This is a genomic window from Microcoleus sp. AT8-A3, from assembly GCF_036705675.1.
Lineage (GTDB): Bacteria > Cyanobacteriota > Cyanobacteriia > Cyanobacteriales > Microcoleaceae > Microcoleus.
Genome location: NZ_JAUBVD010000001.1, coordinates 70,026 through 185,368, shown reverse-complemented (window position 1 = coordinate 185,368; position 115,343 = coordinate 70,026). Strand labels below are relative to the sequence as shown.

Annotated in this window: 95 protein-coding genes and 1 pseudogene (1 of these 96 only partly in view); 68 read left to right on the top strand and 28 right to left on the bottom strand. The window is 45.8% G+C overall.

The window, feature by feature from the left end; translation table 11 throughout:
- Positions 1 to 2,206 carry the 5' portion of an alpha-glucan family phosphorylase gene (glgP, locus tag QUB51_RS00780; RefSeq protein ID WP_333231336.1) on the bottom strand. The gene continues 353 nt to the left of window position 1, outside the view, so the window shows 2,206 of its 2,559 coding nt (coding positions 1-2,206); the start codon lies at positions 2,204 to 2,206; its stop codon lies off the left edge, out of view.
- Positions 2,207 to 2,594: 388 nt separating this feature from the next.
- Positions 2,595 to 5,942 carry an EAL domain-containing protein gene (locus QUB51_RS00775; protein WP_333259591.1) on the bottom strand — a complete coding sequence of 1,116 codons (3,348 nt, stop codon included), beginning with the start codon at positions 5,940 to 5,942 and terminating at the stop codon, positions 2,595 to 2,597.
- Between the two features lie 341 nt (positions 5,943 to 6,283).
- On the opposite strand from QUB51_RS00775, the gene QUB51_RS00770 reads away from it, so the two are divergent.
- From QUB51_RS00770 to QUB51_RS00750, 5 genes are all read left to right on the top strand, one after another.
- Complete coding sequence (locus QUB51_RS00770; RefSeq protein ID WP_333051476.1) at positions 6,284 to 6,862, top strand: hypothetical protein; 579 nt, start codon at positions 6,284 to 6,286, stop codon at positions 6,860 to 6,862.
- A gap of 480 nt (positions 6,863 to 7,342) precedes the next feature.
- Complete coding sequence (locus QUB51_RS00765) at positions 7,343 to 8,380, top strand: M28 family peptidase (protein WP_333231328.1); 1,038 nt, start codon at positions 7,343 to 7,345, stop codon at positions 8,378 to 8,380.
- A 275-nt stretch (positions 8,381 to 8,655) separates the two neighbouring features.
- Positions 8,656 to 10,536 (top strand): ABC-ATPase domain-containing protein, encoded by a 1,881-nt coding sequence (locus tag QUB51_RS00760; RefSeq protein ID WP_333209247.1) that lies wholly within the window; start codon positions 8,656 to 8,658, stop codon positions 10,534 to 10,536.
- Between the two features lie 77 nt (positions 10,537 to 10,613).
- Positions 10,614 to 12,974, top strand: a complete 2,361-nt coding sequence (locus tag QUB51_RS00755) for an FHA domain-containing protein (RefSeq protein WP_333259594.1) — start codon at positions 10,614 to 10,616, stop codon at positions 12,972 to 12,974.
- Positions 12,971 to 13,432, top strand: a complete 462-nt coding sequence (locus tag QUB51_RS00750) for an EVE domain-containing protein (RefSeq protein WP_333259596.1) — start codon at positions 12,971 to 12,973, stop codon at positions 13,430 to 13,432. Before QUB51_RS00755 ends, QUB51_RS00750 begins: the two co-directional genes overlap by 4 nt.
- 302 nt (positions 13,433 to 13,734) lie before the next feature.
- Here QUB51_RS00750 and QUB51_RS00745 read toward each other — a convergent pair whose 3' ends face one another.
- On the bottom strand, positions 13,735 to 14,775 hold the full coding sequence (locus QUB51_RS00745; protein ID WP_333259599.1) for a glucokinase: 1,041 nt from the start codon (positions 14,773 to 14,775) through the stop codon (positions 13,735 to 13,737).
- 35 nt (positions 14,776 to 14,810) lie between these two features.
- On the bottom strand, positions 14,811 to 16,871 hold the full coding sequence (locus QUB51_RS00740; RefSeq protein ID WP_333259603.1) for an amylo-alpha-1,6-glucosidase: 2,061 nt from the start codon (positions 16,869 to 16,871) through the stop codon (positions 14,811 to 14,813).
- A 317-nt stretch (positions 16,872 to 17,188) separates the two neighbouring features.
- On the opposite strand from QUB51_RS00740, the gene treZ reads away from it, so the two are divergent.
- The 11 genes from treZ to QUB51_RS00685 all read left to right on the top strand — a co-directional run bounded on the left by treZ (position 17,189) and on the right by QUB51_RS00685 (position 34,132).
- The gene (gene treZ, locus QUB51_RS00735) at positions 17,189 to 19,012 is read left to right on the top strand and encodes a malto-oligosyltrehalose trehalohydrolase (protein WP_333051493.1); all 1,824 of its coding nucleotides are present in this window, start codon (positions 17,189 to 17,191) and stop codon (positions 19,010 to 19,012) included.
- Between the two features lie 233 nt (positions 19,013 to 19,245).
- Positions 19,246 to 22,041, top strand: a complete 2,796-nt coding sequence (treY, locus tag QUB51_RS00730) for a malto-oligosyltrehalose synthase (RefSeq protein WP_333051832.1) — start codon at positions 19,246 to 19,248, stop codon at positions 22,039 to 22,041.
- Positions 22,042 to 22,184: 143 nt separating this feature from the next.
- Positions 22,185 to 22,418 carry a hypothetical protein gene (locus QUB51_RS00725; protein ID WP_333028250.1) on the top strand — a complete coding sequence of 78 codons (234 nt, stop codon included), beginning with the start codon at positions 22,185 to 22,187 and terminating at the stop codon, positions 22,416 to 22,418.
- A gap of 17 nt (positions 22,419 to 22,435) precedes the next feature.
- Positions 22,436 to 22,960, top strand: a complete 525-nt coding sequence (locus QUB51_RS00720; RefSeq protein ID WP_333051494.1) for a GNAT family N-acetyltransferase — start codon at positions 22,436 to 22,438, stop codon at positions 22,958 to 22,960.
- Positions 22,961 to 22,971: 11 nt separating this feature from the next.
- Positions 22,972 to 23,124 (top strand): hypothetical protein, encoded by a 153-nt coding sequence (locus QUB51_RS00715; RefSeq protein ID WP_333051495.1) that lies wholly within the window; start codon positions 22,972 to 22,974, stop codon positions 23,122 to 23,124.
- 257 nt (positions 23,125 to 23,381) lie between these two features.
- A complete protein-coding gene (dnaK, locus tag QUB51_RS00710) occupies positions 23,382 to 25,286 on the top strand; it encodes a molecular chaperone DnaK (RefSeq protein ID WP_333231312.1) in 1,905 nt (634 codons plus the stop codon).
- A 221-nt stretch (positions 25,287 to 25,507) separates the two neighbouring features.
- A complete protein-coding gene (locus QUB51_RS00705) occupies positions 25,508 to 26,020 on the top strand; it encodes a DUF4112 domain-containing protein (protein ID WP_333259606.1) in 513 nt (170 codons plus the stop codon).
- A 757-nt stretch (positions 26,021 to 26,777) separates the two neighbouring features.
- On the top strand, positions 26,778 to 27,386 hold the full coding sequence (locus QUB51_RS00700) for a PadR family transcriptional regulator (RefSeq protein ID WP_333051502.1): 609 nt from the start codon (positions 26,778 to 26,780) through the stop codon (positions 27,384 to 27,386).
- A 265-nt stretch (positions 27,387 to 27,651) separates the two neighbouring features.
- Positions 27,652 to 29,433, top strand: coding sequence for an efflux RND transporter periplasmic adaptor subunit (locus QUB51_RS00695; RefSeq protein WP_333209262.1), 1,782 nt, complete (start codon positions 27,652 to 27,654; stop codon positions 29,431 to 29,433).
- Positions 29,434 to 29,613: 180 nt separating this feature from the next.
- A complete protein-coding gene (locus QUB51_RS00690) occupies positions 29,614 to 32,817 on the top strand; it encodes an efflux RND transporter permease subunit (protein WP_333051505.1) in 3,204 nt (1,067 codons plus the stop codon).
- 286 nt (positions 32,818 to 33,103) lie between these two features.
- Positions 33,104 to 34,132 (top strand): hypothetical protein, encoded by a 1,029-nt coding sequence (locus QUB51_RS00685; RefSeq protein WP_333209264.1) that lies wholly within the window; start codon positions 33,104 to 33,106, stop codon positions 34,130 to 34,132.
- Between the two features lie 643 nt (positions 34,133 to 34,775).
- On the opposite strand, the gene QUB51_RS00680 is transcribed toward QUB51_RS00685, so the two are convergent.
- Positions 34,776 to 35,594 carry a carbohydrate ABC transporter permease gene (locus tag QUB51_RS00680; RefSeq protein ID WP_333051507.1) on the bottom strand — a complete coding sequence of 273 codons (819 nt, stop codon included), beginning with the start codon at positions 35,592 to 35,594 and terminating at the stop codon, positions 34,776 to 34,778.
- Between the two features lie 263 nt (positions 35,595 to 35,857).
- The gene (locus QUB51_RS00675; RefSeq protein ID WP_333051509.1) at positions 35,858 to 36,025 is read right to left on the bottom strand and encodes a hypothetical protein; all 168 of its coding nucleotides are present in this window, start codon (positions 36,023 to 36,025) and stop codon (positions 35,858 to 35,860) included.
- A gap of 64 nt (positions 36,026 to 36,089) precedes the next feature.
- Here QUB51_RS00675 and QUB51_RS00670 point away from each other — a divergent pair, with 64 nt between their 5' ends.
- From QUB51_RS00670 to rdgB, 8 genes are all read left to right on the top strand, one after another.
- Positions 36,090 to 36,782, top strand: coding sequence for an aldehyde oxygenase (deformylating) (locus QUB51_RS00670; RefSeq protein ID WP_333051511.1), 693 nt, complete (start codon positions 36,090 to 36,092; stop codon positions 36,780 to 36,782).
- Between the two features lie 149 nt (positions 36,783 to 36,931).
- Positions 36,932 to 37,957, top strand: a complete 1,026-nt coding sequence (locus QUB51_RS00665) for a long-chain acyl-[acyl-carrier-protein] reductase (protein WP_333051513.1) — start codon at positions 36,932 to 36,934, stop codon at positions 37,955 to 37,957.
- Positions 37,958 to 38,212: 255 nt separating this feature from the next.
- Entirely contained in the window at positions 38,213 to 39,193 is a 981-nt protein-coding gene (gene accA / locus QUB51_RS00660) for an acetyl-CoA carboxylase carboxyl transferase subunit alpha (protein WP_333051515.1), read from the top strand.
- A gap of 241 nt (positions 39,194 to 39,434) precedes the next feature.
- Positions 39,435 to 40,160, top strand: a complete 726-nt coding sequence (locus QUB51_RS00655; protein ID WP_333051517.1) for an SDR family oxidoreductase — start codon at positions 39,435 to 39,437, stop codon at positions 40,158 to 40,160.
- Positions 40,161 to 40,378: 218 nt separating this feature from the next.
- A complete protein-coding gene (gene folE, locus QUB51_RS00650) occupies positions 40,379 to 41,113 on the top strand; it encodes a GTP cyclohydrolase I FolE (RefSeq protein ID WP_333051519.1) in 735 nt (244 codons plus the stop codon).
- A gap of 205 nt (positions 41,114 to 41,318) precedes the next feature.
- The gene (locus QUB51_RS00645) at positions 41,319 to 42,746 is read left to right on the top strand and encodes a phosphoglucomutase/phosphomannomutase family protein (RefSeq protein WP_333231306.1); all 1,428 of its coding nucleotides are present in this window, start codon (positions 41,319 to 41,321) and stop codon (positions 42,744 to 42,746) included.
- Positions 42,747 to 42,904: 158 nt separating this feature from the next.
- Complete coding sequence (locus tag QUB51_RS00640; RefSeq protein WP_333231304.1) at positions 42,905 to 43,525, top strand: hypothetical protein; 621 nt, start codon at positions 42,905 to 42,907, stop codon at positions 43,523 to 43,525.
- A gap of 15 nt (positions 43,526 to 43,540) precedes the next feature.
- A complete protein-coding gene (rdgB, locus tag QUB51_RS00635) occupies positions 43,541 to 44,128 on the top strand; it encodes an RdgB/HAM1 family non-canonical purine NTP pyrophosphatase (protein WP_333051524.1) in 588 nt (195 codons plus the stop codon).
- Positions 44,129 to 44,268: 140 nt separating this feature from the next.
- Here the strand turns inward: rdgB and QUB51_RS00630 are convergent, their stop codons facing one another.
- Complete coding sequence (locus QUB51_RS00630) at positions 44,269 to 44,607, bottom strand: P-II family nitrogen regulator (RefSeq protein WP_006633346.1); 339 nt, start codon at positions 44,605 to 44,607, stop codon at positions 44,269 to 44,271.
- A gap of 350 nt (positions 44,608 to 44,957) precedes the next feature.
- Here QUB51_RS00630 and QUB51_RS00625 point away from each other — a divergent pair, with 350 nt between their 5' ends.
- The 8 genes and pseudogenes from QUB51_RS00625 to QUB51_RS00590 all read left to right on the top strand — a co-directional run bounded on the left by QUB51_RS00625 (position 44,958) and on the right by QUB51_RS00590 (position 53,240).
- Complete coding sequence (locus QUB51_RS00625; RefSeq protein ID WP_333051525.1) at positions 44,958 to 46,256, top strand: MFS transporter; 1,299 nt, start codon at positions 44,958 to 44,960, stop codon at positions 46,254 to 46,256.
- A gap of 353 nt (positions 46,257 to 46,609) precedes the next feature.
- Positions 46,610 to 46,783, top strand: a pseudogene (locus QUB51_RS00620) (RNA-guided endonuclease TnpB family protein); the annotation flags it as partial.
- 212 nt (positions 46,784 to 46,995) lie between these two features.
- Positions 46,996 to 48,831: a biosynthetic-type acetolactate synthase large subunit gene (ilvB, locus tag QUB51_RS00615; protein ID WP_333261151.1), complete on the top strand. Its 1,836-nt coding sequence runs from the start codon at positions 46,996 to 46,998 to the stop codon at positions 48,829 to 48,831.
- A 421-nt stretch (positions 48,832 to 49,252) separates the two neighbouring features.
- Positions 49,253 to 50,680, top strand: a complete 1,428-nt coding sequence (locus QUB51_RS00610) for a serine/threonine-protein kinase (protein WP_333261155.1) — start codon at positions 49,253 to 49,255, stop codon at positions 50,678 to 50,680.
- Between the two features lie 228 nt (positions 50,681 to 50,908).
- The gene (locus tag QUB51_RS00605) at positions 50,909 to 51,118 is read left to right on the top strand and encodes a type II toxin-antitoxin system HicB family antitoxin (protein ID WP_333051530.1); all 210 of its coding nucleotides are present in this window, start codon (positions 50,909 to 50,911) and stop codon (positions 51,116 to 51,118) included.
- Between the two features lie 206 nt (positions 51,119 to 51,324).
- Positions 51,325 to 52,593 carry an FGGY-family carbohydrate kinase gene (locus tag QUB51_RS00600; RefSeq protein ID WP_333261158.1) on the top strand — a complete coding sequence of 423 codons (1,269 nt, stop codon included), beginning with the start codon at positions 51,325 to 51,327 and terminating at the stop codon, positions 52,591 to 52,593.
- A 105-nt stretch (positions 52,594 to 52,698) separates the two neighbouring features.
- Positions 52,699 to 53,043, top strand: coding sequence for a hypothetical protein (locus QUB51_RS00595; protein WP_106146328.1), 345 nt, complete (start codon positions 52,699 to 52,701; stop codon positions 53,041 to 53,043).
- On the top strand, positions 53,040 to 53,240 hold the full coding sequence (locus QUB51_RS00590; protein ID WP_333051533.1) for a hypothetical protein: 201 nt from the start codon (positions 53,040 to 53,042) through the stop codon (positions 53,238 to 53,240). The genes QUB51_RS00595 and QUB51_RS00590 overlap by 4 nt, the downstream gene beginning before the upstream one ends.
- Before the next feature lie 355 nt (positions 53,241 to 53,595).
- On the opposite strand, the gene pcrA is transcribed toward QUB51_RS00590, so the two are convergent.
- Positions 53,596 to 55,944, bottom strand: coding sequence for a DNA helicase PcrA (pcrA, locus tag QUB51_RS00585; protein ID WP_333261162.1), 2,349 nt, complete (start codon positions 55,942 to 55,944; stop codon positions 53,596 to 53,598).
- Between the two features lie 209 nt (positions 55,945 to 56,153).
- The gene (locus QUB51_RS00580) at positions 56,154 to 56,537 is read right to left on the bottom strand and encodes a YkvA family protein (RefSeq protein WP_333051537.1); all 384 of its coding nucleotides are present in this window, start codon (positions 56,535 to 56,537) and stop codon (positions 56,154 to 56,156) included.
- A 118-nt stretch (positions 56,538 to 56,655) separates the two neighbouring features.
- Between QUB51_RS00580 and QUB51_RS00575 the strand changes: the two genes are divergently transcribed.
- Positions 56,656 to 57,396 carry an SIMPL domain-containing protein gene (locus QUB51_RS00575; protein WP_333051540.1) on the top strand — a complete coding sequence of 247 codons (741 nt, stop codon included), beginning with the start codon at positions 56,656 to 56,658 and terminating at the stop codon, positions 57,394 to 57,396.
- 295 nt (positions 57,397 to 57,691) lie between these two features.
- Here QUB51_RS00575 and QUB51_RS00570 read toward each other — a convergent pair whose 3' ends face one another.
- Positions 57,692 to 58,948, bottom strand: coding sequence for a hypothetical protein (locus QUB51_RS00570; RefSeq protein WP_333261166.1), 1,257 nt, complete (start codon positions 58,946 to 58,948; stop codon positions 57,692 to 57,694).
- 408 nt (positions 58,949 to 59,356) lie between these two features.
- Here QUB51_RS00570 and QUB51_RS00565 point away from each other — a divergent pair, with 408 nt between their 5' ends.
- The 3 genes from QUB51_RS00565 (at position 59,357) to QUB51_RS00555 (ending at position 60,417) form a co-directional block, all read left to right on the top strand.
- Positions 59,357 to 59,551, top strand: coding sequence for a hypothetical protein (locus tag QUB51_RS00565; protein WP_333209281.1), 195 nt, complete (start codon positions 59,357 to 59,359; stop codon positions 59,549 to 59,551).
- Positions 59,552 to 59,615: 64 nt separating this feature from the next.
- Positions 59,616 to 59,915 (top strand): DUF1778 domain-containing protein, encoded by a 300-nt coding sequence (locus QUB51_RS00560; protein ID WP_333051545.1) that lies wholly within the window; start codon positions 59,616 to 59,618, stop codon positions 59,913 to 59,915.
- On the top strand, positions 59,899 to 60,417 hold the full coding sequence (locus tag QUB51_RS00555) for a GNAT family N-acetyltransferase (RefSeq protein WP_333051548.1): 519 nt from the start codon (positions 59,899 to 59,901) through the stop codon (positions 60,415 to 60,417). Before QUB51_RS00560 ends, QUB51_RS00555 begins: the two co-directional genes overlap by 17 nt.
- On the opposite strand, the gene QUB51_RS00550 is transcribed toward QUB51_RS00555, so the two are convergent.
- The gene (locus QUB51_RS00550; RefSeq protein WP_333231292.1) at positions 60,407 to 60,532 is read right to left on the bottom strand and encodes a hypothetical protein; all 126 of its coding nucleotides are present in this window, start codon (positions 60,530 to 60,532) and stop codon (positions 60,407 to 60,409) included. The two genes, QUB51_RS00555 and QUB51_RS00550, sit on opposite strands and share 11 nt — an antisense overlap.
- An 81-nt stretch (positions 60,533 to 60,613) precedes the next feature.
- Here QUB51_RS00550 and QUB51_RS00545 point away from each other — a divergent pair, with 81 nt between their 5' ends.
- From QUB51_RS00545 to proB, 7 genes are all read left to right on the top strand, one after another.
- Positions 60,614 to 61,795, top strand: a complete 1,182-nt coding sequence (locus QUB51_RS00545; RefSeq protein ID WP_333051551.1) for a F420-0:Gamma-glutamyl ligase — start codon at positions 60,614 to 60,616, stop codon at positions 61,793 to 61,795.
- A gap of 191 nt (positions 61,796 to 61,986) precedes the next feature.
- On the top strand, positions 61,987 to 63,312 hold the full coding sequence (locus QUB51_RS00540) for a GNAT family N-acetyltransferase (protein ID WP_333051554.1): 1,326 nt from the start codon (positions 61,987 to 61,989) through the stop codon (positions 63,310 to 63,312).
- A 278-nt stretch (positions 63,313 to 63,590) separates the two neighbouring features.
- Positions 63,591 to 64,049, top strand: a complete 459-nt coding sequence (gene ruvX, locus QUB51_RS00535) for a Holliday junction resolvase RuvX (RefSeq protein WP_333261170.1) — start codon at positions 63,591 to 63,593, stop codon at positions 64,047 to 64,049.
- A gap of 313 nt (positions 64,050 to 64,362) precedes the next feature.
- Entirely contained in the window at positions 64,363 to 64,941 is a 579-nt protein-coding gene (locus tag QUB51_RS00530; RefSeq protein WP_333051560.1) for a DUF3727 domain-containing protein, read from the top strand.
- 247 nt (positions 64,942 to 65,188) lie between these two features.
- Positions 65,189 to 66,313 carry an endolytic transglycosylase MltG gene (gene mltG, locus QUB51_RS00525; RefSeq protein ID WP_333051563.1) on the top strand — a complete coding sequence of 375 codons (1,125 nt, stop codon included), beginning with the start codon at positions 65,189 to 65,191 and terminating at the stop codon, positions 66,311 to 66,313.
- Positions 66,314 to 66,462: 149 nt separating this feature from the next.
- The gene (locus QUB51_RS00520; protein ID WP_333051566.1) at positions 66,463 to 66,984 is read left to right on the top strand and encodes a YqeG family HAD IIIA-type phosphatase; all 522 of its coding nucleotides are present in this window, start codon (positions 66,463 to 66,465) and stop codon (positions 66,982 to 66,984) included.
- A gap of 241 nt (positions 66,985 to 67,225) precedes the next feature.
- The gene (gene proB / locus QUB51_RS00515; RefSeq protein ID WP_333051567.1) at positions 67,226 to 68,335 is read left to right on the top strand and encodes a glutamate 5-kinase; all 1,110 of its coding nucleotides are present in this window, start codon (positions 67,226 to 67,228) and stop codon (positions 68,333 to 68,335) included.
- 1 nt (position 68,336) lies between these two features.
- Here proB and QUB51_RS00510 read toward each other — a convergent pair whose 3' ends face one another.
- Complete coding sequence (locus QUB51_RS00510) at positions 68,337 to 69,095, bottom strand: hypothetical protein (protein ID WP_333051569.1); 759 nt, start codon at positions 69,093 to 69,095, stop codon at positions 68,337 to 68,339.
- A gap of 866 nt (positions 69,096 to 69,961) precedes the next feature.
- Between QUB51_RS00510 and ndk the strand changes: the two genes are divergently transcribed.
- Positions 69,962 to 70,411, top strand: coding sequence for a nucleoside-diphosphate kinase (ndk, locus tag QUB51_RS00505; protein WP_333051572.1), 450 nt, complete (start codon positions 69,962 to 69,964; stop codon positions 70,409 to 70,411).
- Between the two features lie 153 nt (positions 70,412 to 70,564).
- Here the strand turns inward: ndk and QUB51_RS00500 are convergent, their stop codons facing one another.
- Positions 70,565 to 71,311 (bottom strand): creatininase family protein, encoded by a 747-nt coding sequence (locus QUB51_RS00500; protein ID WP_333261174.1) that lies wholly within the window; start codon positions 71,309 to 71,311, stop codon positions 70,565 to 70,567.
- A 535-nt stretch (positions 71,312 to 71,846) separates the two neighbouring features.
- Here QUB51_RS00500 and QUB51_RS00495 point away from each other — a divergent pair.
- A complete protein-coding gene (locus tag QUB51_RS00495; protein ID WP_333051578.1) occupies positions 71,847 to 72,587 on the top strand; it encodes a response regulator transcription factor in 741 nt (246 codons plus the stop codon).
- A 379-nt stretch (positions 72,588 to 72,966) separates the two neighbouring features.
- Here QUB51_RS00495 and QUB51_RS00490 read toward each other — a convergent pair whose 3' ends face one another.
- From QUB51_RS00490 to QUB51_RS00480, 3 genes are all read right to left on the bottom strand, one after another.
- Complete coding sequence (locus QUB51_RS00490) at positions 72,967 to 73,722, bottom strand: 4'-phosphopantetheinyl transferase superfamily protein (protein WP_333231286.1); 756 nt, start codon at positions 73,720 to 73,722, stop codon at positions 72,967 to 72,969.
- A 193-nt stretch (positions 73,723 to 73,915) separates the two neighbouring features.
- On the bottom strand, positions 73,916 to 75,229 hold the full coding sequence (locus QUB51_RS00485; RefSeq protein ID WP_333261180.1) for a dihydroorotase: 1,314 nt from the start codon (positions 75,227 to 75,229) through the stop codon (positions 73,916 to 73,918).
- A 235-nt stretch (positions 75,230 to 75,464) separates the two neighbouring features.
- Positions 75,465 to 76,826 (bottom strand): histidine phosphatase family protein, encoded by a 1,362-nt coding sequence (locus QUB51_RS00480; protein WP_333209292.1) that lies wholly within the window; start codon positions 76,824 to 76,826, stop codon positions 75,465 to 75,467.
- A 215-nt stretch (positions 76,827 to 77,041) separates the two neighbouring features.
- On the opposite strand from QUB51_RS00480, the gene QUB51_RS00475 reads away from it, so the two are divergent.
- The 7 genes from QUB51_RS00475 to QUB51_RS00445 all read left to right on the top strand — a co-directional run bounded on the left by QUB51_RS00475 (position 77,042) and on the right by QUB51_RS00445 (position 85,253).
- Positions 77,042 to 78,634, top strand: coding sequence for a CPBP family glutamic-type intramembrane protease (locus QUB51_RS00475; RefSeq protein WP_333051590.1), 1,593 nt, complete (start codon positions 77,042 to 77,044; stop codon positions 78,632 to 78,634).
- 352 nt (positions 78,635 to 78,986) lie between these two features.
- Positions 78,987 to 79,199: a hypothetical protein gene (locus QUB51_RS00470; protein WP_333051592.1), complete on the top strand. Its 213-nt coding sequence runs from the start codon at positions 78,987 to 78,989 to the stop codon at positions 79,197 to 79,199.
- 94 nt (positions 79,200 to 79,293) lie between these two features.
- Positions 79,294 to 79,641, top strand: coding sequence for an NINE protein (locus tag QUB51_RS00465; protein ID WP_333035309.1), 348 nt, complete (start codon positions 79,294 to 79,296; stop codon positions 79,639 to 79,641).
- Between the two features lie 148 nt (positions 79,642 to 79,789).
- Complete coding sequence (locus tag QUB51_RS00460; RefSeq protein WP_333051595.1) at positions 79,790 to 80,530, top strand: helix-hairpin-helix domain-containing protein; 741 nt, start codon at positions 79,790 to 79,792, stop codon at positions 80,528 to 80,530.
- A gap of 140 nt (positions 80,531 to 80,670) precedes the next feature.
- Entirely contained in the window at positions 80,671 to 81,153 is a 483-nt protein-coding gene (locus QUB51_RS00455; protein WP_333051598.1) for a DUF29 domain-containing protein, read from the top strand.
- Between the two features lie 294 nt (positions 81,154 to 81,447).
- Positions 81,448 to 82,458: a chlorophyll synthase ChlG gene (chlG, locus tag QUB51_RS00450; protein ID WP_333051601.1), complete on the top strand. Its 1,011-nt coding sequence runs from the start codon at positions 81,448 to 81,450 to the stop codon at positions 82,456 to 82,458.
- Between the two features lie 239 nt (positions 82,459 to 82,697).
- The gene (locus QUB51_RS00445) at positions 82,698 to 85,253 is read left to right on the top strand and encodes a penicillin-binding protein 1A (RefSeq protein WP_333051603.1); all 2,556 of its coding nucleotides are present in this window, start codon (positions 82,698 to 82,700) and stop codon (positions 85,251 to 85,253) included.
- Between the two features lie 334 nt (positions 85,254 to 85,587).
- Here the strand turns inward: QUB51_RS00445 and QUB51_RS00440 are convergent, their stop codons facing one another.
- A complete protein-coding gene (locus QUB51_RS00440; protein WP_333051606.1) occupies positions 85,588 to 86,928 on the bottom strand; it encodes a 16S rRNA (cytosine(967)-C(5))-methyltransferase in 1,341 nt (446 codons plus the stop codon).
- Positions 86,929 to 87,044: 116 nt separating this feature from the next.
- Positions 87,045 to 87,719 carry a Uma2 family endonuclease gene (locus QUB51_RS00435; protein WP_333051608.1) on the bottom strand — a complete coding sequence of 225 codons (675 nt, stop codon included), beginning with the start codon at positions 87,717 to 87,719 and terminating at the stop codon, positions 87,045 to 87,047.
- Positions 87,720 to 88,780: 1,061 nt separating this feature from the next.
- Between QUB51_RS00435 and QUB51_RS00430 the strand changes: the two genes are divergently transcribed.
- Positions 88,781 to 89,485: a hypothetical protein gene (locus tag QUB51_RS00430; protein WP_333051610.1), complete on the top strand. Its 705-nt coding sequence runs from the start codon at positions 88,781 to 88,783 to the stop codon at positions 89,483 to 89,485.
- A gap of 454 nt (positions 89,486 to 89,939) precedes the next feature.
- On the opposite strand, the gene QUB51_RS00425 is transcribed toward QUB51_RS00430, so the two are convergent.
- Together QUB51_RS00425 and QUB51_RS00420 are read right to left on the bottom strand one after the other, a co-directional pair.
- Positions 89,940 to 90,386, bottom strand: coding sequence for an NADAR family protein (locus QUB51_RS00425; RefSeq protein WP_333209916.1), 447 nt, complete (start codon positions 90,384 to 90,386; stop codon positions 89,940 to 89,942).
- A 48-nt stretch (positions 90,387 to 90,434) separates the two neighbouring features.
- The gene (locus QUB51_RS00420; RefSeq protein WP_333051615.1) at positions 90,435 to 91,148 is read right to left on the bottom strand and encodes a hypothetical protein; all 714 of its coding nucleotides are present in this window, start codon (positions 91,146 to 91,148) and stop codon (positions 90,435 to 90,437) included.
- A gap of 121 nt (positions 91,149 to 91,269) precedes the next feature.
- On the opposite strand from QUB51_RS00420, the gene QUB51_RS00415 reads away from it, so the two are divergent.
- From QUB51_RS00415 to QUB51_RS00375, 9 genes are all read left to right on the top strand, one after another.
- Positions 91,270 to 92,349, top strand: coding sequence for a dipeptide epimerase (locus tag QUB51_RS00415; protein ID WP_333261184.1), 1,080 nt, complete (start codon positions 91,270 to 91,272; stop codon positions 92,347 to 92,349).
- Positions 92,350 to 92,380: 31 nt separating this feature from the next.
- Complete coding sequence (locus QUB51_RS00410; RefSeq protein ID WP_333261187.1) at positions 92,381 to 93,163, top strand: Uma2 family endonuclease; 783 nt, start codon at positions 92,381 to 92,383, stop codon at positions 93,161 to 93,163.
- Positions 93,164 to 93,244: 81 nt separating this feature from the next.
- Positions 93,245 to 94,294, top strand: a complete 1,050-nt coding sequence (locus QUB51_RS00405; RefSeq protein WP_333051623.1) for a DUF1611 domain-containing protein — start codon at positions 93,245 to 93,247, stop codon at positions 94,292 to 94,294.
- Between the two features lie 36 nt (positions 94,295 to 94,330).
- Positions 94,331 to 94,972, top strand: a complete 642-nt coding sequence (locus tag QUB51_RS00400; RefSeq protein WP_333209910.1) for a type I restriction endonuclease — start codon at positions 94,331 to 94,333, stop codon at positions 94,970 to 94,972.
- Positions 94,973 to 95,029: 57 nt separating this feature from the next.
- Positions 95,030 to 95,500, top strand: coding sequence for a GNAT family N-acetyltransferase (locus QUB51_RS00395; protein ID WP_333051627.1), 471 nt, complete (start codon positions 95,030 to 95,032; stop codon positions 95,498 to 95,500).
- A gap of 933 nt (positions 95,501 to 96,433) precedes the next feature.
- Positions 96,434 to 96,721 carry an NfeD family protein gene (locus QUB51_RS00390; RefSeq protein ID WP_333101688.1) on the top strand — a complete coding sequence of 96 codons (288 nt, stop codon included), beginning with the start codon at positions 96,434 to 96,436 and terminating at the stop codon, positions 96,719 to 96,721.
- Positions 96,722 to 96,834: 113 nt separating this feature from the next.
- Positions 96,835 to 97,122, top strand: coding sequence for an NfeD family protein (locus QUB51_RS00385; protein ID WP_333261190.1), 288 nt, complete (start codon positions 96,835 to 96,837; stop codon positions 97,120 to 97,122).
- A 127-nt stretch (positions 97,123 to 97,249) separates the two neighbouring features.
- Positions 97,250 to 98,128, top strand: a complete 879-nt coding sequence (gene glyQ, locus QUB51_RS00380) for a glycine--tRNA ligase subunit alpha (protein ID WP_190660228.1) — start codon at positions 97,250 to 97,252, stop codon at positions 98,126 to 98,128.
- A 124-nt stretch (positions 98,129 to 98,252) separates the two neighbouring features.
- A complete protein-coding gene (locus QUB51_RS00375) occupies positions 98,253 to 99,020 on the top strand; it encodes an ATP-binding cassette domain-containing protein (protein ID WP_333051635.1) in 768 nt (255 codons plus the stop codon).
- 168 nt (positions 99,021 to 99,188) lie between these two features.
- On the opposite strand, the gene QUB51_RS00370 is transcribed toward QUB51_RS00375, so the two are convergent.
- Together QUB51_RS00370 and QUB51_RS00365 are read right to left on the bottom strand one after the other, a co-directional pair.
- Positions 99,189 to 100,460: an MFS transporter gene (locus QUB51_RS00370; protein ID WP_333051638.1), complete on the bottom strand. Its 1,272-nt coding sequence runs from the start codon at positions 100,458 to 100,460 to the stop codon at positions 99,189 to 99,191.
- A gap of 409 nt (positions 100,461 to 100,869) precedes the next feature.
- Entirely contained in the window at positions 100,870 to 101,382 is a 513-nt protein-coding gene (locus tag QUB51_RS00365; protein ID WP_333051640.1) for a DUF2808 domain-containing protein, read from the bottom strand.
- Positions 101,383 to 101,965: 583 nt separating this feature from the next.
- Here QUB51_RS00365 and QUB51_RS00360 point away from each other — a divergent pair.
- From QUB51_RS00360 to QUB51_RS00350, 3 genes are all read left to right on the top strand, one after another.
- Positions 101,966 to 103,114 (top strand): Re/Si-specific NAD(P)(+) transhydrogenase subunit alpha, encoded by a 1,149-nt coding sequence (locus QUB51_RS00360; protein WP_333051643.1) that lies wholly within the window; start codon positions 101,966 to 101,968, stop codon positions 103,112 to 103,114.
- Positions 103,115 to 103,387: 273 nt separating this feature from the next.
- Positions 103,388 to 103,681: an NAD(P) transhydrogenase subunit alpha gene (locus QUB51_RS00355; RefSeq protein ID WP_106150865.1), complete on the top strand. Its 294-nt coding sequence runs from the start codon at positions 103,388 to 103,390 to the stop codon at positions 103,679 to 103,681.
- Positions 103,678 to 105,087 (top strand): NAD(P)(+) transhydrogenase (Re/Si-specific) subunit beta, encoded by a 1,410-nt coding sequence (locus QUB51_RS00350; protein ID WP_333261193.1) that lies wholly within the window; start codon positions 103,678 to 103,680, stop codon positions 105,085 to 105,087. The genes QUB51_RS00355 and QUB51_RS00350 overlap by 4 nt, the downstream gene beginning before the upstream one ends.
- Before the next feature lie 210 nt (positions 105,088 to 105,297).
- Here the strand turns inward: QUB51_RS00350 and QUB51_RS00345 are convergent, their stop codons facing one another.
- The 3 genes from QUB51_RS00345 to QUB51_RS00335 all read right to left on the bottom strand — a co-directional run bounded on the left by QUB51_RS00345 (position 105,298) and on the right by QUB51_RS00335 (position 106,521).
- Entirely contained in the window at positions 105,298 to 105,660 is a 363-nt protein-coding gene (locus QUB51_RS00345) for a tetratricopeptide repeat protein (protein ID WP_333261196.1), read from the bottom strand.
- Positions 105,661 to 105,964: 304 nt separating this feature from the next.
- Positions 105,965 to 106,306, bottom strand: a complete 342-nt coding sequence (locus QUB51_RS00340; RefSeq protein ID WP_333261199.1) for a DUF433 domain-containing protein — start codon at positions 106,304 to 106,306, stop codon at positions 105,965 to 105,967.
- A 47-nt stretch (positions 106,307 to 106,353) separates the two neighbouring features.
- A complete protein-coding gene (locus QUB51_RS00335) occupies positions 106,354 to 106,521 on the bottom strand; it encodes a type II toxin-antitoxin system HicB family antitoxin (protein WP_333261202.1) in 168 nt (55 codons plus the stop codon).
- Between the two features lie 261 nt (positions 106,522 to 106,782).
- On the opposite strand from QUB51_RS00335, the gene QUB51_RS00330 reads away from it, so the two are divergent.
- Positions 106,783 to 107,478 (top strand): hypothetical protein, encoded by a 696-nt coding sequence (locus QUB51_RS00330; protein WP_333261205.1) that lies wholly within the window; start codon positions 106,783 to 106,785, stop codon positions 107,476 to 107,478.
- 124 nt (positions 107,479 to 107,602) lie between these two features.
- On the opposite strand, the gene QUB51_RS00325 is transcribed toward QUB51_RS00330, so the two are convergent.
- Positions 107,603 to 107,740, bottom strand: coding sequence for a hypothetical protein (locus tag QUB51_RS00325; protein WP_333261208.1), 138 nt, complete (start codon positions 107,738 to 107,740; stop codon positions 107,603 to 107,605).
- A gap of 421 nt (positions 107,741 to 108,161) precedes the next feature.
- On the opposite strand from QUB51_RS00325, the gene QUB51_RS00320 reads away from it, so the two are divergent.
- On the top strand, positions 108,162 to 111,164 hold the full coding sequence (locus tag QUB51_RS00320) for a type ISP restriction/modification enzyme (protein WP_333261211.1): 3,003 nt from the start codon (positions 108,162 to 108,164) through the stop codon (positions 111,162 to 111,164).
- 143 nt (positions 111,165 to 111,307) lie between these two features.
- Here the strand turns inward: QUB51_RS00320 and QUB51_RS00315 are convergent, their stop codons facing one another.
- Positions 111,308 to 111,946 carry a Uma2 family endonuclease gene (locus QUB51_RS00315; RefSeq protein WP_333051665.1) on the bottom strand — a complete coding sequence of 213 codons (639 nt, stop codon included), beginning with the start codon at positions 111,944 to 111,946 and terminating at the stop codon, positions 111,308 to 111,310.
- A gap of 283 nt (positions 111,947 to 112,229) precedes the next feature.
- Here QUB51_RS00315 and QUB51_RS00310 point away from each other — a divergent pair, with 283 nt between their 5' ends.
- Positions 112,230 to 114,947 (top strand): protein-arginine deiminase family protein, encoded by a 2,718-nt coding sequence (locus QUB51_RS00310; RefSeq protein ID WP_333261214.1) that lies wholly within the window; start codon positions 112,230 to 112,232, stop codon positions 114,945 to 114,947.
- On the opposite strand, the gene QUB51_RS00305 is transcribed toward QUB51_RS00310, so the two are convergent.
- Positions 114,944 to 115,249 (bottom strand): hypothetical protein, encoded by a 306-nt coding sequence (locus QUB51_RS00305; protein WP_333051672.1) that lies wholly within the window; start codon positions 115,247 to 115,249, stop codon positions 114,944 to 114,946. The two genes, QUB51_RS00310 and QUB51_RS00305, sit on opposite strands and share 4 nt — an antisense overlap.
- Between the last annotated feature and the right edge of the window lie 94 nt (positions 115,250 to 115,343).

The window sequence follows — 115,343 nt, the reverse complement described above, 5'->3', positions numbered from 1 at the left end:
CGTGCTTCTTCCAGTGAGACAACTCCTTGGCCGGAGTGCAATTATCCGAAGTCATGGTGTGGTAGCGATCGCTCACGGGGAAATAGGCCCGCCGCGCGTAATCCTTCACCATCCGAGCTGTATTGAACAAAGGACAATTCAAGCGAATAGAATCCTTCATTTTCGCCGTCCAACCGCGGGGAATTCCATCATCATCCCGGTTGTAAAATAGGGGTACAACTTCTTTTTCCATCAAGTCGTACAAAGCATTAGCCTCGACATCATCCTGATACTTAGTATCTTCGTAAAATTCCCCATGTCCGATCGGCCAACCGGTACGAACATAATCAGCCTCATCCCACCATCCGTCAAGAATGCTCAGATTCGGCAAACCATTCATCGAAGCTTTCATCCCGGATGTACCCGAAGCCTCACGCGGGCGGCGCGGCGTATTCAGCCACACATCGCAGCCAGACACCATCATCCGAGCCACGTTAATGTCGTAGTTCGGTAAAAACACCATCGAGCTCATCGTCTCGTGCTCGCGGATGAAGTGAACGATATCCCGAATCAATTCCTTACCCGGAATATCCATCGGGTGAGCCTTCCCAGCAATCACAAACTGCACCGGGCGATTTTGATCCCGCATGATCCGCATAATTCGATCGACATCGCGCAAAAACAGCGTCGCCCGCTTGTAAGTAGCAAAGCGGCGGGCAAACCCGATCGTCAGCACCTTCGGATTGAGAGCCTCCCGCGCGTGTTCGATTTCCGTTTGGGCCGCACCGCGCTCGCGCAAAGTCTTTTGCAGCCACTCCCGCGCGAACACCACCAACTCTGATCGACAGCGTTCGTGATTGCGCCATAGTTCCTCATCAGGAATCGACGAAAGCCTGTCCCATAGACGATCGTCCTTACCGGTCATTTCCCAGTCCGGGCCAAGGTATCGATCGTACAACTCCTGAGTAGACTTCGCCACACAACTGCGAGCGTGCACCCCGTTGGTAATCGAAGTAATCGGTACTTCTTCCTGGGGCAAACCCGGCCACAAACCCTGAAACATCGGGCGCGACACCACACCGTGCAAAGCCGCCACCCCGTTGACAAAACTCGACATTTTAATTGCCAAAATTGCCATATTCAGAGGTGCGGACAAATCCCCAGTATTCTCCCGGCCCAATCCCAGAAACTCATCTTGCGACAAGCCAAACATCTTGGGATACTGACCTAGATAGTGCATCACCATATCTGGCTCGAACAAGTCAAACCCAGCAGGCACCGGCGTGTGAGTCGTAAACATACTGCTCGAAACCACCACCTGTTCCGCTTCCACGAAACTCAGGTGATATTCCTCCATCAGCATCCGAATGCGTTCCAAAGCCATGAAAGCCGCGTGGCCTTCATTCATGTGATAAGCCGTAACTGTCAGCCCCAATGCCTTGAGCATTTTCACGCCGCCGATGCCCAGCATGATTTCTTGGTGCATCCGCAGAGTTTTATCACCGCCATACAGTTGGTCGGTAATATCTTGGTCGTAGCGGCTGTTAGGTTCAATATTTGTATCCATTAGGTACAAAGGAACCGTTCCCACTTGTACTCGCCAAATCCGGGCATACACCTTGCGGCCGGGATAGTCCACCTCAATCCGCAATTCCGAACCGTCGGGATTGCGTTCTGGGTGCAGCGGCATATTGTAGAAATCATTGAGCGGATAGCGTTCTTGCTGCCAGCCGTCGGCGTTGAGATACTGCGAAAAATAGCCTTCTTGGTAAAGCAGGCCGACACCGACTAAGGGCAAGCCCAAATCGCTAGCTGATTTGAGGTGGTCGCCTGCGAGCACGCCCAAACCGCCGGAATAGATGGGTAGGGCTTTAACTAAGCCGAATTCCATCGAAAAGTAAGCGTAGCATTCTTGCTGCTCGGTGCCGCGCTGTTTCCGGTACCAGGCGCGATTTTTGAGATAATCGTCTAACTGCTGGGCTGCTCGGTTCATTTGGGCAATGAAGCCTTCGTCTTCTGCCATTTCTTGCAGTCGCTCTTGAGATATGGTTCCGAGCATCAGCACCGGGTTTTGGTTGCTGGAGTCCCACAGGTCTCGATCGAGGCGGCGGAAGAGGTCTTTGGTATCGACGTTCCAGTCCCAGTGCAAGTTGTAGGCAAGCTTGCGTAGGGGTTCGAGAATTGTCGGTAGCGAGGGGGAAACGTTAAATGTGCGAATTGGCTGCATAGACAAAGCGTTTATGTTGAGGTAGCGATATTTTCCTCTGTCTTTGGGTACAAGTCCGTTATTCTGCACACTATTTTAAGTTTTAACCAGTTCATGCACGATGCCATCAAGCAGACGAAACGGAAGCGCAGGTCGTTCGATGTGAGCGAACTAGCCGTTTTCGGCTGCGATAACTGTCGCAAGAAGGCCTCGCCACCAGACCATCACGACTGGACGGCGATCTGTCTTGAGTGCGGCAACGAGTTTTCCTACAGTGGCTGCTCGTGCGACGGCTGCTGCGGCGGGACCTATGCGGGTTTCGGCGGTGGTCGCACGACTTTTTACGTGTAACGTTCGCAGGAATTGCACGCAGCGTTACAACCTCACGCAGTCGTAAGTCGCGACCCAATTAAGCAATTTGCACTTGTCGCAAATGAGAATTTACCAAAAGCTTCCTAGCCTCACCAGCCGAGAGGGCAGGGCTGAAATAATGACCCTGAATTTCTTGACAGTGGAGTTCGCGCAAACACTCCAACTGCTCTTTAGTTTCTACTCCTTCAGCTACCACGCTCAAGTTCAAATCTCGCCCCAGGGTCGCTACAGCCTTGGCGATCGCCCGTTCGCAGGGATCGGTCGTCAATCCGCTGACAAACGACCTGTCTATTTTTAAGATATTCAAGGGAAACTTTTTGAGATAATTTAGAGAACAATAACCCGTGCCGAAATCGTCCAGCGCAATTTGCACTCCCATATTCTGCAACTCCCTGAGAACTTTTGTGGTATAATCCACATCTTGCATGGCTGTAGTTTCGGTAATTTCTAACTCTAAATATTTGGGTGCTAAACCAGTTTTTTCCAAGCAGTTCGCTACCATTTCTAATAAATTAAATTGCTGGAACTGCCGAGCCGAAACGTTGACTGCTACCCGCAAATCTGGCTGCAAAGCATCCTGCCAAGCTTTATTTTGAGTGCAGGCTGTTTGCAGCACCCATTCCCCAATAGGTACAATGAGTCCGTTCTCTTCGGCGATGGGAATAAATGTAGCGGGAGTAACTAAACCTAATTGTGGATGTTGCCAGCGCAGCAGAGCTTCCATGCCCTGAATTTGCCAAGTAGTAATGTTGACTTTTGGCTGATAGAAAACCTCAAATTCTCCTTGTTCTAAAGCCTCGTGCAGTCTGTGTTCTATAGTTAGTAAATGGCTGCAGTGGGGATTAAGTGTTGAAGTATATAACTGATAGTTATTTCTTCCCATTTCTTTAGCGTAGTACAAGGCAGCATCGGCATTTTTGACTAAAGTTTCGGCCTCTTCACCATCATCGGGATAAAGGGCAATGCCGATGCTGCTGCTAACATGAAACGGTTGTCCTTCTAGTTTAAATGGTGGCTTTAAATTGTTGAGTATTCTTTGAGCTGTTTTAACGGCATCTTCTAAGCAATTGATGTCGGGAAGCAGTATGGTAAATTCGTCGCCTCCCCAGCGGGCTACCGTGTCAGTCGATCGCAAAGTGTCGCTGATGCGTCCGGCAAAACCTTCTAACAGGCGATCGCCCGCAGCGTGACCTAGTGTATCATTAATCTTTTTGAACCTGTCCAAGTCTAAAAACATCACAGCAAGCATTTTTTTTGTTTGTTTAGCTTGTTTTAAGGACGCCAGCAGCCTCTCGTTAAACAGTATCCGGTTCGGTAAACCGGTGAGTTGGTCATAAACAGCTTGATAGCGAATAATTTCTTCAGCTTGCTTGCGCTGAGTAATGTCCATCATCGTGCCGATCGCCCTGACTGCTTGGCCACTTTCATTGCGGATGATATAGCCGCGATCGAGCACAAAAACATATCCCCCGTCTGCACGGTGAAAGCTGTATTCTTCCGACCAACATTGAGCGTCTGAGTTCATTGTTTGGTTGAAGCTAAACATCACTCTTTCCCGTTCTTCGGGATGAATATTTAACCACCAAGATTCTAATTCTATCGTCTGAGTTTCGTTGAGTTTGTATCCAAATACTTTTTCAAATTCTTCGCTCAACCAATACTCATTTTTTAACAAATCAAAATCCCATACGGCATCATTTGTCGCCCGCGTCAGCAGGTGAAAGCGTTCTTCGCTTTTGCGTAGTTTTTCTTCGGATTGCACCCGTTCCGTTACATCCCGAAAGCTGAATACTCGGCCAGTAATTTTGCCTCCCGTGCGCTGAGGCAACGAGTAGCGCTCGAAGATTCTGCCATCTGTTAACTCAATGATATCGTAACTTTCTTCGGTAGGGCGATCGGACAATTCTTTAGCACGGTTGAGAAATATTTCCGGATATTTTAACTGGTTGATTCCAAAGGCCAAAATTTGGTTGTTATCTCTCGAATCCAGCAGGAAATCCGGCAACTGCCACATTTCGGCAAACTTGCGGTTAAAGGTGAGCACTGTGCCTCCACTGTCAACCGCCAGAATACCGTCAGCAGTAGATTCAATGGTTGCTTGAAGCAAGGAAAGAGATGTTTCTCGTTCTAACTCTGCTAATTTGCGATCGCTGATGTCAAATGCTGTGATTAATATTGAGGCTTTTTTTTCAAATTTTATAATATCTACAGTTGCTTCAATCCAGCGCATTTCTCCAGTTTTCGTGACTATTACTAATTCATATTTAGAGCCTGCTGTTGAGCGCGCATGACTGGATTTACCCCATTTTTTAACTATTTCTATAAAATCTAGATGAATTAAGTCGTATAAATCCAATGCTAGTAATTCTTCGCGAGTATATCCTGTCAGAGCTTCTGTCTCAGCATTGACATAGCGGAACTGTCTGCGGTGATAGATAAATGCAACAGCATTAACAGTTTCTATCAGTTGGCGAAACTTTTTTTCACTGCGTCGCAAATTTCTTTCAACCTGCTTGCTTTCGGTAATGTTTTGTGCTATGTATAACTTACCGCTGACCTTGCCTTGACTGTCGCAAATAATTGAAATAGAAAGCAGTACAATTATTTTTTTTCGCTGTTTAGAAAGGTAGACTTTTTCCACGTTGTGGACAGAACCTTCGGCTGTTAAACTTCCTAAATCTAACACCGGGGCTGGTGATTCACTTTTCTTAAAAAGTCCGGCTATTGGTTTGCCTAACAACTCTTTTTTAGAGTATCCCAAAAGTTGACAGGTAGCTTGGTTTAACGATAGGATATGACCGCCTGGAGTCGTCGCGATTATCGAGACGTTCATTTCCTCACAAATATCGAGAGCATATTCGGCAGTTTGCTGCAAATCTTGGGTCATCTGGGCAATAGTATGCCAGATATCCTGTTCTTTTTTTGGATATAACACTTTTTCTCCTTTTGGTAGCTTGTCATTCTCTGTTTCAGACTTCGGCTTGATTAACCTCATCGTCTTGGATAAGCTATTTACTGTCTTCTCCCGGATCAATAATGAAATTACTAAACAAAGACAAACCAGAAAATAACCGATGATTTTTAACCTAACATTAGGTTCTTCTTTATTGGTATTTTGAGAGTTAATCTGATTGTAATTTGGTAATATTCGTGGTTCAATTTGGGATAAATGATTCAAAAATAATGCGGCGCTTCCAGAGGTAAGGGGACGAGATGCCGATCGCAAATAGCTATGTTTTTGAGACAGCACCAAAACCCTTTCTACAGGGTGAGTGCCAGATTCACCCCATACACTTATCGGTAATATTTTTGCACTCATGCTAGATTCCACACCAAAAATAGCAACCGCGAAATATCCCCAAATTAATTGAAAAATTATTTTCATTTGCTCTATTTCCTAAGATAAAATACTTTTTTAGTAACCAAAAATTGTAAAAATCTTAGCAGAAGTTTCTCTGCCATAGGAAAACCCAGCCACCATTAATTCATGTGGATTTGTAAATTAAATTTTAGCCAGGTAATAACTTAGCTTTATAACTAATTACAATTTTAATCTTAATTTAAAATGTGTCATCAGCCATTGTGCCACAAATTATCCGCCATTCTGCCTAGACACCGGGTGGAAGCGCGCTAAAATTAGATAATTCCCGCAAGGAGGCGATCGGGATTTGTTAGAAAAATAAACAATTAGCTTAAAATCTATGCAGAGGTCCACTAATTGAACCCATGAGTCAGACCATCCCAGAACTCCAAAAAGAAGTCCGCGCGCTAGAAGCAGAACTTACCGCCCTGCAAGAGTCGCGGGAAAAACTTGGCGTAGAGCGCTCAGAGTGCCGAGTGGCAGTCAGTTTTCCCAAAAATAATACTCCTGAAGCCATTGCCGAGTTCCACCAGCAAACTGCTGCTTTTGGGGAGCAGTGGTTGCAGCAAATCCAGGAAATTGACCGAGAGACTAAAAATATTGAAAAGCAACTGCAACAAAAACAGGCTTTACTCAATTACAAGCAAGGTGAACTAGAAAAGTTGGTGGCCGGAGAGCACTGGCAAGAACTAGAAAACAAAGTTCAAACCGGGGAAAAGCGCTTGCAAACACAAGCTCGCAGAATCAATCAAGCAGCAGCGCAGCTACAGGCAGAAATCCAAGCTTTGAAAGCACTGTACGACCAACTCAATCCGAGTTATTCCGAGTGGTTTCAACAACCAACTCAAATAGTCAAATTTTCAGCCACAACTATTCCTTACGCTGTTCCCAGCAGCAGCGGGTTGATATTGGAGAATAAGGAGATTGAGTGGGAAAAGAAGTAGTTTTGGATTGTAAATTTAAAAGGTAAATTAGTGATTTGAATGTCGCCGTCGAACCATCTAATAAGGAATGAGAATTAAATAACTTCCACAAGTTTGTGGGATGGGCTCTTATAGCCCGTCATGAGTGGACGGGCGGGACGCCCATCCCACAATAACAATTAAAATTGTAAGTTATTTAATTCGCGATCCTAAGCAATACAGATTCGACGGCAACATCGCAAGGCTTTTTCCTGCAGTTTTATATAAAAAATATAAAACTGCCTCTGGCGCAGCTAATTTTAAGATTTTTGAGTTTCTTTTTTGGAAACAGGTTTATTTTTAACTCTGGTGTGAACCTAAAATCTAAAATATAACTGTTATGAACGCATCAACCGGGTTTTACGAAAAGACTTTGTGGCTGCCCTCGCTTCCGCTAAAAAACCCGGTTTATGGGAGTGAGGAGTGCGTAAGCTCTGTCTAAAATTTCAAATAGACTTACTAATGAAACAATTGATTTGGATAGCGCTATTTATTGTGGTTGCGGTGACGGCTGCGGGTTGGGGTTCTGACTCGTGGCAGCGGTTGTCGGCTGTACCCGAAGTTGGGATCGATCGCAATATCCACACTTCCCAAAAACCGTCTCCCTTACCGCTTCCTGCTGAAAAAAATAGTTTTTTTCAGCCCCAAATTGACCCGTCTCGGTTGTGGAAACACGTCGATAGTTTAGCAGGAGAACGCGATGGAGAACGAGATCGCTCTTTTACTAGAGACTACATTTCCCAACAACTAAAAACATTAGGATTTTCCGCAGAGTTGCAGCCGTTCGATCGCGGAATTAACGTCTTTGCTGAGAGAAAAGGCACTGACTCAAACGCCGGTGCAATTTTAGTGGCAGCACACTACGATACTGTACCAAACTCCCCCGGCGCTGACGACAATGCGACGGGAGTTGCAGTAGTTTTAGAAGTAGCAAGATTGCTGGGTTCTCGCCCCACGCCTCGGACATTGCAAGTAGCATTTTTCGACAGGGAAGAACTCGGACTTTTAGGCAGTTTAGCATTTACAGGTAGCGACGCGCGGTTAAAAAATTTGCAGGGTGCGATCGTCCTAGATATGCTAGGTTATGCGTGCCGCACGCCCGGATGCCAGCAATATCCCGAAGGATTGACAGCGCAACCTTTTCTAGAAGCATCGGGGGTAACTTCTGCCGATAAAGGCGAGTTTATCGCTGTGATTGGGGATGCGGAACATCCGCAGCTATTGAAAAGTTTTGCGGAGTCGGGAAAAGCCGATTTGCCTCCGGTGGTGGCGCTGCCGGTTCCCCTGAAAGGGTTGCTGACTCCCGATGTTTTACGCAGTGACCACGCGCCTTTCTGGTATAAAGGAATTGGTGCTGTGTTGGTGACGGATACTGCAAATTTGCGATCGCCTCACTATCACCAATCTAGCGATACATTAGCAACTATCGATCGACCTTTTTTCGCCGGTTCTGCTCAAATTGTTGTTAATGCCACCGCTAAATTATTGGAAATTCGGTAATCTACTCGTTATTAGGCTCTGCCTGGTAACGCATATCTGGAGGCTCTGCCTCCTATTTTCCCACGCCAAGCAAGCGAGGCAGAGCAAGAGTGAAATCGGTTCATAAAGAATGAGAATTAAATAACTTCCACAAGTTTGTGGGATGGGCGTCCCGCCCGTCCTTTTTGGATGGGTGGGACGCCCATCCCACAATAACAATTAAAATTGCAAGTTATTTAATTCGCGATCCTAGGCAGAGCCTAGGAACTAGGTAAATAAAAAATAAGTAATAAAAAATGACTAACAAAGAAAGCCTGCAACGGCATTTACTGCAACTAGACAATCGAGGCTACAAAGCATACAAAGACATTCAAGGTAGTTACGAATTTTCAGAATTCACATTAATAATTGATTACGTGCAGGGAGATCCCTTTGCTTCTCCCAGTAAATTTAGAGTCATAGTTCCCCCCAACATTGCTCAAATTCCCCGCGAACTTTTCAACTCTCGCAGTCGAGAAATAGCCTTGCGAGATTACCTAACTCGCCAGTTTGACAAAGCAGCACACAGCATCAGCAGCAAACGCGGCACTGGCAAAAGCGGTATGATTGCAGTGACTCGGTTCGGACAAGAAGTTTTAGAGCGAACTTCCGCATTTATTACCCCCCCAACCCCCCCTTATCAAGGGGGGGCAAAAATCTCTATATCCCCCCCTTATCAAGGGGGGGCAAAAATCTCTATATCCCCCCCTTACCAAGGGGGGGAATTAGGGGGGGTAGAACTGCGATTTGCCGTCGGACTTCCAGCGGGCGGGCGGAGTATTTTAGGGCGACAAGCTGCTGAAATGCTCTGCGAAGATATTCCTCAAATAGTCAGTAAATCTCTGAAGTATGCTAATTTAAATCCTGCGGAATGTCGCCGTCACGTTGAAACTGTAGAAGATGCTGACTGGCTGCGGGAACAGTTAGCTGAAAAAAGATTAGTTGCGTTTGTTGCTGACGGTTCTATTTTACCCCGCCGCAGCGGTGTTGACAACAGTCCTTTGTTAAATAATGCTGTGGCTTTTCAGTCGCCGCCGTCGTTAAAAGTTGAGTTTAATTGTCCGAATCGCGGTTTGATTTCCGGTATGGGTATTCCCGCTGGCATTACTTTGATTGTTGGGGGCGGCTATCACGGCAAATCAACTTTACTCAGGGCGATCGAGTTGGGGGTTTACAACCGAATTCCCGGAGATGGTAGGGAATTTGTGGTGACTAATCCGGCGGCGGTTAAAATTAGAGCGGAAGATGGGAGAAGTGTTGCGGGAGTTGATATTTCGCCTTTTATTAACCACTTGCCACAAGGTAGAGATACTGCACAATTTTATACTGAGAATGCGAGCGGTAGCACGTCGCAAGCTGCTAATATTATTGAGGCTTTGGAAGTGGGGAGAAGGAAGAAGGAAGGCACGACACGGATTTTGACACGGATACACGGATTAATTTATGAAGAGGATTTAGTGCCTGTTTTATTGGTGGATGAGGATACGGCGGCGACTAATTTTATGATTCGCGATCGCAGAATGCAGGAACTCATCGCTAAGGATAAGGAACCGATTACGCCGTTTATTGATAAAGTTAAACAGTTGTACGCAGATGGCGGCGTATCGACTATTTTAGTAATGGGGGGAAGCGGCGATTATTTTGATGTGGCAGATACTGTGATTGCACTAGATAATTTTCAAGCATATAATGTGACGGGAAAAGCTAAAGATATTGCTAAAAAATACTCGATTAGCCGTGCTGCTGAAGGGGGAGAAAATTTTGGTAAGATTACTCAAAGAGTGCCGATTCCTGCTAGTTTAGATCCGAGTCGGGGACGGCGAGATGTGCGGGTGAAGGTGCGGGATGTTGATGAATTGGCTTTCGGAACTGAGGAGATTGATTTGGGTGCTGTTGAGCAAATTGTGGACAGCGGACAGTTAAGGGCGATCGCTGCGGCAATGGTTTATGCTAAGCAGCAATACATGGACGGAAAACGCACTTTGTCGGAAATTATCGATTTGGTGATGGCAGATATTGACGCGCGCGGGATGGATATTTTATCGCCTTTTCCTGAAGGGGATTTTGCCATGTTTCGACGCTTTGAATTGGCGGCGGCAATTAATCGGCTTCGTAGTTTGTCGGTTGTTGCTAAGTAGATTTTCTTAATATAAGTGTATTGTTGTCCTACTTTTGATATGCTGACCAAAGTGAGTGCAAAAACCGCGATTGAAGTATGACAGGCAATATAGGACAACTGACTGCTTTAAGCGATCGACCTTATTTAGTATTAAGCAATCAAGGGGAGGTTTTACAGTTAGAGTTAAAACAGCAGCAGCACGTATTGGGGCGCGATCGCACTCGTGCTGATTTAGCCATTCCCGAAGCTTGGCGCGCAGTTTCCGGCGTTCACGCTGTTTTGCGCCAAATTGGGGATAATTACTGGATTTACGACGGTGACGGCCAGCGGCCGAGCACTAATGGCTTATTTGTCGATCGCACTCGCATCACTCCCAATGACGGCTATTGTCTGAAAAACGGCACAGAACTTAAAATCGGTCTCGATCCTCAAAATCAAGTTTTGCTGACTTATTTTAATCCGCTGGCGAATCAGGTTGCTGTCCCTAGCAAGCAGTCAATTCTTCTTAAGAATCGGTCGGTTTTGTTGGGTCGCGATCCAAACGCTTCGCTGCAATTAGATGCGCCGCTTGTTTCTAGACGCCACGCCACAATCGACCAAGACAGTCGCGGTAATTATATTTTGCGAGACCACAGCGTTAACGGGGTTTTTGTTAACGGTCAGCGAGTCACAAATTCTGTACAGTTGTCCGAAGGAGATGCAATTCGGATCGGCCCGTTTACTCTAACTTACCGCATCGGTGAGTTGCAGATGCAAGACTCCGGCCATCAAATTCGTTTGGATGCTGACAGTCTGGTGATTCCGAAGCGTTTGGATAACATCACTTTGGCGATCGAACCGGGGCAGTTTGTGGCTTTAGTCGGCGGTAGCGGTGCGGGTAAATCTACTTTAATGCGGACGCTTTTAGGCATCGAAAAAACTACTAACGGCGCTGTGTTTCTCAACGGTGACAACCTGCGCCAAAACTTCAATATTTACCGCAATCAAATCGGTTATGTGCCTCAAGATGATATTGTACACGCAGATTTGACAGTAGAAGAAGTCTTGAGTTATGCAGCTAAATTGCGCTTACCTCCGGATACAGATGTCAATCAGGTAGTCGCAAAAACTTTAGAAGATATTGAAATGACTCACCGCCGCAAGGCTTTGGTAAAACAGCTTAGCGGCGGACAGCGAAAGCGAGTCAGTATCGGAGTTGAACTGTTAGCAGACCCGAAACTTTTCTTTTTAGACGAACCGACTTCAGGACTCGATCCGGGTTTGGATAAGAAGATGATGCAACTGCTGCGAAAGTTGGCAAATCAAGGCCGGACGGTGATTCTGGTGACTCACGCGACGGCAAATATCACGATGTGCGATCGGATTGTGTTTTTGGGTCGCGGCGGTCGCCTTTGTTACTTCGGCCCGCCTAGGGAAGCGCTCGATTTTTTCGATATCAAAACAAGCGATTTTGCCGACATTTACAACGAATTAGAAACAGGAGAAATCAACGTTCAAAGCTGGGCAGAAAAGTTTAATAAATCTCCCTACTATCAGCGCTATATTGTCAACCACTTCAGCACAGGCAAGGCTAATGCAAAAATACCTTCTGCACCTTCTGTACCAAAATCTCAATCTTTTGTAAAACAACTCGTTTTGCTTTCCCAGCGCTATTTTCAACTCGTTTCCCGCGACTTAGTTAACTTGAGTTTAGCTCTTTTAACGGCTCCGATCGGCATTAGTTTGCTGCGGCTAGCCGTCAGAGATAAAGACCCATTAATTGGCGCACCGGAGGCAACTTTAGCACCTTTAGCGCTCAGAGTTCTATTTGTATTTACCTGCGCGGCGATTTGGGTAGGGCTGGCAACTTCTCTGCAAGAAATTGTTAAAGAATCTGCTATTTATCTGCGCGAACGTTTGGTCAATTTAGGATTGTTTGCTTATTTAGGTTCAAAAATTTTTATACTTTCTGGTTTAGCCGTATTGCAAACACTGTTAATGGTAGGAGTTATTCTGATTGCTTTTAAATCCCCCGAACCGAGTTTTATTTCCTGGCCGGTGGGGGCAAGTATTACCACATTCCTAACTTTAATGAGCTGCATAAGCCTTGGATTAGTCGTTTCCGCGATTGTTAAAAATAGCTCTCAAGCTAATAGCGCTTTGCCTCTATTATTGCTGCCTCAGATTATTTTTTCGGGAGTTTTGTTTAAGATGGAAGGTGCGGCGAGCAAGTTTTCTTGGCTGATGTTAAGCCGCTGGTCTGTGGGTGCTTACGGCTCTTTAGTTAATGTGAATGGGATGGTTCCCGCACCTACTACATTACCGGATGGGAGTACGCTTCCTCAGCCGTTTGAGCCTACTCCTGTTTACGATCCAACTTGGGAAAATTTGGGTTTGAACTGGGCTATTTTGTGCGTGCATATTTGCGTTTATTTGATGTTGACTCTGTGGTTGCAGAAGCGGAAGGATATTTTATGAATTATTGGCTGATGAAGTCGGAACCGGATGTTTACAGTATTGCGGACTTGAAGGGCGATCGCACTTCCATTTGGGATGGCGTTCGCAACTATCAAGCGCGCAATTTTATGCGAGAAATGAGTCGGGGAGACTTAGTATTTTTTTACCATTCTAATACTAAATTTCCCGGTATTGTCGGGTTAGTGCGCGTCGTTGAAACTGGGATTGCTGACCCTACTCAGTTCGATATGAAGAGCGAATATTATGATGCTAAATCGCAGTTAAGTGCTCCTCGCTGGCAAACTGTGAAAGTGGAGTTTGTTGAGGAGTTTGCTAAGTTAATATCTTTGGATGAACTGAAACAAAAGTTTAGCGCTGATGAGATTTTGCTGGTGAGGAAAGGCAATCGGTTATCGGTGATGCCGGTGTCTGAAAGTGCGGCACAGAAGATTTTGAAGATGAGAGAATCTAATGATTAAACCGCAGAGAACGCAGAGAACACAGAGTCAGAAAAAAGAGAGATGAATAATTCTGATGCCAACAGATTTGATATTACCCACAGTCAGGACACGGCAGTGCCGTATCCCTACAATTAATCTGGCGATGGTTACATCTCTCAGGTCGTGCTCGTGATTATTTTGGGGTAGGGAAACGGCATTGCCGTGTCCGTCTTGCCTATCATGTCTGAGTGCAACCGGAATTAATACTACAGGCAAGATGCCTGTGCCACAAATTGCTTGTGGGGTGGGCCGAAGAGCCCGCCCCAAATATTTGAAATCCCCTAAAGACCGGCAGCACAAACTGCGGCTCCAATTAACCCTACATTGGGATTCAAAACCAATCGAACCGGTATCATTTCTAATAGCGAATCCATCCGCCCTTTGTGGGTAAAAGCCCGCATAAAACCCCCTTCTAGAATCAGTGGCAAAATTTTAGCAGCAATGCCACCTGCTATGTACAAACCGCCGTAAGGTAAAAGTGATACAGCCATATTTCCCGCCACCGCACCGTAGGCTTCTACAAACATTTGCATTGTTTGTTCCGAAAGCCGATCGCACTTTTTGAGGGCCGCCTGTGCAATTGTCGCCCCCGGATCGACAGTCTTTTCAGTTTTCCCGATTTCTGACTCCCATTTTTTGATAACTTCCCCTACCTCCGGCGATTCAGGAGCAAACTTTCTGTCCCGCAAAAACTGGTAAATTGAAACAATCCCTTGTCCCGAAACCACACGCTCGATCGATATTCTTTGAATGTCGTGTTTTGCTAACAAATATTTCAGCAATTCAAACTCCAACTCCGAACGAGGAGCAAAGTCACCGTGCCCCCCTTCCGAAGAAAATACCCGGATGCCATTTGCCTCTGGAATTCCAAAACAATTTCCCAAACCAGTACCCGCACCAATCACAGCAATTGGATCGTATTGGCGGGGTTTTCCGACTTGCAAAATGTGCAAATCTTTAGCATCCAAACCCCACACGCCGTAGCCAACCGCAACAAAATCATTAATTAAACTGACGCGGGATATTCCTAATTCTTGTTCCAGACGCTTCGCATCCAGCCTCCAAGGCAAATTAGTCAGTTTTGCAGTATTGTTAACCACCGGGCCTGCGATCGCAAAACAAGCTTTTTCAGGCAATGGCGCAAAATCCAATTTCGTAGCAGCTTCCGTCAAAAACTGCAGCACCATTGGTACTAAATCGGGAAACTCCCCGCTCGGATAGCGAAACTCGTAAAGAGCGTTCATTTCACCGTTAACAGTCCTTTCCACTAAGCGCAAAATTGTCTTAGTTCCGCCAATATCGCCCGCTAATAATAATGCCATAAATCTCTTTTTTCACCAAAGATAACATTCCCCATTTAAACACCCACAGTATTAATTGCCAACCAAGCCCGCAGCACCTCAGCCACTGTCCAAGCTTGAGCCGTGCAGCCCCGCGGCGAGTGGGGGGCGTCGCCCTCAAAAATTTCGCTCAGACTGCCAACTCCGCCGCCCCTTATATGATGTGCCATTGATTCGAGAAATTCGCGAGCTTGTGCTGGGTCTTTGTATACGTGCAAGTGCGCCAAGACAAACGGGCCAATCAGCCAGCCCCAAACTGTGCCTTGGTGGTAGGCGCTGTCGCGCTGCAATTGGTCGCCTTCGTATGCGCCGCGATACTGGGGGTGATGTGGCGAGAGGCTGCGGAGGCCGACAGAAGTGAGCAACTGTTGAGCGCAGCCGTCCACCACGCCGCGCTGCTGGATGGGCGTCAGTAACGGTGTATACCGCGTTTCCTGGCGCATCCCCGCTGACAAGGAGTTGGCGGAGTGAGGAGGAATCGAGTCTAGGGGCAGGGAAACGGCGAATATTTGGTTGGGCCGCAGCGAGGCATCGTGTCCGTCTGGGCCGTCGAGAACGTCGTAACAGTAACCGGTTGAGGCGTTCCAGAAGCGAGGGAATCCGGCGGCCGTTCGATCGCCCAATTGCTGGTATTCATTGTGAGGCTTGCCCAGTTTTCGAGCAAAACTTGCCATAGCTTGTATAGCATTGTACCAAAGCGCGCTGAGTTCGATCGGCTTACCAATCCGGGGCGTCACCACCCAATCGCCGATTTTCGCGTCCATCCAAGTCAGTTGCACACCCTTTTCGCCCGCGTAGATTAAACCGTCATCGGGATCGACGCGGATATTATACCGAGTTCCCTGTATGTGCCAATCAACAATCTCACATAAAGTAGGCCAGAGTTCGCTCAAAAGTTCGTCGTCCCCCGTGGCATCGATATAAGCGCGAATTGCCTCAAAGTACCACAGAGTGGCATCTGCGGTGTTGTATTCCGGTGCGCCGCCCGCATCCGGGAAGCGGTTCGGCAGCATTCCCCGATCGACATACCGCGCAAATGTCCGCAAAATCGATCGCGCAATTTCCGATCGCCCGGTACAGATTGTGAGACCGGGCAAGCTAATCATCGTATCGCGCCCCCAGTCGCTAAACCAGGGATATCCGGCGATAATCGTTTTGCTTTCGGGTTCCTCCGGTAGCGGGCGGCTGACGATAAATTGGTCGGCGGCGAGCACTAAGTGATTGATCCAGTCGGGAGATTCGCTCACTTTTGACCAGTTTTGCAGGAGTTGTTGGTCATAAGTGCGGCGCACTTCTAAAGCTGTACCGCCGTTGAGTTCGGTATTTTTCTCGGTGCTGGCTATCAATGTGAGAGAACTTCCCGGTGCGATCGTCATGTGAAAAGTCGCCGCCTGCAAGTGATCCTCGCAGCAATCCAATCCGCGGCGCTTTTCGGCTGCTAGATCCAATCCGTAATGCCAATTGTATAAGGGCGCAGAGACTTGAAATTTGGCTTCTGGTGTGGCATCTGTCAGCAGGTACAGGGGTGCAGCCTTGGGAAATGCCGTCACGCAAACGCCGCTTTCCAAGGTTTCTAGGCTCATCTGCCAGTCGCCGGCGCTCGTTGTGTGGTGGTAGTCGCGGTAGTTGACTAGGGCTTTGACAGCGAGGGCGATCGGTTGTGAGGCGCGGTGCAAGCGGTATTGAATATATGTTGTGTTAGCACCTTGCTGCATCCAAATCCGCTTTTCCAGGATAGCGTCGCCGAGAGCAAACCTCCAAACAGGCGTCGTGCCTTCTAGGTGAAAGCTTTCGATGTATTTGTAGCCGTGGGGTTCCATCGTCGCGTCGGCCCAGCGGTTTGTATAAAGCGGATAGGCGCGATCGTGATACACCGCCGTCTCGTCCAGCTTGGCGAGCATCAAAGTGCGTCCCAGCGGGGGTTTGAGGGCTGCTACCAGCAAGCCGTGATAGCGGCGGGTGAGGAGATTTGCGATCGTCCCGCTAGCGTAACCGCCGATCCCGTTTGTGACCAACCACTCCCGAGACTCCGCCGAGTCAAGATTGCAGCAGATTTCCCGTCCAAAAGCCATAACCATAAAATCCACACTCGCGCTGATTTTTTACCTACCTTTAGGTAGATTTTCGACATAATATCAACCACAAATATTAACGATTTCAGACCGTTAATTTGGCGATCGCCCCCGTGCGGATTCATGCTCTAATTTAGACATAACTAACCGCTACTTTTGCCCCATATACAATTTTAGCCTTTGATGCCTCTGTCTAAAGTTAGTTGTTTGTTATATTAAGTAATATTACCGTCTAAACAGGCGCTCAACGTTAAGGGCAAAGCATTTGATAGCGCGTCGGGCGATCGAACTACCAACCTATTTTATAAGGAGAACGGCTCAAAGTGAAGATAGGAGCAAATTACCTCGGCAATAACCAATGTGAATTTACCGTTTGGGCGCCCACCCTCAAACAAATCGCAGTCCAAATTGTTTCCCCAAAAAAACGCCTGATACCCCTGCAACAATCAGCAGAAGGTTATTGGCAAACCACAGCTACAGACATCGAACCAGGAACCCTTTACACTTACCAAATCGAAGGAAAAACCGACCGACCAGACCCAGCCTCAAAATATCAACCCCAAGGCGTACACGCTCCGTCGCAAGTAATAGATCAAAATATTTTTACTTGGACTGACACAAATTGGCAAGGCGTGCCGCTAGCCGAAATGATTATTTACGAACTGCACGTCGGCACATTCACCCAAGCCGGAACATTTGAAGCAATAATTCCCCATCTAAAACAACTTAAAGACTTGGGAATCAACGCCATCGAAATCATGCCAGTAGCCCAATTTCCCGGCGAGCGAAACTGGGGATATGACGGCGTATATCCCTACGCAGTTCAAAACTCCTACGGCGGCCCCGAAGGCTTCAAAACACTCGTCAACGCCTGCCACGAACACGGCATTTCAGTAATTCTCGATGTAGTTTACAACCACCTCGGCCCCGAAGGCAACTACCTCAGTCAATTCGGCCCCTACTTTACATCCAAATACGGCTCAATTTGGGGAGATCCCCTCAACTTCGACGACGCCTACAGCGACGGCGTGCGTAACTACTTTATTGAAAACGCCCTCTACTGGTTTCGAGACTATCACATCGATGCCCTGAGATTAGATGCAATTCAAGCAATATTTGAAGTAGGTGCAAGACCTTTTTTACAAGAACTATCCGATGCCACAGCAGATATTTCCAACGAACTAGGACGGCAACTTTACTTAATAGCCGAAAGTGACTTAAATGATGTCCGCACTATACGTCCCAAAGAACTCGGTGGCTTCGGACTAGACGCCCAATGGTGCGATGATTTCCACCACGCACTGCACGCCTTGCTCACCGGAGAAGACGACCGCTACTACCAAGATTTCGGCAAATGCGAACACTTAGAAAAAGCCTTCAAAGAAAGCTTTGTTTACTCCGGCCAGTACGCCCCCCACAGAAAGCGGAGACACGGCAATTCTGTCAAGGATGAACCGGGTCATAAATTTCTGGTGTTTGCCCAAACCCACGACCAAATCGGCAACCGCATTTTGGGAGACCGACTCTCCAAAATAGTTAACTTTGAAGCATTGAAACTCGCAGCAGGCACTGTCTTAATTTCTCCTTACATTCCCTTCTTTTTTATGGGAGAAGAATACGGAGAAGAAGCACCGTTTTTTTACTTCGTTTCCCACTCGGACGAAAACTTAATTGAAGCTATCCGCAAAGACAAACAACAAGAATTTAAAATCTTTGAAGGCCGAGGCGAGTTTCAAGACCCCCAGAGTCCAGAGACTTTCGATAAGTGTAAGTTAAACTGGGAAAAACAAACCGAAGGCAAACACAAAATCCTTTGGGAATGGCACCAACATCTGATTCAACTGCGGCGGACAATACCAGCCCTTAAAAAACTCGACAAAAACAGTCTAGAAGTGTCCAGCATTGAAGCGGAAAAAATCTTATTTCTACGTCGCTGGACAGATGACAGCCAGATATTCTGCATTCTAAACTTCAACACGCAAGATGTCACTTTTACGGCTACACTGCCCCAAGGCAACGGTCACAAAATTTTAGACTCTGCTGATGAAAAATGGATGGGTTCAGGTTCTAGCTTGCCTGAAAAGATAACTTCAGAGCAAAAATTGACCGTTAAACCGCAGAGTTTCGCACTCTATGAATTAGAGTAATTAAAACGGGAGGCAGAGCCTCCAATACAGGCGTTCCCAGGCAGAGCCTAGGAACAAGCAATAGGAGGCAGAACCTATGTAGTTCTCAGCCTCTGTCGCGGAATCTAGTCCCACAAGAAACGGGAGGCAGAGCCTCTCTCGTTCCCAGGCTCGGGCCGGGAATGCAGTAGAGGAGGCTCTGCCTCATACATTAAAAGAGAAAACCCTAAAAAACCCGGAGTAAAATTAACATGATGAGAATTCCCACAACAACTTATCGGATTCAATTTCATGGAGGTTTTAACTTTGAAGCCGCCAAACAAATCCTTAGCTATCTGGAAGATTTAGGAATTACCGACCTTTACGCTTCACCAATATTTAAAGCCAGAAAAGGCAGCTCTCACGGATACGATGTCGTTGACTCAAATCAGCTCAATCCCGATTTGGGAACATCAGAAAATTTTGAAGCCCTCACATACGAAATCAAGAAACGGAACATGGGATGGCTGCAAGATATTGTTCCGAACCACATGGCTTATGACACTCAAAATTTGCTGCTGTTAGACGTATTGGAACACGGGCCAGATTCCGACTATTTCGATTACTTCGATATTGAATGGAATCACGCTTACGAACATCTCAGGGGTCGAGTGCTGGCTCCGCTGCTGGGGAATTTTTATGGAGAGTGTCTGGAAAATGGCGAGATTCAACTCAAATACAGCGAAATTGGGCTAACCATCAATTATTATAGCTTACAATTGCCAGTAAGAATTGAATCTTATGCTAAATTCATCAGTCATAACTTGGGGCATTTAGCTAGAGAATTAGGCAGACGCCATCCAGATTTTATCAAGTTTTTAGGAATTCTTTATTTAATTAAAAATACACCTTCAGAAACTAAAGGTAAAACCCGATACGATCAGATAGCTTTTGTCAAAGGACTGCTGTGGGAACTCTACAATCAAAATCCCCTTGTACAGGAATTTATCGATGAAAATATCAAAGTTTTTAACGGAGAAAAGGGAAATTCCGAAAGCTTTAATTTGCTAGACGAATTGCTTTCCGAGCAGTTTTACCGTCTGTCTTTCTGGAAAGTGGGGGCAGAGGAAATTAATTACCGAAGGTTTTTTACAGTAAACGAACTTATTTCGGTAAAAGTTGAAGAGATTAAAGTTTTTCATAAAAACCACGCTCTGATATTCGACATGGTTGATGAGGGAAAGTTTACTGGATTGAGAATCGACCACATCGATGGACTGTACGACCCCACAGAATATTTGAAACGCCTCCGAGAGAAAGTCGGAGACACTTATATTACTGTTGAAAAGATTCTGGAACACGAAGAAGATTTGCCGTCATATTGGCCGATTGAGGGAACTAGCGGCTACGACTTTTTGAATTACGTAAACGGCGTTTTTTGTCGGTGCGATCGCGAGCAGCAATTTACCGAAATATATCAGAGATTTACTCGCTTGACCGTTCCCTACGAACAGTTGTTTTTAGATAAAAAAGGACTGATTGTTGAGAAAAATTTGGCGGGAGATGTAGACAATCTAGCTCAACTTTTGAAGAATATTTCCGGTCAATCGAGACAGGGAAATGACTTTACTCGTCCCGGTTTGGAAAAAGCATTGGCGGCTGTTTTGACAATTTTTCCAGTCTACCGAACTTACATCAATCAAGACGGTTTGAGAGAGTCCGATCGCACTTACGTAAAATATGCGATCGCCCATGCCAAAGAACAAGCACCCAGACTCCTCAAGGAACTTAAATTTATCGAAACGGTGCTGTTGCTGGAAGAAGAAGAAACCCTAACACCCGAACAAAAAGAGCAGCGTCGGCACTTTGTAATGAAACTCCAGCAGTTGACAGGTCCATTAATGGCAAAAGGCGTGGAAGACACGCTTTTATACGTCTACTATCGGCTTTTATCCCTCAACGAAGTGGGAGGAAATCCCAGTCAGTTCGGCGTGTCGCTGGGAGATTTTCACGAGTTCAACCAACAGCAGCAAGCAGCTTGGCCACACAAAATGAATGCGACAGCTACCCACGATACCAAACGTGGCGAAGATGTGCGAGCCAGAATAAACGTTTTGTCAGAAATTCCCGATGAATGGGAACAGCAAGTCAGGTCTTGGAGAGAGGTAAACTCTTCTAAGAAAGTCAACTTTGTGAATCGAATGGTTCCAGATACTAATGACGAATACTTCCTGTACCAAACTCTGCTCGGCAGTTTTCCCTTTGAGGGAATTGAAAACACTGATTATGTCGATCGCCTGAAAGATTATGTGATTAAAGCTGTCCGCGAAGCCAAAGTTTATACGGCTTGGCTGAGACCGGATAACGACTACGAAGCTGGTTTTATGACCTTTGTCGATAGCGTTCTCGAAACTTCGGAACAAAATCAGTTTCTCAACAAATTTACACCTTTCTGGAAAAAAGTAGCTAATTACGGAATTTTCAATTCTTTATCTCAAACGCTGCTGAAAATCACGGCTCCGGGCGTTCCCGACATTTATCAAGGGACGGAATTCTGGGATTTAAGCCACGTCGATCCCGATAACCGCCGTCCCGTTGATTTTGAGCGCAGAATCGAGGTTTTGCGGGAAATTAAAGAGCAAGCTCAGACGGATATTTTGCAACTAATTGAAGATTTGATTGCGACGCGAGAAGACGCGAGAATTAAGTTGTTTTTGACGGCAAGAGCCCTAGAAGCGAGAAAAAAATACTTGCAAGTTTTTCAATCAGGCGATTATCTGCCCCTGGAAGCAGTTGGCACGTTTAAAGATAATGTTGTTGCCTTTGCCAGAAGCTTTGGAGAGACTACCGTTATTGTCATTGCTCCCCGGTTTTTGACGGGAATTGTCAAACCGGAAGAAATGCCGATCGGCAAACAAGTCTGGAAAGATACTAATTTGAAATTATCCGAGGAAATGCCGTCGGTTTGGAAAGATGCAATTACAAATCAGGCGGTAGAAAGTAACGGTACTTTGGCAATTGGTGACGCTCTGAGTTACTTTCCGGCAGCTCTGCTGATCGGTAAAAAATAGAAACTAAAGTTGTAGGGTGCGTCAGGAATTGATTATTGGGAGTTCACAATGTTTTTTGGCTCTGACGCACCATACCATGTGCTGGGCTTCTTGAGTTAAAATAGTAGCAGGAAAGCAATCTTAGTAGCGGGAGGAATAGCAAAATGCGATCGCTCGTCAAAACCGAAACCAGTACCGAAACCAGACTCTCTTGGTGGGCTTACCTATTTGTCCTAGACGAATTCATTGCCGAAGCAGATGCTACTATCAACGGCCCAGCAGCTTACAATAATACACCTCCAGCACTGTCCGATCGCGATCGAGCCTTTTTACTTTCAGTCATGGAAAACCCGCCAGCACCGTCTGAAGGATTGCTCGCATTATTTGCAGATTATTAAACAAAACAGTAAAGCGAGTGAATTGGACTATTAGCCGTCTAGAAGATATAAACCGAAGCACGAGCAGTCTTAGAAAAGACCCATTTAATTCGGGAAATACAGAATTAGATGCTTATCTCAAACGATATGCAAAGCAGAACGATCGCCTCGGTACTGCTAGAACTTTTGTAGCTTTAGCAGGTGAAGATAACTACACAATAGCAGGCTATTATGCTGGCAGCGCTAATTTACTCGATCGTACCCAGCTACCACCTAACTTGCGAGAAAATCTCCCCAACTATCCCCCTCCTGCTATGCTAGTTGGGAAACTTGCAGTCGATCGATCAATGCAAGGTAGAGGCTTGGGGAAGCGGTTACTGCGCCATGCCTTCGAGAATGCACTGAATTTATCCCAAAATATGGGAATTTATGCTGTCAGGGTAGATGCTATTGACGAACAAGCTAAAGAATTTTACAAAAGGTGCGGTTTCTTGGAGTACCAAGATAGTCCTTTTTCACTGTTTATTCTGATGAGTACAATTAAACAAGCAGCAAATGGGTAGGTCTCTAACTCATGACTCTAACTGATAAATTTTACTTTTATTTTGAAGCCGATCGACCGATCGCCCCTACCAACCAAACAAAATTTATACAACAAAGACGGCAAATACAACACAACGTATACGGTTTGCCACAATACCCGAATCGATCGCACACCGTACATTAGGAAGAGTAAAGAAAAGCAGTCAACAACTGTAGCGGTGCAAGCCTCACGGATGCAACCGTCCCCCAACAGGTTCGGTAAATACCCCTTCATCGCAAGGTCTACCGCCCGCAGTATAGAGATAAGCACCCTATCGAAGACTGTATTAAAGCAGGACTCACTACCCGTAAACCGCGAGGTAAAATCGCAGTCCTGAATAACCAGACTATCGCACAGATAAAACACCAAAATTTTGTAGAGATTGGAGCCGGAACACCCCTATGGGAAAAGTAGTTGGAATTGACTTAGGTACGACAAACTCCTGCGTCGCAGTTATGGAAGGCGGCAAACCCACCGTCATAGCCAACGCCGAAGGGGGTCGCACCACACCTTCCGTAGTAGCATATGCTAAAAATGGCGATCAACTTGTCGGACAAATCGCCAAGCGTCAAGCCGTGATGAACGCCGAAAACACCTTTTACTCAGTAAAACGGTTTATCGGGCGTCGGGTTGATGAAGTAACCCACGAAACCACTGAAGTTTCCTACAAAGTTCTCAAAGTCGGCAACAGCCTCAAACTAGACTGTCCCGCCCGCGGCAAGCAATTTGCCCCAGAAGAAATTTCTGCACAAGTTCTTCGGAAACTCGTAGAAGACGCCAGCAAATACCTCGGCGAAACTGTTACCCAAGCGGTAATTACTGTTCCCGCTTACTTCAACGACTCCCAGCGCCAAGCTACGAAAGACGCAGGAAAAATTGCCGGTATAGAAGTGCTGCGGATTATTAACGAACCTACAGCAGCAGCTTTAGCTTACGGGTTAGATAAAAAGAGCAACGAAACCATCCTCGTATTTGACTTAGGTGGCGGTACTTTCGACGTATCTATTCTCGAAGTAGGCGACGGCGTATTTGAAGTGCTAGCAACTTCTGGAGACACTCACCTCGGCGGTGACGACTTCGACAAAAAAATTGTTGATTTCATCGCTAATGAATTCCAAAGAGCCGAAGGAATTGACCTCCGCAAAGACAAACAAGCCCTGCAACGCCTGACGGAAGCAGCCGAAAAAGCCAAGATTGAGCTTTCGAGCGTTACCCAAGCAGAAATCAACCTGCCGTTTATTACCGCGACTCAAGACGGGCCAAAACACTTGGACACGACTTTGACGCGGGGCAAGTTTGAAGAACTCTGTTCCGATTTGATCGATCGCTCCCGCATCCCCGTAGAAAATGCGATCCGCGACGCCAAATTAGACAAATCTGCAATTAATGAAGTCGTCTTAGTTGGTGGTTCTACGCGCATTCCTGCGGTGCAAGAACTGGTCAAAAAACTCCTTGGCAAAGACCCCAACCAAACCGTAAACCCGGACGAAGTGGTCGCAGTCGGTGCAGCAATTCAAGCAGGCGTACTCTCCGGCGAAGTCAAAGACATCCTGTTGCTCGACGTTACTCCGCTGTCTCTCGGCGTCGAAACCTTGGGTGGCGTGATGACCAAAATCATTCCCCGCAACACCACTATTCCTACCAAGAAGTCGGAAACTTTCTCGACTGCTGTAGACGGTCAAACAAACGTGGAAATTCACGTTTTGCAAGGCGAACGGGAAATGGCCAATGATAACAAGGATTTGGGAACCTTCCGCTTAGATGGAGTTCCACCGGCCCCCCGTGGCGTACCTCAAATTGAAGTTACTTTCGATATCGATGCTAACGGTATTTTGAATGTAGCTGCTAAGGATAAAGGTACTGGCAAGGAGCAATCGATTAGCATTACTGGTGCTTCTACTTTGCCCAGCAATGAAGTCGATCGCATGGTGAAGGAAGCCGAATCGAATGCTTCTGCTGACAAAGAGCGTCGCGAAAGGATCGATCGCAAAAACCAAGCTGATTCTCAAGCCTATCAAATCGAGAAGCAGTTGGCAGAATTGGGCGATAAAGTTCCCGCTGATGACAAAACTAAGATTGAAGGGTTGCTTAAAGACTTGCGATCCGCGATCGAGAGTGAAGATGACGATCGCATCAAGACACTGACAACAGAGTTGCAGCAAGCATTCTACGCTGTCAGCAGCAACCTGTACCAGCAAGCAGGCGGCCCAACTGATGGCCCTGGCGGCCCTGGCGGCTATGGAGACGGCGGCCCCACTGGTGGCGACGACGTGATTGACGCCGACTTCACAGAAGGCAACAAATAACAGGCTAAATTAAAAGCCCCCAGCTAGAAGCAAGAAACCCGGTTTTGAACAGAAACCGGGTTTCTCTGTATTCGGACTTGTATGATGTTAAATTTTGTAGGGGCGGGTTCACCAAAAATAATTGCCAATAATCGACAATCTCATCAACCCGCCCCCGCCCGCGATATAAAAGCGGTATTTAAGCCGGAATGAATATTGTATTGCAATCAGGAGTAATCTAAATGTCTCGTTCTCCCCTACAAAATTCCTCCCCAAATACTCCCAGCCCATCTCATATTGCATCCTTGCGCCGACTCCGCCGCATCAGCCATTTACTAGACAACGCAATTCCCATTCCCGGCACAAAATACCGCATCGGACTCGATCCGATACTGGGACTTATACCGGGCGGCGGCGATTTAATCAGTTCAATTTTTGCAGGCTATGTTGTCTTCAAATCCGCTCAAATGGGAGTGCCTCAAGAGACTTTAGTAAAAATGGCAGCTAATATCGTATTTGATACAGTTGCTGGTACTGTACCGGTAGCCGGAGATTTGTTAGATGTTGCTTGGAAAGCTAATGTCAAAAATATAGAATTGCTGGATGCTCATTTAGGTTCCCCTGAACAAGGCAAAAAAGCCGATTGGCTATTTGTGGCGGCGCTGTTATTGGGTTTAATTTTAATTGTCGGAGGTGTTATTTTCTTGAGTGTGATGCTTTTTGGGTTGCTATTTCAATTAATTACAGGGCGTTAAATTGGGTTTAACGCTCCAGATAAATTCCTCTCTTTATGTCATTCATAGTGATAGCATATAATCGGGAAGCTTCTCCTTGAAACTCCTTTTTGAGGATGATTGCGAACCGAAACACAACATCTGGCTTTAATTATCCATAGGGTGCGTTGCTTTTTTTGATGCCTTACTAAAGAGCAAATATTTCACATATCCGTAGATTACAAACAGGGCGATTGGAAAAAAAACAAACTGTTTTTTCGCAGCAATACTTAATAATAAGAGGAGTATTAGCTACAAAAAAACAGTGACTGCAATCAATGTTCAATAAATAAATACTAAAGTGTGTCTGGGTTTAAAAATTCAACCAACCCCTACTAATAAAAGTTCTGATCCTCTTACCAAGAAGAGATATGTGGCAGAAATCTGAGATATTGCAGCATTCTCAACAACAGGCAAGATGCCTGTTCCACAAGAGAATTCACTCTGGATATTAAAAAATATATCTTAAGGGGATTGACAAAATTTATTAAATACATATTTAATAATCAATTTTCTTTGAAACTAGGAATTGACCAGGAATTTCAAAGGTGGTACCCGCCACGTGATGTATCTCGCGCAAATCAATCCAAAATCGAAAATCCTTGCGTCCCCCGCATTTATCCGTCGGGTCGCCTCTAAAATCTAAAATCTAAAATCTAAAATCTAAAATCGATTGACCCGATCGCCCTTGAGTCCGATATAGTGATATAATCCAGACTATAATATCAAATTGATATAAATGCTTGAATTATCAGCACTTGGACTGCTACAGTTGCAACCCCTGCACGGCTATCGGCTAAAGCAAAAACTGGAGCTGTTTATGAGCAGTTGCATCAGCGTCAACTATGGAGCGATTTACCCGCTGCTGAAGCGCTTGGAAGAGCGAGGGGAGATTTCGGTAATAGCCGAAGAAGCCGGAGATGCGGGCTGTCCGCGCAAAATCTACGGAATTACCCCCAAAGGGCGCGAACTGTGGCGGCAAAAAATGCTCGAACACCCTCAAGAAAGCTGGGTTAACAGTGGTTCCCGGTTCCAAATCAAGTTTTTCTTTTTTGGCGACTTAGAACCGGCAGAACGGCTGAAGCTATTGGAACACCGCTTGCGAGCCTGTTACACCAGGCAAGACTACATCGAAAGCCTCAAGAGCGAATATCCACTAACCGACGACTATCAATTCGCTTCTCGCGATCGCTGCAAGTCAGTGCTGGCCTCAGAGATTGAGTGGTTAACCGAGCAACTAGCCAAGGAAAAAAGCGCGATCGCCCGAGTGCGTGACTCCCCAACCTCCGCTGAATCCGCTGAATCCAAGGGAAAATCCTTCCAACTCACCCACTCAGGTGACTCGTAAGAAGGATGTGCAATCATTCCTGCCATCGTAACTTTTGAGAAATAACAAGAAGCTTTCCTAAAAATAATCACCCCCAGGCTTGGCTAACTGTGATGAGACTAAAGCCCTGCACATACCCCAACCCCATTAAAAAGAGACTTTCCCGATTCCATCCTGTTTAAAATCCCTTGTCATTATTCCCCCTTGTTGGAGGGGAACGCCGGAGAATCAAAGATTTCGCCCAAGTCTCAGTCAGAAGTTAAAAAAAATCTAAGTGGTGCTGCCCATGAGTTATTCTAAATCCCCAGAATCCGTCGTTGAAACAGAAGAGCAAAAACCTGCCACACCCGAACTGCACCCAACCGATGCAGACAGCGATCTACCAGAGGATTTTCCCGCCGTTGTCGATCGCCCGGAACCTGTTGCTAAACCACGATCGCGCTGGCCCCTAATTGCCGCGCTCGCGATCGCCACAGGCGCAGCAGGTTTCGGCTGGTACTCGTGGCAATCAGGCCAGACTCGCGCACCGCAACAGGCAGCCGCCGCCCAACCCCCAGGCATACCAGTCAAGATCGCAGCCGTACAAACCAGCTCAGTCGAAGATGCTTCCGAATTTGTTAGCAGCTTAGAAGCCAAGCGTTCGGTACAAATCAAACCCGAAGCAGAAGGGCTAGTCACGGAGATTTTTGTCAAAGCCGGCGACTTCATAAATCAAGGGCAAGCCATCGCCCGCATGAAAAGCGACAGCGCCCAAGCGGACTTGAGGCAATCCCAAGCCAACCTGATCCGCGCTCAATCCCACTTAGCCGAATTGCAAGCAGGAGCCAGGCCCGAAGAAATCGCCCAAGCTCAAGCCCAAGTCGCCCAAGCCCAAGCCAACCTCGCCCAACTGCGATCGGGCTCTCGGCCAGAAGAAATTGGTCAAGCCCAAGCCCGCGTTAGCCAAGCTGAAGCCGACCTCGCCGACGCCCAAACAGGTAGCCTCTTAGAAGAAATCGCCCAAGCAAGAGCGCAAATAGAAGCAAGCACAGCCGAAGCAAAGTTAGCCAGCCAGCAACTTGCCAGATATGAGGCCTTGGCAAAAGAAGGTGCAGAATCCGCGAACACCCTTGAGCAATACACCCAAAAAGAAGGCAGCGCCAAAGCCAATCTCCGAGAAGCTCAAAGGCGGTTTGAGCAGCGACAAAAGAACAGACAAGCCGAGATCGAGCGTCGCACAGCAGCCTTGCAACAGCAGCGGCAAGCTTTGCGACAATTGCAAAACGGTTCGCGCCCAGAGGAAATAGCTGCATCCGAAGCAGAAGTCGCACAAGCCAAGAGTAGATTAGCCCAGTTAGCCAACGGCACCCGCCAAGAACAGCTCGATCAAGCTGAAGCGCAAGTTGCCCAGGCCGCGGCTCAAGTGCGCGGCTTTGAAGTACAACTACAAGAAACTGCGGTCATCGCCCCCTTCGCAGGAGTCATCGGCGACATACCAGTGAAAGTAGGTGATTACTTGCAAAAAGGCAACGCTATCGCCACCCTGACAGAGAACCAATTGCTAGACTTGCGGTTATCAATTCCTTTGGAACGGATGCCTCAATTACGCTTAGGGTTGCCAGTACAAATGCTCGATGCTCAAGGTAAGGCGATCGCGATCGGTCAAATCAGTTTTATCTCCCCCAACGTCAGCGCCAATTCCCAAACAATTTTAGCTAAAGCCACCTTTCCCAACCCCACCGGCGAACTACTTAATCTCCAGTTTGTAAAAGCTAAAGTCATCTGGAAACAGAACCCCGGAATTTTAGTTCCAGTAACAGCAGTTACTCGTTTAGGGGGGGAAACTTTTGTCTTCACAGCTCAACAGCCGGAACAGCCAAAACCTGGAATGCCACCTTTAGTAGCGCGGCAAAAGCCCGTGAAATTGGGAGCCATTCAGGGGAATAATTATCAAGTTATCGAAGGTTTGAAAGCCGGCGAAAAAATTGTTACCGCAGGCATCCTTAACCTGACAGACGGCGCTCCCATTATGGCTCAAGAGGAAGGGAAAGGAGCAGGGGAAAAATTACCATTAGCAAGCCAAAAATAAGGTAGGTTGTTGCGCTTTAGCGCTCTTAATAGGTAAATTAAGAGCGCTAAAGGGCAACTACGTACCTTACGTGAAACTACTTGATTGCTCCGCTCTAAAAAAGGGGGCTATTTTAATTTTTGACGCAAGTGCAATTAGGAATTAGCAATTATCAACTAACAACTACCCATTACCCAAATAATGTTTGCAGATTTCTTTATTAAACGACCAGTCTTTGCTAGCGTCTGCGCCTTAATTATTGTTTTGGTAGGCGCAATAAGCATTCCCACATTGCCGATCGAACGCTTCCCCGACATCAGCCCCACCCAAATCAACGTCACAGCCAACTATAGCGGTGCCAATGCTGAAGTTGTCGAAAATGCGGTAACAAACATCCTAGAAAGGCAAATCAACGGCATTGAAGGACTGAAATATCTAACTTCCAGTAGCACTAACAGTGGAACTAGCACCATTACAGCCACCTTTGATACTTCCCGCGACAAAGATATCGCCGCCGTCGATGTGCAGAATCGAGTTGCAGTCGCTCAGCCACAACTCCCCGATGCCGTACAACGCACAGGAGTTACAGTTACAAAACAATCTAACAGCCTACTGCTGGCTATAGGATTATTTACCGAAAATAAAGAATACGATACCATATTTTTAAGCAACTACGCCGACCTCTATTTAGCAGACACTTTAAAGAGAGTAAAAGGCGTGGGCGACGTGCGAATTTTTGGGGAAAGACGCTATGCTATGCGCCTGTGGATCGATCCCAATAAATTAGCGGCTCGTAATCTAACAATGCAAGATGTAACAAGAGCAATTAACGAACAAAACTTGCAAGTTGGAGTAGGAAGAATTGGTCAAGAACCCGCCCCAGAAGGGCAAATGTATCAGATTGATTTGAGTGCAGAAAGTCGTCTCAAAAGCCCCACAGAATTTGAAGACCTAGTTATTAAAAGCGAAGCAAATGGAACTTTAGTTAAGTTAAAAGATGTCGGTAGAGCAGAATTAGGAGCAGAAAATTATAACTCTTTTCTGCGATTTCGAGGGAATGACGCGGTGGGTTTAGGGATTTACCAATTACCCGGAAGTAATGCTCTAAATGTTGCCCAAGCCGTCAAAGCAGAAATGGAGAAATTAGCGAAAAACTTCCCTCCGGGGGTGATACATAGAACCGCACTAGATACGACTCAATTTGTCCAAGAGTCAATGGCAGAAGTAGTCAAAACTCTGTTTGAAGCAGTCTTGCTAGTGGTGATAGTTATTTTTGTTTTCCTGCAAGATTGGCGCACTACGATTATTCCCACCCTCACAATACCCATTTCCTTGATTGGGACATTTGCTTTTATCAAAGCATTCGGATTTACGATTAACAGTTTGTCTCTATTTGGTCTTACCTTAGCAACAGGTTTAGTGGTTGATGACGCTATCATCGTAGTCGAAAATATTGACCGTCTAGTCCGCCAAGGTATGAATGCCCGCCAAGCAGCTTCCGAGTCAATGCGGGAACTTTTTAGTGCTGTAATTGCCACTTCCTTAGTATTGATGGCCGTGTTCGTACCCGTGGCATTTTTCCCTGGGACAACGGGAGCACTCTATAAACAATTTGCCCTGACAATTGCTTTTTCAGTGCTGCTTTCTACCTTTATGGCGGTTACTCTTACTCCCTCACTTGCCGCTATATTACTGCGCCCAGGTAAGAAGTTTGGCGGCCCGTTGGGTTGGGTTTTTAACCGGATTAATATTTTTCTTGATTGGATGCAAAAGAAATATAGAGAGTCCTTAATATTCTTAACACGATTTAAAACCCTTGTTACCCTGTTGTTTATTGCTTCTCTGGGATTCACCGCTTGGCTTTATTTAGCAGTACCAACAGCATTTATCCCAGAGGAAGACCAGGGCTATTTTCTGACAATTATTCAAGGGCCTCAAGGCGTTTCGCTGCAATACACCCAGCAGGTGATGGATGGAGTTGAACAAGAAATCCTCAATGTTCCTGAAGTGGTGGGTACTTTTTCGGTAGGTGGCTTTGGTTTTAGTGGTAATAGTTCCAACCAGGGGATTATATTTACTACCCTTAAACCCTGGAAAGAAAGGAAAGGTGAAGCTCAAACCGTACAAGCGATTATTGGTAAATTGCAGGGTAAGTTTTTCGCGATTCCAGAAGCGAGAATTTTCCCGGTGAATCCGCCGGCTATTCAAGGTTTAGGTCAATTTGGCGGCTTCCAATTTCAATTGCAAGACCGCAAAGGGAACAGCGGTTTAGATTCTCTAGTTCAGGCGATGGGCGGGATTTTAAAGCAGGCGAATCAGACGCCCGGATTGCAGGCGGTATTTAGTACGTTTGCTGCGAATACGCCTCAGTTACTTGTGGAAGTTGACCGCAATCGAGCTAAGGCTCTAGATATTCCGATTAATGATGTTTTCAGTACGTTACAAACGGCTCTTGGTTCTCAGTATGTGAATGATTTTAATCTGCAGCAGCGCAATTATCGGGTGTATGTTCAGGCGGATAAACAGTTTCGTGATAACCCTGAAGATATTGGGAAATTGTATGTCCGCTCTGGAAAAAATGAAATGATTTCTTTGAGCAATTTGGTGAAAATAACTCCGGTGGTGGGAGCGCAAACTGTTAACCACTACAATTTATATAGGTCAATTGAAATTAGTGGCTCCCCGGCTCCGGGCTCGAGTTCTGGACAGGCGATAAAATTGATGGAAAAGGTGTCGGCTGAAGTTTTGCCGTCGGGTTTTGGATATGAATGGTCGGGGAGTTCTTTAGAAGAAATTGAGTCGGGGGGTCAAGCACCAATTATTTTTGGTTTGGGGCTGATTTTTGTGTTCTTGGTTTTGGCTGCTCAGTACGAAAATTATGTCGATCCTTTCATTATTTTGCTATCGGTTCCTCTGGCGATTTTAGGTGCACTTTTAGCTCAGTCGTTGCGGGGGTTGGCGAATGATGTTTATTGCCAGATTGGTTTGGTGATGTTGATTGGATTGGCAAGTAAAAATGCGATTTTAATTGTGGAGTTTGCTAACCAGTTGCGGGAGCAGGGATATTCAATTACTAAGGCAGCAGTTGAGGCTTCTCAAGAGCGTTTACGACCGATTTTGATGACTTCTCTATCATTTATTTTGGGGATTGCTCCCCTAATTAACCCGGAAGGTGCGGGGGCTGCAAGTCGTAGATCGCTAGGGAATGCGATCGCGGGGGGGATGGTTGTTTCTACTTTCTTGAGTTTGTTTATGGTGCCGGTGCTGTATGTGGTCATTGTCTCGACTCGCGATCGCTTTCGGAAGCGCGATCGATTAACAAATCTACCCGGTGATGGTACAACTTTGAACGGCAAAACGACTCCAGGCGAGGAGGTTGAACGCGATAAAGTATCGCCGCTGTAGTGGGTAATTAGTTCCTTTAACTATCCGGTTAGTGGTTATTGTTGCAAAATATCCGACTATCTGTGCCACGGGCTTTTTGATTGTTGCGACGCTGTGCGGTAACTCTCGGAGAAGATTTTTTGTACAGGTAGCGATCGCCCCCCATCGTGCAATAATGATATGACTTGCACAAAAGCTCTATTAGTAGGTAAATCTTGCCTACCTTACCGCTACATATAGCGTCTCAACTGTCAACCCGTGCTAGTTATCAATTAAACCGGCTGTTGCACTACACAAATTTTTTCTAATGGCTGAAGTCCCCCTAAATCCCGCAGAACTTGCAGAAGCCCTCAACGGCTTTACCGATATCAATTTCCAATTGCCAGACCCCGAAGACGAACAAATACCAGACTTTGATTTTGACAATCAGGTTGACAATGCCTGGAAAGTGTGCGATCGCTTCGACTTGCAAACCGACATCTGGCGGGGACGCATTCTCCGAACAGTCCGAGACAGAGAAAAAAAAGGCGGCGAAGGACGCGGTACAGGGTTTTTGAACTGGCTCAAAGAAAGAGAAATTGGCAAAAGTCAAGCCTATTCTTTGATAGAATTAGCTAATAGTGCCGACACTCTGATTCAGCAAGGAGATTTAGACCCAGATTCCATTAGAAACTTCAGCAAAAGAGCCTTTGTAGAAACAGCCAAAGCATCTCCCGAAGTCCAGCAAATGGTAACAGATGCCGCAGCAAATGGCGATCGCATCACCCGCCGCGAAGTCAAACAACTCTCCGACGAATGGATGGCAATGAACTCAGATTTATTGCCAGAAGAAGTCAAAGAAAAAGCATCTACAGGTTCTCTACCTTCCCGCTACCTCGCTCCTTTAGTGAAAGAAATGGAGAAACTCTCTCCATCTCACCAAAGCGAAATTCAAAAAGAAGTAGCAGAAAATCCCGACGTAGATACTGTTAAACAGCTAACATCCGACGCCAAGAACTTATCAAAATATCTCGACGCCGCCGCCCAAGTGCAAGCTCTCAATCAGTCTCACTTAGATATGGAAATGGCCTTAGAAGAATCTTTGCGAGTAGGCTGTTTGGGAACCACCGCCGACGTTGTAAAACAAGCCGCACAGCTAGAACAAGCAGTAGTCAAACTCTACACCATTTGGAAACGCTTAGGCAGTTTGGCAGATAGATTGTACGTGGATACAGGAGCAAGCACACCGAATTTACGCTTGCTTTTGGGATGCTTGGACAGTCTTTCGGGAGAAAAGATTGAAGTGGATTTCGGAGACGGAGAACGCTCTATTCGCTTGCAAATTTTCAGCGAATAGCTCAACTTTGACCGCAGATAAAAGCCAACATCACGGCTCATTATCTGCGTCGATTCCTGTTCATCTGCGGTTAAAATTTCTGAGTTTTTTTCCACAGATATCAGGGATACAAATAACGCCGATATTTGGTAACTACTTCTTTCCCCAACAGCTAGAACTACAGATCAAGTAGTTTTTTGGGTAATGTCCAGCGGCAGGAATGGCACAACAAATAAGACTGCCAACCACGGTAGAAAAGATAGGATAAATAAAAATAAACCGAGTTTTTTGCATAGATTCACATAGGAATGAGAATTAAATAACTTCCACAAGATTGTGGGATGGGCGTCCCGCCCGTCCACTCATGACGGGCGGGACGCCCATCCCACAATAACAATTAAAATTGTAAGTTATTTAATTCCCGATCCATAATACAGCTTTGATATCCCCTTTATCTGTTAGTCCGCTTAAAGTGGACTTGGTTTGTATAGTAGCGATTTCAATCGCCTCCTTCACTACACACTCACATCTGGAACCAATGTCAGCAACAGGCTTTCCGGCCTGTTCCACAAGAATATTTAGTATTTGTGGAACAGGCCGGAAAGCCTGTTCTAGAGAATGGTTCAACAAATGACGACAAACTTAATTGCCAAGCATTTCCAACTCAATTTTTAATCCCCGTCGCCGCAATCCCCCGAATAAACTGCCGCTGACCGGCCAAAAACAGCAACACCACCGGTACAGTTCCAATTACCACCGCCGCCATCAACAACTGCCAACTGCTAGTAAACTGTTCCTGAAACTCAGCCAGAACCAACTGCACAGTCCGCAACTGGGGCCGCGTCGTAAACACCAGCGGCTTAAACAAATCGTTCCACTCCCCGATAAACGTAAACAAAAACAGCGTCACCAAAGCAGGGCGGGCTAAAGGTAACATCACCTGCCACAAAACCTGCCAGCGGTTAGCCCCATCCAGCATTGCCGCCTCCTCTAACTCCGCGGGAATTGTCATAAAATACTGGCGCAGCAGAAAAATCCCAAAACCGTTAGCCGCCGTCGGCAAAATCAGCGCCCCGTAAGTATTCAGCAGATGGCCCCACTTCAAAACCAAGAAAATCGGAATCACCAAAAGCTGAAACGGAATTACCAGCGTCGCCAAAACCCCCAACACAATCGCCTGTCGCCCGCGAAACTTCAGCCTGGCCAAGGCGTAACCGGCCAAAGCAGAAGTTACAACCTGAAAACCCGTCACTGCGATCGCCACTAGAGTAGAATTAAGGAATGCCAACAAAAAATTGCCCCGTCGCCAAGCCTCCTGATAGTTTGCAAAAGTCAGGCCTGCAGCCTTGACACCGACACCAGATGGTGATAATGAAACCCAAAATACAGCAGCCAGTGGCAGCAGCACCAGCGCAGCACCCGCCAGCAACAAAATAAAACTCAGCAGTTCCAGCGCATGAGACCTGTCAAAGGATTTACCCATAAATTTGTGAATTAACCTAAAATAATAAGCCTGTGACGTTCTCCAACCCGATCGCATCCCCGATTCCCATACAACAACATAATAGTCGTAGAAGGAAAGAAGGAGTACCTAGGGAGGAAGTTGTGATTAGGATATAATGTTATAGATAGAGTTGGTACTGTAAAACCCTGAAAGGTGGAGACATAGACCGTATTTCTATCATCTATTTCCGGGCAAAAGATCGACTAACGACTAATTCAAGTAATTAGTAAATAGATAGCATTCTAGCGATAGTCTTTCTGGAGTGTTCGACGGCAAAAGTCCGGCAAACACGCACGCTTGACGCCAGTTTTTCCCGGAACGTCAAAGAAAAGTTCTTTGTCGAAAGCATCCTCAGCTATAATCTGTGATTTAGATGGGGTGCGTTCAAAATAGGTAAAGTGTACTGTCACTGACCCCCCATTTTAAAGGGGTTTCCCAACATCCCGCAAGCTTATATAAGGAGACTACATATCTATGCCCCAGCTTGAGGCCAGCCCAACAATTGACTTTCAAACCGAAACTTACAAAGATGCTTACAGCCGCATCAACGCCATTGTGATTGAAGGCGAACAAGAAGCTCACGATAATTACCTGACACTGGCCGAACTGTTGGCGGACAAAAAAGCAGAGTTAGTTGGCTTGTCCAAGATGGAGAACCGCCACATGAAAGGCTTCCAAGCTTGTGGCAGGAATCTTAAAGTCACGCCCGACATGGCATTTGCCAAGCAGTTCTTTTCGGAATTGCACAGAAACTTCCAAACGGCAGCGGCCGAAGGTCAGATTGTAACTTGCTTGTTGATTCAATCGCTAATTATCGAGTGTTTTGCGATCGCAGCTTACAACATCTACATCCCCGTCGCCGATGACTTTGCTCGCAAAATCACCGAAGGCGTCGTCAAAGAAGAATACAGCCACCTCAACTTTGGGGAAGTCTGGCTGCAGGCTCACTTTGAGGAATCCAAAGCCGAACTCGAAGCTGCCAACCGCCAAAACCTGCCCATCATCTGGAGACTGCTAAACTCTGTCGCAGACGATGCCCGCGTCTTGGGAATGGAAAAAGACGCTTTAATCGAAGACTTTATGATTGCCTACGGCGAAGCCCTAGGCAACATAGGCTTTAACAACCGCGATATCATGCGGATGTCAGCACAAGGCCTCGCAGCCTAGTTAACTTGGAAATAAGGAATGGGAAAAAAATTAAAAATTAAAAATTAAAAATGGGATAACTCATTTTAAAATATAAATTTTTAATCTTCCCATCTTCCATCTTCCATCTTCCATCTTCCACCTTCCATCTTCCTTCATTTGACAACTTAATGTTTGGTCTAATCGGTCACTTAACCAGCTTAGAACACGCCCAATCAGTAGCTAACGAGCTGGGCTATCCAGAATATGCCGATCAAGGTCTCGATTTTTGGTGCAGCGCACCGCCCCAAATAGTTGATCAGATCACGGTAACAAGCATCACTGGACAAAAAATAGAAGGTCGCTATGTCGAGTCCTGTTTTTTGCCAGAAATGCTAGCAACTCGCCGGATTAAAGCAGCTACTCGCAAAATCCTTAATGCGATGGCACACGCTCAAAAAAACGGGATTAACATCACTGCTTTGGGCGGCTTTTCTTCGATCATTTTTGAGACTTTCAACTTGCAGCAAATTAAGCAAATTCGCAATCTCAAGTTGGAGTTTGAACGCTTCACCACTGGTAACACTCACACAGCTTACATCCTCTGCCGCCAAGTAGAAGAAGCAGCCCCTAAATTGGGGATTGAACTTTCAAAAGCCACGGTAGCGGTTTGTGGTGCTACTGGCGATATTGGCAGTGCTGTGTGTCGCTGGCTCAATGTTAAAACAAATGTAGCAGAATTGTTGCTCATCGCCCGCGACAAAGAACGATTGCAAGATTTGCAATCAGAATTGGGTCGAGGGAAAATTATGGACTTGGAAGAAGCCCTGCCCCAAGCGGATATTGTAGTCTGGGTAGCCAGTATGCCCAAGGGAGTAGAAATTGACCCTAAGACATTGAAGCAACCATGTTTATTGATTGACGGTGGCTATCCGAAAAATTTGGCAACTCAGGTTCAGCATCCCGGAATTTACGTACTCAATGGCGGCATTGTGGAGCATTCCCTCGATATTGAGTGGAAAATCATGAAGATTGTCAATATGGATGTGCCGGGCCGACAGTTGTTTGCCTGTTTTGCTGAATCAATGCTGCTGGAATTTGAAAAAATGTATACCAATTTTTCTTGGGGACGGAATCAAATTACTGTGGAAAAGATGGAGCAAATCGGTCATATTTCTGTCAAGCACGGTTTCAGACCTTTATTAATGTCAGTTTGATGTTAAAAGTCAACTGTTAAATTTGAAAATTTAATAGTTGACTTTTTATTTGGCATCAGAATAATATTTTTCGGAGTGCAGCGCTAGCTTCCGGCTCGCGCTATATGATAATGATGATGTGACCAAATTTGATCTCATACAAAATTTAAAATTCAAAACTTCCAAATTTCCTCTCTTTTTCAGCATCCCCTGACAGGGTAGGATCGGGAAATAGTCGATCGACTTTCACCTTAAAACCTTATAGAAATTATCAGCGTGCCAAACCCAGACCGTAAACCCTTACTCTTAGATTTTGAAAAGCCCCTGGCCGAACTCGAAACCCGAATTCACCAGATTCGCGAACTCGCCGCCGAAAACAGCGTCGATGTCACCGACGAAATTCGCAAACTCGAAGCGCGTTCCGCCCAACTGCGACAAGAAATTTTCAGCAGCTTGTCCCCCATGCAGCGGCTGCAACTGGCCCGTCACCCGCGCCGCCCCAGCACCCTCGATTACATTCAGGCAATTAGCGACGAGTGGCTCGAGCTTCACGGCGATCGGCGCGGCGGAGACGACCCGGCCCTCGTCGGCGGAATTGCCCGCATAGACGGGCGTCCCACAGTCATCATCGGCCATCAAAAAGGGCGCGACACAAAAGACAATATCGCCCGCAACTTCGGCATGGCTGCTCCCGGCGGCTACCGCAAAGCCCTGCGCTTGATGGAACACGCCGATCGCTTCTCCATGCCAATTTTCACCTTTATCGACACTCCGGGGGCTTGGGCGGGCTTAGAAGCAGAACAGCTCGGACAGGGAGAGGCGATCGCCTGTAACCTCCGCGAGATGTTTCGCCTCGACGTTCCCATTATTTGCACCGTCATCGGCGAAGGCGGATCCGGCGGCGCATTGGGTATCGGCGTCGGCGAGCGGCTGTTAATGTTAGAACATTCCGTCTACACCGTCGCCACCCCCGAAGCTTGCGCGGCGATTCTCTGGAAAGACTCCGGTAAAGCTAACTTGGCCGCAGAAGCTCTCAAAATCACTTCCTGGGATTTGAAAAACCTCGGCATTCTCGATCAAATAGTACCAGAGCCGATCGGCGGCGCTCACTCGAATCCCCTCAAAGCTGCCTCCATACTCAAACAAGCTTTGTTAGAAAACTTAGCAGAACTAACCCAGCTTACGGGTCAGCAGCGACGCGAACTCCGGTATCAAAAATTTCGCCACATCGGTGTATTCACTGAAATTGCGGCTTGAGCCGATCGATTCAGAGTTATCAGTTATGAGTTAAAAATTCTTAACTTTAAACTCATAACTCACAGCTCATTATTCTGCGGATCTGTCAGCAGTGTTATAATTTCTCAGGTGACACGGCTTAACAGTTCTTAATGTTTATCTCATAATTAACTGTTATCACCCGCAGCAGACAGTTGTCTAATTTGCCGATGAAGGCTGCAACGCTGTAGGGAGTTGCCGAGGGAAAGTATTAGGACATTGAATGAACCATCCAACAACAAAGCAGGCTCTGATTACCGGAGCCAGCAGCGGTATTGGCAAAGCGACGGCTCTAGCGTTCGCCGCCGAAGGCATAAATCTGGCCTTAGTTAGCCGAGAGTCGGAAAACTTAGAAGCCGTTGCCGCAGCGGCCCGAGCAGTCGGAGTGAAAGCAGAAGCTTATCCCTTAGACTTGGCAAAAATTGAGCAAGTGCAAAGCAGCATCAGCGCGATCGCAGCTCAATTGGGTGCCGTAGATATCCTGGTAAACAGCGCTGGCATGGGCTACACCGGCTCCTTGACGGAAACTTCCCTAACCGACTGGCAAAGCGTTCTAGACCTCAATCTGACTAGCGTTTGGCAGTGCATTTTAGGAGTTTTGCCCTCAATGCGCGATCGCCGATCGGGAATCATCATCAACGTTTCCTCGATCGCCGGCACCCAAACCTTCCCCAACTGGGGAGCCTACTGCGTTAGCAAATTTGGTCTCATGGCTTTGTCTAAAACCTTAGCCGCCGAAGAACGGGCTCACGGAATTCGCGTAACAGCAATCTGTCCGGGTTCTGTCAACACTCCTATGTGGGACACAGACACCGTGGACGCCGACTTCGATCGCAGCGCCATGTTAACCCCAGAAATCGTCGCCCAATCAATTCTGCACGCAGTTCAGTTACCAGCGAGTGCAGTAATTGAAGAAATCACGCTCATGTCCAACGCAGGAGTTTTGTGAACTTGAGATTTTAGACTGCTGGATTTTTCTCGAATTCAACAATCTTTGAATCTCTAGCTATAGCGGTTCTCAGATAAATGAGGTATACAGAAACCCTGTAATGTCAAGCTTTCCAGGTCAAAATTCGTACCTCACATTTTTGAGAAAGGCTATATATCCCCCAATCGAAAATCTAAAATCGAAAATCGAAAATCGATTCACCCTCACACCAACTTGTTATGACAATTGCATCTTCCGCCGATTCCAATGGGTCGAACTCTCTCTCGACTGACAGCATGAAACTGTTACAAACCGCAGACAACAACACCCCGCGCATCCCAACTCGACCCGATCGCAATTCCTCCCACGGTCAAGAATCCAGCGTGCCCAAACCATCAGAAGTAGGCATGGAAGAAATGATGGAGGCTGTTCGCACAATGCTGCTGGGAGTAGGAGAAGATCCTGAACGGGAAGGATTGCTCAAAACCCCAAAACGGGTAGCAGAAGCAATGCGGTTTCTCACCAGCGGTTACAGTCAATCCCTAGAAGAACTCCTCAACGGCGCTATCTTTGACGAAGGCCACAACGAAATGGTACTGGTACGAGACATCAGCGTATTCAGTATGTGCGAACACCATATGCTGCCGTTTATGGGTAGAGTTCATGTCGCTTACATTCCCAACCAAAAAGTAGTGGGATTGAGTAAATTAGCCCGAATTGCTGAAATGTACAGCCGCCGATTGCAGGTGCAAGAACGTTTGACACGCCAGATTGCTGAAGCAGTTCAGACAATATTGGAACCGCAGGGAGTAGCTGTAGTAATGGAAGCCAGCCATATGTGCATGACGATGCGGGGTGTGCAAAAACCTGGTGCTTGGACGGTTACGAGTGCCATGTTGGGCGTGTTTCAAGAGGAACAGAAAACTCGCGAAGAATTCCTGAATTTGATCCGCCACCAACCGGCATTCTTTTAGTCATTAGTTATTAGTCATTAGTCATTAGTCATTAGTCATTAGTCATTCACTTTTTTCTTGGTGGCTAGCGATCGAGCAATTTGGTCACTAGCCCCCAGATTCATCCGCAGTCGCAATCTAAAATCTAAAATCTAAAATCTAAAATCGGATGACGATCGACTGATAAACCCATAAAATAGACGGGTGACTCATGACTTGTGACTAAATGAATCCTCCTATCAAATTCGGTACAGATGGCTGGCGCGGCATCATTGCTGACGATTTTACATTCGATCGCGTAGCGTTAGTCGCTCCCTTAGCGGCACAAGTTCTCGCACAAACCGGCAGCAGCGATGGCAGCAGCGGTACCGTAATTGTCGGTTACGACCGCCGATTTCTGGCTGAAGAATTTGCCTTCACAGCGGCTGTTGCCGTCCAAAACGCAGGATTTGACGTGCTGCTGAGCGAATCCTACGCCCCCACTCCAGCTTTCAGTTTAGCTGCCAAACAATTAAATGCTTTGGGTGCGATCGTCCTGACAGCCAGCCACAATCCCGGTGCATATTTAGGGTTAAAAGTCAAGGGCGGATTTGGCGGTTCAGTTTCGCCCGAAGTTACTCAACAGATAGAAGCAAAACTCGAAAATCCGGCGGCAATTTCAGCAACTCCCGGCAAATTGGATAATTTCAATCCTTGGCCAGCTTACTGCAAAACCTTGCGGGAAATGGTAGATATTGAGGCGATTAAAGAAGCGATCGCCAGCGGCAAAATTACAGTATTTGTAGATGTAATGCACGGGGCCGCAGCAGGAGGACTAGCTCAAATTTTAGAAGAAACAGTACATGAAGTCAACAGCGATCGAGATCCGCTGTTTGGTGGCGGTGCACCGGAACCTTTGCCGCGCTACCTGTCGCAGTTATTTCGGGTGATGCGTACTCACCAGCGAAAAAGTTCTGGTTTGTCCATTGGATTTGTATTTGACGGAGATAGCGATCGAATTGCAGCCGTTGACTCTAGCGGCAACTTCCTCAGTTCACAAATCCTAGTTCCCATCTTAATCGAACATTTAGCTTCACGGCGCGGCTGGACCGGGGAAGTCATCAAAACAGTCAGCGGTTCAGACATAATTCCTAAAATTGCCAAGCTGTACGACTTGCCATTATTTGAAACGCCGATCGGTTACAAGTATATAGCCGATCGAATGTTGACCACCCAAGTCTTAGTCGGCGGCGAAGAATCGGGAGGAATTGGCTACGGTACACACATACCCGAACGAGATGCTTTGCTGTCAGCGCTGTACTTATTAGAAGCAGTTGTCAAATCCGGCGAAGACTTAAGCGAAATTTACAGCCGACTGCAACAAGAAACAAGCTTTACTTCAGCGTATGACAGAATAGACTTGCACCTAGCAAACATGGAAGAAAGGTCGCGTTTGCTGTCCCTGCTGCAAAATCAACCCTTAACAGAAATCGCCGGCAAAGCAGTTGTAGATTGCAACAAAGTGGACGGATATAAATTTCGTTTAGCAGACGGAAGTTGGCTGTTAATTCGGTTTAGCGGAACCGAACCAGTGTTGCGGCTGTATTCAGAAGCAGCGACATTGAAAGAAGTCATGAAAAACTTAAACTGGGCGAAAAATTGGGCGCATAATTAATCGGACTTTTCCACCGCAGATCAACGCAGATGAACGCAGATGACTCGATCTCAAATCTCTCTTTCTCTGCGTCCTCTGCGCCCTCTGCGGTCAAAAAATCTTGTTCAGAAATCAAATAGTATGGCGGCTATATCAGGTTAATTTTAGGATAAAAGCAAATGGCATACAGCGATTTCAGCCTTGCGAGAGTCAAAAAAGATTTTGGATTAACCTTAGATGAAACTCGCAATTTATTTGCCGACACAAAACCAGTTTCACCATCAGAAATTTTAACAACAATCCTGATTGATTATGTACCGCTAGCAACTTTTATTTCCACAGAAAAAGCTCGTTCAGAATTTTTGATTGCGCCGATATTAGCAGAAGTCCGGCGATTGTTAAACAAACGAGTTTCTCTTTTTTCCGGTAAGGATTTTACTGTCGATCCAGAAAGAGGTTTGCAAGGATTTTGCGATTATATTATTAGCGGTTCTTCAGAACAATTGTTCATCAGTGCTCCGGTTATAACAATTTTTGAGGCAAAAAAGGAAGATATCATTGGGGGTTTGGGTCAATGCGTAGCGGCAATGGTAGCGGCCCAATGTTTCAATCAAAACCAAGACACTGAGGTCGATCGCATTTACGGCGCGGTGACGACTGGGACTAACTGGAAGTTCTTGATTTTAGAGGAAACTACTCTCTATATCGATCCGACAGAATACTATATTAAAGAGGTTGATAAGATTTTGGGAATTTTGTTGCAACCATTTTCCCCATCTTTTGTTAATATGGAGCCATAAGTTTTAAGAGAAATAATGACCGATCGCAAATTGCTAGTTGTCGCTACGGGCAATCCGGGTAAACTCAAGGAAATGCAAGTTTATCTTCAGGATTTGGGATGGAAATTGGATCTCAAACCGGAAGAGTTGGACATCGAGGAAACAGGCGAAACTTTTATTGCTAATGCTTGCTTGAAGGCGTCTGAAGTCGCAAAAGCAACGGGCAAATGGTCGATCGCCGATGATTCTGGTTTAATGGTAGATGCACTCAACGGCCAACCTGGGATTTACTCCGCGCGCTACGGGAAAACCGATGCTGACAGGATATCTCGACTTCTCAAAGAATTGGGAAGCGAACAAAACCGGGAAGCACAATTTGTTTGCGCGATCGCGATCGCCCGTCCCGACGGTACAATTGCCCTGCAAGTAGAAGGAATTTGCCGAGGCGAAATCCTGCACACTCCTCGCGGTACGGGAGGTTTCGGATATGACCCCATTTTCTACGTACCCGCACAGCAACAGACTTTTGCCGAAATGACACCGGATATCAAGCGATCGCACTCTCACCGCGGCCGAGCCTTCCACGCTCTCATACCACAAATGGCGAACCTTGTCAACCCCTAACGAGTAAAAAAGCCAAAACCGGGGGGAACTGTGGCATTGGATATTGACACTTAGGTATCAGAACTAAACAGGAAATAGGTTTTTCCTGGGCAAAGACCAGTTACCAAAGACCAATGCCCAATGCTCAATGCCCCAGTATCTTAGATAGCCTCCAAGTTCTTTTCTCCAGTCCGAATCCGAATAATTTGTTCTACAGGAGAGATGAAAATCTTGCCGTCGCCAATCTCGCCCGTGCGGGAAGCCGCGATAATTTTATCAACCACCATGTCAACCTGATCGTTTTCCACAACAATCTCGACCTTGAGCTTTTGCAAGAACTCAACGGTGTACTCAGAACCGCGATAGCGTTCTGTCATGCCCTTCTGACGGCCAAAACCTCTAACTTCAGAAACAGTCATCCCCACAATACCAGCATTGACGAGTGCGATTTTCACTTCGTCTAGTTTAAAGGGGCGAATAATAGCTTCAACCTTTTTCAAGTTTTTCACTCCTAACAGTTAGTACCTTCGTTATATTACTTAAATCGCGTGACATCTTTTAATATCACTGCTAGTATTAAGTATTTTGTAAAATATACTACCTTATTTTGTACTCGCGATGAGAGGCACGCCAATCTTTAACAATATTCTCCCATTGGCCCGAGGCGCGGGCTCTCCGCTCCGATAGATCGCGGTAGAGTGAAAAAGACCCAAGCCCTCCGCCACGGATCTGCTAAAACAGAAAAAGAACCCAGGAGACAGGAGTTTTCCGAGTTTCCGCTTTGCTATGTCAGATTTGCACATATTGCTGAAAACTATAATTGCCAGAGGCGGTCAGTTAAACTATTCTTATGCACCCAGCCAGCCCTCCCCCTGACCGCAGCGGGCTTGATGCCCTACTGAGAAATCGCCCCTTCCTCGCCTTGTGGACGGGCCAGTTATTGGCCCAAGTGGCGGATAAAATCTTTTACGTATTGCTGATTATTCTGCTGAAAACCGGCGACTACCGACCCTGGCCGGTTTCTTGGCAACATTCGGAAAATTCTATGCTGTCAGCGGTGATGATCGCCTACACCGTGCCAGCGATCGTCTTTGGTTCCGTAGCCGGTATCGTGGTAGACCGCTTTTCCAAAAAGCAAATGCTGGTCGCCTGCAACGTGATTCGAGCCGGGTTGATTGTAGCTTTGCCGTTTTTGCCCAAAGCTTTTGTGGTTTTGTTGACAATGACGTTTTTAATCTCTACCGTAACGCAATTTTTTGCTCCTGCAGAAGCGGCCGCCGTCCCCCTGGCTGTGGGGCGAGAGGGACTGATGTCGGCAAATGCTCTGTTCGCCTCGTCCACAATGGGCGGGATCATTATTGGGATGACGATCGGCGAACCGCTGTTTAGTTGGGTCAAACACAGCTTCGGATCAGCTTCTCAAGAGTTTTTGCTGGGCGGGTTGTACCTGATATCAGCAGGTTTGATCTATGCCATGCAGATCAAAGAAGGTCATGTCGGCAGCAGTGGCAAAAACGTCCATCCTTGGCAAGACCTCAAGGAAGGTTTGCGGTATGTGAAACACAATCACCTTGTCAGCAACGCGATGGTGCAGTTGACCATTTTGTATTCCGTGTTTGCGGCGCTTCAGGTGCTGGCGATCGCGCTTTCAGGCAAAATAGGTCTCAAAGAAACTCAATTTGGCTTTTTACTCGCTGCAGCGGGAATTGGAATGGTCTTCGGCGCAGCCTTTTTGGGACATTGGGGTCATCGAATGCACCACAAACCTCTGCCTTTAATCGGTTTCTTGATGATGGGTTTTGTATTAGCAATGTTTGCCTTTGCCAGACACCTTTGGGTGGGATTCGGATTGAGCGCTCTGTTCGGTTTTGGTGCTTCCTTAATTAACGGCCCGATGCAGGCTCTGATTCAAGAAAAAACTCCCGAATCTATGCGGGGTAAAGTCTTTGGATTTGAAAACAATGCGATTAATATTGCTCTGAGCCTGCCTTTAGCACTGACTGGCCCGCTAACGGATGCTGTCAGTAATGCCGTCGGCGACGATGACTTGGGCTTGCGGATCGTGTTGCTGGGTTTGGGCTTTTTGGTCTCGGTGATGGGCATGGCAGCTTGGAAACATACTCGCAAAGTCTTGCAGGATGTTCTCTGAACTTTGCCAAGAAGGAAGAAGCAAGAGGGCTTGGTTTTCGCGATCGATCCATAACATAGCAACCGCCCTGATGATTAGGACGTTCTTAATTGCTCAAACGATTAGTTTTTCTTGTCGAATGCCGAATCAAGAATGCTATAGAAGCGTCATATCACGGTAAACCGACATAGAGGCAGCGATTTCCTCTGTGTCTTTCTTCCTCTGCTGTTCCACAATTTATCGCTCGGACACCGCCCGCTCGCCAAACTTTTTGTAAAATATCAGCAGTCAAATTTTCAGAATTTGACTATTGAGATTAAAGTAGTATTATAAAACATCATTAAGATTGTAAACATCAATAGACAATGGTAGTATCATATAGTCAGATGATTAATGCCGATGCTAACGGGTCTTATAATATTTTGAGAAAAGCAATCCCAAATGCGTTTAGCGATGGGATAGGGAGCTGCGTAGTTCAGCCGAGGCGGGTTAATCCGCTTAAAGTAAAAGCGAAAGGGGAGGGACTTCATGCCTCCCACGTCATGTAATATAGCAATCCTCGCATCAGTTGTAAAAATATGTAGGGGTAGTGCTACCCCTACTCCCCGTGCCTACCCCAGCCTGCATCGGTGCAACCGGGCGTGGGGAGATCCCCTACAAGAATTACACAAATCATTTAGGATTGCTATAGATGACTATAGTTTTACAAGCTATAAAAGCTTTCATTAAAAAACATAATTAGTTTAAGGAAGGAAATACTGTGCAACTAAAAACTAAAGTGACAATCAGGCGTGCAACTGGTGGATTTGCTCTGATTGACAGCTTGATCCGCCACGGTGTCAAGCATATTTTTGGTTATCCCGGCGGCGCAATTCTGCCACTTTACGACGAACTCTACCGCGCCGAAGAAACTGGCGCTATCAAACATATTCTGGTGCGCCACGAACAAGGCGCGGCTCACGCGGCTGACGGATACGCCCGCGCTACGGGCAAAGTTGGAGTTTGTTTTGCTACTTCGGGCCCCGGCGCAACTAATTTAGTGACGGGGATTGCGACGGCCCACATGGATTCGATCCCGATGGTAATTATTACCGGTCAGGTGCCCCGTGCGGCGATCGGCACTGATGCGTTTCAGGAAACAGATATTTACGGGATTACCCTGCCAATTGTCAAGCATTCCTATGTAGTACGCGACCCCAGAGATATGGCGCGAATTGTGGCAGAAGCTTTCCACATCGCCAGTACAGGGCGGCCGGGGCCAGTCTTGGTTGATGTACCCAAGGATGTGGGTTTAGAAGAATTTGACTATCTGCCCGTGGAACCCGGATCGGTGAGAATTCCGGGCTACCGCCCGACGGTGAAGGGAAATCCTCGGCAGATTAATCAAGCAATCTATTTGCTGCAGGAAGCAAAGCGTCCTTTGCTGTATGTGGGCGGCGGGGCGATCGCAGCGGGGGCCCACGAGGAAATTAAGGAACTCGCCGAACTTTTCCAATTGCCGGTCACGACAACACTGATGGGCAAAGGTGCCTTTGACGAAAACCATCCTTTGTCGGTGAAAATGCTGGGGATGCACGGCACTGCTTACGCTAATTTTGCCGTTACCGAGTGCGATTTGCTAATTGCTGTCGGGGCGAGGTTTGACGATCGCGTGACGGGCAAATTAGACGAGTTTGCCGCGCGCGCTAAGGTGATTCACATCGATATCGACCCGGCGGAAGTCGGCAAAAATCGCGGCCCTGACGTGCCGATTGTCGGAGATGTCCGCCAAGTTTTGCTCGATTTGCTGCGCCGCTGTCGGGAAACTGGAGTTTCAGGGAAAACCGGACAGACTGCGGAATGGCTGCACAGGATCGATCACTGGAAACAGGACTATCCGTTAGTTGTGCCTCATTACCCAGACATTTTGTCTCCGCAAGAGGTGATTTCGGAGTTGGCTACTCAAGCGCCGGATGCTTACTACACAACAGATGTCGGTCAACATCAAATGTGGTCGGCTCAATTCTTGAACAACGGGCCGCGCCGCTGGATTTCGAGCGCTGGTTTGGGCACGATGGGTTTCGGGGTGCCGGCTGCGATGGGCGCGAAAATGGCGCTACCCAATGAGCAAGTGATTTGTATTGCTGGCGATGCTAGCGTGCAAATGAATATTCAAGAGCTGGGAACACTAACACAATACGGCATTAATGTCAAGATTGTGATTGTAAATAACGGCTGGCAAGGTATGGTACGGCAGTGGCAGCAGGCGTTCTACGGCGAGCGTTATTCCTCGTCGAATATGACCGTGGGGATGCCGGATTTTGTGATGCTGGCTGAAGCTTATGGCGTGAAGGGGATGCTGGTTTCGCAGCCGGAGGAACTCAAAGATGCGATCGGTCAAATGCTCGCTCACGAGGGCCCGGTGCTGATGAACGTCAAGGTGACGAGGGACGAAAACTGCTATCCGATGGTAGTTCCAGGTAAGAGCAACGCTCAAATGGTTGGTTTGCCCGATCGTAGCAAGTTGCAATCTGCGGAGTTGATTTATTGTCCGAGTTGCGGCGCGAAGAATGTTTCGACGAATAAGTTTTGTCCTGAGTGCGGGACAAAAGTTTAACGAGTTTTGAGTGGTGTTTAGGCATTGCCTGTTAGTCTCAATTTAAGGTCAAACTTACTCAGAGACTGCTGTTTATCGTCGAGGCCAGATCCCCCCTAGCCCCCCTTAAGAAGGGGGGAACCGGAGCGATCTCAACTTAAGGTCAAACGTGGTCATAGACTGCTGTTTATCGCCGAGGCCAGATCCCCCCTAGCCCCCCTTAAAAAGGGGGGAACCGGAGCGATCTCAAAGTCCCCCTTCTTAAGGGGGATTTAGGGGGATCTGGCCTCGGATAAAAGCGAGAGATACAAAGGTTTCAGACTTAAGTTGACACGATGAAAGGCAATCCCATCTCTTTACCCGGCTCTGCTGTTTCACATTTAAAACCATATCCGCTGGCATCGCATCGAGAGCTTTAATCTCTAATCTCTAAGCATATTTTATGAGCCAGTGTCTCAACCCTGATTGCCTATTCCAAAACCCGTCTGGCTATACAAAATTCTGTCAAAAATGTGGGAATAAACTGCTATTGGGCGATCGCTACGGAGCCCAAAAAATTATTGGACAAGGGGGATTTGGGCGCACTTTTCTAGCTATTGACGAGTATAAACCATCAAAACCTCCCTGTGTTATTAAACAATTCTACCCCCAATTTCAAGGCGCTTCTAGTATCCAGAAAGCTGCTGAGTTATTTGAGCTTGAAGCAGTCCGCCTAGAACAGTTGGGTAAACATTCTCAAATTCCCGACTTATTAGCATATTTTAGTCAAGATGAACGGCAGTATTTAGTCCAAGAATTCATCGACGGTGAAAATTTAGCCCAAACACTAGAATCTAAGGGATATTTTAGCGAAACGCAGATTCGCGACTTGCTTAATAATTTATTGCCAGTATTAGAGTTCATTCATTCCCGCCAAGTAATTCACCGAGATATCAAGCCAGAAAATATTATTCTTCGGCAAGATGGGCAACTGGTTTTAGTGGACTTTGGAGCCGCGAAATATGCGACACAAACAGCTCTAGCGGTAACGGGAACGAGAATCGGGACGGCTGGATATATGGCACCAGAACAAGCCAACGGTAAACCGATTCATGCGAGTGATATTTATAGTCTGGGTGTGACTTGTCTGTGTCTGTTAACTCAGGTTGAACCTATTGATTTATTCGATGATAGCGAGTTTGAGTGGGTGTGGCGAGAACACTTAAAAACATCTGTCAGTTCGGAACTGAGTCAGGTTTTAGATAAAATGATACAACCTGCTCTTAAAAAACGTTATCAATCTGCTACTGAAGTTTTGCAGGATATTGGTACTCAATCACCTCAATTATCAGCTCAAACACCTCCAACGACACCGCCACCAGACTCGCTTAAATCAGCGCAGGGTGTTGACTATACTCGTCTGCGGGATTTATTGGCCACAGGGGAGTGGAAAGAGGCGGATCAGGAAACATTCAAGGTGATGTTAAAAGCTGCTAGACGGGAGAAGGAAGGTTGGTTCGATACGAACTCGATCGAGAATTTTCCTGGCGATGATTTGCGGACGATCGACCAGTTGTGGGTAAAATATAGTCAGGGTCGTTTCGGCTTTAGTGTCCAGAAAAAAATCTGGTTAGAAATAGGCGGTAAAGTTGATTATGACACTGAATGCAAGCTAGGCGATCGTGTGGGTTGGCGAAAGAGGAGAAAGGGGAGGAAAGAGTGGTTGAGCTACAATGATTTAACCTTTAATTTGCAAGCACCACCGGGGCACCTCCCGTCGTGTGCGCGTGTGTTTGCGTGGGGGGGAGAAGGATTGGGTTGGGTTGTTGGGGTGTTGGGGTGGTTAGGGTTGGTTGTATGGTTCTCTCTTCTCTCGCATCAAGAGCTGTAAGCTCTAATTTATAGGAATTTCAGCCTTTTTTCAAGTCTTTTTTATCGAATCTTTTTTTACGAAATTATCGATTTTAGTCATTTCATTACGTGCTAATTGGATGGGTTTCACAAAGACACGACTTACCCACTAAGGCCAAAGAAACCGGGTTTTTGGCCTAATCGGTGGGTGACAACGAAAGATTTTCGTAAAAAAACCCGGTTTCTGACCACCCGTGGGTATCAACTAATGCGTTATGCGATTGTCATTGAAAAAACACCGAATAACTATTCAGCTTACGCGCCCAATTTACCCGGATGTGCAGCCACAGGCGCTACCCTTGCGGAAGTACAGCAGCAAATTAAAGAAGCAATAGAATTTCACTTAGAAGGATTGCGAGAAGAAGGTTTACCGATTCCCGAACCAACTAGGCTATGTGAATATGTCGAAGCACGATAATCTCAGAAACCCGGTTTCTTTCTAGATTTCTCGTCACTCAACGCAAAACTCGTAGAAACCGGGTTTCTAGCCCCCATGCTTAAGCGATGAACTTACGCACTAATGCCAAAGAAACCGGGTTTTTTACCTAATCTGTGGGTGACAACGAAAGATTTTCGTAAAAAAACCCGGTTTCTGAGATATAGGAAAATTCGCGGGAGTAATCAATGAATCTTTATTTGGGAATAGATTTCGGCACGACGGGCGCCCGATCGACAATCATCGACTCCCAGGGTACAATCCATTGCGAGACAGAACATACTTTTGCCAACGCACAAAAGCCGGAATTGCCCTCGGTGTGGCAAAATGCGCTGTGGGCTGTAATTGAGCAAATTCCCCCAGCAATCCGCAATCAGGTAAGGGCGATCGCCCTTGACGGCACATCTTCCACTGTCATGCTGTGCAATACCGACGGTATACCTGTATGTGAGCCGATTTTATACAATGATGCGCGCGGTGCAGCGGTGACAGAGAGGTTGCGGGCGATCGCGCCGGATAACCACACAGTATTGAGCGCTACATCCAGTCTGGCAAAACTCCTGTGGTGGCAGGAGGGCGGGCACGGGGGCACCGCCCCTACAGTTTTCCTGCATCAAGCTGACTGGCTGGCATTTCTGCTGCACGGGAAATTGGGAATTAGCGACTATCACAATGCTTTGAAACTCGGTTTCGATGTTGATACTTTGTGCTATCCCAATTGGCTGACACAGGGAATTGCGGGCGCTGCAACGCCTGAATTGCCGCAAGTTATCGCACCGGGAACGCCTGTGGGGGAAGTGAGAACTCAAGTGGGCGATCGCTTCGGTTTTTCCCGCGATTGTATGGTTTGTGCTGGTACAACCGATAGCATTGCCGCATTTTTAGCAAGCGGTGTCAATTTACCAGGGGAAGCAGTAACTTCTCTCGGTTCTACACTAGCAGTCAAACTGTTAAGTCATACCCGCGTAGATGATTCTAGATACGGGATTTACAGCCATAAATTAGGCGATTTGTGGTTAGTTGGAGGTGCTTCTAATACCGGAGGTGCGGTGCTGCGACACTTTTTTACTGATGTTGAGTTGGATAATTATAGCACACAAATTGATCCAGAACAAGAGAGTTTGCTGGATTATTACCCATTGTTGAAAAAGGGCGATCGCTTTCCGATTAATGACCCGAATTTGCCGCCACGACTCGAACCGCGCCCAACTGATTCAGTGGAATTTCTGCACGGTTTGCTAGAAAGCATAGCGCGGATTGAAGCGCGGGGATATCAATTATTGCAAGAATTGGGTGCAACTCCTTTAACAAAGGTTTATACTGCTGGCGGCGGGGCGAAAAATTCGGTTTGGAGTGCGATTAGAAAGCGTTATTTAAAAGTGCCTGTAGTAACGCCAATTCATACTGCGGCTGCTTATGGAAGTGCGTTATTGGCGAAGCAGGGAACGCAAATTTAAAGGTGGTAAATTTGGACTGATATCGCTATCGATTAAAACTAAAATGAGAGGAAGCAAACATTCTGATATATTGTTTTAAGTTGTTATCCCTAAAAATTAAGGACAATGGCAAAGCTACCTGATGACATCCTGAACACAATTTTCACATTGCAGCGGCGGCTAGTGGAAATCCTCAACGAAACAACCGCCACAGAATATATATTCATGCAGCAGTTTGGCGAGACAGAAGCGACACTCCCCGAACTAGAATCCCTGGATAATATTAAGGAAAGGTTGAGAACCTCTTACAATCGTTTGTACAGGCTTTTGCAGCAGGTGGCAGAATCTCAACCCGCTGCGACTGCGGATACGTTAAACTTTCTGTATGGAACGATAGAAGACGGAGAGGCAATTGTCGATGCCTCAGCAGCAAGCATTCAAGAAATCAAAATGGATTGGAACTTACGATGAATCAACAACCTAGAATCCCCGACGCTGAAACCAGAAAGCGACACGTTGAAAAGATGCGTGAAGTCTGCCGACAGTTGGACGCTTTCAATTTGAAGTTAGATGAAGCGATTGCCATATTTGAAGCTGATAACCGCCGCCAGCGTCGAGAACGTTTGGCGGGTAAATACAGGCGTGTGGAATCTCAGGTAGTCGAATAAGATATGAGATGTTGCATCATTGTTAATAAGTCTTTTATGAACAGGCTTTTCGGCCTGTTCCACAAAGAGTGAATTTTCTTGTGGAACAGGCATCTTGCGATGTTGCATTATTGTTAATAAGTCTTTTATGAACAGGCTTTTCGGCCTGTTCCACAAAGAGTGAATTTTCTTGTGGAACAGGCCGAAAAGCCTGTTCTTGAAAATGGTGCAAGATGTGAGATAAGATCGATCGAGGGGCGATTCCCTGCGGGATAGCCTTGAATCATTTCTTTTGAGTCCCCTCTGTTCGGACGCAAGGTTGTGTAGTAACGGTTTTAACCGCCGACTCCGATCGGGAGTTTTCAACACTTTTCTATTAAACTCGCTGCAACTTAGCTGTTCTCGGATCGATGATTTTTCGGCCCAAACCCGAAAACTTAATTGCCAGATTAGTTTTATCGCCTTCTCCCAAAACGTGGGTAATTTCTCCAACTCCAAAAGCATGATGAAAAACCCGATCGCCCGTTTTCCACTCTGCCGATTGAGAATTCCCAGAATTAGCTGCTGAATTATTAGTTTTTCCCTTGGAAACAGCCGTTTTCCCCGCTTTAGTTTTCTTCGCACTTCCCGCCAGCAAATGTGTCGGCAATTCCCCTAAGAATAGCGAAGGGGTGCAGTGTTCCCGGTAGCCTCCCCAGAGGCGGCGTTCGCGAGTGTGGGTAAGAAATAGCAATTCCTGGGCGCGAGTGATGCCGACGTAGCACAAACGGCGTTCTTCTTCGATCGCTTTCGGGTCGTCCAAACTGCGGAAATTCGGAAATAAACCCTGTTCCATCCCGACTAAAAATACCACGGGAAATTCTAATCCTTTTGCGGAGTGCAGCGTCATCAGCGACACGCGGGAATCTTCTTCCTGCAAGTCATCTAAATCGGATGCTAAAGATGCTTTTGCTAAAAACGATGTCAGCGTCGGTTCTTCGTTTTGTTCTTCAAATTGCAGCACTGCATTGTACAATTCTCTGACGTTTTCTATGCGATTTTCTGCTTCCTCGGTTCCTTGATTTTTCAAATCTTGAATGTAGCCTGAATCTTGGATAATTCCTTGGACAATTTGCGAAGCCGGCAGAGTTTCAACTTGCGATTGCCAACGACCAATCATTTCGGCAAACTTAATAATAGCTTTTGCCGATCGCCCTGCTAGAGTATTGACAGAAGATTCATCGCTGAGGATTTCCCACAACGGAATGCCCAATTGAGTTGCAGCGTCTTCGATTTTGGAAAATGTGGTATCACCAATGCCGCGACGGGGAGTATTGATGATGCGTTTGAGGCTGACGCTATCGTCGGGATTGGCAAGCGCCCGCAGGTATGCTAGGATATCTTTGATTTCTTTGCGATCGTAAAACTTCAGCCCACCGACAATATTGTAAGGAATGTCTAAACGCATTAACGCTTCTTCAAAGGAGCGAGATTGAGCATTTGTGCGGTAGAGAATCGCAAAGTTACTGCCGTTTTCGTATTCGGAGTTTTGGCGCTTTAAGGAATGAATTTGACCTGCTACAAATTCCGCTTCATCTAATTCGTTGTCGGCGCGCCAGACAACAATCGGAGCTCCCGGTTCGCGAGTCGGGCGCAGAATTTTTTCGATCCGTTCGGTATTGTGTTCTATCAAGTGGTTCGCGACTTGCAGGATGTTTTCGCGCGATCGATAATTTTCCTCTAATTTTACCATCGTCTGAGTTTTCTCGTCAGACAAACCATCTCCAAAATCCTCTTGAAATTCCAGCAATATGGTATAATCTGCCATCCGAAAGCTGTAAATTGATTGATCGACATCGCCCACGACAAAAATCGAGCGGTTTTGCCATTTATCGAAGTTTTTCGGGTCGGCGTTATTTGTCACCAACATCCGAATCAAATCGTATTGAGTGCGGTTGGTATCTTGGTATTCGTCAACTAAAATATGGCAAAACTTTTTATGCCAGTAACTTAATACTTGCTCGTTTTGGCTCAAAAGTTTAACGGGAACGAGGATTAAGTCGTCAAAATCAAGGGCATTGTTGGCTGCTAAAGCGTCTTGATAGCGACTGTAAACATCCGCAATCACCCGACCTCGATAATCCGGTTCTGCTGCTTGGTACTCTTGAGGCGAAAAACCTTTATTTTTAGCGTTGCTGATGATATAGCGGACTTTTCGAGGGTCAAATTTCTTGTCGTCAAGGTTCAGGATTTTGGTGACGATTTGTTTAACGAGACTTTGAGCATCTGACTCGTCAAAAATCGAAAAGTTTTTTTTCCACTGGCGACCTTTTTCGTCTTGATATTTCTCTATGTCGTAGCGGAGAATGCGGCCGCACAAAGAGTGAAAAGTCCCCATCCAAATGTGTTTGGTAATTCTTTGGTAAATTTGCGATCGCAATTTCGTTTGCACATCCGGTGCTAAGTCTACCAAAGGTTTGCCATATTCCGCTTCAGCTTGCTGAGTTGCCAGCAATTTCTCAATTCTTTCTTTCATCTCCCTGGCGGCTTTATTTGTAAATGTCACCGCCAGAATATTTTCGGGATCGACTCGATGGGTGCGAACTAAGTTAGCAACTCGGTAAGTTAGAGCTCTGGTTTTGCCGGAACCAGCGCCCGCTACTACTAACAGCGGCCCGTTATAATGGGCGACTGCTTGGCGCTGAGATGGGTTGAGGTGGCTGAGGAAATCAGTGGTTTGAGTCATAGCTAGAAAGTTAGTTTAATTTTTTAAGGGGTAAATAATACTTGGTATGCGATACCGCGAGTTCTTTTAACCTAATGTGTACCTAGCGCACCCTATATTATAACTAGAATGGTAATTTTTAAAACTTTAAATATTTTTGGAGCCAGCGAGTTGTTTCAGGTAAGGTGCTGGGCGCGCACGCTACACAATAACTAGATAGGTAATTGTTTTTAACGTTTAAATATCCGTGTCAGCCAAATTGCTGCTAATATTCCCAAGCCAATCCAAATGGCAATAATAACAACAGCGGCAGCCCTATTTATCGGTTTCCCTCGATCTATTTCTGCGGCTGCTTTTTCCCGACACTCTGCTAAAACCTGTGGCGGAATCATCTTCAGTACCAGCCAAATTCCCAAGGGTACAATTATCAAATCGTCCAAGTAGCCGAGAATTGGTATGAAATCGGGAATTAAGTCGATCGGGCTAAAAGCATAGGCCACCGTAAGCCCTGCTAAAATTATGGCGTACCAAGGTACTCTCTGGTCTGTACTGGTTAAATAAACCGCGTAAGTCTCTTTTTTTAGTCGGGGGGCAACTTGTTTTAAGCATTGCATATAATGACTAATAACTAATACTTTTTTTAGTTACTAAAAATGTAACAACCCGGATATTTAGCACTTTCAGTGGGAAGGTAAAGTATAGCATCTGTTGTATGTGAGGAGAATCAAGTTTATGAATTCAAATTTGCAACGTGGCGATCGCATTAATTTCCGCAGTCTGGTAACAGCGTTGTGTTTAACCTTAACTCTCGTTAGTTTTGTGAGATTAGATCCGGCGGTGGCTCAAGAACAGCGGATCAGAACGCTGAGTGTTACTGGGCGGGGTGTGGAAGCGATTCCCACAACCCAAACGCAAGTGCGGCTGGGGGTTGAGGTGCAGGGGAAAACGGCTGCCGAGGTGCAGCAGGAAGCGGCGAGGCGATCGTCCGCTGTGGTAGAGTTGCTGCGATCGCGCCAAGTCGAAAAACTCGAAACTGCCGGCATCACCCTCAATCCCATTTATAACTACGACAACAACCAACAGCGCTTGACAGGTTATACAGCGACGAATACCGTCAGTTTTCGGATTAATACTGCATCTGCCGGCACTTTGCTCGACGATGCGGTGAATGCCGGAGCCACACGCATCGACGGCGTGAGTTTTGCCGCCACCGAAAGTGCGATCGAATCTGCTCGAAAACAAGCACTCAAAAAAGCCACTCAAGATGCTCAAGCGCAAGCGGATGCAGTCTTTAGCGCCCTCAACCTGAAGCGGGGAGAGATTCTGGGCATTCAAGTCAACGGTGCGATCGCGCCGCCTCCTATGTATCGGCAATTGGCTGGTGCTCGCATGGCTGCTGCTGACGCTACAACGCCTGTGGTGGGGGGGGAACAGCAGGTAGAAGCTTCTGTGACTTTGCAATTTGGATATTAATAATATAGTTAGGGGTTGAACTGGCCACCTCAGCTTGACCCTAACTATTTCTCGATTTATCAAGCAGCTTTTTCTACAAAAAACTTTAGCCGTTTTAACCACTTCTGCCAGTAGTCTAGAAACGAAATCTCTCCTTCTTCAGGGGGAGAGTTCCTCAATAAATAGACTCTCTGTTAAACCGTAGGCGATCGCATTTCTCATACACAGAAAAGAGTGGACTCTTTTCTCAGATCCACTCTTTGTTAAACTCTCTTAGCCCTAGCTTTAACAAGCTAGAGTTAAGTCCTTACTTTACCTAGTCCTTAATGATTCTCTTGTCATGAATGACCACTTGATCCTTGAGTTTAGGAGTGCCGGAGATGTGAATATCCGTATCCATATTTTCCTCGGTGGATTCGGCTAGATATTGGGCAGATGACTTAAAATCGTGCGCTGCACGTTTAGCAGATTCGGCTGCATTTTGGGCCGATGAGTTAAAACCATGCCCTGCACCTTGAGGAGATGGGGTTGCATTTTGGGCAGAGGACCTAAAATCAGGCACTGGAGGTTTAGCAGATTCGGCTGCATTTTGGGCAGATGATTTAAAATCATGCGCTGCATCTTTAGCAGATTCGGTTGCATTTTGGGCAGATGACTTAACATCCTGCTTAACATCCTGCGCTGCACGTTTAGCAGATTCGGCTGCATTTTGGGCAGATGACTTAACATCCTGCGCTGCAACTTTGGCAGATTCAGCGGCGCTTTGAGCAGATGACTTCATTGATTCCGCTGCACTCTTACCAGATGACTTAAGCGATTCGGCTGCGCTTTTTATAGATGGCTCAACTGCTTTCGCTGTATCTTTTACAGTCGATCTCAGATCCTTAGTTGCCCCCTCAATTTCCTGAGCTACAGCTTTGGCAGAAGGCTTAACTTCATCAGCAGTGCTCTTAATAGAATCCGCTGCACTTTGTATAGAAGGCTTGATACCTTCGACTGTCTGCTTGACTGAATCTTTTACTTCTCTAATCGTAGGTTTGACTTCCTCGGATGCGCTCTTGACTGCATCTACTACAGAAGGCTTGGCTTCCTTAACTGTCCGATCGACAGATTCGGCTATACTTTTAATCGAAGGCTTGGTTTCCTCAACAGTCTCCTTGACTGCTTCTGCTGTAGCTTTGATAGATGGTTTAACTTCCTCAGCCGTTTCCTTTACGACTGTCCCTAGGTCTTCTACAGTGTGTGTAATACCGTCTGCTACAGCGTGTGCTGCATCCCCTAAATTATCTACAGCACGGTTAACAGTATCAGCAGTACCTTTACCAATCATAGCGCCAGCAACTGAGCCTGCTACAGCACCAATAATGCCTCCAGAGCGAGCACCGAGTATACCACCGACTGCTGCTCCAGCTATCCTAGCACCAATGCCTGAGCCTGATGATTGATCTTCCTTTGATTCTGAATTTTCGTTAGTCTGAGCCTGAAGCTGCGCGTTTTCGCTATTGTCAACATTCTTTTCCTGGAAGTCAGGATTGGCTTCAGGTTGGTTAAAAGGCTGCTTATTATCAGTCATAGATATCCTTGGGTATTACTGTTACATTTACTAGGCTAACTATATACTTCTCAGAAAATCTACTGCCTAAGAACTAGATTTTGACTGTTACTTAAGAAGTAGATTCTTAAAAATACTTACCACTACGGGGCTAGCGGCTCGCTGTTCATTCGATCTTGAATAAGGTGAAGGCGCGCGATCGCACATCGGGAACAGTCTTAGCTTAGCAATCTTAAAATAACTGCTTTATCCCGACTTCTTAACCGATCGAAATTAATAAATATTCTAAAATAATGTGAATTTTCAGTTTACAATTTAACGCTTAAAAGCGATATTGTATAGAGTTGTAAAACCAAATAAACTATTAAATTATTGAATTAAGTGATTTGTTTTGTGGACGTTGCTGATTTACGCTAGGAAAGGTTAAATATGCAAGTCAGAGAAACCAGTATCCACAAAGATTCGGGATTTTCAACTGATTTTTTTGATCCCCTGATTAAGCAAGGCCAGATTTTGGAGCGATCTAACTCACGAGGAGAGCTCTTTGAACAGCAACTTGACCGCTTTAGCCGCCAGAGGCGATCGCACTTACCTGTAATTGGGCTAAGCTCGATCGCCCCCTAACTTTTAGCGTGACATACGGCACTTTGCCGTATATAATGGATAAATGAGATAAACCGTATTTTGTATGACTAAAACTACTAAATCGGAACCGTCAGCCCGATTGGAGGCTCGTATCAGTCCAGAGATTAAAGCCCTTTGGCAAAAAGCCGCTGACTTAGAAGGACGTACATTAACAGATTTCGTCATCGCCAGCGTTCAAGCAGTCGCTTCCAAAGTTATTGAACAGCACCAAAGACTGAAACTTGACCTTGACGACAGCGAGGCTTTCGTAAATGCCCTCCTGAATCCAACCCAGCCGAATCAAGCTCTCAAAGCAGCAGCCTTGCGCTACAAACAAGTGATGGGCGATGGTACTCACAATTGAACTCTTAGATAGCAGCAGACATCACAGAGAGCTTTTTTGTTGTGGACAAGATAGTTTGGACAACTACATCCGTAAACAAGCTTCTCAGGATCTCAAAAAGAAAGTCGCAATCGTATTCGTTTTAGTGGAGTCTCCAAACACTGATGTGATTGCCTATTATACGCTTTCTGCATACACCATTGAACTCGCAGATTTGAATGAATCTTTTGCAAAAAAGCTGCCCCGCTATCCCCTTCTACCTGCTACATTGCTAGGTCGTTTGGCAGTCGATCGTACTTATCAAGGTCAACATCTCGGCGAGTTGATTCTGATAGATGCTTTGAGAAAAGCACTCTTGGCAACTGCACAAGTTGCATCTCTCGCTGTCATTGCAGAAGCTCTGGATGAGCCAGCAGCCAATTTCTATCAAAAATATGGTTTTCAAAAGTTTAAACAAAACCCGATGAAGCTTTATCTACCAATGAAATCGGTTGAAGAACTTTGTCAAACTTCTAACATTTAGTTGATTTTGTTAAAAACCGATCGCCAATCCCACTCTCCAACCCCGCCACCGCAGACGCGCGATCGCACTTACCTGTAATTGGGCTAAGCTCGATCGCCCCCAACAAACTCAACACAATCCAATTACTACCGGATCAGCGCTCAAAGTACCCGATATCGACTACAGTAAACACAAAATATTATTGGCGGTGATTTGAGTGATTGAGACTTTAGCAACAGGAATCGCAGCAGCCGGTTCGCTGCTAGCATTGGGCGGATTGGGCCTAGAGTTGAACTATCGCCGGACTGGGAGTGCAAATAAACTAGAACTAACAGCCGGAGAATGGCACTTAGCCATCTCCGAACCCAACCGCTATCTTTTAGTCGGGGAAATGGAGTTCCGCAACCTGACACAGCGGTTTGAGATTATGTTGCCGGAAGTGCGGGCACAAGTGAAACTGCTGTCAGACGGAAGTTTGGATGGCGTTACCTCCGAGACAAAGGTGATTCCTTGCCACAAAGACGCAGCAGCCAGAGCAGACGATTACTGGTTCGGCTATATTGTTAAAGCCCAAAAAAACACGAAAATTAAAGTTTCTGTAGACATTCAAGGGCAAGATTTAACCAAATTGCAGTCAGCTTGGGTGCAAGTACATTACGTCACCTACGGCCCGGGCGGCCGCATCCCCAAAGTCCGTAACGTAGTAGTTCCCCTGCAATTTCCCAACTCGGAGACAGTACCTAATGCCCGAAATGTAGGAGTTGCCGAAGTTTTGCCGATTCGCACCCACATCCTGACGGAATTGGACAATCCCGTCGAAATTGTCAAGCGGTACGTGCTGCCACGCGCCCAGAAAGGCGATATTGTCGCCCTCGCAGAGACTCCCTTGGCTTTGATGCAGGGACGCTATCGCCATCCCAGCGAAGTCAAACCCGGATGGGCGGCAAAGCGAGTGTGCTTGTTTTTCTTGCCGATGTCGAGTTTGGCCACGGCTTGCGGGATGCAGACGTTGGTTGATGTAGTAGGCCCTTGGCGCGTAGTCGCAGCATTTGCGATCGGCGCTGTGGCTAAAATATTCGGTAAACCGGGAGTCTTTTACCAACTTGCAGGGGAACAAGCCAGACTGATTGACGACGTTACCGGGACTTTGCCTCCCTTCGACCAATTTATTGTCCTAGGCCCGGACAATCCCCAGCAAGTTGTAGAAGAAATTCAACGAGAAACCGGACTTGCGGCGGCGATCGTAGACGCTAATGACTTGAAAGCAGTTAAGATATTAGCAGCGACCTCCGATTTATCGGTAACATTCTTAGAGCAAGCCTTGCGAAGCAACCCCGCCGGGAATGCTGACGAGCGCACACCAGTCGTTGTAATTCGACCTCTGCCACAAAAATCTTGAGTTGAAAACAGAAAATTAAAAATTCAAAAAGATGATTTGCAATTTTTAATTTTCGATCGAGCAAGAAAGGGAGAAGAATCAAAAGTTATAAGTTTTGAACTCAAAATTTACCCATTCAAAACTCAAAACTTCTCTAACTCTTCCCCTTTCTGAATTTTTATTTTTAAATTTCCATTCTCCACTTTTATGCTATGACTTCATTTCCCTCCCAAAACCAAAACCAGGTTGTGATTCGCCCGTTTCAGTATCGCGACATCGAGGTGATGGAACAACTGTGCGCGGAAACAGCCGAAGAGCCAGAAAACCGCAAGGGCGCAAGCTGCGACGTGGTACTAGGTAGAAAGTTGCAGCAGATACGTCGCTGGTACGGACTACTAAAGATTTTTAGCTTGTTTCCCAACCCCTGTCAGTCCCTGTTCCGGGCCCACGTTGCCGAAGAAGAGGGGAAAGTTAAGGGCATAATTCAGATTTCTCCTTTCAACCGCACCCGCAGCACTTGGCGGATCGATCGCATAGGAGTAGACCCGGAAGCCCGCAGCAAAGGAATTGGTTCCATGCTGCTGCGGTACTGCTTTGAGGCAGTCTGGGAGGCGCGGACGTGGCTGTTGGAAGTGAATGTCGGCGACAAAACTTCCTTGGCTTTGTATCGGCAAAACGGGTTTCAGCCTTTGGCCCAGATGACTTACTGGACGATCGCCCCAGAACGCCTGCAAGAAATGGCTTCCTCGACGCCAGATTTGCCCAACCTGCTGCCGGTGAGCAACGCCGACGCTCAGTTGCTATACCAACTGGATACCGCGTCTATGCCGCCCCTGGTGCGCCAAGTATTCGATCGGCACATTCAAGATTTCAAAACCAGTTTTTTCGGCGCTTTAGTCGAAGGTGTCAGACAGTGGCTGGCCAAAACCGAGGTAGTCAGCGGTTACGTGTTTGAACCGCAGCGCAAAGCCGCGATCGGCTATTTTCAGGTGCAGCTATCCCGCAACGGCCAGCAACCGCACGTCGCCCAGTTGACTGTACACCCGGCCTACACTTGGCTTTACCCGGAACTGCTGTCTCAGATGGCGCGCCTTGTTCAAGATTTCCCGATTCAAAGCCTGCAACTGGCTTCCGCTGACTATCAGCCGGAACGGGAAGCTTATTTAGAGCAATTTGGAGCTGTGCGCGTGGAACACAGTTTGCTGATGTCTCGATCGGTGTGGCACAAATTGCGCGAGTCCAAGTTGGTCTCTCTCGAAGGACTCCAGCTATCAGAAATGCTGCAAAGCTTCCAGCCAACTCGCAAACCCGTACCGGGCCGGATGTCCTGGCTCGGCCCGATGGCTGGGGAAGCAGCAGCAGGGCCCGCATCCTCCGAGATAAAACCCCTCTTGACTGACTCAGGAAACAGCCAAACGAATCAAGTTAACCCCTTGAACTTCCAAAATTCCGAATCCTCGGCAACAGATAGCAGCAGCATTTTGCCTCTAAAATTGCCCGAATTGCCTCTAGACGAAGGCTCCCAAGACAAAAGTTAATACTTAATAGTTAAAAGCAGAAGGTAAAAGGTAGAAGGCAGAAAAAAAGAGAATTAATCATCAAAGAAATTCCTTTTTTCTGTCATAATTCCAAAACCTCCCTTCTGCTTTTAATCTTTTAATTATTAATATCAACCTAAGATTACCTATCTTATTCTTACTTTCTTCACTTCTTCCTTCGCGTCCTTCGCGTCTTCGCGGTTCGTTAAATAAGATTATTTCCGCAAAAAAATAGTAAATCTAAAATCTAAAATCTAAAATCTAAAATCTAAAATTGAATGTCCAACGATAAATTATGGATTTGTGCACTGGGATTAGATATCGGCCTCAAACGAGTCGGCATCGCCGGATGTGACGGCACCGGTTTAATAGCTACGGGAATTACAACACTGGTACGATCGTCCTTCGATCGAGACGTAGCTTATCTCCGAGAACTCGTGCGAGAGCGGAGAGTGCAAATTTTAGTGGCAGGCTTGCCCTACTCCCTGAGCGGAGAATTGGGTGCTCAAGCCCGACAGGTGCAGAAATATGCCAATCGCATCGCCACAGCCTTAGAGCTCCCCCTAGAGTACGTGGACGAGCGCCTGACTTCGGTTGAGGCAGAGGAATTGATGAAAACACAAGGGATTTCGGTGTCGCAAAATAAGGGTGCGATCGATCGCAAAGCAGCAGCCCTGATTTTGCAGCAGTGGCTAGACGAACGGAGGCAAAATATCTCCGCCCTTCCCAATCCTTGATAGCTGGTAACAAAGGCGTGATATCCTGGTTGTGCAAGTTTGCTACGCACACCTGTAACCCTTGACAAACTGGAGAAAATTCTGCTGTACCCTCGGTACTGAAGAAGCACAAAATCGTGATTTGTCCTCAGTGTCGCTTGCTGACTCGACTGAGATTTAAACGCTGCACTCGGAGCCTGTCGAAAAGGCAGCGAGTCTCGCGGTTTAAGCTTGTGGACTGGCGATCGCCCATTTAGCCAGAATATCGCCACGAAAATTCCCAATTGTCAAGCCAACGTTACTGAATTATTGACGGAAAACTAAGATACACGCGATGTCCTCATCCCCATACCGCAAAAAAGAGAATGGCAATTCCAACGAAGAGTCCGTCACCTTGACGGATGAAGTTGGGCGATCGCTAACTTGCAACATAGAATATTCTATGAACCTAGAAGGTCAAGAATACGCTTTGCTGCTTCCAATTGACTCACCCGTAGAAATTTTTACCTGGCAGGGAGACGAGACGGACGAAGCAGCAATTCCTGTAGAAGACGAGACCGAAATTGACAAAATTTTTGAGACTGCTAAAGTTGTCCTGCAAGAGCAGAACTTGACGCTCCGACGCACAGCGGTGACGCTGACTGTAGTTGGCGAATTGCCGGAATTTCCCGAAGAGGATATGGCATCCGATGTCGATCCTGATGAGGAGTCGGAGTTCGAGGAGCTGATGTGGCTGACCAGTTTCTACCACGAAGAACAGGAATATGCGATTTATACGCCTCTAGACCCGTTCTTTATCTTGGCTAGAATGGATGATGACGGCAAGCCAGAATTGCTCTCGGAAGAGGAGTTCCAAAGGCTGGAACCGATGTTACCTATGCTGGAAGACCAGTTTTTTGACGAGCTTGATTAGATATGAATTGCAGGCAAAAAACCTGATGGCAAAAAGCAGAATTTTTTACTATTTTATAAAACAGTAAACTGCTCGCCCGATCGAACTTTTTCGAGGTGGCAGCTTCTGCCTTCGCGATCGGGCTTTTGAATTGGGCCGCGTGGATTGGGTCTTTTAAAGGGCTTGTATTCGTAACTTTTCGGTCATCAATCGCAGGTCATCAGTCATTAGTCGCTAGTTAACCGCCGCTTATCCAGGACAACGGACTATGAATAAAGAACAAATGACAAAAGGCAGCGCGCGCGAGAGCCGAAAAGGTACTCCGCAAGTCTCTAAATGGTTGTTTTATCTGGCTTTGCTGCCGGTAATCTGGGGAGTTTGCGCTTGGCAAGGCTGGGCTTGGTGGAGCTGGGCTTCGGCGCCTCCTAAAATAGCTGAAACGTCAACTTCCACGGCAGAGGAGGATGCTGTTTCTATCCAAATCCCGGAGGGTACTCCCAGTCAAAAAATCGGCCGGGATTTAGAGGCTGCGGGGTTGATTCGATCGAGCTCGGCATGGAATATGTGGGCCCGCTGGATGACTCTGCAAAACCGCGAGGGAGGTTTTCAAGCAGGAACTTACCAACTGTCGCCGACTCAGCCTCTGAGTGCAGTTGCTGACAAAATTTGGAAGGGCGAAGTCGCACAGCAGAGTTTCACGATTCCCGAAGGGTGGTCGCTGCAACAAATGAGCACTTATTTTGAAGCGCAAGGCTTTTTTCCGGCTAAAGAGTTTATGGCGGTCGCGAGTCAAATTCCTTACGCTCAATACCCTTGGCTGCCGAGCGGATTGCCTCATTTGGAAGGTTTTTTGTACCCGGATACTTATCAGCTAGACGGCGATAGAATTACTCCTCAAGCTGCGATCGCACAAATGCTCACCCGTTTCGAGCAGACAGCTTTGCCGGTATATCAAAAAAATCAGAATAATACAACGCTATCTCTCAAAGAATGGGTGACTTTGGCCAGTATTGTAGAAAAAGAAGCTGTGGTTGCTTCCGAGCGGAACCGCATTTCTGGAGTGTTCAACAACCGTCTGAAAAAGGGTATGGCGTTGGGATCTGACCCGACAGTTGAATACGCTCTCGGTATCAGGCAAACTAAGGAAAAGCCTCTGACTTTTAAGCAAGTAGAAACGCCTTCTCCTTACAATACTTATATAAATCCAGGACTACCCCCAACTCCGATCGCATCTCCGGGAATAGCAAGTTTGGAGGCGACTCTGACTCCAGAAAATACAGAATACCTGTATTTTATGGCGCGGTATGACGGCACTCACATTTTCAGTCGCACTCTGGCCGAACACAATGCTGCTGTGGCTCAAGTTGACCAAAAAGTGCGATCGGGTCAATAGATGGGCAATGACTAATAAAAAAGTAAAAAGTCAAAAGTAACCCAGGAAAAGCAATAATTATTCACTTTTGATTTTTTACTTTTTCAATCTTTAACTCCCAATTTCTTATTTCTCAATCTAAAATCTAAAATCTAAAATCTAAAATCATTATGACTTGGGGTAAATTACTACAGCCTGACTTAGTTCTAGGCGATTCAGTCATGAAGTTAACGGCTGATATTCTGCAGAAATATCAGATAAAAGGATTAGTATTGGATGTGGACGAAACTCTGGTTCCCATTACGGCAATGAATGCTTCTCCTGAACTCAGCTTGTGGGTACAAGAAATTAAACCGGTGGTATCCCTATGGTTGGCGAGCAATAATTTAAGTCAAAATCGGATCGGTCGAATTGCTGAGTCTTTGAATTTACCATACATCACTGGTGCGGCTAAACCGTCCCGCCGCAAGTTGCGAACAGCAGTGACGGCGATGAATTTGCCGGTGGAACAGGTGGCGATGGTGGGCGATCGACTTTTTACTGATGTTTTAGCAGGCAATCGTTTGGGTATGTTCACTATTTTAGTGGAACCAATGGTTGATGCTGGGTATGCGCTTCGCAAGTATCCGGTGCGCTCTTTTGAAGTTTGGGTTTCTCAAGCTTTGGGGGCTTCTCTGAAAATTAAAGATTAGTCATTAGTCATTAATGCGGAGGGGGGGTTTATAAATATCCAGGACGTGAATCATAGAAGTTGGTGAACCCGCCCCTACAGTATTTGTTATAATCAACTAGACATTTCCCGAAAAGCCAGCTTTGAACAGGCAGGATGCCTGTTCCACAATAATAATTATTGGAGATGTCTACTGGAAATGATATTATCACTAATAACTAATAACTACTGACTGCTGACTACTGACTATTGACTACTGACTAATGACTAAAACTATTGTTGTTAAAATTGGAACTTCGACTCTGACTCGATCGACTACAGGAAACTTAGCTCTTTCAACTATTGCTGCATTGGTCGAAATTTTAGCTGATTTGCGGCAGCAAGGCCATCGAGTAGTTTTGGTTTCTTCGGGTGCGGTTGGGGTTGGCTGCGCCCGCTTGGGTTTGACGGAACGCCCGCGAAATATTGCTATGAAACAGGCTGTGGCGGCTGTGGGCCAAGGGCGGCTGATGCGGGTGTACGATGACTTGTTTACTACTCTACAACAGCCGATCGCTCAAGTATTGCTCACCAGGGGTGATTTAGTGCAGCGTAATGGTTATGTTAACGCTTGCAATACTTTTCAACAACTGCTCAGATTGGGCGTGATTCCGATCGTCAATGAAAACGATACAGTAGCGGTAGACGAGCTTAAATTTGGCGATAACGACACGCTTTCGGCGCTAGTAGCGAGTTTGGTAGAAGCAGATTGGTTGTTTGTACTCACAGATGTCGATCGGCTGTATTCCGCCGATCCGCGCAGCAATCCCGACGCGCAGCCGATCGCCCTAGTCCAAAGTATGGCACAGCTCACAGAATTTCAGGTGCAAACAGGAGATTCCCGCAGCGGTTGGGGAACCGGCGGTATGGTGACAAAAATTGAAGCAGCCAGAATAGCAACTGCATCGGGAGTACGGACTGTCATCACTGACGGCTGCTTTCCTGGTAATATCGAGAAAATACTTAACGGAGAGTCGATCGGTACTCAATTCGAGCCTCAACCGCGCCCTGTAAACGCTCGCAAACACTGGATAGCTAACGTGCTAATTCCGGCCGGAAAACTATATTTAGATGCGGGTGCTGTCAAAGCAATTTCCCACGGCGGAAAATCGCTTTTAGCTGCGGGTATTGCTCAAGTAGAAGGAGAATTTCAAGCTGATGATTCCGTGCAGTTGTGCGATGCAGCCGGCAAGCAAATTGCTAGAGGACTTGTGAATTATAGCAGTTTAGAACTGAGACAAATCCAAGGCTGCAAGTCAGAGAAAATTGCTGAGATTTTAGGCTATGCAGGCGTCGAAACGGCGGTACACCGAGATAATTTAGTGATTGTTTAAACTAACAAATATCGAGAAAGTCGATCGGGCAATGAGCAAAGGCAGAAATTGAGGATATTTGCAGCACAGTCTTGCAAGAATTTGTTTGGCTGTGTCTGAACAGCTCGTTCATCGCTTCTGTAAACAGTTCAAATACATTTTGTGCTAATTCTAAAGCTGCTTGGCATTCCGCATTAGTAAGTTTAATCTCTGCTAAAACTTCCAACATCTCTGGCGTGTTTAAAAGGTGATAATTTTCTAAACCCCCATAAGATCCTCCAAAATCAACAGATTCTTTTTTGTTAATTTGCTGTAATTCCATTACCACTGCTAGCGCCGCTTCAAAAAAAACTTGGGCCGTTCCTTCGAGGGCTTCCACTAACACCAGTTTCTGAATAGGAGAGGCTTTCCAAGCGTAGCGTTCGATCACTGAACATAGCGATCGAGTTTTTTTAGTTTCTTCACCCCAAAGCATTCTGAAATCGCCGCAACTCATTAATTGGTTTAAGCCCAGCTCATCTAAGTATTCTAGATAGTCGTGCCAGTAATAGTTTTTTTTATACGTATATTTATTAATTAGTTCCTGAACTTGGCTATTACTAGAAGATTCTCGCAATACATATTTATTTAAATCGCTCAATCCTACAGCCAAAGGAGCGAGTACAGGTGCAAAAATTAGTCGTTGATTCGCGTGAATGTGTTTATTGGCTAGAAAGTCAAACAAGGGCAATTTGGCAAACTCTTGCTTTTTGGGTTCAATGAATGCTACAATGGCTTTCATACTTTTTTCGCCTGAATAGTTGCTGTCAAGATAATTTTCATACCTCTGTTAATTATCTATATTTTTGAGCATAAATAATTGTGTTTCTTATCATACATATTTGTATTTGAGATCATAGGTAAGAGTGTTTGCTGTCACAGCAAATTGTGACCGAAAGCATACATGATACAAGCCCCCGGATTCATCCGTGGAAAAATAAAAAACCTGTATCCGATAAAGGAGCCCCGAATTTATCCGTGGGGTCGATGGCTTCAATTCTAAAATCTAAAATCTAAAATCTAAAATCGCGCAATCGATTGACTTGTATCATGTTGTGCCAGAAGTTCGAGCATATTGTTCCCTAGACATAAAATGTTCTAGATTTAAATTGGGTATTTCTGGCGTTGCTCAAAGCCACCCCACAAGAGTTTGATTATTTATTGACCGATAATTTAAAGACTGATTAACTTAATATAGGCAAATGAGCATTCTGCTCAAAGTCCTAAAAAATGCTGTTTACAAAATCGGGATGCTCCCTGCAAATCAGTCCTAGACGCATAGGAGTCTCGAAACCAGGTTTCTTTGCAGATTCATCCCTGCTCAACAAAAATTTATCGTAGAAACCCGGTTTCTTTAACCCTTGCTTTTATTAGACCTCTTGCAAAAATAGCTGGGCCGGAGATCCCGTCCGAAAATTTGCTTAAAAGGACTTTTGCAAAAAGTCTATTGCTTCTTCCCTCTTTTCTCTTCCCTCTTCTTATTCCTTCTTCCTTCTTCCTGCGGCAATAAGCCTCCAAATGACAATTTCCAATTCTCAGAATTGCCTTTAGGTGCGTTGTGAGTTACTCTATCTTTTGGATCAGTTAACACAATTATAGGAGTTAATCTTGGAACGGACTTTTTTAGCGATTAAGCCCGACGGCGTACAACGCGGACTCGTCGGCGAAATTATCGGTCGTTTTGAAGCCAAGGGCTTTAAGCTAGTTGGTATGAAGCTAATGACGGCGAGTCGCGAACTAGCGGAACAACATTATGATGTTCACAAAGAAAAACCCTTCTTTGCTGGATTGGTAAACTTTATCACTTCAGGCCCTGTTGTGGCGATGGTGTGGGAAGGCGACGGCGTTGTGGCATCGGCGAGAAAAATCATTGGTGCTACAAATCCTCTGAATGCAGAACCTGCGACAATTCGGGGAGATTTTGCCGTGAATGTCGGCCGTAATCTCATTCACGGTTCTGATGCTGTCGAGACTGCCCGCTCGGAAATTAGCCTTTGGTTCAAGGAAGAAGAATTGAGTGCTTGGACACCTTGTTTAACTCCTTGGATTGTGGAATAGTTTTGATATTCTCCCGATGGTTAATCGGGAGATATAACCTTTCTCAGACAGATGAAATATCCTGTTGCGGACTCACTCATAACTGTAAAATATAGAAGAGTTTGACAGTTTTACTCGTTACCAAGCTATTTCTAGTAACGAGAATAAAAAACGTTAATCGGAACTTAAAAACTCCAAATAATTATTAGTCAATTCTTTGACTGCTAATTCGTAAAACTGTTGACCGTGTTCGGCGGTTGCTAAGCCCGGATTTGAACCCATTCTCCCGTCGGGAAATCGGCGACGGAAGTCAGCGGCACCGTAAATTTTGTGCCCGGAAGCGACTTCTTCCGAAAGCGGAGCTTGCTTGATTGCTTCTGGATAAAGGTACTGGGTTAAGGCGATTTCGCTGGGGGTGGCGTGGGAGCCTTCTTGGTTTCCGTACAATTCTTTTGCTAGTTTGTAGACTGAGCCGCACATAAACCAGTTGCCGATTTGACACTGGGTTCGATCGGCATTCGGTAAATTTAAGTCAGACAAATGCGCGTAAGTCTCGGAAAATGCTGCTTTCATCGTGGCAATGTTGCCGCCGTGACCGTTGATGAAGAAATATTTCTCAAATCCCGCTTTTGCCAAAGATGTGATGTAATCCCGGATTACCAGTATCAGCGTCTGCGGTCGGAAACTGATTGTGCCGGGAAAGCTGGTGTGGTGCAAGGCCATCCCGACATTAATTGTCGGGCCGATTAAGGCATTGGCAGCTTCGCCGACACCGTGGGCGATCGCCTTGGCAGCAATGGCGTCAGTGCCGATCAAGCCGGTGGGCCCGTGCTGTTCGGTGGAGCCGATCGGGATAATTATGCCTCGCGAGCTTTCGAGATAAGCTTCTACTTCGGGCCAGGTACTCAAATGCAGCAACATGATAGGCAGTCTACAGAATTTTTACTTGCTATCGTCGATCGTAGCCGGCACGGGAAGAATAAGGAATTTGGAGCAACTTATTATTGTATTCTTAAAAAAAGCTCTTAAAGTGCGATCGCTACTTTACTGTTATATTACTTAACGTTAATAATTTAACCAATTGATTACCAAAATTTTACCTTTTAATAACCTTTTAACAGTAGTATAACAAGCATATCCCTCTAGATTGGGTGTTACGTGGTCAATTAACAGCGGGCAATGTTTTATGAAATTAACACCGACCCCGAAAAATGACCAGACTTCTGTGGCCTGGACGCAGGCAGACAGCGCGGTTCCGGCAACTGCTCTACGGCTGTATTCCTTACACGAGCAAGTAGCAAAGGTCGAGCGCGTGTCTGTGGGATGGACTGGCGAAGGATTCTAAGCGATCGAACTTTTTGGCGATCGTACAAGCGATCGCAGCGCGAGAGTGCCTCAGCTACTGAAGAAGGTACCTCGCGCTAGCCACATACAAACATCACTCCCACTTATATTTATGTCTTCTGCTGAATTAAGCGAAAGTCCTTCAAGGTTGGCTGTTGGACAAGCCGGCCGTATCTTGTTATTGGAAGGTGAAGATCTGTTGCGGGAAATGCTAGCTTTAGCCCTTAAAGAACAGGGCTATGAGGTGGTGGTTACTAGCGACGGGCGCAACGCGCTGCCTTCTGTACAGGCTGCTTCGTCATACCACGGTGAATTTGCCTTCAACCTGTTAATTATGGATTCAATTAACGGTTTGGATCTGTGTCGAATGTTACGGCATCAAGGAAATCCCGTCCCTATTTTGATTATCGGTGCTAGAGGAAGTGCCAACAATTGCGCTTTTTACCTAGAAGCCGGATCGGATGATTATCTGACTAAGCCTTTTGGAATGCGGGAGTTTATCGCTCGCTGTCGGGCGCTGATGCGACGCCAGCGCCTCGGTCAGTTGCGACAACCGATGATGCTGCAATATAAGAGCATAACTCTGTATCCTGAAGAGTGCCGCGTGTTGGTTCGTGGTCTGGAAGTGAAATTTTCTCCTAAACAGTTTCGCTTACTAGAACTATTTATGAGTTATCCCCGGCGAGTTTGGTCTCGCGATCAGTTGCTGGAAAAAATTTGGGGTCAAGATTTTATCGGAGACAGCAAAACAGTTGACGTTCACATCCGCTGGCTGCGCGAAAAGTTGGAAATAGATCCGGGCCAACCGGAATATATCATTACAGTACGCGGGTTTGGCTATCGATTTGGTTAAATTATTAAATCAGTTGTAGGGTGGTAAATTGCAGTCGAATAGACAAATAAGGACACAAAAATGTTGTGTCCTTCTTTGTCTATGGAGGGTGGGCTATACAATAGCTTGGAGGTGCAACCAGTAGAGCTATTGTAGCGACTGTTGCCGTTTTCTTTTACTCGCTCGCGATCGGTATAAACTCACATATTGCAGCATTTTCAAGAACAGGCAAGATGCCTGTTCCACAAATAGTGAATTTTCTTTCTTGTGGAACAGGCATCTTGCCTGTTGCTGATGCAAAATGCCTGTTCCACAAATAGTGAATTTTCTTTCTTGTGGAACAGGCATCTTGCCTGTTCATAAAAAGCTTATTGAGAATGCTGCAACATCTCAGCATAAATCAAAACTCCCCTGTCCACTCCCAACAATCAAGTTTAGAGCAATCTCCTGGAACCGCAACAGCCGCCACCATATCTGAACTGGGAATTAATTCAATTAAAGACCATCTCGATGCTTCTTCGGGGTTTTCTTCAACATTTAACAGCGCTGCAGGTTCTCCTGGTGCGAAGCTGACATCAAACTGATTCAGGGGAATAGAAAGTCCTTTACCAACTGCTTTGATATAGGCTTCTTTGCGAGTCCAGCAGGTGAAAAAAGCGCGGGGTTGGAGATGTTCTGGGAGCGAACGCAACACAGAATATTCTAAGGGTGAAAAAAACTTTTCAGCAATCTCCTGACAAGGAAAGTTGGGATTTATTCCTTCAATATCGACACCAATATCTCGATTTTTGGTAATCGCAATTAGAGCCATGTTTCCTGAGTGAGACAAATTGAAACGCAGGGTATTTCCACCTTGGGCGGCGATGAGAGAGGGTTTGCCGTAGGGATTGTAGTCAAAGCGCAAAATGTGAGGATTTATGTTAAGATAGCGACTCAGAATCGCTCTGAGTGCGCCACGACTCACAATAAATTGCGATCGACCTTTGGGAAAGTGAAAACCCTCGGCTTTTGTCCGCTCGTCGGTAGAGAGAGTCTGTTGTAAACTCTGCAAGCAAGATTCTGTTTGAGTCAGAGACACGCGCCAAACATGAATTTCGCCCAGATCCAATATCAGGTTTTGCGGTGGGGACTTCCACGAATCAAAAGCAGCAATCATGTATTTATCTTTTTTTCTGAGTCACCTCATTCAGCATTCCCAGAAACAGGCAAGATGCCTGTTCTACTTTTGTTCTACTTTGAGAAACAGGCAAGATGCCTGTTCTACTTTGAGAAACAGGCAAGATGCCTGTTCTACTTTGAGAAACAGGCAAGATGCCTGTTCTACAATAGATAAATTTCAATCCCAAGAATCAATTAATCCAGGTTTGTACAACTTTTCCTGCTAATTGCTGTCCCAACCAAGGCGTATTTGCCGATCGCGACTTCAGACTTTGCCCGTCAACAGTCCAACTCATTTCCGGGTCGAACAAAATCAACTCAGCAGAGACTCCCGGTGCAACCGTGAGGGGGGTTTGTCCGAGACAAACGGCAGGGCCTGCGCTCAACACTCGCCACAGTTGCAAAGCCGAAAACTCGCCCGTTTCTACGAGTCCGTGCCATAGCAAAGGCAAAGCTAATTCCAAGCCGATCGCCCCGGGCGGACTATCAGCAAAAGCCACAGTTTTCTCCTCATAAGTATGCGGGTTGTGGTCGATCGCGATCGCATCAATTACGCCATCTTTCACAGCTTGAATCAACGCTAATTGATCGCTGAGATTGCCCAACGGCGGTTCTAGGCGTAAATTCGGATCGTAGGGCAACGAAGCAGTCAGAGCATTTTTCCCGCCGGAATCTTGAGAGTTTCCTGAAATTGCCCCGACATTCAACAGTAAGTGCATCCAAGTCACACTCGCAGTCACCGGCAAACCCCGCGCCTTCGCATCTCGAATCAATTCCACGCTGCGCGCCGTAGAAACGCGCATAATGTGAACCGGAGTTCCCGCAGATGCCACCAACTCCAGGATTGCCGCCAAAGCCGAAGTTTCTGCACTCGCCGGAATTCCAGGCAAACCCAAGCGCACCGACACCGCACCCTCCCGCGCCGCCCCGTTTCCTGCCAAAGTTCGATCGCACGGCCACAAAGCCACCGACTTGCCCAAAGGCTTGATATACTCCAGCAAACGCCTCACCAGAGCCGGATTAGACAGCGGCGAACCGTCCGCAAAACCCACCACTGCACAGGAGGCCAGCTCGCCCAACTCGGCCATCTGCTGCCCTTTAACGCCCGCTGTCAGCGCGCCCCAAAAATACAAGCGGGGCAGCCCCGGCCGCAAATTGCGGATATGTTGCTGCAACAAAGCTAAACCGGCCAAATTGTCAACAGGTGGCGAAGTATCCGGCAAAATCGCCACTCGCGTAAAACCCCCAGCCGCCGCAGCCTGCATCAAAGATTCCAGCGTTTCCCGATCCTCGAAACCCGGTTCTCCGCTGTGGCTGTAGATATCAGTTAGCCCCGGCCCCAAAATCAGTCCCTGGCAATCCCGCACTTCTGTGTCAGCGGGAAACTCAGCAATTTTTTCCTCAACTGCTTTGATATTACCTTCAGCAATCAGAATATCAGCGATGCGATCGCTCCCTGAAACTGGATCTAGCACTCGTACATTTTGTAGCAGTTGGCGGCTCATATAACAGAAGGAAGTTCGGCAACGGATTATGTAACGGATGTAACGGATGTAACGGATGTAAAGGATAGAAAGAAGAAGGAAGAAGGAAGAAGCAATCCAGCGCATTAGTTTCAGGAATTAAGAACTTCCTAAGCGTCGGGCGCGGTTGTTATCAAAATTCAAACATTTTTCAGGCGGGCGAAGCGTAGCGGTGGGCGTTCCTTCCGCTACGGGTTCGCGATCGGCACTTTACTAATTAGAGTGCTCCGGCTGCTGTTTTGTCAAAAACGCCGCCGCTCAAATGAGTTGTGACATTCATCGCTTGTAATACTGGCAAACCATCGGGGCCGTGGGGATAATCAATCACGCTAACGGCTCCGTTTCCTTGTTTGAATTTCCAGAAATGTTCGGGTTCTAAACCGAATAGGTGGCAGAGAATTGCTTTGTTAATGGCGTCGTGAGCAACGACAATGCCAGTACCAGAAACAGATTGTACGATTTCTCGCCAAGCTGCGATCGCCCGATCCCAAACTTGCTGCAAATTCTCTCCTTCGGGCATTTGGACTTTTTCAGGAGATGTTTTCCATTCCTGTAGCAAACCCGGATAGGATTGTTCGATTTCTGATTCAAACTTTCCTTCCCAAAGTCCGTGGCTAATTTCTCTCAAGTCGTCGCGGAGTTCTAGTTGCAAACCGCCGTGATGTTGGAGAATAATTTCCGCTGTTTCTTTCGGGCGCAGCATCGAACTGCTAATCGCAAAATCTAATTTTACATTCTTGAGAAATTCTGCTGCCCGCCGGGATTGTTCGCGGCCGTTATCGTTGAGAGGTACGTCTATTTGCCCCTGAAATTTACCTGCTTTATTCCAGTCGGTTTCGCCGTGACGCACCAGCAACAAGCGGGGGCCTTGGTGTCCGTCCCTCGGTTTGGGAAAATTTTCCCCGGTATGGGAAGTTAAATTCACTGACTCTAATTGAACTGGAACTTTCTTTTTTGGCTCTCCTGGCTCGTCGTTGGTAACAGGGGAAGTTCCAAAATTAATTACGCTAATTCCGCAATTTGACTGTTGGATTGATTGATAGTAATCTGGGGTAATTTCTGAGGCTGTGGCGATGAGAGCGCGGTTGATTCCGTTGTGACCTACTACTAGAATTGTGCCGTCTTGGTGACGCGATAAAAGTTCTTGCCAAAAATGACGGGCGTTAGCAAAAACGGCTAATACGGGAAAGTGTTCGATTTCTCCGTCAGCAGATGGCAGTTTCATGGAAAATTTGTCGGGCTGTCTTTGCCACTGCTGATATGCTTCGGGGAATTTGTCTATAGCATCTTGCCGCAGCATTCCTTCCCACAGAGGCAAATCGATTTCCATCAAATTATCAGTTGGCTGGAGTTGTGGCGGATTTGTCAAGCGCGACAGGATGATTTCCGCTGTTTCTTTGGCTCGTTGCAGGGGACTGGTATAGGCGGCATCAAAGGCGATACTGCTGAGTGTGTCGCCTACTTGCAGGGCGGCGCTGCGGCCTGCTTCTGTCAAAATTGATTTATCGAGGCGGCCTTGGATGCGGCGTTCTTGATTGTATGTGCTTTTGCCGTGACGGACTAAGATAATGCGAGTCATTCGATTTTAGATTTTAGATTTTAGATTTTAGATTTAGCCTGTTACTGCGCTTCGGGTGCGGGGTGCACGCCTTACCCAGTATTCGGGTGCGAGGCGAGTCAAAAAGATGAGCCAGTGAAATTTTACCAGTTGTCGGGATACTCTCGTCTGCAACGACCTATGATTAAAGACGGAAAAGATTTAGCCACGGATTCGCGCGGGACGGAAAAGCAGGAATGACACTGAAGCGGGTTATTTTAGGTATTTTAACGGCGATCGCGATCGCCCTGGTCGGTTTATCTTTACTTGCTAGTTGGAATCAGCCGCAAATTCAAAGCCGACTGGAACTCTACCAGACAAATTTGCTGCTGCACGCCTCGGAGTGGCAAGGAGAAAATAATCAGAGTGCTAATTTAAGTTCGGCGCGCAACAATATTGTCGGTGCAGATCCTTTAAATACGGCTTTGACGCAATATCAAGAAGCGCGAGACTCGACTCGCAAAACTCTCGAAACATCTCAAGCACAAGTTAAAGAAATTCAGTCGGCAATTGCCTCTAAGTCTGAGGATAATACTCTGAATTTGGCTCAAAATAAGGCGGCGTCCGAGTCGATCAAGCAACAGTCAGTGCTGCTAAACGAACTTGACTTGCGATTGGGAATTTTGCAGGCAAGCAGTGGTAAAACTGAGGCGGCGATCCAAACTTGGAAAAATTTAGTTGAGCGGTACAACACTCAAATTGATTACGATCCTGCGGCGGTAACTGCTAAAGTTTTAACTGGAATTTGGAGCAATCCGGCTCAACTTCTGCCGGATGCCGAGCAGAACATTCAAAAGTCTTTGGATGGCTGGTTTCGCTATCGCGCTCTCGCTCAACTTTACAAGCTGCAAGAACGTTCTAAAGAGCTGGTGGCGCTGCAAGCAGCAGAGCAAGTAACAGCCCAGCAAGCTGTAGAAAAGTTGGCAATTATTGTCGGCGTTCCGGCTATTTCGCTTTGTATTGGTACGGTTTTGCTGGTTGGTTTGAGCCTGCAGTGGCTGTTGCAGCGGCAGCAGTTAGATACAGCAGGTTCCGGCCCGGTGTTGGCGCGAAATGCAAGCTTGACTTGGGATGTGCCTTGGGATGGCGAGATTGTTTGGCAGGTGCTGGTGGTCGGCTTTTTCTTTGTCGGGCAAATCTTGATTCCCTATTTGCTGCTGCCTGTTTCTCTGGCTGTTTTAAAACTGAATCCTGCTACTTTTGACCCGCGCGAGAAGGCTTTTTATATCTTTGCTACTTATTTGTTGCTGTCGGCGGGGGGGCTTTCGGTACTGTATTTTTCGGTGAAGTCTTTTTTGCCTTTGCCTGATGGTTGGTTTCGGATTAATTTGCGGGGAAATTGGTTTTTGTGGGGTTTTGGCGGCTATTTTGCGGCTTTGCCTTTGGTGGTTTTGGTGTCGCTGATCAATCAGCAGTTATGGCAGGGACAAGGTGGCAGTAATCCGATTTTGCCGATCGTTCTCGAAGGTAGGGATAACGTGGCTTTGGCGGTGTTTTTCGGCACTGCTGCGATCGCGGCTCCGGTTTTTGAGGAAATTGTGTTTCGGGGCTTTCTACTACCTTCTCTGACTCGCTATTTGCCTGTTTGGGGGGCGATCGCAGCTTCTGCTTTCTTGTTTGCTGTGGCTCACTTGAGTGTGTCTGAGATTCTGCCTTTGGCGACTTTGGGTGCGGTTTTGGGGTTTGTGTACACGCGATCGCGAAATCTCCTTGCTCCTATGCTTCTCCACAGTCTTTGGAATAGCGGTACTCTCTTGAGTCTGTTTCTTTTGGGCGGCGGCGCGAGTTAATTGGGGCGGTTGTTAATAATTGTGAATTAACCGAGTTTTTTTGACAGTTTTCGTGCGGGCGATCGACTCTTGCCAAAAACAGCAGTAGGCTGTTCGCTGCGCCCCTGATATCTAGGCCGGTACAATAACCGGAACTCCCATAGGGGCGGGTTCACATTAATCTGTAATATTAGCCACAGATCCAGATAGACCCGCCCCGGTTCCTTACTTTAGCGGAAAAACAGGGTTTAAGATGGAAGTAATATCTTGTCGGCTGTTGATTGAGAGACTCACGCGGGCGATCGCACCCAGCGGAAGTTGACAATCCGGCTAATTTATAGCTAAATTTTAATTTAGGATGAGGCTTAAACCCATGAGCAATTTGAACAGCCGCAACTTAGAGGGAACGCCGAGTTGGATGCGTTTCGCACCCTACGCAGCCTTGGGTCTGTTAATATTTTCTTTCAATTCAGGCAGCGAACTCAATTATTTCTTGAGAGGCTACTTGGTCATTATACAAGCTCAAGCCGGTATTGTTCTGCTGTATTTTGCGATGTCTAAGTTTCGCAAAAACCCAAATAAATGAGTAAAAATTAGTAACATTACTTAGCTCGATCGTTCAAGGTCGTGCATTCAAAGTCGATGGCGGAAGTTAAAATAAAAAACTGGGGAAAGTAAAAATGGTAAAAGATAAAACCGTAGCAGTTCTGTTAGCTTTCTTTGTAGGAGGTTTCGGAATTCACAAATTTTATTTGGGCAATAACTTAGCAGGGGTATTATACTTGCTATTTTCTGGGACATTAATTCCGTTCGTGATCGCATTTTTCGATTTTCTGGGACTGCTGCTGATGTCGGAACAAGCTTTTCAGGTTCAGTACAATGGCGGCACGTTGCCGTCGGGCTATGTCCTCAGAGCGGCAAAAGATGTAACCGGGGCGATCGGCGAATTGAAAAAACTTTACGATATGGGCGCAATTACCGCCGAAGAATATGAGGAAAAACGCCAAAAACTGTTGCGAGAATTGTAATTAAGAAGGAAGTTCGGCAACGGATTATGTAACGGATGTAACGGATGTAACGGATGTAACGGATGCAACGGATGCAACGGATGTCAGTCCGATGGAAGAAGGTAGAAGAAAGCCCACTATTAAAAAAGTGGGAGTGAAATAAGTAAGTGTGAGATCACAACTATTATTTAAGGATAAAATTAAAGTGTCTCAAGATTTATACTGGCTACGTCAAACTCCAAATTGGGTGTGGTATTCTTTTATTCCCTACTTCGGCGGATTGGCGATCGCCTATGCCGGCCAAAAATCAAATATTCGTAGTTGGATGGGATGGGGTGTTGGCATTACTTTAGCAGCACTCGCGGTATCTTCTTCAACTAATTTGGGTACGATCGTGTGGATTGCTCAAATTGTTACTGCTTTTAGTTTGAAAAAGCGCTATCTCATCAAAACCGCACCCAGAGGTTTACTGGTTCCGGCGAGTGCGACGAATGCCGAAGAATTGGCAAACGTGCGCGGCAAAATAGATATTAATGAGTGTACCAAAGACGATATGGTCAGAATCTTGGGTTTGCCGATCGTCTACGCCAACGATATTGAATCTCTGCAAAACGAAGGCTACATTTTTACCTACGCCGAAGAGTTATCAGAAATAGCAGGAGTTCCCGAAAGTCACGTCAGACGCATCGCCCCGATGATTTGCTTCAGCTACAATTATCAAAAAGAATCGCAGTTTACTTGGAAACGGTTAAATATTCTTTCGCCGGAAGAGTTAATCGCCAGCGGTTTAGATCGATATGTTGCGGAAAAAATAGTTAGAGAAAGGCAGAGAAAAGGCGCTTACAAATCAGTTGTCGAAGTCAAGCGGCGGACGGGACTGCCTTTTGATTCATACCGCCATATTTGTTGATTTACAGTTGTTAAGTAAGTCCAAAGCAAAAAAAACAAACAATAATATGCGATCGAACCTTGTAGGGCCGGGTTAGACCAACAATAATTGCCTAAAACTAATCATCTCGTAAACCCGCCCCGGCCCAACTAAAAAGTATTATGACGACAAAATTAGAAGTAGAACGACAAAAATTGTATGATACAGATTACCTGAGATGGATTGAAACTACTGTGGAAAAGTTGCGGGATCGCGACTATTCAAACATCGACTGGGAAAATCTGATTGCAGAAATAGAAGACATGGGGCGAAGTGAACGCCGGAGTTTAGAGAGTAATCTGGTGGTAATTCTCCTGCACTTGCTTAAGTGGCAATTTCAACCGGATCAAAGAAGCGGTAGTTGGAAAGGCAGCATTGCCGAACATCGCAGACGCATTCGCAAAGCTATCAAAGATTCCCCCAGTCTCAAACCATATCTTGAAGAGGTATTGACTGAATGCTATGCGGATGCAGCAGAACAAGCAATTGCTGAAACTGGATTGCCTGTAGAAACGTTTCCGCAATTATGTATCTACACTTGGGTCGAGGTTCTAGATTCTGAATTTTTGCCAGATTTTCTGGCAGATGAGATGATTCAAGGGTAGTATGGCAAAAAACTCGATCGCCTCCTGGTAATTGACATTCAATGCACCGGCTGGCAAAAATCTCCCCAAGCAGGCGGGCCCAGCAAAATTATTAAAAAAAGTATTTATCCTCTTGACATTTACACAGAATAATGATATTAAAATAAGTTGATGAAACCCGTACTTTTCCCTAGCATTAACTCCAAGACGGGGTAAGTTTTCAAGACGATGCCTTAAATATCAGTGGTATCCTATCAGAATTATTATTGAAACGCAGAACGACACAATAGTAGCAGTACCGCTAACATCACACTTATGTCTGACTCTCCTCCCTCCCCAATCTCCCCAGAATCTGCACCGGAAAGTGCTGCTACCGAAAACCGCAGTTCCAAAACTCGGCAACTGTTGGGCATGAAAGGGGCCGCTAGCGGGGAAACTTCCATCTGGAAGATTCGCTTGCAATTGATGAAACCGATTACCTGGATTCCCCTGATTTGGGGCGTGGTGTGCGGGGCGGCCTCTTCTGGAAACTATGTTTGGAATCTAGAGAATTTCTCGATCGCAGCAGCTTGTATGTTGATGTCAGGGCCGTTGCTGACCGGGTACACTCAAACTTTGAACGATTTTTACGATCGCGAAATCGACGCCATTAACGAGCCCTACCGTCCGATTCCCTCCGGTATCATCTCGATTCCCCAAGTAGTAACGCAAATTTTGGTATTATTAGGCGCTGGCATTGGGGTGGCTTATGCTCTAGACTTGTGGGCGGGTCATGAATTCCCGATAATGACTGTTTTGACTCTCGGCGGCGCGTTTCTAGCTTATATCTACTCTGCGCCCCCGCTGAAACTCAAGCAGAATGGCTGGTTGGGAAATTATGCCCTGGGTGCTAGCTACATTGCCCTGCCTTGGTGGGCGGGTCAAGCTTTGTTTGGTACACTAGATCCGACCATTATGATCTTGACCCTGTTTTACAGTTTGGCTGGGCTGGGAATTGCGATCGTCAATGATTTCAAAAGTGTTGAGGGCGATCGGCAATTAGGGTTAAAATCTTTACCAGTGATGTTTGGCATCAGCACCGCAGCTTGGATTTGCGTTTTGATGATCGACATCTTTCAAGCTGGGATTGCAGGCTATCTGATCAGCATCCACCAAAACCTTTACGCTGTCATTCTGCTGCTGCTGATAATTCCCCAAATTACTTTTCAGGATATGTACTTTTTGCGTAATCCCCTGGAAAATGATGTTAAATATCAGGCAAGTGCTCAGCCTTTCCTGGTTTTGGGTATGCTGGTAGCAGCCTTGGCACTAGGTCATGCGAATTAAGCAGAGTTTTGAGTTTTGAGTTAAAAAATTTTGAATTAAAAAAATCTAATTCACTTCTCAAAAAAATACCAAGTTCTGCAGCGTTAAGAAAAGTTTTGAATTTTGAGTTTTGAATTAAAAACTTTTTAATTCAAAAAAACTAATTCAAGGCAGCGTGTTATTCAAGAAAAAATGTCGAATTAAAAATTAAGAATTGAAGAAGGCTAGCTTTTTTAATTTTTAATTTTTAATCGGACTTGATGAGGTTTGAAGGTCTGATCGTGGCAGAATTTTTCTCAAATATCAAAGATACATTGAGCAAAGTCACTAACGCAATAAGCGGTAATTCCGATCGAGAACCGCCGAAGGCAGCGAAGGGCAATAAGCTCAACTCGCCGGAATCCGAGGCGGAATTTTCTACACGGACAAGGGATGAGCGCTCCGAGTATGTGGTATCAGAAGATGCTGCATCTCTAGAAGAGTCAGAATATTTAGACTCAGAATATTTAGACTCAGAATATTTAGAGTCAGAATATTTAGAGCCAGAATACGCTCGATATCCAATAGTCAAACGCAATTGGCAAGGGTTGAAGCGCTTAATTGCTTGGTTGGAAATTGAACCTCAAGTTACCAGCTTGCAAACCAAGGGAAAAGAATTGTTGGGGCCGGGATTAAGTTTGCTGGGAACTAAATCACCCCAAAAATCCGATAGTAGCGAATTGCCGGAAAATAGCGAATCGCAGAACACCCAACTGCAGAGACATACGGAACTACAGGAAATTAGCACACCGCAGGAAAATAGCGCACCGCAGGAAAAAACTAAAAAACGGATCTCCCGCCGCCCTAGATTTTGGATAAGTTTAGGTGTGGTAAGTATAGGCGGGGGCGCTTTAATCTACGGTTTATGGATTTTGTACACCTTAGACAAAGGTTTGCCAGATGTTAACGATTTGTCAGCGTTTAACCGCGACGGAACGCTGACAATTAAGGCAGCAGATAATACGATTTTGTTGCAGTCGGGGCCTGCAACTAGAGATAAACTGAAACTTAAAGAAATTCCCGAACTCTTGGTTCAAGCTTTTATTGCCATAGAAGACCGCCGTTTTTATCAACATCGCGGGGTGGATTATCAAGGTATTGTGCGATCGATTGTTTCTAATTTGATCGCGCGAGATTTAGTGCAGGGCGGCAGTACAATTACGCAACAATTGGCTCGCGTTGTTTTTCTCAATCAGGAAAGAAGTATTAGGCGGAAAGTTCGAGAAGCTCTTTTAGCTCAAAAAATAGAGCGGGAGTTGAGTAAAGAGCAAGTTTTAGAAAGATATTTAAATCTGGTTTATTTGGGTTCAGATGCCTACGGAGTGGCAGATGCAGCGTTGGTTTTCTTTAGCAAAACAGTCGATAAATTAACTTTGGCAGAGATGGCAACTTTAGCGGGTTTGCCCCCGGCACCGAGCGAATATTCGCCTTTGGTTAATCCCGATATTGCTAAGCAACGCCGCAATCTTGTGCTGCAACAAATGCAGGAAGCGAAGGTAATTACAGAGGCTGAGGCGAAGGCGGCGATGGCGGAACCTATCGCCGTTAAACCAAGTCCGCCGAAGCGATTTAAAGTGGTCGCGCCTTATTTTGCTAGTTACATTCGGAAGGAATTGCCACGCTATGTTTCTCAGGATGCTTTGGAAGCTGGCGGTTTGACTGTTGAGACGACGGTGGATTTGAAGTGGCAGAAAATAGCGGAAAAGGTGGTTAAAGATGCGATCGAAGTTGATGGCCGCCGTCAGGGTTTTGAACAGGCCGCTTTAGTTTCTATGGACACTAAGACTGGGGAAGTTAAGGCCCTGGTAGGAGGTGGAAATTTTAAGGAAAGTGAATTTAATCGCGCTACGCAGGCTTTGCGGCAGCCCGGATCGACGTTTAAAGGGTTGGTTTATGCCGCGGCGATGGCGGCTGGTTTTTCTCCCTATGACGGTTACGAAGACGAACCAATTATTATCGACGGCTATCAACCGAATAATTATGGCAAAAAATTTAGCGGTTGGCGATCGATCTCTGATGCTTTGACGCGTTCGGTGAATGTCGTAGCTGTGAAGGTGTTGATGGATGTGGGGTTTGAACCGGCGATCAAAGTAGCCAACGATATGGGAATTAAGTCGAAATTGAGTCCGATTTATTCCCTGGCTTTGGGATCTTCAGAGGTGAATTTGCTGGAGTTAACCAATGCTTACGGTACTTTAGCAGCGCAAGGGAATTTTATTGAAGCCCACGGAATTAAGCGGGTGATTAATCAGCGGGGAGATGTGATTTATCAGGCTAATTTTAAACCGAAGCGGGTTTTGGATAAGGATAGTGCTGCGATTACTACTTGGATGTTGGAGGGTGTTGTGCAAGACGGTACGGGGGGGCCTGCGGCTTTAAACGATCGCGCTGTAGCAGGCAAAACTGGTACTTCGGAAAATGTCCGGGATTTGTGGTTTATTGGTTACATTCCACAGGTTGTGACTGGAGTTTGGCTAGGAAATGATGATAATTATCCCACCTGGGGAACTAGCGGTACGGCGGCCTACAATTGGCGCGATTTTATGAGTCAAATTGTTAAGGGAATGCCGGTAGAGAAGTTTCCTAAGTTGCCGGAGTTGGAGGGCCGCAAAGGCAGTATTAAGGCTAAACCGGTGGAGCCTAAGAGGATTATTCGGGGAATGATTGTGAATGAGGATGGTGCGATCGTACCTTACAATCCCAATCCTCAACCCCGGTATCGCCAGTGGGAAGAGCCTGCTTATCAAGAGCCTGCTTATCAAGAGCCGGGATATTAAGCGGGTTTTACCAACAATTGCCACCCGTAGGGGCGGGTTTCACGAACAATAATCGCCTAAAACCAATAATCTCATAAACCCGCCCTCACCCAACGGCAAATTTCAATATACCTCTCCCATAATTATTGTGGAACAGGCATCCTGCCTGTTCAAAACTGGCTTTTCTGGAGATGTCTAATATCATGTCCGCTCGATTGACCATAATATCCCGGCCGGGCGGGTTTTTGAGATTGTCCATTATTGGCAGATATTATTGGTGAACCCGCCCCTACCTAATTTCGGGCGAAGCGAAGCGGAGGGAATCGACCGGACATGATATAATGTACAAAAAAATCTAATCTCGTTTGATCCGCACCATAAAAAAGCCGTCCATGTGATGTCTGTGCGGCCAAACTTTCACCCATCCTTCGGGTGATGGCTGTACTGGTAAATCAATTGTTGGCGGTTCGATTTGCCAGTGAGGATTGCTGTCTAAGAACGATCGAATAACTGTTTCATTTTCCAAGGGATGAATTGTGCAAGTTGCATACACTAATACGCCGCCGGACTTGACAAATGTCGCTGCATTTGCTAGCAATTCCGATTGCAGTTGAGATTGTTGTTGAATGTTTTCGGGCGTGTGGCGCCAGCGGGCGTCGGCGCGGCGGTGGAGGGTTCCGAGGCCGGAACAAGGTGCGTCTAGTAAAACTCTGTCTGCGAGGTTAACAAACTCTGGGAAATGGCGGCTGTCTCCGGTATGAATTTTAATGGATTTCATCTGGAGTCTGTCTGCATTTTCTTTAAGTTTTTTGAGTCTGCTGGCGGTTTTGTCGCAGGCATAAATAGTGCCTTCATCCTGCATTAATTCGGCGCTGTGGGTGGTTTTTCCCCCCGGCGCGGCGCAGGCGTCGATGATAGTTTCCCCTGGCTGGGGCGCTAGTAAATGGCTGACTAATTGAGCGCTGCTGTCTTGGATTGTCCACCAACCTTCGCTGTATCCGGGGAGGTTTTGAATTGCGCCGATGCTGCCATTTAGTCTTAATGCTTGTGGCAAGTTGGGGATTCTGCTAACCCTAATGTTGTGGGATTTGAAGGCCGCTTCGATTTGGGCGATCGAGCTTTTTAAGGGATTGATTCTCAGGTCAATTGTGGGGGATTGGTTGAACCATTCACAGAGTTGTTCGGTTTCGGTTTCGCCTATTTGTTCGATCCACAATTCTATTAGCCATTCGGGGAAGCTGTGCAAAATTCCTAGGCGTTCAACGGGTGATTTATAATTGGTAACTGTTAATGGGTTTAAGTCGTTATCTGTTAAACGGATGTATTGGCGCAACAAACCGTTGACAAAACTGCTGAGTCCTGAAAATCCGTTTTCTTTTGCTAGTTGAACGGTGGTGTTGACGGCGGCGGAGGGGGGAATCTGGTTGAGATATTCGAGTTGATATAACCCTAAATGTAAGATTGTGCGGAGTTCGGGCGGTTGTTGGGAGGATTTCTTTGTCGCTAGTTTGTCGATGATGAAGTCGATCGATCGCATTCTCCTGACGCTACCGTAAACTAATTCTGTGACTAAACGCCGATCGAGGTCGTTGAGTTGAGAATTGCTGAAAGCGCGATCGAGTGCGGCATCTGCGAATGCACCGCGGCGGTGGACTTCGCGGAGTGCGAGAAAAGCTATTTGGCGGGGATTTTGCATGGTTAAGATATGGAGACCTAGAAACCGGGTTTTTTACGATAATACTTCGTTACAGCCCGCAGATTCGGTGAAAAACCCGGTTTCTGACCACCCGTGCGTCCAGGACTCTAAAAGTTTCAAATTTCCTCTGGATTTATCCCCATTTCTCGGAGTTTTTCTGAAAGGCGATCGGCTTTTTGCTGTACTAACTCTTTCTCCTCTCGTTCTTGTTCCATTTGTCTTGATAACTCCACATAAGACAAAAACTTGAGTCCATCGGGACGATAAATTTCTAAATCTCCCGATGCAGTTTCAAAACGTGTCTGCAAACGCGGACTTACCCAACCCTCCATTGATTCAATATAGTTGAGTTCTCCGTCACTTCGCACCCAACCCATTAACTCATTATCCTTTAAATCGTAGAAATAACATTCTTCAACCCCATAATTATCGTAAAACTTAAAAAGCTTAAATATTGTTCCCATGCGGTTGCCAGGGGAAATGATTTCAAAGACAACTTGCGGCGCAATATTATCTTCAAGCCACTGTTGGTAGGAACCTCTGTAACCTTTCGGTCTGCCAAACACTACCATAGTATCAGGTGCTTGGCAAGTTTTGTTATCTCCTTCGACAGGATACCACAGCAAATCACCTGCTACAAAGACATTTTCGTGGTCTTTGAATAAGGCATCTATTCCGCCTTGAATTTTTACTATTAATTGGAACTGTTTGGTGTTGTCAGACATGGGTTTTCCGTCGCTGTCTGGGTAGATGATTTCTGGCAAAGTTTGAGAGGGAATTGTTGTTGTCATGGGGATGACTCCATTGCTAGTAGCATCAATTTCTATTTTAGATCGATTTTATAGGACTTACCCAGGGGGCCCAGAAACCGGGTTTTTCACGAAAAGACTTCGTTGCAATCGGCAGATTAGGTAAAAAACCCGGTTTCTTTGTCGGAGTGCGTAAGTCCTGTTTTACTTATTCGGGTTTTGTTGACACCCATGGTTCTAATACAGCGGCTTCCAGGTTTATAAAGTACACCCCAGAAACCGGGTTTCTTCTGGATTTCTCGCCAGAAACCGGTTTTATTCAAGAAACCCAGTTTCTCTGTACTTCACTTACCTGGAAAGTGCTGTAAATTGCGTTCTTCTATGAGAAGTTCTAGCAAAACTCGTCTGTCGCCCTTTGTTTTCTTAGGAACGCGAATTAAATAACTTACAATTTTAATTGTTATTGTGGGATGGGCGTCCCGCCCGTCCAAAAAGGATGGGCGGGACGCCCATCCCAATTTCAAGAGTGGAAGTTATTTAATTCTCATTCCTTATAGCGGACAAACGATCGCTATTTTTGATCGACAATTACCCCCTCGGAGTTATCTCCTAGCAGCTTTTCTTGAAGAAGCTCGGTCTACGAAAGGACAAATATACCTAGAAATTATTGATAAAATTGAATGTAGCAAAATATGAGGGATGTAAAAGTAACTGAAGTGACTGGCAATTGTATAGATGCTGAACTTTATACCGACCGTATTGTAATTACAGAACTATGGCCCACAGGTGAAGAAGATGCAGAACCAGAAAGCACGGAGATCCTTTTGACAGAAGCAAAAAGGCTACTGCGGGAGTGGTAAGCAATTTTGAATCTGTGGTGTGAACAGCAGGCACAATAAATCATTAATCAGCAGATTAAGTGGTTCTCAGGCTCTGCCGGGGAACCGATATCACTCTTGAAGAGCCTCGCAAGTCTTAGACTCGCGGGAGGCAGAGCCTCCAAATCTGCGTCCCCCGGCAGAGCCGGGGAACAAAAAAAATATAAAAAATCTACTTTAAGATTTGTTACAATACACAAAACTTCATACTTTCCCCAACACTGGATGACCTTTTTCAACGCCTCCGAACCCCTAATCCGCTGCAAACAGGAACATCTCGACGTACAAGACATCGAAGGCCTGTTGCAACTCCGCTGGCAAATTGGAAATATTACTCTTTTCTCAGGATTTTATACCCGCATCGACCAAACTTTTCTGCTTTGGGGTTTGGTGACAGGGGGGATTTTTTTTACGGCTCAGTTTTTCCCCCTCAGTTGGAGCTTTCAGGCGATTTTGTGGTCAACTTTGACTCTAATTGGCACTGCGGTAATGGCCGTTTTGACTTTGTTTTGGGTAAGAGTCGAGCGTGTTAGCTGGATTCTTTACTCTTGGGCGATTTTGATGATAACTGGTTTGGTTCTGACGGATTGCAGTATTTTTGCCGGTTGGGGAGGTTTGTTACTGCACCTTTGCGATTTGTGGTTGGGATTGAGCGCGATCGGCTATTTGTTGACGGGACTCGGTTTGCGATCGCGCACTTTTCTCCTGATTGGACTAACTCATTTATTTAGCATCCCTCTATTAACTTTTGTTGCACCTTGGCAATATCTAACCACAGGCATAATTATGGCCGGCTGTTTGTTGTTATTGTCCGAATTGCAGTGGGATATGCGATCGCCGATCGACAATAGTTTGCTAAGCGCAGAACAGAAAGAATTTAATAGAATTCAACAGCAACTGCGACAGAGTGGCGCGATGGTATCCAAATAAATCACAAATGTAAAGAATTCTGAACGAGTGCTGACACTTTCCACAAATCGTACACAATAGTAAAGATACAGCATCAATAAAAAACAAAGTTTAACCAGAACAGGTGTTTTGCTGTTTTACCTGTGAATCGCCAACTTTAGGGGAACGGTGTCCGGGAGGCGACGGGCTAACAATGCTGTACTTGCGACGAAAAAAGTTAATTCCGGTTGAGAGTAGTTGTTAAAACAAAAAAAGTGGTGCAGGGTTTTTACCGTTTCCCCTGCTTCGCAGTCTCTGAGGAGAGGCTAAACCCTCTACTAGAACAGCCCGACGAGATTGACACAAGTTTTGACAGTTGCTCATGCCGATTTATGAGTTCAGTGTTTAAGAAAATTGAGGAAATGCTCGCTGACGAGCATTGCAGGACTTAGGATTAAATAAGTCCTGCTTTAGTTTGGGAAATTTAAGTTCTGTTTTACTCTGACGTGCGTTTTCGCAATATTTCCCTTACTTCCATTAAAATCTGGCCCAACATATTTTTGCCGCTGCCATCTTTACCGCAACCCCAATAGTAATCAACTGGGGAATTTTCGACTATTTCCTCATCCGCTGTAGCGAGTAAAATTTCTCTAATTTCGGCATGAGTTTCAAATTTTCGGAGTACGGCTTTTCGCATGATATCATCTTTTACTTTTTCCCAATCTTTACGGAGGGGACGAGAGCGATCGCGCCCCATTTTTGCGGCATCTTTCGGCGTTTTTGCTTGGCGAATTTGGTCGCAATGAGCCGTTTTGGGAAACTTTTGTGCTTGAAAATAATGCTCGGTAGTTGGCCAATATTCTCCGTCTAACTCGAATCCATGACTGGAAAAATTAGAAAAACAGCCGTATTCGCTGGCAGTGGTGTAGAAGTATATAGCCATAAAGTCTGCGATTTCAATTTCGTTAATAATCTTGGTTTATAGTCAGTTTTACCTCTGTGGATTATCCACTATCTTCAACCGCAAATCAATAGTTTCAAGATAGGAACCGATGTAAGACAGCAGGGCATAGATAAATACTATCACCCCTACCATTTCCAAAATTTCCTCAACAGAAGCCAACAAACCGTAGATCAAGTTTCGCTGGCCAACCGCATCTGCATAATAGCCACAAACCATTTCCATGCCAAGTGCTCCACCGACATATATACTGCCTGCCAGTAAAAATAAATCCCTTGTTTTTCGGGGTAGGTGCCGGAGAAACTTGAGATAAGCCAGCGCAGTAACCGCAACAAAAATCGCCCCCGGAATTACCCAAATGAAGTAAAAAATGCCCCCTAAATCCAGTGCTTTTCGCAAGTCGTTAATAATTAATATTTCGTGCAAACTCAAGATTTCATCTAAAGAAAAAAATACAAAGATGAACGCCAGCGCTTTCCAGTGTCCAAAATACCGATCGCCCTCCTTCTTCTTAGCACTAGCAATAATACCTAGCAAAATCGCGCAAAACAGCAAAGTAAATGACGAGTACCACGAAGGATAATTTATTTCTCTGTCTAAGTTAAACAAACTAATCCAGCGTTCTTGATAGTTGAAACCGTACCGCAGAACTTGTACGATGCAACCAGCAACAGCAAAGAAGAGCACCCAAATGCTGAGAGAGAAAGCAACTCTCTTCGGCGAAACAGAAATAATGAATTTCATCAAATTTTTGATAAACTAGAACAAGCAAAATCAAACTATAAAGTAAAAAGTAAAAAATGGCAATAGCGGCGCAATCCGTCCCCTCGGATTTTTATCTACAAAAAATTACCAATCACTGACAATGCACGTTCAAATTGAAACTTTCACTGTCCGCAAGCGGTTTGCCCTTACCATCAGCCGCGGTACAACAACCCAAAGTACGAATTTATGGGTAAAATTAGCACACGAAGGCATCGAAGGTTGGGGAGAAGCATCGCCTTTTTCCACAGGTTCTCGGCCCCAAACTACCGAAATTCTGCTAGCTGCATTGCAGGAAGTTGCACCGCTGCTAGAAAAGTTTACTCCGTTCGATCGCCAAAAAATCGAACAAGTATTAACAGAGGTCAACTTACCCTCAGCCGCCCGCGCCGGCATCGACATGGCAATGCACGACTGGCTGGGCAAAAAAGCAGGCTTGCCGCTGTGGAAAATGTGGGGATTAGATCGATCGCGCATCGTCCCCACCTCCGTCACAATCGGCATTAATTCGCCGAGGAGTGCAAGAGAAAGAGTGCGCGATTGGTTTGGTAAAGATGCGACAGATCCAGCAAGCATCAAATACCGCGCCGTTAAGGTTAAATTAGGAAATCCCGCAGGAATCGAAGCCGACAAAGCTATGTTAATAGCAGTGCTAGAGGAAGCACCAGCTAACCTTAAAATCAGTGTAGATGCTAACGGCGGTTGGAGTTTGAGCAGCGCGATCGAAATGTGTCGTTGGCTGGAAAAATACCAGATAAATTATGTCGAACAGCCGCTTTCACCTGTCGCAGATATGGAGGAATTCTCAGAACTGTACCGTCAATCGCCCCTGCCAATTTTTGCTGATGAAAGTTGCTTTAATAGTTCCGATATACCCAAGCTAGCGCACTGCGTTCACGGCATCAATATCAAAATGATGAAGTCAGGCGGATTGACTGAAGCAATGCGGATGATTCACACAGCCAAAGCCTGCAATTTGCAAGTAATGTTCGGCTGCTATTCAGATAGCGCGATCGCAAATACAGCAGCAGCACAACTTTCACCGCTAGCTGACTATTTGGATTTGGACAGTCACTTAAATTTATTAGACGATCCTTTCACCGGTGCGATCGTCGAAAATGGGTGTTTGTTGCCAAACGGGCGATCGGGATTGGGAGTGCAGCGAATGAAGATTGTAGAATAGAAGTATCGCTCAAGATAAATCTGGAGATAGTATGATACCAGTAGAATCAATAGGACAGGGAATTGATAGAGAAGCCAAACTTTTTTTTGAAGAACATAAACCACCGACTGATTTAATTTTTGATGATGGTGCAGAAATGGAAAGCAACCGCCACCGTATAGCAATGACCGTTTTAATCCGTTCCGTAGAACAAGGTTTAGCTAACCGGAACGATTTTTTTGTCGGTGGCAATATGTTTATTTATTACAGCGCTAAACAGATTCGGAATCAGGATTTCCGAGGCCCGGATTTTTTTGCTGTGTTGGGTGTAGACAGCAATACTTCTCGACAAGGCTGGGTAGTTTGGGAAGAAAACGGACGTTACCCGGATGTCATTGTGGAACTGCTGTCGCCGTCAACGGCAAATCAGGATACAGGGAAAAAAAAGGATATTTACGAGCAGGTTTTTAGAACTCCTGATTACTTTGTTTTCGATCCTTTCGAGCCCAATTCTTTGCAAGGATGGCGTTTAGATTCCAACCTGCGCTATCAGCCGTTAGTACCCAACGAACAGGGTTGGCTGTGGTGCGAAACGTTAGGTTTTTGGTTGGGCACATGGGAAGGAATTGTCGATCGAGAAACTGCGACTTGGGTGCGTTTTTTCGATGAATCTGGCAATTTAGTTTTGTTGCCGGAGGAAGCCGCTCAACAACAAGCCGAAGCCGCTCAACAACAAGCGGAACAGGAACGCCAGCGAGCCTCGCGACTAGAGGCCAGATTGCGAGAATTGGGAGAAGATCCGAATGATCTTACCATGAACCCAAATCACAGCTAACACCCAATCGATTTTAGATTTTAGATTTTAGATTTTAGATTGAAGCTAAAATCTAAAATCGCCCGTCTCAAAAGTGAACCAATGACTAAAAATTATTCGATCAAAAATGGTAAAGTTGCAATCCTGCTGCACGAGGGAATTCTCGGCCATTCCGGCAAAACAGGTTTAGCATTTTTGCGCTACAGCGAAGCACAAACTGTAGCAGTAATAGACAGCCAATGTGCCGGACAATCTTTACCTGAATTAACTGGCATTCCTCAACAAGTACCGATAGTTGCTTCCGTTGCAGAAGCACTGCAATTTGCGCCGAATATTCTGCTAATTGGTATCGCTCCTTCCGGCGGTGTTTTGCCGGCAGAATGGCTGCCAGAAATTAATCAAGCGGTAGCAGCGGGTTTGTCCGTTGTCAACGGTTTGCACGCGAAACTTGCACCTTTGGTAACAGTTCCATTAACCGAAAATCAATGGATTTGGGACGTGCGTCAGGAACCGAAATCTGTCGGTGCGATCGCCTCTGCTGCTGCGGCTAAATTAAGTTGTCGCCGCGTATTAACTGTCGGCACAGATATGAGCGTTGGCAAAATGTCAACCAGTCTGGAACTCAATCGCACTTGCTTGCAGCGGGGTTTGCGTTCCAAATTTTTGGCAACCGGACAAACTGGTTTAATGATCGGAAATGAAGGCCTTCCTTTGGATGCAGTGCGAGTTGATTTCGCCGCTGGTGCTGTCGAACAAATGGCGATAAAATTGGGTTCTGAATGCGATATTCTGCACGTAGAAGGGCAAGGTTCGCTATTGCATCCCGGTTCGACGGCGACTCTGCCGCTGCTGCGGGGTTCGCAGCCAACTCACTTAATTTTAGCGCACAGAGCCGGACAAACTAGCATTCGCAATCACCCGCACGTATCGATTCCCAGGTTATCAAAAGTGGTGGAATTGTACGAAATGGTAGCTGCGGCTGCGGGTGCTTTTGCAGGGGGAAAAGTGAGCGCGATCGCCCTCAACACTCATCACTTAAATGAGGCAGATGCGCTGTTAGCAATAGCTGAAGTTCAAGCAGAAACGGGATTGCCTTGTACCGATCCGGTAAGGTTTGGCGCGGAGGTTTTGTGGGAGGCGATCGACAATTAGTATGCTACAATAAATTTCAATTGAAGATGCAAAGCCATGACACAATCAATTCAAGCAAAAACACTGACTCTGCACGATGTCAAAACAAAATTTAACTTCCAACTTTGTGAAGACGAGCAATTTTTCCGGGAGTGGATGGACGATTTACCAGAAATTACAGATGAAGAAAAGCGATATCTTGACAAAGTAAAGGCTGGCTATACTAACAGTGCCGACCACTCCATGATAGAAGATACCGTAAAAATGGTGGTACTTGCTCCCTTGCTATTTTTAGCAGATTTATACCTGAATCCCTTTCATATAGAAGCAGAAAAATCGGTGGAACTTGTCACCGTGGATGAAGGTATACTTGTCAGGGGAAGTATTGATGTTCTGCTTTTAATTGAATCTTTTTGGGTAGTTGCGATCGAAGCGAAGCGAGCACAATATTCCGTTGAAGCTGGACTTCCTCAGTTACTATTTTATATGCTGAATGACCCCAGTCCAGAACAAGTAACATTTGGGCTTCTGACAAATGGCAGCAGCTTTCGATTTATCAAAGTGACCAAACAAGGCACACCGCAGTATGGCGTGTCTAAACTTTTCGATATTGGGAGTCCAGGAAACGAACTTTACGAAGTCTTTCGCATTTTGAAGCGGCTAGCTGGTATAATTTCCAGTAACACCTCTTATACTTAAATACATAATAAGGCTGTTGAGAACTCAAACTAAACGAGACAGCCAACAAAAATCACAATGAATGAAAATTCTTTGGAGTTGCAGTCAGGATTCGTCCTCCGCCCGGCCTCAGAGCAAGATATGAGGTCAATTAGAATCTTAGTTTGGGGCGCCAAACTCGATCCAACTCAGTTGCGCTGGGAGCAATTCTGGGTCATCGAATGCGAGGGAAAATTGGCAGCTTGCGGACAGTTGCGGAACTTTGCGGGCGCGCAAGAATTGGGCAGTTTGGTGGTGGCGAAAGATTGGCGCGATCGAGGTTTGGGAAGCTACCTCACAAAATATTTAATTCAACAAGCTACAGAACCGCTATATTTAGAATGTTTGGGAAAGCGACTCGCATCATTTTATACTCGCTTTGGCTTCACAGAAGTTTCCGTACAAGATTTGCCGCAGTCGCTTAAATTCAAGTTCGGTTTGTCTCAATTAGCTAAAACTTTATTCAAAATTCCTGTAAGAATTATGCAGTATCAAGCAGGTTGTCTGTAATTATGACTTTTATGAATTTAAGATTCTGAATTTATGAATGGATTTTAAGTTCGACCTGTTCAATAATTGGATAACAGGGTGCGATCGACCTGCATCGATCAAAAACTCCTACCGCCTCCTGATATCTGCGTCAGTCTCGATCGCCTATTGTCTATGCCTAAATAGGTAGGTACACCTCAATATCGCATGGGGAGGGTGGGTGAGTTGCCAAGTTTACTTGCTTATATCATTGATCCGCTTACGGGCCCCTAATGGCGCACTGGCTGTCAGAAACCGGGTTTTTAGAGGTTTGGTGCGTCAGTTACGGACTAGATATTTATGGATATTCCTGATTGGGCGATCGAGAAGGCGTAAGTTCATAATTCACTGTTTGCGGTAGTCCAGTTAGCTAAATTGGCACAGCTACCAGCCTGATATTTAGGCAGAAACCCTTGCAAAATCGTTGTTTGCAGGTTAACCAGTGTCATGTGCCAGTACCAGACTCGGAAAGTGGACTGGCGATCGCACCAAAGATATTGGACTCCTGGCAAATTAGTAAGTGTAAAGCAAGTGAGTCACAACCCAATCAAAAAACTCAACCCCAAAATTCAAGCCAAAAATAAAACATTTTCACAGCAGCAGTAATGCGGAATCAGACAATCTCTAATGTAGCTAACCACATCTACCCTTAAGGTAAATCCCACCAACTGCTCAACCACTAAATCCTTAATTCAATACCTCGGAATTACTGGATTTAGACTCCCCGCAACCGCTTCTCAAATCCCCTCAACATTTCAAAAATTATTTGCCTTTTATCCTGATAAAACCACGGAAGGCAAGAACAATGAAATATCAAGGCAATCAATCAATCTTAACCGAGGAAATGCAGCCTCTCAAATAGCATAAACAGACAATTACACATCCATATATTTTAACACCACAGGAGTAAATATCATGTTCAACGTAGTAAAAGCTTTCGGCTCGATTTTCTCTACCCAAGGATACAGCACAGCTAACAATATGCTTATCAAAAATTACGTCAACACCAATTTTAACTATTTCAACGAAGAAGCAGTCGTTGATGAATCGATTTACCCGAATCAAACAGGTCGCGTCCGCTTTCAAGGTAGCTGGTGGCCCGCACGTTGCGATCGCCAAATCACCCTCACACCGGGAGACACGGTTTATGTCATCGGCGTTGACAACATCACTCTGTTAGTTTCCCTCGCTCCCGCAGACTAAATCAGAGCATGAACAACCTGGTAATCAATTTCAACCAGGAAATGCTACTTTTCAAAGAGCTTCAAATAGGCGATTAAACTTCGATATATATTAACACAAAAGGAGTCAACAAAATGTTTAACGTAGTAAAAGCTTTCGGTTCTATTTTTTCTCTTCACACCTACAGCACAGAAAACAATATCATAATGGATAACTACATCAACACCAATTTTAACTACTTCAACGAAGAAGCTGTCGTCGATGAATCGATTTACCCGAATCAAACAGGTCGCGTCCGCTTCCAAGGTAGCTGGTGGCCCGCACGTTGCGATCGCCAAATCACCCTCACACCCGGAGACACCGTTTATGTCATCGGCGTTGACAACATCACTCTGTTAGTTTCCCTGGCTCCTGCAGACTAAACTAGAACTCGATCCAAACTGCCTAACTTTTCACACCCAAATCTGATTTCGGCAGGGTTTATGCAAATAAACCCTGCCTTTTGTATGCTTAAATAAGTTGAGACACTCGCTAACCATATTTAAACCAGTGAACTTTCAATCAGTCATTGCCACCTTAAACAAATTCTGGAGCGATCGAGGATGCCTGATCGCCCAATCCTACGACACAGAAAAAGGTGCAGGAACCATGAATCCCCACACCTTTCTCAGAGCAATTGGCCCCGAACCTTGGTCAGTCGCCTACATCGAACCCTGTCGCCGCCCCACCGACGGACGCTACGGCGAAAATCCCAACCGCTTCCAACATTACTATCAATATCAAGTTTTAATTAAGCCCTCTCCTCCCAACATCCAAGACATCTATTTAGACTCCCTCAGAGCATTAGGAATTAGCCCAGAAGACCACGACATTCGTTTCGTAGAAGACAACTGGGAATCGCCCACCCTCGGAGCTTGGGGCGTGGGCTGGGAAGTCTGGCTCGACGGCATGGAAATCACCCAATTTACCTATTTTCAACAGTGCGGTAGCATTGACTGTCGCCCCGTATCCATTGAAATTACCTACGGACTAGAACGCCTCGCAATGTATCTCCAAGAAGTCGATGCCATGACGAAAATTCAGTGGAAAGATGGCATCACTTACGGCGACGTTCACCTGCAAGGAGAAATTGAACAGTGTACTTATAACTTTGAAGCTTCTAATCCCGAATTGCTGTTTACTCTATTTGGATTGTACGAGCAAGAAGCAGAACAATTGACAAAAAAAGGATTGGTTTTGCCGAGTCTTGATTATGTGTTAAAATGTTCTCACACTTTTAATTTGCTCGACGCTAGAGGTGTGATTTCGGTAACGGAAAGAACCCGCTACATCACCAAAATTCGCAATTTGGCGCGGCGAGTTGCTCAGCTTTATTTGGAACAGCGCGAAAAGCTGGGTTTTCCATTGGAAAAAGCTGTAAAAGTTTGAGCAGGAAGCATGGCACGACACGGATTCGGACACGGATACACGGATTAATTTAGCTGTTAGATCCCCGACTTGTTAAAGAAGTCGGGATCTGGGTATCCGGTTTTTTATATTTTTAATTAATTCAATGCGTAATTCTTCAGAAAATAATACAGAAACAAATCCTCAACTGCGAATTGACAGTGTTAGTTTAAAAACACCGATCGCCTCAAGTCATTTGTTGGAAAATATATCCTTTCAGGTACACAAGGGAGCTCGCGTGGCAATTGTTGGCCCTTCAGGTGCGGGGAAAACAACGCTGTTGCGGCTGCTAAATCGACTCAGCACTCCCACCAGTGGCTCGATTTATCTGGAAAATACAGAATATCGCCAAATACCTGCGATCGAACTCCGCAAACAAATCACCCTCATCCTACAAGAATCCAAGCTTTTGGGAATGTCGGTGCGAGAAGCATTGGCTTATCCTTTAAAGCTGCGGGGCGTGACTTCATCAAACATTGCTGAGAGAATTAGCGGGGCGATCGAACAACTGCACATACCCCAAGAATGGCTAAATCGCACCGAATTCCAGCTTTCTACAGGCCAAAAACAGCTCGTGGCGATCGCCCGCGGCATCATCCTACAACCAAAAGTCTTGCTTTTAGATGAGCCAACATCCGCCCTCGACGCAGGAAAAGCTGCCCACCTTTTGCAAGTATTGACACAGCTAACAAACGGCAAAACCACTATTGTAATGGTAAACCATCAATTAGAATTAGCTGAGCAATTTAGCACGCGAATTCTGCATTTACAGCGCGGAAAGCTCATCGAAGATTTGCCCTCTCATCAAATTAATTGGGTGCAACTGCGGCAAAATTTAATTCAAGCTGAAGCTGAAGCCCAACAAGAATGGTGAACTCTGGTTGCGTAATTAATTTGGATGTTTTAACCGCAGAGGGCGCAGAGGGCGCAGAGAAAGAGAAGAGAGAAGTTTACAAATTGTTGAGGGTTGCTAGAGAGACAGTCAGATATTAGCTTTGGGAATTTTGTTTAAGGTTGGCTTTTGTGATTTGACGGTAAATTGTTACTGGGAAATTAAACCCATTTTTTGATAAATTGGCCGAACTAAGTTTTTTAAAGCTGGCAACTGTTTGGTAAAAATTATGGAGCCTACAACACAAATTATTCCTCCAATGATGACTGTATTGGGAGCGCCGATATAATTGGCCAATCCGCCGGCAACTAAATTCCCAAAGGGTGTCACTCCAAAAAATGCCATCGTGTATATGCTCATCACTCTTCCGCGTTTGTCGTCTTCTACAATTGTTTGCAAAAATGTGTTTCCTCCTGCAAATTGGATAATGAAACCAAACCCCACAAACAACATCATGATTAATGAGAGCCATAAGATGCGGGACAAGCCAAAACCTATCAGCCCAAATCCCATAATTGCCGGTGAAATCGCAATCAATTTGCCGAGGCCAACTATACTTTTGCGGGAAATCAAATAAATCGCGCCCGCGAAGGCGCCAACTCCCGAAGATGCCATCAAAAAGCCGAGGGTTTGTGCGTCGCCTTGCAGAATTTTGGTGGCAAAAATTGGGACTAATACTGTGTGGGACATTCCGGCAAAACTGACTAATGCTAATAGCAGTAAAATTGCTCTAATCGGGGGGAACCCGAAGGCATAAACGAATCCTTCTTTTAATCTTTGTAAGGGTTTGGTATTAGTTGCGGCAATTTTTCTGGGCTTGATTTGCATCGCTAATAAGCCTGCAATTACAGCGATGTAGCTGAGTCCGTCAATGAGAAAGCAATAACTTGCCCCGACTGTAGCTATCAGCAAACCTGCAATTGCTGGGCCGATTAATCTGGCTCCGTTGAACATGGAAGCGTTGAGGGCGATCGCATTTGCTAAATCTTCTTTCTTTTCTACAAGTTCCGGTACAAAAGCTTGCCGTGCCGGCGCGTCAAAGGCGTTAATTGCGCCTTGAAAGAAACTCAGTACCAGGATCTGCCAAATGTTAACGACTCCTGTTAGCGCTAAAAATGCTAGCGCTAAGGATTGAACCATTGCTAATATTTGAGTGGCAATTAGGACTCGGTGGCGGTTCCAGCGATCGATTAAAACTCCTGCAAAAGGCAGTAAAATTAATGTGGGGATTTGACTTGTAAATCCGACCACGCCGAGCATCCAAGGTGAATCGCTCAAATTGTAGACAAGCCAAATAGTAGCGACTTGCGTCATCCAACTGCCAATCAGTGAGAGGCCTTGTCCTGCAAAAAACAGGCGATAATTTCTCGATCTCAGCGCTGGAGGCAGTTTTATTGTTTTGATTTTTGCTAGTAGATTCATGCTGCAAGTACGGCCTTAGCAATCCTATTTGATTGGTAAACATTTTTTAGGGGTAGCGCCCCTAAGCCTACCCCTAATTAGCGAAGGGCAACTATCGGGGGACTGCCCCTAGACTCATTATTACGAATCATTGAGAATTGCGATATGAGCCGGAGGTTCTATTTTACAACTCCCGAAAACTGAGATGTTGCACCATTCTCAATAAGCTTTTGATGAACAGGCTTTCCGGCCTGTTCCACAAGAAAATTCACTCTTTGTGGAACAGGCCGAAAAGCCTATTAAGCGAGAATGGTGCAAGATGTGAGGAAAACCAAGATTTGAGTAGAGTTAAATTTTTCCACCCAGGAAAACGATCGCCACAGTTAAATTTTTATGTCGCGATCGCTTGACTAACGAGAAATTCCTTCCCTCAATTAATGCTCAACAGCCAAGTACCGAGGTAACGCAGCAAGGGAACATCCCCAGGGGTGCGGATGCGGACGTTGAAATGGTACATTCCGCCAGGGGATGGGTTTCTGACGTTGGAGAGTACAACCTCAACATTGTTGCCGGCGGCAATTGGTTCTGTGGGATAAATTTCTATGAATCGATTTTCTTTGTCCCAGATTACTTCTTGCAATTCTATTGTTTTGTTTCTGACGCGCACTTTAATGTCTTTTTGGTCAAATTCGCCTTTGTAGTAGTCTGGATAGGATATGTTGAGTTGGGCGATCGCCAAACTTACTTTGTTGGAAGGAATTCGCAGCCGATATCTATCGCCACTCATCCCGGCTGTACCGTAATCCAAGCGATAGTTTAATTGGTTGGCGCGTTCGGGGCCGCCGAAAATCGTGAATCCTGGCATGGACTGGGCTAAACTGATGGCGGGTAATCCAGCCACCAAGCAACCTGTAACCGCTAGTGCTGAAAATAATCGTCGCATAACAACTCCTCTAATTAAACTCTTGGTGAACCTTTAATATCGATCGCCCGAAATTTGCGATCGTGCCTACAATATATCGAATGTCTCAGCAATTTGATGAGGGCGAGCCGATTTTAGATTTTAGATTTTAGATTTTAGATTTACTCCCGTCTGCTTTGAGAATGAATCTGGGGGCTGGTTAGAACCCGACGCTTTTCTGTGCCTCCATCCTAAGTCTCCGAAACGCTGAATCTGGGAACCTCCGAACAAATTGCTCGATCGTCAATTATTTTTTGCGTATTTTTTGCGTAATACTGATAACTGACATTCTAACTACAGAATTAGGCGACATAAAATTGTATCATAATCTGTGGCTAACTTAACAATTTAGCGAATTTGAATGTATAAGATAAGTTAAAGATACGGGTCGAATTTGGGCGATCGGCTTTAGTATCAACGAGAGAAGTTTAGGGGAACGGCTGCTTCAATGTAAAGCAAGGCATCGGGCGATTAAAAATCGCACTTCAAGAAACCTGCAGAGGCAGGTTTTGTCTGTGTAGGCGCGGTTTCAACCGTCCTAGGAAGGCTTAAATAAGGAGAGTTCATGAAATTAGCGATCGCAAAAGAAATAGCAGCAGGGGAACGCCGGGTGGCTTTAGTACCCGACGCTGTAGCCCGATTAGTCAAACAGGGGGTCGAAGTTTGGGTTGAGGCGGGTGCCGGCGCACAATCCTTTTTCTCGGATCGTGCTTACGAAGAAGCGGGAGCTCAGGTTGTCGCCGATACCGCTAGGCTGTGGGGCGAAGCCGATATCGTCGTCAAAATCGGGGCCCTGCAAGAATCAGAAGTTCATCAACTCCGGGAAGGAGGCGTTTTCATCGGATTTTTGAATCCTCTGGGAGATCCGGCTTTAGTGCAGCGTTTAGCCGATCGCAAAGTAACGGCATTCAGCATGGAAATGATCCCGCGCACCAGCCGCGCTCAAAGCATGGATGCGCTGTCATCTCAGGGTAACGTCGCCGGTTACAAAGCGGTACTGATCGCAGCCGCCGCTTTGCCGAAATATTTCCCAATGCTGACAACGGCGGCGGGTACAATTCGCCCCGCGAAAGTATTGGTAATGGGTGTGGGCGTTGCTGGCTTGCAGGCGATCGCCACGGCGCGCCGTTTGGGTGCGGTAGTCGAAGCCTTCGACATCCGCCCGGAAACAAAAGAACAAGTGCAAAGTTTGGGCGCTAAATTCCTTGATGTCGAACTCAAGGAAGAAACCGTCGCCGCCGGAGGTTACGCTAAAGAATTATCAGAAGCGGCTAAAGAATACACCCGCCAAGTGCTCACCCAACACGTCAGCGCTTCCGATGCAGTGATTACAACCGCTCAAGTTCCCGGCAGAAAAGCACCTATTTTAGTTACTAGAGAAATGGTTTCTCAAATGAAGCCCGGATCGGTAATTGTTGACCTCGCGGGCGAACAAGGCGGCAATTGCGAATGCACGGAAGCGGGAAAAGATGTTGAATGGAACGGCGTTAATGTCATCGGCCCGATTAATGTGCCTTCGTCGATGCCTGTCCACGCTAGCGAAACTTACTCGAAGAATATCTCCTCTTTACTTCAGTTGATGCTGAAAGATAAGGAACTCAATTTGAATTTTGAAGACGATATCATTGCTGGTGCTTGTGTTGCCCGCGACGGTGAAATTAGCAACCAGCGAGTGCGGGATGCTTTGGCAGCTCAGGCATCAGCCGTTAGTTAGATTCGGTCGTTATGAGGCAAAGTCCGGCAAGGGTTGAAACCCCTGCCTCAAAGCTAAAGTCCTCTGAAGAGGACTGAAGAACTGATTAAATATCTCCCAAAAAGGCTTTTTTGAACAGGCTTTCCGGCCGGTTCCACAAGAATTATTGGAGATGTCTATTAGTCCTCTTAAGAGGACTTTGGCTATTAGCCAGGGAATTCATTCCCTGGCGGACTGGCGGACACAACCGGGAACGAGTTATAACCAATTACCAATTACCAATTACCAATTGTTATGGCAGAAGGATTGATTGCAGGTTTAGTGGTGTTTACTCTAGCATCGTTTGTGGGATTTGAAGTAATTAATAAAGTCCCGCCGACGCTGCACACACCTTTGATGTCGGGATCGAATGCGATTTCGGGAATTGCCGTTTTAGGCGCAATTCTGATTTCTGGCCAAGGTAATGTGACTGTTACTTCGATTTTGGGGACGATCGCGATCGCCCTGGCCACAATTAACGTTGTCGCCGGTTTCTTAGTAACCGATCGAATGCTGCAAATGTTCAAGAAAAAAGAGGTTAAAGCGTGAGCGATTTTCTGCCCAGTGGCATTCAACTAGGTTATTTAGTTGCCGCATCTTTGTTTATTATCGGTTTGAAACAGTTGGGTTCCCCTGCAACCGCGCGTCAAGGGAATGTGTTAGCTGCGATCGGGATGTTAATTGCGATCGTCGGTACTTTGCTGGAAAAGCAAGTCATCAGCTACGAATTGATTGCTGTCGGCATCATCATCGGTTCCATTTTGGGAACAATTATGGCGAAAACTGTCGCGATGACGGATATGCCGCAGATGGTGGGTTTGCTTAACGGTTTTGGGGGCGCGGCTTCTGCACTCGTTGCTGTGGGCGAATTCTGGCGCTATCTCAGCATCCCGGAATCGCCGGCGCCTGATGCGACAATCACGATCCTTTTGGGCGTGTTGATTGGCGGAATTACTTTCACTGGTAGCCTTGTGGCGTTTGCGAAACTGCAAGAATTGCTGCCGGGTGCGCCGATGACGTTTCCGCTGCAACAGCCGTTTAATGCCATGCTGGCGATCGCACTTTTAGCCGGCAGCGGTTATATGCTGACAAACCCGGAGAATGTGCCGGTATTCCTGGGTTTGGTGGCGATTTCCAATATTCTGGGAATCATGTTTGTGCTACCGATTGGGGGCGGCGATATGCCGGTGGTGGTGTCGCTGCTTAACTCTTATTCGGGGATTGCGGCGAGTGTGGCTGGGTTCATTTTGATGAACAATATGCTGATTATCGCTGGTGCATTGGTGGGCGCGTCGGGGATTATTTTGACGCAAATCATGTGCAAGGCGATGAATCGATCGCTTGGTAGTGTGCTGTTTAGCGCCTTTGGTAGCGGTGGCGGTAGTGCTGGGGCTGCTGCTGGGGCTGCTGGTGCTACTGACAAAACTGTTCGCAGCATCAATCTCGAAGAAAGTGCGATGATGTTGGGTTATGCGCGATCGGTTGTAATTATTCCCGGCTACGGGATGGCTGTAGCGCAAGCACAGCACGCCGTGCGCGAGTTAGCCGACGGTTTGGAAAAAATGGGTGTTGACGTGAAATACGCAATTCACCCGGTGGCTGGGCGGATGCCGGGGCACATGAATGTGCTGTTGGCGGAAGCAAACGTGCCTTATCCGCAGTTGTACGATATGGACGATATCAATCCGCAGTTTGAAGAAACGGATGTGGCGTTGGTGATTGGTGCGAATGATGTGGTGAATCCGGCGGCGCGTCACGATACGGCGAGCCCGATTTATGGGATGCCGATTTTGGAGGTTGATAAGGCCAAACATACGATCGTGATTAAGCGCGGGATGAGTGCTGGTTTTTCCGGTGTAGACAATGAGTTGTTTTACAAGGATAAGACGATGATGTTGTTTGGTAGCGCTAAGGATGTGGTTGCCAAATTGGTTTCTGAGGTGAAGCAATTGTAGGATTTTTTAACCGCAGATGAACGCGGATTAACGCGGATGATTAAACCCGGTTTCTTGAAGAAACCGGGTTTTTGTTTTGGGTTTGTTTTAGATTGTGTCTGGTTGATTTGCAATGTTGTAGGGGCGGGTTTTACAAACAATAATTGACTAAAATTAATAATCTCGTAAACCCGCCCCCTCCATGCTAGAAGGATGCCACCGGACTTGATATTATGCAATGCTAGCTTGGTTTAAATATCCACTGGAAATAGGTGTATGTGAAAATCCTTGTTCTCTGGCTTTTTGAAACCATTTTTCTGCTTCTGTGCGATCGGCTGCTACACCATCAGCACCGCACAGATAAATTCCTGCTAAGTTGTTTGAGGCAACACCATAGCCCTGCTCAGCGGATTTGATGTACCATTTAATTGCTTCTAATATCATCATTTCTCGACCTAATCCTAAATGGTACATACTGGCAATTATGCACTGGGAGGCAGCATTACCTTGTTCGGCTAGTGGTTTTAACAAGGTAAAGGCTTGGGTATAATCTTCGTTATTAAAAGCGGCTAGACCTTTTTCTAAGTCTGACATTTTGGTTCTCCGTTTTTTATGTGAACTTTTACGGCCCTGGAAAGTTTTCGTCAAAAGATTGAGGACAGGGGCGATCTTTTGGCCAAGGGAATGTTGCTAAAGCTGCGTAACCCTTGCATTTATAAGCACAAATTTTAAAGTTACTCGTAGGATCGGGAGACAAGAATTCTCCACAATATTCGCATCTTTTGCGTGGCGGCTCGCTGGTAGATTCACTGCTATCACTGTTATCGGGTTGCATGGTAACAAAAGGCGATTTATTACAACTTTTAGTTGATATTATCATAGCATTAAAGAAAGATAACTAATAAATTCTATCCAGTTGTTGTGATTTATTTTTTTCTTCCCTAAGCTGACGCATTTTTAAGACAAATGGTGATGGATTGCGATCGTACTCAGCTTCAGCTTTGAGGCTATATTCTAACCAATCTCCTACATATTTACCTACAGTTTTTGTATTTTCCAGATAGTAGAGAATCGTAGCATAAACTTGAGCCATAGTCACTGTCCGAAATTTTTGAGCTATGGCTTCTGGAGTTTGGCCGCGGTAAATGTATTCGTAGAGAATGTGTTCGATACCGACGCGGGTTCCTTTGATGCGGATATCTTCTGGTGTTAAGAATTCAAAGTAATCTTCTAATTGCATGATTTTCGCTCGTGTTCCATAAATTTACTATGCAGCAGATTCGGGAATTATGAAGGATCTGCTGTCTCAAAAAATAGTTCCACCGCTTCGATCAGATTTCGTCGCGCTTCTTCTATATTGTCACCTTGGCTGGCAATATCGAGTTCCGGGCAAAGGGATACATATCCGTCGCCTTCTCGTTCAATAATTGCTGTAAACTGTTGTGTTGACTTCATAATTTGAAGTGGCGGACTGCCAAGCTCAAACAATTATAGTTTTACTTGAGATTATATCACATTTTTCGCTGTTCGGTGGAGACGGGCGATCGCCCTATACAATGCTAGCTTGGTTTAAATAGTCACGGGCGATCGGTGCTAGTCAAATATACCTGCGATCGGAGATTTTTTAAATATAATGAAATCCTAAAGAATTAATAGAACTGCAAAAATTGTACTAACCTTAAAGCTAAAGTCAATTAAATTAAAAAATTTTCAACTATGTCAGATCAACCTTTTAATATCCGCCAACTAAATGGCCTAGATTATGACGAAGCAGAACCACTCCTGGAAGATTATCAGGAAACGCTAATCGAGCTATTTGTCAATGCTCCCGAAGGAGAAGAATACTGTAAAACTTATCCAGACGTGGGATTTTGGATCTCGCAGTTCATTTATTACGGTTTCGGCTATGAAGGTTTTACGCTGCCTCGCATGAAAGTGGAAGATGTGGCAACTGTAGTCGAAGAGTTGTTTCCCAGGAAAGTGAGTTTGCTTTCGCCGGAAGAAGGTGAAAATGCTATCCCGGAATTATTGGCGTTCTGGCAATTTTTGAAGCGAGAATTTAAACTGCGAAATGCCACTTCAATTATCAAATACCTGCGGGATATCGAGCCGGAATTTAAGGAGATTATGGAAGATTCCTCTAAATTTGGATTTGCCAAATCCTTTGTAACGATCGGTCATCAAGCAGGGTTTGATATAAGTACAAGGGAAGGTCTAACACAATTTCAGGAGATATATAATGCTAGCATTGCTCCTCTAATTGCAGCTAAAAACTCCGATACATCGGGATTTTCCAGCCAACCGATAAGTGATAGTGCTGTCAATGAATCTAAAGCAAGTAAAGAAAAACAAAAAAAAGCAAAAAATACGGCGGCTGAATCGAGAAAACGCAACCGCACTAAGAAAAAATGAGGTTTAGCAAGTATCTATCCTCACTTCACTCTTCTTCTGATTCTTCTCAGCATCTTGTTAGCTTCTTCCCTCCCGCGAAACTTCCAAACTAATAAATAACACATCAAACAAAACCCGAAGATTCCTAACACGATCGCACTTTCTTCCGGTGAGTTGGTAGTTCTATCGAACTTCCCACTCTTCGGACTTGCTTGGATGTTGTTAGTTCGATCGACCGATCGATCGCCCGCTTGCAAGTTAAAATTGTGTTGTTCAATCGCATTACTATTTTTAAGTTTTCGATCTATTGATTGAAATGACTTCGCCTGTTCGCAGCTTGTTAAGGATAATCCAATAAGGATAAAAATTAGGAAATAACAGCGACATTTCATGATTTTTACCTTTCGGTCAGCGAAAAAGAGAATAAATCCATATAGGGCTTACTGACTCCGACAAAGAAACCGGGTTTTTATCTAATCTGTCGGTAGCCACGAAGTATTTTCCTAAAAAACCCGGTTTCTGGGCCCCTATCTCCAGGACTATTCTATCTACTATAATAGCATTAAACGAATTCAGGAAACATTTCCAAACTAAACCAGGAAACTGATTCAATGCCATCTATATCTTTTGATGCTTACCTCAAGTCGATTCAAAATAACCTGCAAAAAGGTAGCGAGCGCAGCCATTATCCAGCGCTGAAAAATTTGCTGGATGACTCAGACAAGGGCATTGATGCCGTCATTGAAGAAAAAGGCAATAAGGCAGGGATTCCAGACTTTACCGTGAGGCGGCGGGAACTATTGGTGGGTTATGTAGAAGCCAAAGACGTTGGGCTAGACCTGGATCAGATAGAAAAATCGGAGCAATTGCAGCGGTATATAGAAGCGTTTCCGAATCTAGTATTGACCAATTATTTAGAGTTTCGTTGGTATGTGAATGGGAAGCGCAGGCAGAAGGAAATTTTAGCAGATCGTAATGAGAATAAGCTGCAAGTAAGGGCTACAGAAAAGATTGCGGCTTTGCTGGATCAATTTCTCAACTATACAGGCGAGATTATCAGCAGTCCTGAAGACCTGGCGCGACAGATGGCGAGGTTGACGAAAGCAATCCGGTTAGCAACAACAACTGCACTGGAGGGAGAAAATAAAGACGGGGAATTGCATCAACTGAAGCAGGGCTTTAGTGAGGTGTTGTTGCCCGATTTGAATGATGCTGATTTTGCTGATATGTATGCTCAAACGATTTCTTATGGGTTATTTGCGGCAAGAGTTGGTCATGCTCAAAATCCAGGGTGTGAACCGTTTACTCGGCGCACGGCTGGCACGTATATTCCAGCAACAAACCCATTTTTGAAGCGATTGTTTAATACGATCGTCGAAACGGATGCAGTCAGTCAGCTCGATTGGGCGATCGACGATTTGGTGCAATTGCTGTCTCAAGTTGATATGGGCAGCATTCTCGAAAACTTTGGGCAGCGCACTCGTCAAGAAGACCCGGTGGTGCATTTTTATGAAACGTTTTTGGCGGCATACAATGCAGCTTTGCGAAAGAGTCGAGGCGTTTATTACACACCGGAACCTGTGGTGTCGTTTATTGTGCGATCGGTTGATGCCATTCTCAAAGACCGCTTCGATCTCCCATTAGGATTAGCTGATAACGCCAAAGATCCAGTAACACAAAAGCCGAAAGTACAAATTCTCGACCCTGCAACGGGGACAGGTACATTTTTGTATGAAGTGGTAAAGCAAATTTACCGCAATCTAGAAGAAATTGGCATGGCGAATCAGTGGGATAGCTATGTGCGAGATAATTTGCTGAATCGGTTGTTTGGATTTGAGTTATTGATGGCTCCCTATGCCATTGCTCACCTGAAGCTAGGGCTAGAACTTCAAGAACTTGGTTACAAATTTAAGGACAAACAACGATTAGGCATTTACCTCACCAATACGCTGGATGAGGCACTGAAAAAATCAGAGATTTTGTTTGGTCAGTTTGTGGCACAAGAAGCAAATGAAGCTTCGACGGTGAAGCGAGATACACCTGTGATGGTTGTATTAGGCAATCCGCCTTACTCTTACGAGTCGTCAAACACAGGAGCATGGATTAGTGGTCTTGTTCGCGACTACTATCAAGTTGATGGTCAGCCATTGGACGAGAAGAATTCAAAAGGATTGCAAGATGATTACGTAAAATTCATTCGTTTTTCTCAATGGCGTATTAATGAAACTGGATTTGGGGTTTTAGCACTCATCACCAATCATGGATATTTAGATAATCCGACTTTTCGAGGAATGCGTCAAAATCTGATCCAAACTTTTTCGGATATCTATATTTTGGATCTTCATGGAAATTCTAATAAAAAAGAAATATCTCCTAATGGAGAACCCGATCAAAATGTTTTTGACATTCAGCAAGGTGTAAGTATAGGAATTTTCATTAAACAGCCTGGAAAATCATCATCTGCTGAAACACATCATTCTGAACTTTGGGGAAGTAGGTCAGACAAATATGAAGCTCTTAGCAACTTAGATATTGATACGATTGCGTGGAATAATCTTAAGCCTCAATCGCCTTTTTACCTTTTTATTCCTCAAAACATCACCTTGCTTACAGAATATGAAAAGGGTTGTAAAATCACAGAAATTTTTAATATAAACAGTCCCGGAATCATGACAGCACGGGATTCATTAACCATTCACTTTAGTCAAGACGATGTATGGAAAACAGTTAATAAATTTTCAAGTATTTCCCCTAATGAAGCAATTCAATTTTATGAATTGCCAGAGAATACAAGAGACTGGAAAGTTGAATTAGCTCAAAAAGATTTAAGATTATCAGGTCTTTCAGAAACAAAAATTAAACCAATACTTTATCGTCCTTTTGACATTCGTTATACCTACTATACGAGTAATGGGAAAGGGTTTCATAGTTTGCCTCGTGGAAATGTGATGAACCATATGTTGACAGGTGAGAATTTAGGATTGATCACTGTGCGCCAAGTACCTGAAGGTATCTTCAATCATGTTCTTGCCACCAATTGTCTTGTTGATAATCGTATTACTTCTAGTAACAAAGGATACGGACAATTATTTCCTCTATACACCTATCCTGATACTGCCAATGAACAGGGTAGTTTATTTACTGAAAGGACTAAAAATTTATTTCCAGGTTTTTTAAGTTCAATCCAAGACAAGCTTGACTACATTCCCACACCAGAAGCAATCTTTTACTACATCTACGCCATCTTCCATAGCCCTACCTATCGCCAACGCTACGCCGAGTTTCTCAAAATCGACTTTCCTCGTGTGCCGTTGACCCGCAATGACCAGCTATTTAAAGACTTGGGTGCAAAAGGTCAGGCATTGGTAGACCTGCACCTGATGAAATCGAAAAAACTTAATAAGCTGATTACTAAAATGAGTGGCGATGGTGACAATGCCGTTACCGAAGTTATCTATAAACCCGCTGAACAGCGAGTTTATATCAACAAAACCCGCTATTTTGAAGGCATCGCCCCCGAAGTTTGGGAGTTTAAAATTGGCGGTTATCAGGTGTTGGACAAATGGCTGAAAGACCGTAAGAAAGCCAAACGCACTTTATCCTTTGATGATGTACTGCACTATCAAAAGGTGGTGGTTGCGCTCAAAGAAACCATGCAACTGATGGTAGAAATCGATCAACTGATTCCGGGTTTTCCCATAGAGTAAGATTCAGGACTTACTGACTCCGACAAAGAAACCGGGTTTTTACCTAATCTGTCGGTAGCAACGCGTCTTTTCGTAAAAAACCCGGTTTCTGGCCTGGTGTGCGATGATCGGAAATCAACCCATTTACACTTACAACACTCAACTCATCCAATCAGTCGTTGTCGAAATTCTTTAACTGCTGCGAGGGAATTCGGATATCGAACATATTCTGCCAACAATTCTATATCTAAATTAGGCAGGATTTCACTGCGACTGATTTGCTCATAACCGCAGGTTTGGACAAATTGAACTGGAATTTCTTCTCGCAGGTAGTAGAGGCTAAAATTTTCATTTTGCCAAAACCAAACTTCTTTAACATTTAACCGTCTGTAAACTTCCAATTTATTCAGGCCACCACTGGTAACAACAACCTCAATTGCTAAATCGGGAAATTCTTTGTCTGTACCAATGCAGTAAGCTTCATCAGGTTCCGTCCCGCCTCTTTTTTCCTCTTGCCGTAGGCTGGTAGAACCAAATGGAAAATAGTCTATATCTGCTTCTAAAAAGTAAATGAGTAAAAGGTCTCCAATGCGAGTTTTTCTGTTTTCATGGCGGCGGGAAGGTGACATAATTTCTAAGACTCCATCTAAATACGTGACTCGATATGCGGAAGTATCCCCACTTCTGGTGAGTAATGTTTCATATTGTTCCCAGTTGACGCGATCGGTAATATAGCGACATTCGGAATCTTGGCGTTGGAGTGCTTGTTGGTCAAGTAGAGCATTGAGATCGCTTGTCAACATACTATTACCTCCTTTAGGTTGTCTTGATTGTAATGAGAGTTAATGCGATCGTGATGAATACTATATAATAATTTAAATATTATCAGATATTGTGGACTCCGACAAAGAAACCGGGTTTCGACTTCGCTCAACCACCAGGAGTTTTTATCGAATCTCTGAACAGCAACAAAGTATTTTCGTAAAAAACCCGGTTTCTGGGCCGCCATGCGTAAGTCCTTATAATTAAATCCCCAATTGCTCCCAAGATTAGGTAAAATTATTGGCGTGTCTGAGGATAAACTATATGCGTTTGGTTAAATATATTGCGATCGCCATTATCAATGGTTTCGGTGTCGTCATCGGGATTATCTGGGTAGCAGTCCCCACAACAGTGGCTCAACCTTCCCTAAACTACCAACTCGCACTCTCTGGGCGACAGCCAGACGGGGAAACTCCGCAATCCCTTTCCGAGCTCTACAAATTGCGCGATCGCCTGAAAGTACAATTAGATAACCTTGCCAAAAATCCCGACAGCGCTTCGTTTCCTGCAGAACTTTGGAAATCAGCAATCCACCGTCAGCAATCTCAAACTCTGACGCAGCAACTCCAAAACGTTCAAAGTCAGATTCAAATAGAAGAAACAGCCAAATATAATTGGGACGAGGCTGCTAAATTTGCCGCCCAAGCAGTCTTAATTGGACGCACTTCTAATCCTTCTTCTGCTACTTGGGAACAGTCGCAACGCCTGTGGCAAATTGCTATCAATACGCTGCGACTCATTCCTCACGATTCTTTTTTGGCCGATCGGGCGATCGATAAAACCATCGAATACCAAGGAAACCTCAGTGTCGCAACCTATGAAATGCAAGTCGCACGTTCGGTAGAGAAAATTAGAACCGAGGAAGAAGAGATAAGAGAGCGAGCCCGACAAGAGCAAGAGAAAAAAGAATTTGCTCGTCGAGAAATAGAGAGAAAAGAGCAAGAGAAAAAAGACCGGGCTAGAAAAGAGATTGAAAGGCAAGAGTTTGAAAAGCAAGAATTAGCCCGTAAAGAACTTGAAAGGCAAGAATTAGCCCGTAAAGAACTTGAAAGGCAAGAATTTGAAAGGCAAGAGTTAGCCCGTAAAGAACTGGAAAGGCAAGAATTTGAAAGGCAAGAATTAGCCAGAAAAGAACTGGAAAGGCAAGAATTAGCCAGACAAGAATTAGCTAGACAAGAACTGGAAAGGCAAGAATTAGCCAGACAAGAATTAGCTAGACAAGAACTTGAAAGACAAGAACTTGAAAAGCAAGAGTTAGCTAGACAAGAACTTGAAAGGCAAGAATTAGCCAGACAAGAATTAGCCCGACAAGAACTGGAAAGACAAGAGTTAGAGAGAAATCAGCAAGCAACTCCTCAACCAACTCCTGAATCAACTGCAACACCAACCCCCACCCCAGTTACACCCGCCGCGTCCCCGTCGAACTTTTTCTTTGCGGGAGATACCAACAGAGATGGCCAAATTAACCAGCAAGACGAAGCTGGAAAAGAACAATGGTCTTTGTCCAGTGGTGCGCTAATTTCATTTAACGATCGCAATAACGATCGCGGCAAGATACCGACTTGGAAACAAACCAAAGTTATGGTTCCCCGCCGTGCAGCAATGCTTTCTCAAGTTAACTTAAACCTGTCTGAAAGCTTCAAAACCTCTCAGTTATTTATCACTGCTGATAGCATTGCTAGCCCTCACATCAGCGTTTTCCAGAAGACGGGGGACGGCTGGCAACCTGTAGATATATCCGGTGCTAAACCTCTAGTTTTCAGCACCAATATTGTTTTAGGTGTCGAAGCAAAACAATTTGCCGATCGCAATTGGAACGGCACTGTTAATCTCAAAGCAACTGCCCAAAACAACGGTCAAGAAATCGCCTCCACAACAATCCAAATGGGCGTTAGTCCTTGGATGATAGCGCCCAATACAGCACCAGTAACCGAAGTTCAGGTCAGCGACAGAGGCGCGGTAAACAGCGAATTTATCTCCCAACTCAAACAAGCAGTAGAACCCACGGGCGCTAAAGTAAAAATTATCCAGGGCGATCGCACTTGGATGCAAGATACCCAGAAAAACGGATACGTTCAACTCCCCGAAAAATCGGAGATACGCCAGTTTAATGTCGCCCTAAAAAGCAATAGCGAGCCAGAGAAAAACCCGCCTATTAAATCAAGTCAAAACCGGGATTTGAAAGTAGTTAAAATTGGCAATCCTCGTTCTTTAGACCCTGTAAGTCAGTGGTCTGACGGATACGGCAATTTGCAGGTGACACCGCCGATTCCCGGACACCCAATGGGTCGAGTTTATTACGGGAATTCGGGAAATGCTAGTTTTAATCCAGAGGTACTTGATTTTATTCAAGCTCAGAGAATTCAAGGGCCGCCAGTGGATATTGATACTTCTTGGCTTTTGACTCGCCAAGTCGATGAAATTATCAATTTTATTCCCACTCAAACTCCCGGACAATATGTAATGGCGATCGCCAGTCCCGAAGCCGGAGTTAAGCTGTTGGAAGAATTGGAGGGAAGAGGTTACGGCGATGTGGCGATCAATCGTGGTTTGAGCACTCAAACAACTGTCAGCGCCGCCTTGAAAAACCGTGCTTTAATTCAACACAATCTCTATTTGCAAAATCAGAAACTTAATCCGATTATAGAGAAGTTGAAAAGAGAGTTTTTACTCGGAGACGACCAAATTGTTCAAGTTCCAGTGATGTTTGGCTACAGCGGTTATGCTTGGTGGCCGAATATGGTCAATTCGGTGCCAGTTAACGGCAAGTTGTTAGTTTCAAATCCGCGCGGGCCAATGATTGACGGTGTAGATTACACTCAGGAAAGATTGCGCCAACTGCTGCTTCCTGCTGGGGTCAGCGTTAGTTTTCTGGATGATAGGTATTATCAAGAATTGAAAGGAAACGTGCAGTCGGCGACGAATACTGTGAGGAAGCCAGAAGAGCGGCCTTTTTGGCAGTCTTTGCCTAATAATTACTAATTGGGAATCGGGAATGGGGAATCGGGAATCGGGAATCGTGAATCAGGAATTTGTAGGGGCGGGTTCACCAACAATACTCGCCTGTAACTGACAATCTCGTAAACCCGCCCCCACCCAACAGTAAATCTAATTGGGAATCGGGAATGGGGAATCGGGAATCGCGAATCAGGAATTTGTAGGGGCGGGTTCACCAACAATACTCGCCTGTAACGAACAATCTCGTAAACCCGCCCCCACCCAACAGTAAATCTCAATATACCTCCTAAACCCGCCTCCCTAGTACCATTTTTATGAACAGGCAAGATGCCTGTTCCACACAAGTACCATTTTTATGAACAGGCAAGATGCCTGTTCCACACAAGTACCATTTTTATGAACAGGCAAGATGCCTGTTCC

Coding starts and splice junctions, on each gene's coding strand:
- QUB51_RS00765 (WP_333231328.1), top strand. CDS start 7,343: ATGAAACAATTGATTTGGATAGCGCTATTTATTGTGGTTGCGGTGACG.
- QUB51_RS00575 (WP_333051540.1), top strand. CDS start 56,656: ATGAATTCAAATTTGCAACGTGGCGATCGCATTAATTTCCGCAGTCTG.
- QUB51_RS00540 (WP_333051554.1), top strand. CDS start 61,987: ATGACTTCATTTCCCTCCCAAAACCAAAACCAGGTTGTGATTCGCCCG.
- QUB51_RS00360 (WP_333051643.1), top strand. CDS start 101,966: ATGAAATTAGCGATCGCAAAAGAAATAGCAGCAGGGGAACGCCGGGTG.
- rdgB (WP_333051524.1), top strand. CDS start 43,541: ATGACCGATCGCAAATTGCTAGTTGTCGCTACGGGCAATCCGGGTAAA.
- QUB51_RS00480 (WP_333209292.1), bottom strand. CDS start 76,826: ATGACTCGCATTATCTTAGTCCGTCACGGCAAAAGCACATACAATCAA.
- dnaK (WP_333231312.1), top strand. CDS start 23,382: ATGGGAAAAGTAGTTGGAATTGACTTAGGTACGACAAACTCCTGCGTC.
- QUB51_RS00600 (WP_333261158.1), top strand. CDS start 51,325: ATGAATCTTTATTTGGGAATAGATTTCGGCACGACGGGCGCCCGATCG.
- QUB51_RS00375 (WP_333051635.1), top strand. CDS start 98,253: ATGCGTAATTCTTCAGAAAATAATACAGAAACAAATCCTCAACTGCGA.
- QUB51_RS00475 (WP_333051590.1), top strand. CDS start 77,042: ATGACACTGAAGCGGGTTATTTTAGGTATTTTAACGGCGATCGCGATC.
- QUB51_RS00555 (WP_333051548.1), top strand. CDS start 59,899: ATGGTACTCACAATTGAACTCTTAGATAGCAGCAGACATCACAGAGAG.
- mltG (WP_333051563.1), top strand. CDS start 65,189: ATGAATAAAGAACAAATGACAAAAGGCAGCGCGCGCGAGAGCCGAAAA.
- QUB51_RS00640 (WP_333231304.1), top strand. CDS start 42,905: ATGGCATACAGCGATTTCAGCCTTGCGAGAGTCAAAAAAGATTTTGGA.
- QUB51_RS00395 (WP_333051627.1), top strand. CDS start 95,030: ATGAATGAAAATTCTTTGGAGTTGCAGTCAGGATTCGTCCTCCGCCCG.
- QUB51_RS00420 (WP_333051615.1), bottom strand. CDS start 91,148: ATGAAATTCATTATTTCTGTTTCGCCGAAGAGAGTTGCTTTCTCTCTC.
- QUB51_RS00690 (WP_333051505.1), top strand. CDS start 29,614: ATGTTTGCAGATTTCTTTATTAAACGACCAGTCTTTGCTAGCGTCTGC.
- QUB51_RS00645 (WP_333231306.1), top strand. CDS start 41,319: ATGAATCCTCCTATCAAATTCGGTACAGATGGCTGGCGCGGCATCATT.
- QUB51_RS00570 (WP_333261166.1), bottom strand. CDS start 58,948: ATGACTGATAATAAGCAGCCTTTTAACCAACCTGAAGCCAATCCTGAC.
- QUB51_RS00740 (WP_333259603.1), bottom strand. CDS start 16,871: ATGGTTATGGCTTTTGGACGGGAAATCTGCTGCAATCTTGACTCGGCG.
- proB (WP_333051567.1), top strand. CDS start 67,226: ATGACTAAAACTATTGTTGTTAAAATTGGAACTTCGACTCTGACTCGA.
- pcrA (WP_333261162.1), bottom strand. CDS start 55,944: ATGACTCAAACCACTGATTTCCTCAGCCACCTCAACCCATCTCAGCGC.
- QUB51_RS00695 (WP_333209262.1), top strand. CDS start 27,652: ATGAGTTATTCTAAATCCCCAGAATCCGTCGTTGAAACAGAAGAGCAA.
- QUB51_RS00315 (WP_333051665.1), bottom strand. CDS start 111,946: ATGTTGACAAGCGATCTCAATGCTCTACTTGACCAACAAGCACTCCAA.
- QUB51_RS00680 (WP_333051507.1), bottom strand. CDS start 35,594: ATGGGTAAATCCTTTGACAGGTCTCATGCGCTGGAACTGCTGAGTTTT.
- chlG (WP_333051601.1), top strand. CDS start 81,448: ATGTCTGACTCTCCTCCCTCCCCAATCTCCCCAGAATCTGCACCGGAA.
- QUB51_RS00355 (WP_106150865.1), top strand. CDS start 103,388: ATGGCAGAAGGATTGATTGCAGGTTTAGTGGTGTTTACTCTAGCATCG.
- QUB51_RS00490 (WP_333231286.1), bottom strand. CDS start 73,722: ATGATTGCTGCTTTTGATTCGTGGAAGTCCCCACCGCAAAACCTGATA.
- QUB51_RS00410 (WP_333261187.1), top strand. CDS start 92,381: ATGATACCAGTAGAATCAATAGGACAGGGAATTGATAGAGAAGCCAAA.
- QUB51_RS00430 (WP_333051610.1), top strand. CDS start 88,781: ATGACCTTTTTCAACGCCTCCGAACCCCTAATCCGCTGCAAACAGGAA.
- QUB51_RS00440 (WP_333051606.1), bottom strand. CDS start 86,928: ATGCAAAATCCCCGCCAAATAGCTTTTCTCGCACTCCGCGAAGTCCAC.
- QUB51_RS00655 (WP_333051517.1), top strand. CDS start 39,435: ATGAACCATCCAACAACAAAGCAGGCTCTGATTACCGGAGCCAGCAGC.
- treY (WP_333051832.1), top strand. CDS start 19,246: ATGAGAATTCCCACAACAACTTATCGGATTCAATTTCATGGAGGTTTT.
- QUB51_RS00310 (WP_333261214.1), top strand. CDS start 112,230: ATGCGTTTGGTTAAATATATTGCGATCGCCATTATCAATGGTTTCGGT.
- QUB51_RS00625 (WP_333051525.1), top strand. CDS start 44,958: ATGCACCCAGCCAGCCCTCCCCCTGACCGCAGCGGGCTTGATGCCCTA.
- QUB51_RS00760 (WP_333209247.1), top strand. CDS start 8,656: ATGACTAACAAAGAAAGCCTGCAACGGCATTTACTGCAACTAGACAAT.
- QUB51_RS00565 (WP_333209281.1), top strand. CDS start 59,357: ATGCAAGTCAGAGAAACCAGTATCCACAAAGATTCGGGATTTTCAACT.
- QUB51_RS00520 (WP_333051566.1), top strand. CDS start 66,463: ATGACTTGGGGTAAATTACTACAGCCTGACTTAGTTCTAGGCGATTCA.
- QUB51_RS00415 (WP_333261184.1), top strand. CDS start 91,270: ATGCACGTTCAAATTGAAACTTTCACTGTCCGCAAGCGGTTTGCCCTT.
- QUB51_RS00580 (WP_333051537.1), bottom strand. CDS start 56,537: ATGCAATGCTTAAAACAAGTTGCCCCCCGACTAAAAAAAGAGACTTAC.
- QUB51_RS00340 (WP_333261199.1), bottom strand. CDS start 106,306: ATGCAATTAGAAGATTACTTTGAATTCTTAACACCAGAAGATATCCGC.
- QUB51_RS00465 (WP_333035309.1), top strand. CDS start 79,294: ATGGTAAAAGATAAAACCGTAGCAGTTCTGTTAGCTTTCTTTGTAGGA.
- folE (WP_333051519.1), top strand. CDS start 40,379: ATGACAATTGCATCTTCCGCCGATTCCAATGGGTCGAACTCTCTCTCG.
- QUB51_RS00685 (WP_333209264.1), top strand. CDS start 33,104: ATGGCTGAAGTCCCCCTAAATCCCGCAGAACTTGCAGAAGCCCTCAAC.
- QUB51_RS00750 (WP_333259596.1), top strand. CDS start 12,971: ATGAATTATTGGCTGATGAAGTCGGAACCGGATGTTTACAGTATTGCG.
- QUB51_RS00455 (WP_333051598.1), top strand. CDS start 80,671: ATGACGACAAAATTAGAAGTAGAACGACAAAAATTGTATGATACAGAT.
- QUB51_RS00560 (WP_333051545.1), top strand. CDS start 59,616: ATGACTAAAACTACTAAATCGGAACCGTCAGCCCGATTGGAGGCTCGT.
- QUB51_RS00485 (WP_333261180.1), bottom strand. CDS start 75,229: ATGAGCCGCCAACTGCTACAAAATGTACGAGTGCTAGATCCAGTTTCA.
- QUB51_RS00605 (WP_333051530.1), top strand. CDS start 50,909: ATGCGTTATGCGATTGTCATTGAAAAAACACCGAATAACTATTCAGCT.
- QUB51_RS00335 (WP_333261202.1), bottom strand. CDS start 106,521: ATGAAGTCAACACAACAGTTTACAGCAATTATTGAACGAGAAGGCGAC.
- QUB51_RS00610 (WP_333261155.1), top strand. CDS start 49,253: ATGAGCCAGTGTCTCAACCCTGATTGCCTATTCCAAAACCCGTCTGGC.
- ruvX (WP_333261170.1), top strand. CDS start 63,591: ATGTCCAACGATAAATTATGGATTTGTGCACTGGGATTAGATATCGGC.
- QUB51_RS00715 (WP_333051495.1), top strand. CDS start 22,972: ATGACTCTAACTGATAAATTTTACTTTTATTTTGAAGCCGATCGACCG.
- QUB51_RS00385 (WP_333261190.1), top strand. CDS start 96,835: ATGTTTAACGTAGTAAAAGCTTTCGGTTCTATTTTTTCTCTTCACACC.
- QUB51_RS00670 (WP_333051511.1), top strand. CDS start 36,090: ATGCCCCAGCTTGAGGCCAGCCCAACAATTGACTTTCAAACCGAAACT.
- QUB51_RS00745 (WP_333259599.1), bottom strand. CDS start 14,775: ATGGCATTATTATTAGCGGGCGATATTGGCGGAACTAAGACAATTTTG.
- QUB51_RS00435 (WP_333051608.1), bottom strand. CDS start 87,719: ATGACAACAACAATTCCCTCTCAAACTTTGCCAGAAATCATCTACCCA.
- QUB51_RS00590 (WP_333051533.1), top strand. CDS start 53,040: ATGAATCAACAACCTAGAATCCCCGACGCTGAAACCAGAAAGCGACAC.
- QUB51_RS00390 (WP_333101688.1), top strand. CDS start 96,434: ATGTTCAACGTAGTAAAAGCTTTCGGCTCGATTTTCTCTACCCAAGGA.
- QUB51_RS00495 (WP_333051578.1), top strand. CDS start 71,847: ATGTCTTCTGCTGAATTAAGCGAAAGTCCTTCAAGGTTGGCTGTTGGA.
- QUB51_RS00705 (WP_333259606.1), top strand. CDS start 25,508: ATGTCTCGTTCTCCCCTACAAAATTCCTCCCCAAATACTCCCAGCCCA.
- QUB51_RS00445 (WP_333051603.1), top strand. CDS start 82,698: ATGAGGTTTGAAGGTCTGATCGTGGCAGAATTTTTCTCAAATATCAAA.
- QUB51_RS00370 (WP_333051638.1), bottom strand. CDS start 100,460: ATGAATCTACTAGCAAAAATCAAAACAATAAAACTGCCTCCAGCGCTG.
- QUB51_RS00425 (WP_333209916.1), bottom strand. CDS start 90,386: ATGGCTATATACTTCTACACCACTGCCAGCGAATACGGCTGTTTTTCT.
- QUB51_RS00330 (WP_333261205.1), top strand. CDS start 106,783: ATGTCAGATCAACCTTTTAATATCCGCCAACTAAATGGCCTAGATTAT.
- QUB51_RS00770 (WP_333051476.1), top strand. CDS start 6,284: ATGAGTCAGACCATCCCAGAACTCCAAAAAGAAGTCCGCGCGCTAGAA.
- QUB51_RS00400 (WP_333209910.1), top strand. CDS start 94,331: ATGACACAATCAATTCAAGCAAAAACACTGACTCTGCACGATGTCAAA.
- QUB51_RS00725 (WP_333028250.1), top strand. CDS start 22,185: ATGCGATCGCTCGTCAAAACCGAAACCAGTACCGAAACCAGACTCTCT.
- QUB51_RS00500 (WP_333261174.1), bottom strand. CDS start 71,311: ATGTTGCTGCATTTGAGTACCTGGCCCGAAGTAGAAGCTTATCTCGAA.
- QUB51_RS00510 (WP_333051569.1), bottom strand. CDS start 69,095: ATGAAAGCCATTGTAGCATTCATTGAACCCAAAAAGCAAGAGTTTGCC.
- QUB51_RS00530 (WP_333051560.1), top strand. CDS start 64,363: ATGTCCTCATCCCCATACCGCAAAAAAGAGAATGGCAATTCCAACGAA.
- QUB51_RS00665 (WP_333051513.1), top strand. CDS start 36,932: ATGTTTGGTCTAATCGGTCACTTAACCAGCTTAGAACACGCCCAATCA.
- QUB51_RS00405 (WP_333051623.1), top strand. CDS start 93,245: ATGACTAAAAATTATTCGATCAAAAATGGTAAAGTTGCAATCCTGCTG.
- QUB51_RS00365 (WP_333051640.1), bottom strand. CDS start 101,382: ATGCGACGATTATTTTCAGCACTAGCGGTTACAGGTTGCTTGGTGGCT.
- QUB51_RS00775 (WP_333259591.1), bottom strand. CDS start 5,942: ATGAAAATAATTTTTCAATTAATTTGGGGATATTTCGCGGTTGCTATT.
- QUB51_RS00345 (WP_333261196.1), bottom strand. CDS start 105,660: ATGTCAGACTTAGAAAAAGGTCTAGCCGCTTTTAATAACGAAGATTAT.
- QUB51_RS00595 (WP_106146328.1), top strand. CDS start 52,699: ATGGCAAAGCTACCTGATGACATCCTGAACACAATTTTCACATTGCAG.
- QUB51_RS00325 (WP_333261208.1), bottom strand. CDS start 107,740: ATGCGATTGAACAACACAATTTTAACTTGCAAGCGGGCGATCGATCGG.
- QUB51_RS00470 (WP_333051592.1), top strand. CDS start 78,987: ATGAGCAATTTGAACAGCCGCAACTTAGAGGGAACGCCGAGTTGGATG.
- QUB51_RS00755 (WP_333259594.1), top strand. CDS start 10,614: ATGACAGGCAATATAGGACAACTGACTGCTTTAAGCGATCGACCTTAT.
- QUB51_RS00700 (WP_333051502.1), top strand. CDS start 26,778: ATGCTTGAATTATCAGCACTTGGACTGCTACAGTTGCAACCCCTGCAC.